The following is a 115,343-nucleotide window of genomic DNA, read 5'->3' on the forward strand; positions in this document are numbered from 1 at the left end:
TTCCGATTAACGCTCGCACCCTCCGTATTACCGCGGCTGCTGGCACGGAGTTAGCCGGTGCTTCTTCTGTTGCTAACGTCAAGAGATGCCGCTATTAACGACACCCCCTTCCTCACAACTGAAAGTACTTTACAACCCGAAGGCCTTCTTCATACACGCGGCATGGCTGCATCAGGCTTTCGCCCATTGTGCAATATTCCCCACTGCTGCCTCCCGTAGGAGTCTGGACCGTGTCTCAGTTCCAGTGTGGCTGATCATCCTCTCAGACCAGCTAGGGATCGTCGCCTTGGTGAGCCATTACCTCACCAACTAGCTAATCCCACCTAGGCATATCTTGACGCAAGAGGCCCGAAGGTCCCCCTCTTTGGCCCGTAGGCATTATGCGGTATTAGCCATCGTTTCCAATGGTTATCCCCCACATCAAGGCAATTTCCTAGGCATTACTCACCCGTCCGCCGCTCGACGCCGTTATCGTTCCCCGAAGGTTCAGATAACTCGTTTCCGCTCGACTTGCATGTGTTAGGCCTGCCGCCAGCGTTCAATCTGAGCCATGATCAAACTCTTCAATTTAAGATTTTGATGACTCAATGAATACTGATTACATTCCCCATTCGTTTTAGCAAAAAGCTTACGAATAGTGACTGTGAATTGACTGTGCTCTTATTGGTTTTCACTTTAAAAGTAAAATCAAACAGCTCAAGGCTGTACCAATTTGAATTGGTCACTCAGTTCATTGAAATCAAGTTGAAACCTAAGTTTCACATTTGCCTTTGCTTTTAAAAAGCGAAAACAAACTTGGTGATATTCATCAACGAGTGCCCACACAGATTGATAGGTTTAAATTGTTAAAGAACTTAACTTCTCAAGCATTCCTTTTAGTAAAGGTCCTCTCAAAGCGGACGGCCATTCTAGCGAATTGGGATTCAGTGTCAAACACTTTTTCCTGCTAATTTTTCAAGCATCTTAAATGCTTATTTGCCGCTTCGTTGTTTGGTTAAAACCACTTGGTTATCCCTAACAACGGAGACGCATTATAGAGAGAATAATCTTGTGCACAAGGCTTAAAGCGAAAAAAAGCCGTCACTAGCGACAGTTCGAATAGTATTTATACAAAGCGTTCAAAATAGGTACGATTTGGCCTAAATTTAGCAAATCGTACCTATAGTTTCTGCCCTAATTACTGATGAGCAATAATTCTGTCGTTATTAACTAATAGCTGCACTTTTTTGTCCGGGTTAATTTTTCCGGCAAGTATCGCTTTCGCTAATGGGTTCTCGACACTTTGTTGGATCGCTCGTTTTAGAGGTCTTGCTCCATATACTGGATCAAAGCCAACTTGAGAAATTAGCTTCAGCGCTTTTTCTGATACCTCAAGTTCATATCCATTCTCCTCCATTCGCTTGCTCAAATGTTGAAGCTGAATAGAAGCAATTGATTGAATGTGCTCTTGACCTAATGGGTGGAACACCACGCTTTCATCAACACGGTTCAAAAACTCTGGTCGAAAATGTTTACCGACAACTTCCATTACTTCATTTTTAATACCTTGGTAATCAAGCGTATTGAAGTTTTCTTGGATTCTTGAAGAGCCCAAGTTCGATGTCATGATCACGACCGTATTTCTGAAGTCGACCGTACGACCTTGTCCGTCGGTAAGGCGTCCGTCATCAAGAACCTGAAGTAAAATATTGAAAACATCTGGGTGTGCTTTCTCAATTTCATCTAACAAGATTACTGAATATGGTTTGCGGCGCACTGCTTCAGTTAAATAACCGCCCTCTTCGTAACCGACATAACCCGGAGGCGCGCCAACTAAACGAGCAACAGAGTGTTTCTCCATAAATTCAGACATGTCGATACGTACCATTGCATCATCACTATCAAACATGAAGTTAGCGAGCGTTTTACAAAGCTCCGTTTTGCCTACCCCTGTAGGACCAAGGAATAGGAAAGAACCAATTGGCTTATTCGGATCCGATAAACCAGCTCTGCTACGACGAATCGCATTCGAAACCACCTCTACCGCTTCACCTTGGGCAATAACGCGCTTATGCAGAACACCTTCCATTTTTAGAAGCTTCTCTTTTTCCGCTTCTAACATTTTGGAAACCGGAATCCCTGTTTGCTTTGATAGAACATCGGCAATTTCTGCGTCAGTAACCTTATTACGTAGTAAAGTCATCTCTTGCATTTCAGCTTGAGTAGCAAGATCTAGCTGCTTCTCCAACTCTGGGATACGACCATATTGCAGTTCAGACATTCGATTTAGATCACCAGCACGTCTTGCAAAGTCCATATCCATGCGAGCTTGTTCTAGCTCTGATTTGATATGTTGCGTGCCAGACAGTGCTGCTTTCTCAGCGTTCCACACTTCTTCAAGTTCAGCAAAGTCACGCTCTTTATCAGAAAGCTCCGTTTGTAAGGTACGAAGACGCTTTTCACTAGCATCATCATTTTCGTTGGTCAACGCTTGCTGTTCGATCTTAAGCTGAATGATCTTACGCTCGAGTTTATCCAGAGATTCAGGTTTTGAATCAATCTGCATACGGATACTCGATGCGGCTTCATCGATAAGATCAATTGCTTTATCTGGCAGTTGACGGTCAGAAACGTATCGATGAGATAGTGTTGCTGCAGCGACAATGGCAGGGTCAGTAATTTCTACATGATGGTGAAGTTCATAACGCTCTTTCAAACCACGAAGAATCGCCACCGTGTCTTCAACCGTTGGTTCATCGACAAGCACTTTTTGGAAGCGGCGCTCTAACGCTGGATCTTTCTCTATATATTGACGATATTCATCAAGGGTCGTTGCGCCAACGCAGTGAAGTTCACCACGAGCTAATGCTGGTTTCAGCATGTTACCCGCATCCATAGAGCCTTCACCTTTACCAGCGCCGACCATGGTATGAATTTCATCGATGAAGAGAATGATATTGCCCTCTTCTTTAGACAATTCATTGAGAACTGACTTCAAACGCTCTTCAAATTCACCACGGTATTTAGCACCGGCCACCAAAGCGCCCATGTCTAATGAAAGTACGCGTCGGCCTCTTAAACCTTCCGGCACTTCATTGTTAATAATGCGCTGAGCCAAACCTTCAACGATAGCTGTCTTACCAACACCAGGTTCACCGATAATGACTGGGTTGTTCTTAGTACGACGCTGAAGTACTTGGATAGTACGGCGGATTTCATCATCTCGACCGATAACAGGATCGAGCTTGCCTTGCTCCGCTCTTTCAGTCAGATCGATGGTGAACTTCTCTAACGCTTGGCGTCGGTCTTCTGCATTTGGGTCATCAACTTTTTGACCGCCACGAACCTGCTCGATAGCTTGAGATAATTTTTGTTCAGTTAGACCTAGCTCTTTAAGCAGGTTACCTAAAGGACCTTTATCTTCAATTGCGGCAAGTAGGAAGACTTCCGAAGAAATGTATGTGTCTTGGCGCTTTTGTGCCACTTTGTCACATAGGTTGAACAGAGTACCCATTGCATTCGACAGTTGAACATCACCACCGATACCACTTACTTTCGGTACACGGTCTAATATTTCGCTTAGCTTTGAACGAAGCTGAACCACATCAATATTCAACATGGTAAGCAATGGACGAATCGCACTACCATCTTGATTTAATAGCGACACCATTAGGTGTACAGGCTCTATATATTGGTGATCACGACCTAATGCGAGCGACTGAGCATCAGATATCGCAATTTGAAATTTACTAGTGAATCGATCGAGACGCATGCCAACCTTCCTACTCTTAGATATGTTTATCTTATGGTTAGAAGATGGATACGGTAACGCGGATTTTCAAGGGATAGGAATGAAGAATAGAGTTTATATAAAAATATAATTGTGCTGGATAAAAGCGGACACTGACTAAACGTTACTCTAGCCAAATAAAGGTAGCCTGACGGCCAGTAACGCCATCTCGACGATAAGAATAGAAAGCCTCAGAATCGGCAAAAGTACAAAGGTTCGAATCCGTCACTTGCGAAACACCCACTTTAGCCAGTCGCTGTGTTGCAAGTTGAGACATATTCGCTAACCATTTGCCAGGTTCAATTTTCGCTTTAAATGCAAGCTTGGCTTGAGGGTCAAAACTAACGAAAGCTTCTAACACATCATCACCAACCTCAAAGGCTTGTTTTCCAATAGCAGGGCCAAGCCAAGCTATGATCTGGTTATCAGAACTGAGATTGGCAAACTTTGCAACTGAATTTTCAAGAATACCACCAGCAAGACCACGCCATCCGGCATGAACCGCAGCAACTTGAGTACCTTTGGTATCCGTGAGGATCACTGGTAGACAATCCGCCGTCATCGCTGAACAAACCACCCCTCTAGCAGTGGTGAAAGCTCCATCAGCATCGAGAACATTGGTTGTTGGCTCTAAAACCGTAACTACATCAGTAGAATGTGTTTGGTTGAGCCATACCGGTGCTACGGGCATGTTAGCGTGTTGCGTAAGCCATATTCGATTACGTTCAACCAGTGAAGCATCATCCCCAACATGCATACCGAGGTTTAGCCCTTGATATAAATCAGCAGAAAAACCACCAACACGCGTCGAAGCAAAAGCCTTGACGTTACTTGGTGCATTCCAGTTAGGGATGATCATCGACATAATTAAATGTCTTCTTCTAGGTTATCGAGAGCATCAACGCGCAGAGCTTCAGCCATCACTACCATGTCATTTGGCACAGGTGCGTGGAATTCAACTTCTTCGCCCGTGATTGGGTGAACAAATTTAAGCATAACCGCGTGTAGTGCTTGACGATCAAAAGCACGAATCATCTTCGTTAACTCTTCTGATGCACCTTTTGGAATACGTGCACGACCACCGTAGGCAATATCACCTAGCAGTGGATGCTGAAGGTAAGACATATGTACACGGATTTGGTGAGTACGACCCGTTTCTAGACGTAGGCGAATACGTGTATGTTCACGGAAGTGCTCTGCAACGCGGTAGTGAGTTACCGCTGGTTTGCCCGTTTCATTCACAGCCATCAAAGTACGCTTGGTTGCGTGGCGGCTAATGCCTTTTTCTACCATGCCACCAGCGGTCATTTTACCAATAGCAATCGCTTCGTATTCACGAGTAATACGACGCTTAGCCAATGCACGTACAAGGCGAGTCTGTGCTGGTACTGTTTTAGCAACAACCATAAGACCTGTCGTGTCTTTATCGAGACGGTGAACAATACCTGCGCGAGGTACTTCAGCGATTTGTGGGTAGTGGTGCAGTAACGCGTTTAGCACGGTTCCATCCGGCGTACCTGCTCCTGGGTGAACAACAAAATCACGTGGCTTGTTAATAACCAATAGATGTTCATCTTCAAAGACAATGTCTAGAGGAATGTCTTGTGCTTCCCAGCGCTCTTCATCTTCAAGTTCAGCTTGTAAGATGATCTCCTCTCCGCCCATAACCTTAACGCGTGGCTTAGTAATAACTTCGCCATCCACTTGGACTTTGCCGTCAAGAAGCCACTCTTTAATACGAGAGCGGGAAAAATCGGTAAATAGTTCAGCGACAGCTTGGTCTAAACGTTGACCTAACTGGCTGCTTTTTACTGTGTCTGTTAATGTGATCTGCTGAGCCATATCGAACTTTTTTAAAAACCGTGAGACTAATACCCATTAGTATGGATAAAATAGAATAATTGCATCATTGTATCTGTTACTGGTTAGAAAGTAACGGAAGCTTACGAAATATTTAATTCAAGGAATCGACGCCTGACATGAAACACCTTACTTTAGCGGGTCTATTAGCCGTATCACTCTTGGCTGGTTGTTCAAGTACCGAAGAGATAGTGCCAGATGTACCGCCATCGGTTCTCTACTCTGAGGCGCAAGAATCGCTGCAAAGTGGTAGCTGGCTTTCTGCCATTGAAAAGCTAGAAGCCCTAGACTCTCGTTACCCTTTCGGCGCCTATTCTGAACAAGTACAGCTAGACCTGATTTACGCTTACTACAAAAATGATGACCTAGCGCTTGGCCTAGCGACCATTTCACGTTTCTTGCGTTTAAACCCAACTCACGAAAAACAAGACTGGGTTCTTTACATGCGCGGCCTAACGCACATGGCACAAGACAGAAACTTTATGCACGATATTTTTAATATCGACCGTAGCGACCGAGATCCTGAGCCAGTAAAACTTGCTTTTGCTGATTTCAAACGACTACTAGAGCGCTTCCCAGCAAGCCCTTACGCAGAAGATGCACAAAAACGCATGTTCGCACTTAAAAATCGTTTGGCAGATTACGACCTAGCAACGGCAGATTTCTATCTGCGTCGTGAAGCTTGGATCGCTGCAATCAATAGAACGCAAGAATTGCAAAAGACTTACCCAGATACCATAGCTGCGCGTAAGTCTCTTAAAATTCAGCTAGAGGCCTACAAACAGCTTGGTCTTGAGGACGCAATTCAAAGAACAGAAGCCTTGATTGAGCTAAACCCACTACCTTAGCCAACCATTCCGTTCATGACTAAAAAAGCGCGCTAATTTACTAGCGCGCTTTTTTTAAACCCATTCCACGAACTTGATGAATTACACAATACAAAGTACCTTTAATGAATAACTTTTGACAAAACATCAACATGGAGTGTGGGTGTGAGTAGGTTATTATTATTTATCGGGATTGTACTACTTAGTCAATTTTCCCACGCATTAGAACTCTCACCATTAAGCAATAAACCTTACATGGGAGACCTTGATGTGCTCAAAACCAAAGGTACAGTGAGAGTACTCGTCTCTGCGGACCTAGGCTTCTATTATATAGAAGACGGCAAGCCCAAAGGCATTGTTGCCGAGATGCTTTACCATTTCGAAAAAAGTCTTCGTAAGAAGCACCCTTACCTGAACGTTCAAATTATTCCTGTGCAGCGGGATGACCTGCTCCCCTCTTTACAGTCAGGCTATGGCGATGTTGCTGTTGCAAACCTGACCGTCACCGATAAACGATTAAAGGTGATCGACTTTTCAGACCCTTTGATTAAAGACGGAAAAGAACTCATTATCACAGGCAAAAATTCCGGACCGATCACCGAGATCAAGCAACTCAGTGGTAAGGAAGTATGGATTCGGGCCAGCTCTAGTTACTTCGAAAGCGTGCAAAGAGTAAATAAAGAACTCAACGAACTGAGTTTGCCTCCGCTGCATGTCCACTTCATCGAAGAGTCATTGCAAGACTATGAACTGATCGAACTCGTTAACCAAGGCTATATACAAGGTACGATTCTAGACAGCCACAAAGCGAAACTCTGGATCGATGTGATGGAAAACATTCAAGTCCATCACGACTTACCCTTGCGCGAAAATGGTCAAATAGCGTGGGCGTTAAGAAAAGACAGCCCTCAGCTAAAGAAAGAGATAAACAAATACGTTAAGACGGCTCGAACAGGTACCCTGCTTGGAAACGTTATCTATAAAAAATACATCGATAATACTCGTTGGTTAGGTCGGGCACTCAACCCGAACAAAGTTGACCGCGTTGCTAAACTGGCTGATGTGTTTGAAAAGTATTCGAGTAAGTATGAATTCGATCCTTTGATGATGTCTGCACAAGGCTTCCAAGAGTCTGGTCTGGATCAGAGCAGAGTCTCCCACCGAGGTGCTATCGGAGTAATGCAGGTTCTACCTAGCACCGCGAGAGACAAAAACGTCAACATCAAGAATATCCATATCGTCGATAACAACATTCATGCTGGCGTAAAGTACATGCGCTTCATTAAAGATAGATATTTTGATGACCCAGCCATTACCCCAGATAACCAGCTTTACTTTACTCTAGCCTCCTATAACGCGGGCCCTGCTAAGATCAGAAAGATGAGGAACCTTGCGAAGAAAAAAGGTTACAACCCAAACATTTGGTTTAAAAACGTAGAGATCATTACACGTAAATACGTCAGTGAAGAGCCTGTCACCTACGTTGCCAATATCAATCGCTACTTCGTCATATATAAACAGCTAGAAGCAATCAATGCGATTAGAGAGAACGGCACAGCGAGATTGCTCAAAACAAATGATTAGAACGGCTTAAGACTTAAATCAGACAAGAAAGACATTGAGTAAAGTCAAAAACACAAAAGCCGCATAAGCAAAATTATGCGGATTTTGTTTATCTAATTTTGAGGAAGCTTACCTAGCGATATGTGTCACGTGCTCTAGATCACAAAATACTTTTGGATAAATATCCATCAAACACTTTCTGTAAGCTGTAAGACTCCCCTAAAAACTGATTTAATTTTTAGCGAAACCTTGCCTTAAACTTATCGTTTTTCATAAAGATAACAAGCATTTTTCGCCAAAAAGATATCAAGACTTGCGTAAGATCACATTTGATTTTACTGCTCTTTCCACCCAACCAAAACAAGATCCAGATCACATTATCAATTCCCAAAAGTCGTAATCTGAAGTTAACCCATGAGGGATACAACAGAGGAAAACTTCTATGAAAATGAACATCACTGGTAAAAACATCGACATCACCTCTGCAATCCGTGATCACATAGAAATCAAATTTAAAAAGCTAGATAAATGGCAAGTAGACATCATTGGTTGCCAAGCGAGCTTTAGTGAAGAGCCAAACAAGAAGAAGAAATTTGAAGCGGTAATCACTGTACCAAAAGGACAACTTGTAGCTTCATCAATCCATGACGATCTCTACGTTGCTATCAACGAAGTAGAACAAAAACTAGAGCGTCAACTCAACAAGCTACGCCATAAACCAGAAGCGCGCCGTGCTGAAAAACCTGAAATCGAAGAGCTAGAAGCTGAAGTAGAATAAGGAAAGATAACAGATTAAAAAATAGCGCCTCAGGGCGCTATTTTTTTGCTTGACGCTCGTAGCTCGCTTGCTTATTGTGTTTAAACATTCATAAAACAATCACTTTTTATGCAAACTCAATCTTTGTTTATTTTTGACTTCTTTTTTCTTCCGTAAATCGGAGGCTAAGTCGTTTTAGAAAAACAAGTCAAAAACGAACAAGAAGCCTCCCAAACTAGGGAGGCTTTTTTATAAGGACACATTTATGACTGACCGCTCAATTTCACTGGATGATATCCGCCTTCGTCTTAACGATTTAGATGACGAACTACTGAAACTACTTTCAGAACGTCGCAAGCTAAGTATCGAAGTTGCTAAAAGCAAGGTAGAGACATCAAAGCCAGTTCGTGATGCAGTAAGAGAACAACAACTGTTGGTTAAACTGATTAACAACGGTAAAGACAAATACGAATTGGATGCTCAGTACATTACTAAGCTGTTTCACACCATCATTGAAGATTCAGTTCTACTGCAGCAGTCATACTTACAAAATCTCGCAAATCCACAAAGCCGTAAGCCTTTGGCTCGCGTGGCATTCTTGGGTTCTAAAGGCTCTTATTCACACCTTGCAAGCCGCGAGTATTTCAGCCGTAAGAATATGGAGTTGATTGAGCTAAACTGTAGCCATTTCAAAGAAGTTGCCTCTACAGTTGAGTCGGGACATGCTGATTACGGCGTATTGCCGATTGAGAACACAAGCTCAGGTTCTATTAACGAAGTATACGACTTGCTTCAACATACGACGCTTTATATCGTAGGTGAGCTATCTCAACCCATTGAGCACTGCCTAGTTGCTAAAAATGATATCCGTTTAGAAGACATCAAAACCCTCTATTCGCACCCACAACCTCATCAGCAATGTAGTGAGTTCTTGAGCCGACTTAAAGATGTCACCCTTGAATCTTGTGCCAGCACAGCTGACGCAATGAAGAAGGTAAAAGACTTGGACGGTGATGATGTCGCAGCGATTGGTAACGCATCGAGCGGTAAGCTTTACGGGCTTCAACCAATTCAAGGTAACATTGCAAATCAAACAGAGAACCACACGCGTTTCATCGTGGTAGCACGAAAGCCAGTTGAAGTATCAACGCAAATCCCAGCGAAGACGACACTAATTATGTCGACTTCACAAGAGGCTGGTTCATTAGTAGAGACTCTACTGATTCTGCAACGCTTAGGTATCAACATGACTAAGCTAGAGTCTCGTCCGATTATGGGTAACCCTTGGGAAGAGATGTTCTATGTAGACTTAGAAGCACATCTAGACTCGGATAATATGCAGCAAGCGATCACCGAGTTGACGGCCATTACTCGCCACTTAAAAGTCCTTGGTTGCTACCCAAGCGAAAACATCAAAGCGACTCAGGTTAAGCTGTCATAGCCGAAAATAAATAACGCTTTCAGCTAACATAAATATTTGGCCTATGGTAGGCCAAATACTTGAAACTGATTTATCGTTCTACACAACCTCCCCTCTAAGTGGCCCTACGCTTTTCTAATAGAAAACCCATTATTATCTTTTTTTGTCAATAAAGACAAAACCTTACCGCCTTCACAGGAAAGCACCGTACAACGTGTAATTAATAGCGAGCTCACTCCAAGTAACATAAACTTACGCGCTCAAATTTATAAACCATGTTGTGAATAGCCATGAAGCTAAGTACGAAAATATTACTTCTGATTGCACCCGTAATACTGATAAGTACTGCGGCTTCCAGCTATATCATCTACTCGACTCAAAAAAACAGTTTCATTAAACGCGAAGATAACGCTCTGCAATTAAGTATGGAAAAACTGGCCGGGCACTTTCGCCAGTCACGCTCTTTTCTTAATAGCTATTCTTATGCGCTCACTAAAAGTGACATGATTAAACGCTTCTTCTTGGCCGAAGAGAACCCTAGCCAAGAGCTCGCACTCATCGATGATCTACACGAGACGATAAAGTTATTACAAGATGGCGACGATAGCTTTACGGGCCTAGCTCTTCTCGACGGCGATGGTACCGTCAGCTACTACGCCGAAAATAGCCGTGACCCCTTTGCAGAGATGGACCCGAAGGTTTTAGAGTTTGTAGATCGACAGTATCAAGAAAAACACGTAACTTCACGAACTGACTACATCCAAAACTCGCAGGGCGAAGGGGTGCTTGTTCACTATGAAGTACTTGATAAAAAAAGTGTTTTGGCCCCGATAAGCGAACAGATCGATGATGTATTTTTTCTAGTCGTTTCGGTCTCTCTCGATAAGTTTAATTCACTGCGAAAACAGATAGAGTTTGACTACCAAACCAGTCTTTTCTTTACCGATGAACCGATAACTCTTGGGCATGGTTTAACTCAGTCTGTGAAGCTGGGGCCTGAACTTTACGCTACCCTCGACCCGGCTCAATTTTTGTTGGACAACAAACTCAAATCCATCTGGAATGAGCTCAGCTTGTCGTTTGCTCTGTCTGCCTTTGTCAGTGTGGGCTTATTGCTCATGCTTTTATCCCGCTGTGTGATTAATCCAATCACGCACTTGGATAAGCAGCTGCAACAGGTCGAAAAAAAGCAAAGAAAAAACATTGAGCGCTTGGGTACTAATGATGAATTAGGCCGCTTATCACAACGCTTTTACGACATGTATCAAGAGCTCGATAACACCTACCAGCAAACCAAAGTTTTGGCAGAAAATGACCAACTGACCCAGATCCCCAACCGACTGCAATTTCAGTCGTTTGTTCAGCAATCTCTGCCAGATCCTGACTCGAAAACCAATACCTGGGTGCTCTATCTCGACTTAGACAACTTCAAATTTGTGAACGACAAATACGGACACCAAATTGGGGACTCGATTCTCGTCTCCTTTGCTGCGCGCATCACAAAACTCTGTAGTGAATATCAAGAAAGAGACAACGCTCACTGCATGCCTGCGCGCTTGTCGGGCGATGAATTCGTTATCTATATCAATGCCCCAGCGAATGCCGATAATATTGCGCATCAGCTCTCTAAAAAGTTACTCGCTCCGCTACAAAAAGGGTTTATCACCGACTCAGGAAGCTTTCCAATCACAGTGAGTATTGGTATCGCGACCTATCCAAATGATGGGTATACCATCGAGAAACTACTCTCAAACGCTGATACCGCCATGTACCAAGCGAAACATGCAGGTAAGAATCAGTTCGCGGATTACTCGTTAGACTTGGATAAAACCATTCAACGTCAAGCCAATATTGAACGAGCTCTGAGAGATCAGAACTTTGATGAAGAGTTTAAACTCGTTTACATGCCATATATGGATGCTGCAGGAAACCAAGTGATAGGGGTTGAAGTGCTGCTACGCTGGGAGTCAGAACAGCTTGGTACAGTTGCTCCCAATGAGTTTATTCCAATTGCTGAGCAAACCGGGCTGTTCGAACTCGTCGATCGCTGGGTTATCGAGAATGCCTTTGCTTCTTTCCATCAGCTTCAGGCTCAATTTGATCACTCAATTCAGCTGTCCATCAACCTATCTTCGGCTGCTATAGAGACTACGCACCTCGCAGATTTCATTGAGCAACATGCCAAGATTAATGGCATTCCACCAAGCTTGATTGATTTTGAAATCACAGAGACCTTCTATTCAAATTCACATGGCTTTCCGCTACTCAACGAACTCGCTCGAATGGGCTACCGATTAGCTATTGATGATTTTGGTTCGGGCTACACATCCATCACTCAATTAGTTGAGTACCCGACGCAAAAAATCAAATTGGATAAAGGTTTCTTGGAAGCCTTGATCGAAACAGATAATCAGAACATAGTTAAACCCGTGATCGGACTGTGTCACGCGCAAGGTAAAACCGTGACTGCTGAAGGTATCGAAACCAAAGAAATGCACCAATGGCTTCAAGACGCACATTGCGACATGCTGCAAGGTTTCTACTTTGGTAAGCCTATGCCTCTCAATGAGCTGAGTGACTGGTATCAAGAACACCAACAGCAATTTAAGCAGCAACAGAACGATTAACACGTACCAACTGAATCAACCGACTATAAGAATCGAACACATGAAATCTGTCATCATCGCCTCGCTAAACCCCGCTAAGATCAGTGCTGTCAAAAGTGCTTTTGTCTCTGCGTTTCCCAACACCGAGTTTGAGTTCACGGGGGTAAGTGTGCCAAGTGGTGTTGCCGATCAGCCGATGAGTAATAATGAGACCTATCAAGGTGCAGTGAACCGTGTGCACAATGCGACACAACAGCAACCTAATGCGGATTTCTATGTCGGGTTAGAAGCGGGAATCGAAGGCGGGGTTACCTTTGCTTGGATGGTGATTGAATCAAATGGTCAACGTGGAGAATCTCGCTCGGCAAGCCTGATGCTGCCACCAGCCGTTCTTGAAAAGCTACAGCACGCTAACGAACTTGGGGATGTGATGGATGAAGTGTTTGGTACAGACAATATCAAACAAAAAGGTGGAGCAATTGGTTTACTGACACATAACCAGCTTTCACGTAGCTCGGTCTATCACCAAGCGTTAATCTTAGCGCTGACCCCATTTGTAAATCCTGAGCATTTCTCAGCTTAGCCAATTGAGACTTCTAAAGCTATCTAGCAGCTCGATTGTAAGCTCTAGAAACTAAAAAAACGCTAACTATCCGCTAGCGTTTTTTCAATTCGCACTCTCGCTATTCAGTGATAGCTTAAGCCCAGTATTACTTAAGCAGCAGATCGGCAATAACCGCTTTCTCTTGTTCTGATTTTGCCTTGAGCTCATTAGAGCCTCTGGTGATGGTTGCCACGCCGACTCCCAGCATTTGGCTCACTTGCCTTTGAGACATTTCACCTTTCATTAGCTCACAAAAAATATTAATTCGAGCAACCAAAGCATCTCGCTCATCGGGCGTCATCATCATGGTCAACAACAGTTCATGCTGATCTTTCTCAACCGCAGTCTTAACTAAATCCATGAGTTGTTGCCAGTTATCATATTCAGGTTGTGATGCCATATCTCTACACTTACTTTTAAATTCAGACCTTAAAGAGTCGCTTATCGATTGAAAGCGTTTACCACTTTATACCGAAATACTGGATGTGATCCAATGTAAAAAAGCAGTAAGCGGAAATGGTTCGCACTCACTGCCTTCGATCGTCACTCAGTTTCCGGCCGTATCGGCCACTAGTATTTAGTTTTCACCTCATGGGGAGCCAAAAACTCACCCTGCTCACCCATGATGTCTCGATAGTAAGTCTCAAACATTAAAATGTTCTGAACGTATCCGCGTGTCTCTTTGAATGGAATCATCTCAATGAAAGCGAAGGCATCAAGCTTTTCATCACTGCGAGAACGCCACTGTTTCACACGGCTCGGACCAGCATTGTAGGCAGCAAAAGCAAAGATACGGTTGTTATCATATTGAGAGAGCAAGCCATCTAAGTAGTGGCTACCAATTTCGATATTCTTGCCGACATCGTAAAGATCATCGCTACCCTTGTACTTAATCTTGTGCTTGTTCGCCGTGTATTGTGCTGTCTGCGGCATAATTTGCATAACACCGCGAGCACCAACAGGAGAACGAGCTTCAGAGTCCATCGCGCTCTCTTGTCTTGCTAGAGACATCAAGGTGATTGGGTCAATATCATGCTTCTCTGCGTAGAAGTTAAACCACCACTTATGAGCGACCGGGAAACGCAATGCAATGTTATCCCACATTTTCGCTGAAATACTCGCAATCACAGTGAAGTGATTCCAACGCTGTGTCGCAGCGTAAGCGGCAAGCATCTCTTTTTGCTCTTTATCTGCATTGGTCAGTAGCCAGCGCCATTCACTTTTGGCTGCTGCAATTTTATCGCGAGTGATAAGTTCATCGATACGAGTCAGCGAAGTACTAAAAGGCTTTACTGTTTCTGGGTTGTATTTCAACGTAGCGGTTGGATATTGAATCGGTTTACCTAACTGCTTTGCCGCCGCAACACTGTAGAAATTACGCTGACCTAAAATATCAGACAGACGTTGGTTACCCTTTTCAGTATCACCTGTTGCAATTTCAGCCCTGCCTAACCAGTATTGCCAACGCAATGACGCTTGGTGCTTGTCGTCTAGGCGGGCAATCCACTCTTTCAATCCAGTCCAATCGGCATGCTGAATAGCCAAACGGGCACGACGTTCGAGTAAGACTTGTTTCGACGAACTCGCCAACATATCATCTCGCCACTCCATCAACTCTTCAGAATCGGTATTGATCAAACGGAAAGTCAGGTAATCAGAGAGCTCTTGAGATTTCTCTTCAGAAAACTTCTGAACCTTGATGACCTCATCGAATACTTCTTGAGCACTAATAGCCGATTTTCGCGCGAGCTTCTCAAAAGCAAACTCCGTTTGAGCTCGATAAAACTCATTGGCTGGATGCTTCTTAGCGAATGTGAGCACGTTTTCAGGCTTGTTGTATAACGCCTTCATCTGCTTAGCTTGAGAAATTGACTCATCATGATCCAATTGCTTGATCAGATAGGTCATCAGCTTACCGTTACGCCCTTCAAACGCTAACAGCATACGCTCTAAAATCAGCTCATCGGTTCTTAAGCCAGCTTGATCCCAACTCTTAAATAGCGGGTCGCAAGCGTCATCAACACCATCGCCGCTCAACCAAAGCTGCTTCGCTCCTTTAAAAGCCAGTTCTTGATTACCTTGCTCATAGTTCGCTCGGTAATAGATGCATTGGTACTTTTCACCCACCGGCTCTTTGGTCTGAAACTCAAGGATGGTTTGCCATTGTTTTCTAGAAGCCAGCATATCTAAATATGGTGCTCGCATACGATTAGAAAATGGCAGGGCTTTGTTCTCTTCAATAAATGCATCCACTTCAGCTGGAGTGCGATCACCAAGACCGATAAGAAAAGCACGATAATCAGTGTAAGGCGTGAGAGGGTATGTTTGAATTTTGCTGCGCAGTGCTGAATAAGCTTTTAGATCACGGCTGTCTAAAACCTCTTGTGCTCTATCATAAACATCACGCTGCATTTCTAGCTCTGAGGCATTGCTAGCCATAGCCATTGGAGCTAGTGAAAATGAAGACAAAATTGCCGATGCAGCCACAGCAACCTTCGTATTACCAATTCGGAAAAACATTCGCTCTTTCCTTAGTGCGTGTATGAATACGTGAAATCTATTTACGCCCGACATCACATAAAATGTAAAGGAATTGAGTGTAAATATTATTAATATTTAACACTTCATCTAAGAAGCATATTAAATATAGTTTTAATAACCAATGTGACAATAGTAAGTAAGGATTCGTTCAAGAATGGCTTTTCTTTCCAAGGAGTAACATCTTTAGGAATATTGGTATAAAATAGCTAACAATTTTGAACAATAATTAGGATCGATCGGCAATGGCTGAATACGTATATACCATGTCTCGGGTGAGCAAAACTGTTCCACCTAAGCGTCAAATTCTTAAAGACATTTCTCTTAGCTTTTTTCCTGGCGCTAAAATCGGTGTTTTGGGTCTAAATGGTTCAGGTAAATCTACCCTACTACGTATAATGGCTGGTATTGATACTGATATCGATGGCGAAGCTCGTGCACAACAAGGCCTTAACGTAGGTTACCTACCTCAAGAGCCGGTACTAGACGAATCAAAAACGGTTCGCGAAATCGTAGAAGAAGCGGTTTCTGATGTTGCTGACGCACTTAAACGTATCGACGCAGTTTACGCGGCTTATGCTGAACCAGATGCAGATTTCGATGCACTAGCAAAAGAGCAAGGCGAACTAGAAGCACTTATCCAAGCAAAAGACGGTCACAACCTAGAGGCAGCTCTAGAGCGCGCGGCTGACGCACTTCGTCTTCCTGAATGGGATGCTAAAATTGAACACCTTTCTGGTGGTGAGCGTCGTCGTGTTGCTATCTGTCGTCTACTTTTAGAGAAGCCAGACATGCTGCTTCTTGATGAACCAACGAACCACCTGGATGCAGAATCAGTTGCATGGCTTGAGCACTTCCTAGTGGACTACAGCGGTACTGTTGTGGCGATTACCCACGACCGTTACTTCCTAGATAATGCTGCTGGTTGGATTCTAGAACTGGACCGTGGTGAAGGTATCCCATGGCAAGGTAACTACACTTCTTGGTTAGAGCAAAAAGATGAGCGTCTAAAGCAAGAGAAAGCTGGTGAAAGCGCACGTCAAAAGACCATCGAGAAAGAGCTTGAGTGGGTTCGTCAAAACCCTAAAGGTCGTCAAGCTAAATCTAAAGCTCGTATGGCTCGTTTTGAAGAACTGACGACTGGCCAATATCAGAAGCGTAACGAAACCAACGAACTGTTCATTCCGCCAGGTGAGCGCCTAGGTGACAAAGTTCTTGAAGTTAAGAACCTAACTAAGTCATACGGTGACCGCGTTCTTATCGATGACCTATCGTTCAGCATGCCTAAGGGTGCAATCGTAGGTATCGTAGGTGCCAACGGTGCGGGTAAATCAACATTATTCAAGATGCTAAGCGGCGCAGAACAACCAGACTCTGGTACGGTTGAACTGGGTGAAACCGTTAAGCTTGCTTCTGTTGATCAGTTCCGCGACAGCATGGACGACACTAAGACAGTATTCCAAGAGATCTCTGAAGGCGCTGATATCATTAAGATCAACAACTTCGAAATCCCAGCACGTGCATACTGTTCTCGTTTCAACTTCAAAGGCAACGACCAACAGAAGATCATCGGTGAGCTTTCTGGTGGTGAACGTAACCGTGTTCACTTAGCTAAGCTACTGAAAGCTGGCGGTAACGTTCTGCTACTCGATGAGCCTACCAACGACCTAGACGTTGAAACGCTACGTGCTCTTGAAGAAGCTCTGCTTGAGTTCCCTGGCTGTGCAATGGTTATCTCGCACGACCGTTGGTTCTTAGACCGCATTGCGACCCATATCTTAGACTACCGTGATGAAGGTCAAGTTAACTTCTACGAAGGTAACTATACTGAGTACACTGAGTGGCTGAAGAAGACTCTGGGCGCTCAAGCGGCAGAACCACACCGCATCAAGTACAAACGTATTGCTAAGTAAATAAGCTTGTATTTTGAACAAAGGCCGCGATAATAGCGGCCTTTGATATATCTGGCTTACGTATTGCGTGTAGGTATAGAGAGAATACTTATGATTGAAAGACGTCAATTTTCATGAGTTGTTTATCAAGTTCCGACTGAAATCTCACAAGAACAAATAAACGAATCAGGCTTAGTGCAAGACTTGTCTCTCCATGGTTTACTCATTCAATGCGATGAATTACAACGATTCAGCCAAGATAGCCCTGTTCACGTTAGCTTTAAGTTGGCCAACAGCGATATCAATATTCAGTTAGAAGCAACGATAGTCTCTACCATCAATACCTCAATGCGTTAACGCATAGAGCATTTAGATATTGATAGTACCAGCCATCTTAAGAGCCTTGTTGAGCTTAACGTTGGTGACGATGAACTGCTTTCTAGAGAGATTGAACACCTTACCGATTTAGGCGAGGAATAATGTCTCCATTACCCTTTTTCTATTAGAAGCATTTAGTTAATACAGAACCATGTCTAAAAAAGTGTCCATTACTATTCCCTCAAGTCAGGGGGAACAGACGTTTTACTTCGGTCGAAAAGCCGTACTCTTATGCATGACCTCCCTGCTCTCAGTACCAATTTTGATTGGTGGTGCGACCTACATGCACCTTGAGAGTAAAAACAAGCTGGCAGCACAAGCCGGTGATGCACAAGAGTTAATCGAAACTTTGATTGTTGAAAAAGAGCAGACTGAGTTTTTATACGCGGAACAAGTTGAAACCAACCATAACCTATCTCAAGCATTGACTGAGAAAGAAGGCACGATTCAGTTACTGGGTAAGCGCGTATTCGATGTGGAGTCCGTTCTTGGCCTGGCTGATGAAGAGTTACACACCGATGAAGTTTCATTAGAAGACCGTATTGATGCTGCGGCAGTCGATTCAGCGGTAAGAGCTACCATGTTCCGCTTAATTCCTAATGATAGCCCAATGGCTTATCAACGCATCTCGTCTTCCTATGGTCGCCGTACAAACCCAATTACAGGCAAACGCCACAACCATACTGGCATCGATTTAACCTGTAAGCGCGGTGAAGATATCTTAGCGCCAGCAGATGGCGTGATTGAAACGGTTCGTCCAAGCAAGAAAGGCTTCGGTAACTTTATCACTATGCGCCATTCCTTTGGCTTCATGAGCTCTTATGCGCATCTGCAAAAATTCAAAGTTCGCAGCGGTCAGTTTGTCAGTAAAGGTGATGTGATTGCAAGTTGTGGTAACTCAGGTAACTCAACCGGACCACACCTGCATTATGAAGTACGCTTCCTTGGCCGCTCATTGAACCCTCAATACTTGATGGATTGGACACCAGAGAACTTCAATTACGTTTTTGAAAAAGAAAAAAAGGTGAAATGGGGCCCACTGGTGCAACTGATAGATAACGTGGTTCGTTTGCAGATCAACCTAACCAACGTACCTTACATCAGCTCTACTATCGATACGGTATCAAGCGAAGATAATCGAGCCTCGAGCGAGAATAACCAACAGCCTATCGTAACTAACTAGGGCGTGTGCGTTTAGCCTATGATGATCCAAAAGCATTTTACCTATAATAGGCCAAATGTATTACGAACACTCAATGCAAACAAAAAGAGCGACCAAATGGTCGCTCTTTTTTATATTCTTTCACTGCGATCAACCACGATGAATCGAGTCATGTGCTTGTTTTAAAAGACTTTGACTCTCTTGCAAGAATTGCTGTGAGTAGTCACCAAACCAGTCACTCACCTGGTTAAAACCCTCAACGAACTTGGCTTTATCTTTTCCATCTAAGATCTCAAGAGCTTCACCAAAACAACGATGGAAGCGTCGAATCATCTCTATGTTCTCATCTGAAGAGAGAATGATGTCACCGTACAAGTTCGGGTCTTGAGCAAACAGACGACCAACCATCGCAATCTCTAGACGATAGATTGGAGAGCTAAGCTTCAGAAGCTGGTCAATGTTCGGGTTCTCTTTGCTTAGGTGTAGGCCGTAAGCAAAAGAAGTAAAGTGGCGAAGTGCTTGAATCAGAGTCATGCCGTGGTCGTGCTCAGCAGCGTCCATCTGGCATAGGCTTGCGCCCCAGATACTAAATTGTTCCAGTAACCATTGGTAGCTTTCAGAGCCACGCCCATCACTGTAAACAATTACCTGCTTCGCTAGGCTTGGTACATCAGGGCCAAACATAGGGTGTAGACCAACAACAGGACCCTGGTGCATGCTCATCATTGCTTGCAGCGGTTTTGATTTTATCGATGTTAAATCACAAAGAATACAATCACTTGGCAGATTACCAAGTTTCGCGATCACACCTTCTGTTAAGTGAATTGGAACGGTAACAACCACAAGACCTGCGTTATCTAGGATTTCATCGGCTCTATCCCAATCTTGGCTACCAAGGACTTTCACTTCATAGCCAGAGAGCTTAAACATTCGGCCAAATAAGCCACCAAGCTGACCATTACCACCAACGATAACCACTGAACGCAATTCTGGGTTGAGACACTTAAAACCAGAGTCTTTTTCGCTGGCATAAGATTCACGCATAGTTCGACGCAAAACATCTTCGATGAGCTGTGGTGGAACCCCTATTTTTTCGGCTTCTTGACGACGAGACGCCAACATTGCCGCTTCACGCTCCGGCACATAAATAGGTAATCCATGTTCACTTTTCACTTCACCAACTTTCTCAACAAGAGCAAGTCGCTGAGCCAGTAAATCCAGCATTTGTTTATCGACAGCATCGATCTGGTCGCGTAATTCGTTCAGTTCAACGGCCATTTTATTCCTTACTAATCTATAAGCCCGTACCAACGCCGATCTCGTTAGCAACAGATCTTAAAGTGCCCCATTAGATGAGGCGCTTAACTTTTAAACTCTGACTAACCTTTCAAACGGTTCTCTAAGAACGGGACGAGTTCCGTATGTGCATGTTTCAATAGTGCCTCAGTTGTGTCCCAATTGATACACGCGTCGGTAATTGAAACACCGTATTTCATCTCATTGAGAGGTATATCAGAAGATTGGTTACCTTCGTTGATATGACTTTCAATCATAAGGCCGATGATCGACTTGTTACCTTCACGAATTTGGTGAATCACATCTTCAGCAACCAGAGGTTGGCGGCGGAAATCTTTGCGAGAGTTAGCATGGCTACAATCAACCATCAGTGCAGCTTCTAAACCTGATTTACCAAGCTCTTGCTCACATTCGTGTACCGATACTGAATCGTAGTTCGTTTGCTTACCGCCACGTAAAATAACATGGCCGTTTGGGTTACCTTGAGTAGTTAATAGTGCAACTTGACCTTCACGGCTGATACCCATGAAACGGTGGCTAGAAGAAGCTGCCTGCATCGCATTGATTGCGGTACCTAGATTGCCATCTGTACCATTCTTAAAGCCGATTGGCATTGAAAGACCACTTGCCATTTCACGGTGAGTTTGTGATTCCGTTGTACGTGCGCCGATCGCCGCCCAGCTGAATGTATCTGCTAGGTATTGCGGGCTGATTGGGTCTAGAGCTTCTGTTGCCAGTGGAATTTCCATCTCAGCAAGTTCAACCAGTAGTTCACGACCTACATGCAAACCATGTTCAATGTCGAAAGTACCGTCCAGATGAGGGTCGTTGATTAAACCTTTCCAACCCACTGTAGTACGAGGCTTTTCAAAGTAAACACGCATAACAATATACAGTTGATCGCTAAGTTGCTCAGATAAAGCTTTTAGGCGTTTCGCGTACTCTTTTGCCGCTTCAACATCATGAATAGAACACGGGCCACATACAACCAGCATGCGGTGGTCTTTCTTATGGATGATGTTTGCGATAGTTTGACGAGACTCTTGAATGAAACGACGAGCATTATCACTCAAAGGCAGTTTTGTTTTTAACTCCTCAGGAGTAATCAGTACCTGTTCGTCGATAATATTGACATTGCTTAATTCACTTTTCTGCATAACTCAACCTGTATATCTAATTTTACACCCAACATTTCCATTTGGGTTAACAATCTTTAAAAAACACAATAACAGCTACAAAAACGATTACAAGCGTAAACAATAAAAAACATTTTACGTAAACTTTTATTTACACTTAAGTTTTGAGTCGTTTTGATTAGATTTCTGGCTTAAACCACAGTCAATAGAAACAAAAAAGGCGATATTTCTCATATCGCCTTCTTTAAATTTGTTGAGTGTTTATTTATCACTCATCGTTTAGCATTCGTTTAATCTGCTCCGAAGCCTCTTTCCATCCGGCATCAGAGTGAAGAGTCGGTAAATCAAAGTTGTGTTTTTTAAGCAATGAGTTGGCTAAAGACACCTCTTGAATCGCTAAGTGATCAAGAGCCTCAATTTGTGCATCTCGTTTATTACACATCAACACCATGTCACAACCCGCATTCAAAGCTGCTTTTGCTCTGTCGGCAGGTCCGCCCATAATCGCAGCGCCTTCCATCGTTAAATCATCAGAGAAGATCAGGCCTTTAAAGCCCAGTTTTTGTCTCAATACTTTCTGTAACCAATATTGAGAGCCACTTGCTGGTTGGTCATCGTAATGAGAGAAAACCACGTGCGCAGGCATCATCGCATCTAATATTCCCACTTCAATTTGCGCCTTAAAAATCGCCATATCAGTTTCAAAGATATCGTCTCGAGGGTCGTAAGGGGTTTCAAGGTGCGAATCGGCTATCACACCACCATGACCAGGGAAGTGCTTTCCAGTTGTCGCCATACCAATGGACTTCATGCCTTTGATGAATGCACTACTGTGACGAACGATGGTATCGATATCTTCACCAAATGCTCGGTTACCAATCGCTTTACATTGATGACCTTTATCTAATACTGGTGCAAAACTTAGATCGATATCGTGAGCAATCAGCTCCGCTGCCATCAACCAGCCTGCTTGTTCTGCTAATTGTTCACCATTGTTGTGAGTCGCGAACTCTTGAGCGGCAGGAATAGTAGAAAAACCATCGCGAAAACGCTGTACTCGTCCACCTTCTTGGTCAACACCAATTAAAATAGGACGCTTAGCCGCTTTGCGAATCTCTTTATTTAATGCCGATAGCTGCTTGCTATCGTGGTAGTTTCTAGCAAATAAAATGAGACCACCAACGGTTGGGTGCTCTAAAATTTCTTTGTCTTCCGCAGTCAGTTCGTAGCCTGCAACATCAACCCACAAAGGTCCCATATTTATCCCTTATTTAACCTAATTTCATAAACTTCCCGAGATTATTCTCTTTAAATTTGCTTTACAATGTTTTTAAACCAATCTGTGGAAGGCTTTAGAAATGCAGTGTAAGAGCGTAGAGTTAAATCATAAAGAACTGTATATCGGCGTGATGTCGGGCACGAGTATGGACGGCGTTGATACGGCACTGGTGTCGATAGAAGACAACCGGATCACACTGCTTGCTAATGATGAGTTTCCAATGCCAAAGCAACTCAAAACACGCTTGCTGGATATATGTATTGGTCAGAAAACTGACTTGATTGCCATTGGTGAGCTCGACCACCAGCTTGGCCACCTATTTGCTGATGCCGTTCTACAGCTTCTCGCCAAGTCAGAGACTCCAGCATCCGCTGTCACTGCAATTGGCAATCACGGTCAAACGGTATTCCACCAACCAACAGGCGACTCTCCCTTTACCATGCAGTTAGGCGATGCCAACGTTATTGCCGCTAAAACCGAGATTCAAACCGTCGCTGATTTCAGACGTAAAGACATGGCGCTTGGTGGACAAGGTGCACCACTGGTCCCCGCTTTTCACCATACTATTTTTCAGCCGCAAGAGAGCTCAGTTGTGGTGCTGAACATTGGTGGCATATCGAATATTTCAGTACTGCGCCCCAATCAACCAACACTTGGTTATGATACTGGCCCTGGCAATATGTTGATGGACGCTTGGGTAGACAAGCACACAGGTGAAAAATTTGACCGCGACGCTCAGTTCGCACTTCAAGGCCAGAACAATCAAGCCTTATTAAAACAACTACTGGAAGAGTCTTATTTATCTCTAACACCACCGAAAAGTACAGGTAGAGAGCTATTCAACCTGCCTTGGTTAGAGCAACAATTAACAGAATGTAATGACATCTCAGTACAAGATGTCCAACGCACGCTTTGCGAATACACGGCTTTGACGATAGCCAATGAAGTCGAGGCTTACCGCTTAGGCAGCGCACCAGCATTGTATGTATGTGGTGGTGGAGTTAGAAACCCGCTATTGATGAAGAGGCTGTCTGAGCTTCTACCAAGCTGGGAGGTTGCCTCAACCACCAGCAAAGGTGTAAACGCTGACTATATGGAAGCCATGGCTTTTGCTTGGCTTGCTCAGCGTCATGTTCATCAACTACCAAGTAATTTACCAGAAGTGACTGGTGCAAGCAGAGCTGCCTCTCTAGGCGTTCTATACAGTGCTAACTAAACCATTTTAGAATCATCATTTAAGGATCATTATGAGTAACGACGCTCTCATATCAGCGCTCTCGCACCTCGTTTCGGAGGGGAGAAACCCTGACACTATGGATATTGATCTACTCACTTCACTTGAAGTGGTCGAAAAGATTAACCAACAAGACAAACAAGTCCCATTGGCGATCGAAGCTGAGCTACCACAAATTGCTAAAGCCGTTGATAAAATCGCTCACGCCTTTCAAAACGGGGGACGACTGATTTATATGGGTGCGGGCACCAGTGGTCGATTGGGCGTATTAGATGCCTCAGAGTGCCCGCCTACATTTGGCGTTTCTGACAAAATGGTTATCGGCCTTATCGCTGGCGGACCAGAAGCTATTTTGAAAGCAAAAGAAGGGGCTGAAGATTCACTGACGTTAGGTATCGATGATCTGAAAGCGATTCAATTTTCAGAAAAGGATGTTGTGGTTGGTATTGCGGCAAGCGGACGCACACCTTACGTGATTGGTGCACTCAACTACGCCAATCAAATCGGTGCGGTGACGGTTGCTCTGTCTTGTAATCCTGATTCACCAATTGCTGATATTGCTCAGATCGCGATAAGCCCGGTGGTTGGCCCCGAAGCCTTAACAGGGTCAACAAGGCTGAAATCTGGTACAGCGCAAAAACTAGTCCTTAATATGCTGACCACCGCAAGCATGATTCGCATTGGTAAGAGCTACCAGAACCTGATGGTCGACGTAAAAGCAACCAACGAAAAGCTAGTAGCCCGCGCTGCTCGTATCGTTATTCAAGCAACCGAATGTGATAAAGCGTTGGCAGTGTCGACGCTTAAAACTACCGATTATGACGTAAAACTTGCGATCTTGATGATTCTGACCGGGCTTGATTTGCAAGCGGCTAAGGCTCAACTGGATCAGCAGAACGGCTTTTTAAGAAAAGCGGTCGAGAATAATCAGTAAATGTCGGATTAATCTCCGATGCTGATGAAAGCGTGAGACAAAAAACCAGTACGCATAAGGTACTGGTTTTTTTTTAATTTAAGCTTGATGATTCCGCTTAAGAGATGTGACTAATCACGAGCGAGGTTAGTGGTCGTTTGAAAACTCATCCCAGCCACGTTGCCACTCCATTCGGAAACGCTGGGCATCTTCGGTCCCAGAACAAACACCTTCATACACCTGACCTGATAAGCCAATCTGATAAGCGTGGTTCGAGTTACAATATTCAGTCACACCGACTTGATAACCTTCGTTGTAGCTTGCTTGGTCAACGGCACCCAGCTCTGCCATCTTTGAATATGAGCGTTGAGTGTTGCCTTTAATACCATCACGGTAGCCAATCTCTTGCCAGTTACCTTCTGCCGCTAAGTCTTGAACATTGGCGCTGCATCCTGCAAGGCTAAATGCTACGGCGAATAGTGCTATTATCTTTTTCATTTCAATCCTTTATATTTCCCTAGCCACTTCTAAATGAAGCTTTACCTCTGTTAGTAATTCTCCGCTGAACGGGGGCTGATGTCCACTAATCTCTGTTATCTACCGTTGATCTTTATTGCGCGCCATTTAATACTCCCCATCGACCACTTAACAGAAGCACGATACTTCTCAACACTTCTACCCCACCACTCAACAAAGGTCACAAACCACTAAACCAGTTATAACACCACTTAATTAGCTATTCGACCACTCGCTCCAGTAGCGGAAGTTTCTTTTCATACACTCCTCTAATATACACCCTGACTTAATTAATACATTCAGGGATAATAAATTATGATGTGGTTTCTTACCTGTGTCGCAGCACTCATTGGTGGCTACTTTATTTACGGTACCTTTATCGAGAAGATTTTCGGTATCAATGAAAAGCGCCAAACACCCGCTCACACTAAGCAAGACGGTGTGGACTACGTTCCAATGTCGACTCCAAAGGTTTACCTAGTTCAACTGCTTAACATTGCAGGTGTAGGTCCAATCTTTGGTCCTATCATGGGTGCCCTATACGGCCCAGCAGCAATGCTATGGATCGTGCTAGGTTGTATCTTCGCAGGTGCAGTACACGACTACTTCTCAGGTATGTTATCCATCCGTAATGGCGGTGCTTCGGTTCCAACCATCACTGGACGTTACCTAGGCAATGGTGCAAAACACTTTATGAATATCTTTGCCATTGTTCTACTGCTTCTAGTTGGTGTGGTATTCGTTTCTGCCCCAGCAGGCATGATCACGAACCTAGTGAACGACCAAACTGATTTCGCGATGTCTGCAACGACTATGGTTGTTGTTATCTTTGCTTACTACATCATCGCAACGATTGTCCCTGTCGATAAAATCATTGGTCGCTTCTACCCACTGTTCGGTGCTCTGCTTATCTTCATGTCGGTAGGTCTAATCACCGCAATTGGTTTCTCTGATGAGCACCAAATCATGGGTGGCTTTGAGATCAGCGACATGTTCACCAACATGAACCCTAACGATCTACCACTATGGCCTGCTCTATTCATCACTATCGCTTGTGGTGCAATATCTGGCTTCCACGCTACTCAGTCACCACTGATGGCGCGTTGTATGGAAAATGAGAAGAACGGTCGCTTCGTATTCTACGGTGCAATGATTGGTGAAGGCATCATCGCTCTTATCTGGTGTGCACTTGCACTATCGTTCTTCGGTTCAGTGGAGTCTCTATCTGAAGCGGTAGCAAACGGCGGTCCAGGTAACGTTGTATACAGCGCTTCATTTGGCCTACTAGGTGTATTCGGCGGCATCCTTGCTTTCCTAGGTGTGGTTATCCTACCAATCACATCTGGTGATACTGCATTCCGCTCAAGCCGTCTAATCCTTGCTGAATACTTCAACATGGAACAGAAGACACTGCGTAACCGCCTACTAATGGCTCTACCACTGTTCGTTATCGGTGGCATCCTGACTCAAGTAGACTTCGGTATCATCTGGCGCTACTTCGGTTTCGCTAACCAATCAACAGCAGTAATGATGTTGTGGACAGCGTCAGCTTACCTACTACGTCACAACAAACTGCACTGGGTAACGACGGTTCCAGCTATCTTCATGACGTCTGTGTGTATCACATTCATCCTGAACAACAGCCAACTTGGTTTCGGCCTACCTATGCAAGTCTCAACTATCGTTGGTGTGATTAGTGCGTTGGGTGTTGCGGCTTACGTAATCAAGATTTCTAAAGGCAAAGGCGAAACTGACCTTGCTAATGAAGAAAAAGAAGCAAAAGGCGAGACCAAAACAGCCTAGTTCTTAGACTCTTTGCAAAAGAGACCAGTCTTCATAGAAAGACAAGAACAACCAAACACAACTTCGCTTGTTCCGGCAATCACTTAGTGATTCATGGATATTAAGACTAAAGCCCATCCCCTGTGATGGGCTTTATTGTCTGTACTGGTTAAGCAAGAAAGTGAGAAGCGCTAATCGCTCGAGAAAAGCCTTACAAACAAAAGCAAAACTACCCTTACCACACAATGAGCTTTACACTTAACAAGCGTCTCGATAGGTGAAAATATGGAACTCATTCTCTCTCTGCTTCAACAAACCTGTGTCTACTTAGTGATCGCTTACATGCTAAGTAAAACCCCACTGATTCTTCCATTATTGAGCATCTCTTCACGCTTAAGCCACAAGATCAGTTGTTACGTTCTGTTCTCTCTATTCTGCATTATGGGCACCTATTTCGGCCTACAGATAAATGACGCCATCGCCAACACACGTGCAATGGGCGCGGTGATGGGTGGCCTGTTTGGTGGGCCTGTGGTTGGCTTTGCAGTGGGTTTTACCGGCGGGATTCATCGCTACTCATTAGGTGGCTTCACCGACTTAGCATGTGCGATTTCAACCACTGCAGAGGGCCTAATTGGTGGTTTGCTGCATGTGTACTTAGTCAGAAAGAACAAATCCAGCCAGCTATTTAATCCGATGGTAGTGTTCTCTGTGACACTATTTGCAGAGATCATTCAAATGTTGATTCTGCTTGCGGTCGCCAAACCGTTTGAACAGTCTTACGCGCTGGTTTCCGACATTGCAGCGCCGATGATCATTGCCAACTCTGTGGGTGCTGCACTGTTCATGAGTATCATCCAAGACCGTAAAACCATCTTTGAGAAATACTCAGCAACCTTCTCGCGCCGCGCACTGACCATTGCCGAACGTTCGGTGGGTATTCTTCATGGTGGTTTCACGTCTGATAATGCGCAGAAGATCGTGCGTATCATCTACGAAGAGACCAACGTAGGTGCTGTAGCAATCACCGACCGAGAGAAAATTCTCGCTTTCGTTGGCATCGGCGATGAGCACCATATTCCAAACACCCCTATTTCATCGCAAAGCACACTGACTTCGATGGAACAGAACGACATCATCTACCTGGATGGTAAAGAGAACCCGTACCAATGCTCTCTCTCGCAAGATTGTAAGTTGGGGTCAGCGCTGATTATCCCACTACGTGCTGGTAACGAAGTCGTCGGTACCATCAAGCTGTATGAGCCTAAGCTGAAGCTGTTTTCAACCATCAACATGTCGATGGCTGAGGGTATTGCTCAGCTGTTATCGAGTCAAATCCTGTTCAGCAACTATCAACAACAACAAACCCTGCTCACTCAAGCTGAAATTAAGCTGCTACACGCACAGGTCAATCCGCACTTCTTGTTTAATGCGCTCAATACGATTAGCGCCGTTACTCGCCGTGACCCAGATAAAGCACGTGAGCTCATTCAGCACCTGTCTCACTTCTTCAGAAGTAACCTTAAACAGAATATCAAAACCGTTAAGCTCAAAGATGAACTCGCGCACGTTAATGCGTACCTGACGATTGAAAAGGCACGTTTTACTGACCGCTTAGAAATTGAATGGGACATAGACCCACAACTGTATGAGTCACAACTGCCAAGCTTTACCCTGCAACCCCTAGTTGAAAACGCCATTAAACATGGGATTTCAAACATGCTGGAAGGCGGCAAAGTAAAGATCTATAGCGAAGCTTTCCAAGGCGGATTTAGACTGATCGTCGAAGACAATGCTGGTAACTACCAGAAGCCATCTCAAGATCATGTTGGATTAGGGATGGAAATTGTTGATAAACGACTCACTAATTTCTTTGGACAAGACTCAGCACTAAAAATAGAATCTCAACCACAGCAATTTACTCGAATGAGCTTTATCATACCTATACTAAAATAATGGTGTTTTCGTAGGTAATCACTTCTCAGTAGCGACATTTAGAAGCAGGCATTAAAAAGATAAGCGGAATAAGCAGGGACAGAACAAAAATGAAGATTGCAGGATGTTAAAAGCACTCGTTATCGATGATGAGCTTTTTGCTCGCGAAGAGCTGATTGAGTTACTGACTGAAACGGGAGAAGTGGAAGTCATCGGTCAAGCAAGCAACGCGATCGAAGGACTTAAGCAGATCAACCTTCTTAAACCCGACGTGGTGTATCTAGATATTCAGATGCCTCAAGTTACGGGTATTGAGTTGTTGAGTATGCTTGACCCAGATACCATGCCTTACGTGGTATTTGTGACTGCTTACGACCAATATGCGATTCAAGCCTTTGAAGACAACGCCTTTGATTACCTACTTAAACCCGTTGAGCCCTGCCGACTCAATAAAAGTGTCTCTCGACTGAACAAAGTCGTTAAGCAGAACCAAAAAGCACCAGAGCAAGATGTTGCTTCGATTGCCCCTTCCCGCTTAGAACAGATTCCATGCATTGGTCACAACCGTATTGTGATCATTGCGAGCCAAAGTGTCGAGTGTGCCTATTCTGATATCAGCGGCGTGCATGTTCGCTGTTCATCGCAAACGGCCACTTCACAGTTGACGCTAAAGATCTTGGAAGAGAAAACCGATTTGATCCGCTGTCATCGACAATATTTGATCAACATAAAATCGATCCAAGAGATCAAATTGCTCGAACATGGATTAGCAGAGATCATCACGCTTACCGGCTTTGAAGTACCTGTGAGTCGTCGCTATCTCAAGACACTAAAAGAACAACTTGGTATCCAATAGCTTATCAAAGCGGGCGATCAAAAAAGCCAACGCATCAACGTTGGCTTTTTACTACTTGCAAATCGACTGTATGACGAGTCGTTAATGTCACAAATCGATAGAGATTAATCGACTTGTTTAATCTGTAGTTCTTTTGGTACTTCGAAGAACATGTTCTCTTCACGACCTTGAATCTCTTCAACGTCGGTAGCGCCTAGCTCACGAATGCGATCTAAGATTTGATTTACTAGCTCTTCAGGAGCAGATGCGCCAGCCGTTACACCGATTTTCTTCTTGCCTTCAACCCATTCTGTTTGAATATCTTCAGGGCAATCCGTTAGGTAACCAGGTGTGCCTAGTTTCTCAGCCAACTCTTTCAAACGTGTTGAGTTCGATGAGTTCTTAGAACCAACGACAATCACAACGTCAACGTCGTTTGCCATCTCACGCACAGCGTCTTGACGGTTTTGAGTCGCGTAACAGATGTCATCTTTACGAGGGCCTTGAATCTCAGGGAAGACACGACGTAGCTCTTCGATTACGTCAGCTGTCTCATCAACAGATAGCGTCGTTTGGCTCACATAGTGCAGGTTAGTTGGATCGTTTACCACTAGGTTTTGCACGTCCTCTGGTTTCTCAACCAAGTACATACCACCCGTTTGGCTCGCGTATTGACCCATAGTACCTTCAACTTCAGGGTGGCCTGCGTGACCAATCAACACCACTTCCATATGTTTGCGGCTCGCACGAGCAACCTCCATATGTACTTTAGTTACTAAAGGACACGTTGCATCGAATACCGTTAGCTCGCGCTCTTTCGCTTCTTTACGAACCGCTTGAGACACGCCGTGAGCAGAGAAGATCACGATGTTATCGTCTGGTACTTCACTAAGTTCTTCGACAAAAATAGCACCGCGTTGTTTTAGCCCCTCAACAACAAAGCGGTTGTGTACCACTTCATGACGAACGTAGATCGGTGGCTGATACATTTCGAGTGCGCGTTCGACAATGCTGATCGCACGATCAACACCGGCACAAAAGCCACGAGGGTTAGCTAGCATTATTTTCATTTCATTGCTCATCATTTACCGCGGTACTAAGGTTGTTTCTATAGATTTCGCCGTCGGCGAGACTCGCATTCTACAGTGAAGCGCCTAGACAGTGAAGCTCTGGGTGACATCACAGCTGTTAGGCGGTGTTATTCTAACGTTCAGAGAGTTAGTCGACAGCTAAGATATTGACGTCAAAGGTAACATCTTGGCCTGCAAGTGGATGATTAAAATCAACCGTCACAGAGTCGCCAGCGATCTCTGTGATAATACCTGGGATTTCCATACCGTCAGGGCCAGAAAATGCCATGATAGTGCCCACTTCAACCTCAGAGTCACCAACAAATTTAGCACGATCCATATGGTGGATATGATCTGGGTTAGGCATACCAAACGCATCTTCCGCTTTTAGGTCGATAGACTTTTCAGTACCTGCTTCAAGCCCAAGTAAGCACGCTTCAAAGTTCTCGCTTAGGCTACCATCGCCCATCACGAACCTCGCCGGTTTGCCCATATTTTCGGTACTATCGGCAACTGAACCATCCTTCATCTTAATCGTAAAATGTAGGGTTACTGCTGAATCATTTTTAATTGCTGCCACGTTACTTTCCTTAGACTTCTTTATTATTTGAGGATGCATTTTGCTTTGCTTCCTTGTGGACTGAAGCATAAAAAAAAGCGCCACCGGAATCAACCGACAGCGCTTAGGGCTATTCTATTCTGTGAGTCATAGACTAACTTTAGAGCATCTATTTAAAAGCTATTTGCTTTCATCTTTCTTACGGAAACCATCTAGAATGATCATCGCGGCACCAATACAAATTCCCATATCAGCTAAGTTGAATGCTGGCCAGTGGTAAGTGCCCCAGTAGAAATCTAAGTAATCGACAACAAAACCATGTACGACACGGTCAAATACATTACCTACCGCACCACCAATGATGATGGCATAAGCGATGTTGTTCCACTTTTCTGTCGCTGGTAGCTTGCTCATCCAGTACGTCAGCATACCCGTTACAGCAAAGGCAATACCGCTAAATAGCCAACGCTGCCAACCACTTTGATCACTCAAAAAGCTGAATGCGGCGCCGTAGTTGTGAACGTACAAAAAGTTAAAGAAAGGCAACACTTCAATACGGTTTGCCCAGCCATAACCCATGTTGTCCATGACAAAAAGTTTGATGCCAATATCTGCAAGAAAAACCAGCAGAGCTAACCATAACCAACGTACACCAGATTGTTTTAACGAAACTTCACTCATTTCTATTCCTAGTATTTACGAAGCGATTCCTCATTCGCACACTCGGTTTGAGTCGCTATGAATAATCAGCTTGGTTAAACACATTTCCTATAACTAAAAATAACCCCAGTTGATACTGGGGCTATGATTTTTACAAAAAGTTCAGTCTTTCTCTGAGTCGTTATGCGAACTTACGCACTTCGCCTTCACCATCAACGTTTGATACACAGCGGCCACAGATCTTCTCGTGTCCCTCAATTGTACCTACGTCTGGTGTGTGGTGCCAACAACGGTCACACTTCTCAGCTTCTGTTGCTGCAACTTCAACGAATAGACCTTCAACGTCTGTCGCTTGAGCCGCATCAGACTTCTCGCTCAGTGGCTTAACAACCGCAGCAGAAGTGATAAGCACGAAACGTAGCTCATCTTCTAGCTTGTTAATCTTAGCCGCTAGTGCATCGTCAGCGTATAGCGTTACTTCAGCTTGCAGTGCACCACCGATTGTTTTCTCTTTACGAGCGTCTTCAAGAAGCTTGTTCACAGCGCCACGAACCGTTTGGATTTCAGCCCAAAATTCGTTGCTTAGCTCTTCGCCTTCAGCAAGACCGAATAGGCCTTCGTACCATTCGCCAGTAAATACGAACTTGTCACGAGCGCCAGGCATCTCGTTCCAGATTTCATCTGCAGTGAACGACATGATAGGCGCCATCCAACGAACTAGAGCTTCTACGATGTAGTAAAGCGCAGTCTGACAGCTACGTTGAGCATGGCTGCCCTGTTTTGCTGTGTACTGACGGTCTTTGATTACGTCTAGGTAGAAAGAACCCATTTCGATAGAACAGAACTGCATTAGACGCTGAGTTACACCGTGAGTGTTGTACTCGCCGTATGCTTTCACGATCTCTTCTTGTGCAGCTTGAGCACGGCCAACAGCCCAGCGATCAAGTGCAACCATCTCTTCAGCAGGCACTAGGTCAGTTTCAGGGTTGAAACCGCTTAGGTTCGCTAGGAAGAAACGAGCTGTGTTACGAATACGACGGTAAGCATCAGCAGAACGCTTCAGGATTTCATCAGAAACCGCTACTTCACCCGTGTAGTCCGTAGAGGCAACCCATAGACGTAGGATATCTGCGCCTAGTTTGTTGGTTACGTCTTTAGGAGCAACAACGTTACCGATAGATTTAGACATCTTACGGCCGTTACCATCTACTACGAAACCGTGCGTTAGCACTTGCTTGTATGGTGCTTCGTCTTTCATCGCGATAGATGAAATTAGAGAAGACTGGAACCAACCACGGTGTTGGTCAGAACCTTCAAGGTAAAGATCTGCACTGTTACCGTTGTACTCTTCACGAGAATCAACAACAGAGAAGTGTGTAACACCTGAATCGAACCATACGTCTAGTGTATCTAGCACTTTTTCGTACTTGTCTGCGTCTTCAGCGCCCATTAGGTCTGCTGCGTCTACATCCCACCAAGCTTGAATGCCTTTCTCTTCAACTAGCTTCGCTACTTTTTCGATTAGCTCAGAGCTATCTGGGTGAAGTTCTGACGTTTCTTTATGAACGAACAGAGCAATTGGCACGCCCCAAGTACGTTGACGAGAGATACACCACTCAGGGCGACCTTCGATCATACCTTCAATACGGCTTTGACCCCACTCAGGCATCCACTCAACATTCTTCGTTGACTCTAGTGCTTTTGCACGTAGGCCAGCTTGATCCATAGAGATGAACCACTGTGGTGTTGCACGGAAGATGATTGGAGTTTTGTGTCTCCAACAGTGTGGGTAGCTGTGCTCGTAAGCGTGGTGATGCAGAAGTGCACCTTTCTCTTTTAGAACTTCTAAAACAGAGTCGTTCGCTTTAAATACGTGCTGACCAGCAAATAGCTCGGTATCTGGCAGGTAGACGCCGTTAGAGCCTACTGGGTTAGCGATTTCTAGGTTGTATTTCTTACCAACCACGAAATCCTCTTGACCGTGACCAGGCGCAGTGTGAACCACACCAGTACCTGAATCAGTCGTCACGTGATCACCTAGGATCGCAGGAACTGTGAAGTCGTAGAACGGGTGATTGAACTGAGAAAGCTCAAGATCAGCACCAGTTGCAAAACCTAGGTTATGGAAGTGCTCGATACCCGCACGATCCATTACGTCTTTTGCTAATTCAGAAGCAACAACGATACGTTGAGCTGGCTGGTCGCCATTCGCTTCAACTTGGATAAGTACGTATTCAAGATCGTCACGTAGACATACTGCGCGATTAGCCGGCAGAGTCCATGGTGTTGTTGTCCAGATAACGATAGAGATTTCGCCTTGACCAGCGTGGCCGTCAGCTAGAGAGAATTTATCTAGAAGCGCCGCTTCGTCAGCTGCAGTAAATTTCACATCGATAGATGGAGATACTTTATCTTTGTATTCAACTTCAGCTTCAGCCAGAGCAGAACCACAGTCAGTACACCAGTGAACAGGTTTGAAACCTTTCAGTAGGTGACCTTTGTCTGCGATTTTACCTAGAGAACGAATGATGTTCGCTTCTGTACCGAAATCCATGGTGCGGTAAGGTTTGTCCCACTCGCCCATGATACCAAGACGTTTGAAGCTCTCTTTTTGACCTTCCACTTGGCCCGCAGCGTACTTACGACACTCTTCGCGGAATTCAGCAGCCGAAATCTTCTGACCTGGCTTACCTTTCTTCTTCTCAACCATTAGTTCGATTGGAAGACCGTGACAGTCCCAACCGGGGATGTACGGTGCATCAAAACCAGAAAGGGTCTTAGATTTAATAATAATGTCTTTAAGAATCTTATTCAGCGCGTGGCCAATGTGAATATCGCCGTTCGCGTATGGAGGGCCATCATGCAGTACGAAAGATTTTTTACCTTTCTTTGCCTTACGGATTTCGCCGTAAAGATCTTCTTTGTACCAACGCTTAAGCATTTCTGGTTCTCGATTTGCCAGATTGCCGCGCATTGGGAACCCTGTTTCTGGTAAGTTCAGGGTATCTTTATAATCACTCATCGATTCTTAATTCCGTTATATTGGGCGAAGTTAGACATTATGTTAATCGGTGGAATCATCCGATTAATTCTTTAGCTGAAGCAGCCACACCCTTGCGGCTTCAGCATCCAATTCTATTTGATTCTTTAATGCGTCGAACGATTCAAACTTTATCTCGTCGCGCAGTTTGTGTAAAAGTCGTACTTCTAACTGTTTACCATACAAATTGGCTTTGAAGTCAAAAAAGTGCACTTCTAATTGCTGCCTTACACCATTCACCGTTGGTCGTTGTCCAATATTAGCAACGCCACTGACAGGAACCCCGTCGATATCCAATGCTTCAACAACATACACTCCCGACACAGGAGAGACGCAACGCTTTAATGGAATGTTAGCGGTAGGGAAACCTATGGTTCTCCCCAGCTTTCGACCATGGGACACACGACCACTAATGCTGTAATCACGTCCTAACATGGTAGCACTTGCAGCCAAATCATCGACTGCTAATGCATTTCGTATCTCAGTACTGCTGACACGTAATTGATTTAAGCAATAGCTTTGGGTGCTTACCACCTCAAAACCGTACTTCTCGCCCGCTTCTTGGAGCATAGCGAAATTGCCAGTGCGGCCTTTGCCAAAACAAAAGTCATCACCAACCACCAAAAACTTAACGCCAAGCTTATCAACCAGAAGATCTTTAATGAATGCTTCCGCAGATAAACTTGCAAAGTACTGATTAAAATTGACACACAATAAACGACTGATCTCTAGCTTGCTCAATTGTACGTACTTATCGCGTAAGCGAGTCAAACGTGCTGGCGCTCTATCTCGGGCAAACAGCTCCATAGGCTGCGGTTCAAACGTCATAACAACAGAAGGTAAACCTAATGCTGCCGCTTGTTCAGAAACCTGGCTAAGAACCTCTTGATGTCCTAGATGAACACCGTCGAAGTTACCTATGGTCAATACACAGCCGTGATGCTGCGCTTTAATATTGTGTATACCTCGGATCAGTTCCATTATGATCAGCTAAAACCTGTTATTTGCATCATTCATTGTGTGAAACCGACGGATTATATACTAATCAGTATTAATCTGTCGCTGCTTTTAAATGTTTTACTCGGATACCTAAAACCAGTACCGAAACAATATAAACAAAGCCACCAAGTCCAATCAAGCCTGTTAGCATCAACGCTCTCTGACTAAAGCTCCATTCAAGCCATTGTTGCATATTATCTAACTGCCACAGAACTGCCGCGACCATCACGCCGCCAGAGACAATTGACTTCGCGCAGAACAGCAAAGTGGTCTTTGTCAACTTATAGACACCAGCAAGGTGTAAACCGCGATATAACAAGGCCATATTTACAAAGGCTGACAGAGCGGTTGCAATCGCCAAACCGATATAACCATAGAAATAAGCAAAGATAGCGTTAAATACCATGTTCGTGACCATCGCGATAATGCCGTACTTCACTGGGGTTTTTGTATCTTGACGAGAGTAATAACCCGGAGCCAATACTTTAATCAACATGAAGTTAAGCAAGCCAGATGCGTACGCCACTAAAGACATCGATGCTTGTTGCACGTCGTGTGGAGAGAACTCACCACGCATGAATAGCACCATCAACATTGGTTTCGCTAAAACAATAAGCCCCAGCATGGCAGGAATGCCAAGTAGTAGCACCATACGAACGCCCCAGTCCATGGTGTGTGCAAAGCCTTCCCCTTGAGCATCAACGTGCTTACGAGATAAAGCAGGAAGAATCACAGTCGCAATTGCAATACCGAATAGGCCCAGTGGGAACTCAAGCAATCGATCTGAGTAGTACAACCAACTAATAGAGCCTGTCGCTAGGAAACTGGCAATAAAGGTATCAAAAAGTAGGTTAATTTGGCTGACTGACACCCCAAACAGAGCTGGGATCATTAATGTGCGAATCTTAACGACGCCCGGATCTCTCCAGCCCCACTTCGGCTTAACCAACACACCCGCTTTAATAAGAAAAGGCATTTGGAAAAGGAATTGAACTAAGCCACCAAGAAACACACCGATCGCCAAGCCGATTTCTGGCTGCTCTAAATTCGGAGAAATAAACCACGCTGCGCCGATGATCATGACATTCAAAAACACAGGGGTAAAAGAGGAGACCGCAAACTTACCCAGTGTATTGAGAATGGCGCCAGATAACGCAACAAAAGTGATGAACCATAAATAAGGGAAGGTTATCTTAAGCATAAAGCTCGCTAGTTCGAACTTAGGAGCCGCTGGGCCATCATTAAGCCAGTCGATAAACCAACCCGCACCAAACAGCGCGGTAATTGCTCCAGAGCCCAGCACACCGATAACAGTAACAATAGAGACCAACACCCCGAGCGTACCCGACACCTTAGCGATTAAGTCTCGGGTTTTCTCTTTATCACCAGCCGCGTGATATTCCGTTAATACTGGGACAAACGCTTGAGAAAAGGCACCTTCTGCAAACAGTCGACGTAAGAAGTTCGGGATTTTATTAGCGAAGAAAAATACGTCGGCACTCGCTCCTGCTCCCATCAAATTTGCTACTACTACATCACGTACTAGCCCCAATACACGGGAAACAAAAGTCATTGCACTGACAATCAGGCCTGACTTTAATAGTCGTTTACTCACAGAAACCTCTGACACTGGTTGATTACTTTCAAGGGAGGATAAATACTATCCTGTCCTAAGAAGCATATTTATTAGCATTGGTCTAAAAATGCTGTTAGAATCCCCGCCATCTTAACCGCGATGACCTTTCCATTCCAAAGTTTGTTTGGCTACGATTGGTTTTTGCACAAATCATTTGACAATTAAGCGCTAATGAGGGATAGTCCTCGCCCTTAAATTGTCACCGAACTAAGTTTTTGGGAGTTAGACCCTTGGCAAACAGTAAATCTGCTAAGAAGCGCGCTATCCAAGCTGAGAAACGTCGCCAGCACAACGCTAGCCGTCGTTCTATGATGCGCACTTACATGAAAAAGACTATCGCAGCTATCGCAGCTGGTGATAAAGAAGCTGCAACTGCTGCTCTTGTAGAAGTTACACCACTTCTTGACCGTATGGCGACTAAAGGCCTTATTCATAAGAATAAAGCTGCACGTCATAAGTCTCGTTTCGCTGCTGCAATCAAAGCTCTTTAATAGAAATTTGATTACAACGCAAAACGAAAAAAACCGGCTTAGGCCGGTTTTTTTATATCTGAATTTTGAGTAACACAATTAAACGACTGACCGACAGTAGTTAAAAATAACGAACAGACTCAGATATCGACAGGGAATAAAACAGACAAGAGTCAAATAGATAGGTAATGGCTAAATAGGTAGAAAGTAGATAAGTAGCTACAATAGATAGTGAACAGACAGCTTTTAACGTTCGACGCGAAATAGTGACACTTCCTTGTGTCGACCTTATTCCTGATAAGAAACCAATTTTCTTACCAACAATAAACTACTTGCAATATAGACCATGCAGTAGATTAATCATTGCTTTTACTTCTTCACTGCTCAATGTGTAATACACGGTTTGAGCTTCTTTGCGAGTATCGACTAAACCATCTCTTCTCAACCAAGCAAGGTGTTGAGATAAAGCCGATTGACTCAGTTCCAACTTACCACACAACTCCCCAACCGACAGCTCAGTACCATGTAAAAGGCACAAAATCTGTAAGCGACGTTCGTTGGCCATGGCTTTGAGTAGAATCACAGCTTGTGCTGAGTTCTTCTCCATCTCTTTTAAATTCATAGTTTGGCTCCCTACAACCTTTACGCCAACTACGGGCTATCAGTATTTACGGCATATTGCGGGGTTATCATAGTCGATATCAATTCATTAACAAACTACCTCATTCGAACAATTTGCTAAAATCTGCGTCACATACATTTTTTACTGCTGGATGCTGGATCATCCTCTCAGCAAAAATGACGTAGTACTCCTCTTTTAACTCTTCAATACCGCCCAATAGCTGCAATGAAGTGTCTTGTTCTACTTCTGACATATAAAGCGTTGGCGCCAAGAAAATCACGTCATGGTGGTAGCGAGCGAACGCTTTCATCAATGCCGCGTCATCAAACTCACCCAAAATATCTGGTTTAAGACCTTGGCGGTCAAACCATTGCAGTATCTTACGCCCCATTGAGGTTCGACAGCCCGGGATCAGCAACTTCCTTTGTTCTAGTACGGCAGGGAAATTAACCCCTTTCACTTCGCCAGAGCTGAAAAAGCTCATACCACTCTCACCCAACTTCTTGCTGAATAAGCCAGGGCTCTGGCTAGAGTCCACGGGGCAGTCAGACAAGATCATATCGAGCTTATGTTGAGAGAGCTGTTCAAGCAGCATTTCGTGAGTCGATTCAAAACAGCGAAGGTGGATACTGTTGTCTTCTGGAATTGTCGACATCAGGATCTTGCTAACGAGCCTTTTTGACAGCGCATCCGCAACACCGACATCAAACAGAATATTTGAGTGTTGACTGTAGTTCACGATGTCGAGCATTTCGTAGCTCAAACCAAACATACGGTCTGCGTATTTGAAAACCAACTGCCCAAGCTCTGTTGGTTCAACACTGCGACCATTGCGCTTAGTTAGCTTGCCGTCCATTCGCTCTTCTAATGCTTTTATCTGGCCAGTGACCGTTTGAGGTGTTAGAAATAGAGCTTCTGCTGCTTTAGTAACAGAACCTTGCTTGCAGACCATCCAGAAGTAATAAAGATGGTTGTAGTTGAGGTGCGACATAGGTGTGCCGTAAATAAGAGAGTCGATTCCTTTTTATATCAAATATGACACCTCCGCTCAATAAACTCGTAAAAACCAAGCGTAAAACCATTTAACCGCTATTTTTTTCGAAGTGTTTGATTTCATAATGTAATATTAAGGCCAATTTTCTCAATTTTTTCTAACTTTCAAGATCTATATCACTCATCAAAAACTGAGATAAATTCATTTTAAAAACATAAACTTAAAGTGATCACATTTACTATCGGAATATTTAAACAGTAAATCATCACAAAAAAGTCTCGCCTCAACCAAAATGTAATATTACTGAAATATTTCCCCTCTAACATCACGCTCAGATTAAACAAACAGACCAAACACAGACTTAAACGGTCCTATGGAGAAAACATTATGAACCAAGCTACTACTGCAGCAGCGCCTATTTCGAGCACAACTCGTTGGCTACGCTGGGCTAACTTGGCATTCATGCTTTACCTACTATTACTTTCAGTTTCAATGGTTGGTACAGGCTTCAAATGGGCAACGGGCGAACAAGCAAAAGTTCTTTTTGAATTTGCTTCACACCCAGTTGCAGGCTTAATGATTGGTTTAGTTGCAACCGCACTTATTCAATCATCAAGTACAGTTACTTCAATTATCGTTGGCCTCGTGGCAGGTGGTTTACCTGTTGAGCTAGCAATCCCTATGATCATGGGTGCAAACATTGGTACCACGGTAACCAATACGCTAGTTAGCCTTGGTCACGTTCGTTGTAAAGAAGAGTTCAAACGCGCATTCGCAAGTGCGACGATTCACGACTTCTTTAACCTATTGGCTGTAGCTATTTTCCTACCGCTAGAGATGGCGTTTGGTATTCTAGAGAAGATTTCTCACTGGTTGGTATCTCCGATGCTAGCAACAGGTGATATGAGTATGAAGGGTCTTAATTTCATCAAGCCAATCACTAAACCAGTAGTAAGCGCAATCAAAGAGCCTCTATCAACATTTGGGGACACAGTTGGCGGTATCATGCTTATCGCTCTAGGTATCGCAACTATCTTCGTAGCTATCACAGTTATGGGTAAGCTGATGAAGAGCCTAATGGTTGGTCGTGCTCGTGAGATTCTCAAGAACGCAATTGGTCGTGGTCCAATCCACGGCATCGCTTCTGGCTCTATCGTTACTATCCTTGTTCAGTCTTCTTCAACGACAACAAGCTTGATGGTTCCACTAGTAGGCTCAGGTGTTCTTAAAGTACGTGATGTTTATCCATTCACTCTAGGCGCAAACATCGGTACATGTATTACCGCTCTGCTTGCAGCGACAGCAGTATCTGGTGAGTTCGCAGTATTCGCACTTCAGATTGCTCTAGTACACTTGGTGTTCAACATCATGGCAACGGTATTCATCTTCGGTATACCGTTCCTACGTGAGCTACCAGTTAAAGCGGCAGACATGATTTCAGACCTGGCTGTGAAGAACAAAGCTGTTGTTGCCGGTTACCTTGTTGCGGTATTCCTTGTACTGCCAGGCACAATCTTGTCTCTGACTGCTTAATAGCAAAATACACATCGCTTATAGCAAAGCCCGCAACCTAGGTTGCGGGCTTTTTCTTTTTTAAGAGCAGATGCGGGGTGCGAGTAAAAGAGTGGCAAAGAGCCAGAAGCAGATTAGAGATACGGGTAAGCGAGTAACGAAAAATACGAACTGTGATAGTCGTATTTGGTATATCGCCGACTCAAACCTAGGTATGTTTTTCGTATTCCTAATCTCATTTACTAGCTTATACTCTTAGCTCTTTGAACCTCGAACCCCGTTCAATCTCATCTACAGTCCGTCATTCCCTGCAGCGAAGAAAGAGCGTGATAGGAAATCTATCGCAGGGAACCAGAGATTCACGACTCCCTCCTACGTCGGTCTAGGGAATGACAGGGGCTTTGAGCTTCGTATCTGATTTACTCGAATCTAATCCCTACATTAACTGCTCTTCAGATACAAAAAAGGCTGCACAATGGCAGCCTTTCTATCAAAAAAACGGATTTGGTTAAACCGAGAATGGGTACTTAATAGCTTCGTGGCATTCGTAACCTTCAACCCAGAAGTCATCCATCGTTACCCAAGTTTCTAAATCCTCTAGAGACTTAATCTCAGGGTTGATATGGAACGTTGGGCCCGCTAAAGGCTCACGCTTCAGCTGAATATCACGCATAGGCGCCAGTTGGTCTTCATAGATATGAGCATTAACTAGCTTGTGGTAAGCCACACCCGCTTTTTTACCTGTGATTTGCGCCATGATCGCTAGGAACACGTACACTTGAACCATGTTGAAGTTCAGGCCTAGTGGTACATCACAAGAGCGCTGAGTGCTGTTTAAGTACAGAGTGTCACCAAGTAGAGAGAAATGGTGGCTGTACATACACGGACGCAAACAGCCCATGTGGAACTCGCCTGGGTTGTAGAAGTTTAAGATCTCACCACGGTCATCGATACCATTCGTCAGGTCATCTACAATCTTCTTCAGTTGGTCGATATGACCACCATCAGGCTTTGCCCATGCTCGGCCTTGAACGCCATAAACACGCCCCATATCATCTTCACCCTTACGGTAAGGGTTGTTCAGCCATGCTTCGTTCAAGTTAGAGTTTGCGTCCCAAGTTTTTGTACCCAGTTTGCGAAAATCTTCAGCACTGTCGTAACCACGGATGTAGCCAAGCAGCTCAGCAACTGCCGCTTTCCAAAAGCTCTTACGCGTTGTGACAAGTGGGAACTGGTTGTTACCGACATCATATTCAAGGTCAGCATTGATCACGGTTAGGCAGCGCTTGCCCGTGCGTTCATTTTCAATCCAAGTACCGTTATCAACGATATGCTGACAGAGATCTAAATACTGTTTCACACCAATTCCTTACTTCGTTTGTTGTGGTAATTCGTCTTTGTAGTGACCGCGCTTATATGCCCATACCATCATCAGAACACCGATGATAACCATTGGCAGTGATAGGATTTGCCCCATAGAGATAAACCCGCCGAACAAGCCTAGATGAGCATCTGGTTCACGTACGTATTCGACTAAGAAGCGGAATGTACCATATCCTGCAAGGAATAACCCTGATACAGAACCAAGAGGACGCGGCTTTTTGATAAACCAGTTCAAGATGAAGAACAGCACAATACCTTCAAGCGCCATTTCATAAAGCTGAGATGGGTGGCGAGGAAGTGGACCGCCATTAGGGAATACGATTGCCCATGGCACATCTGTAACACGGCCCCAAAGTTCACTGTTCATGAAGTTGCCCAAACGCCCCATGCCTAGACCAAAAGGCACCAATGGTGCAATCATGTCTGCCACGCCAAAGAAGGTGCGACCATTCTTTTTCGCATACCAGAACATTGCGGTAATAACACCAAGCAAGCCGCCGTGGAAAGACATGCCGCCAGTCCATACCTTAAATAGGTAAAGTGGATCCGCTAAGAAAAGATCAAAGTTGTAGAACAGTACGTAGCCAATACGACCACCAAGCACCACTCCTAGAAAGCCAGCGAACAATAAGTCTGATACTTGCTCTCGAGTCCAACCGCTACCCGGCTGATCAGCTCGGCGATTTGCTAACCAAAGAGCAAACATAAAACCGACAAGGTACATTAGGCCGTACCAACGAACTGAGATTGGTCCTAGTTCAATAAGAACAGGATCGATATTTGGGAATTCAATAAAACCCTGAGACATACTTGGCTCTCTATCTAAATTGAACAACGGTTAGCTCAATAGCTAACGAAAGACACTACAGCAGCATGGTCGCTGCTATAAACATTAAAAATACCGCAAAGAACTTCTTAAGTACTGGTGTTGGTAATTGCGTAGCCAGCTTCGCACCCACTCGTGTGGTAAGTACTGATGTGCACGATATCGCAACCAAGGCAGGTAGGTAGACATAACCAAGGCTAAACGCAGGCAGCCCCTCGACAGACGAGCCATGCCAAATAAACCCTAGCATCCCAGAGATAGCGATAACAAAACCACACACTGAAGATGAACCCACCGCCTTACGCATTTCCACACCATGATGGTTAAGGAAAGGTACAGACAAGGAGCCGCCACCAATACCCGCTAGGCTTGAAACCAAACCAATGCCCCCACCACATAACATGGTTGTCGCAGAGCCAGACATCGCCTTTTGGCTCTTAGAGCGAATCGACAACAGCATCTGCAGTGCCAGCACCAAAACAATCACACCAAAAACTTTAGGCAGGTATTGAGAAGAAATAACGTCAGCTACAAAAGAACCAAGAAAACCGCCAACCACAACTCCCGGCATTAACCACTTAACGACAAACATCTCGACGTTACCCAACTTTAAATGGTTAATCGCAGACGATCCCGACGTAACAATTATGGTGGATAGCGAAGTCGCCAATGCCATTTGCATTGCAAACTCTTGAGGAATACCCACTTTTGGGAGCAAGAACAGTAAGGCCGGAACCACCAGCAACCCACCGCCAATACCCAGCAAGCCAGCTAAAACACCAACAACAGCACCAAGGCCTGCCAGCAAGCCTATCAGTTCATATGACACGTTAATTCCTATTTTTTACCTGCTCGAATGAAGCCTGTAAATTCACGATCTTCGAAATAGTTCAGCATCATACTATAGATGTCGCTGCCATACGGCTTTGAAAGTGCCTTATTTGCCAAATCCTGTAATTCGCTCAAGTTAGATTGGCGAATCAAATACTTGGTTCTAGCTACATTCGAGGTGTTCATACTTAACGTCTGATAACCCAATCCAAGCAGTAACAATGCACCCATTGGATCACCGGCTAGCTCTCCACAAATACACACAGGTAATTGATATTGCTTACAAGTATCATGGATCTGTTTCAATGCCATGATCACTGCCGGGTGCATAGATTCATAGACATCAGAGACTCGAGAATTGTTCCGGTCAACGGCCAATAAATATTGGGTTAAGTCATTGGTGCCGACAGAGACAAAATCGACCTTGTCAGCAATCAGCGGTAGCAGATAGAGCATCGAAGGCACTTCAATCATGATACCGATACGAGGCATTCGTACTCGGTTATCAAGTTCATGCACTTCATCATAGGCTTGCTCAATCAACTGTAGTGCATCATCTAACTCCTGAGCGCCCGAGATCATCGGTAATAAAATGCTCAAGTTGTGGCTTTCACAACTCGCACGCAGCATGGCACGCAGTTGGATAATGAAGATATCTGGATGATCCAGCGTAAAGCGGATCCCACGCCAGCCGAGGAATGGATTGTCTTCCTCGATTGGGAAGTAAGGTAATGCTTTATCACCACCAATATCGAGTGTACGCATCACCACTTGCTTATTTGGGTAGCTAGAAAGTACAGACCGATATTGCTTGAACTGTTCATCCTCTGATGGGAAACGTTGTTGCAATAGGAAAGAGATTTCCGTTCGATATAGGCCAACCCCATCAACACCTTGGTTGATGGCAATATTGGTATCAGCGCTCAAACCTGCATTAAGTAAGATTTCGACCAGTTGATCATCTTGTGTTTTCGCAGGTAGATACAGCTCGCGATTGACCATTGAGGAGAGTTCACTCTCTTCAAGAATCAGCCCGCGATACTCTTTGAGCAGGTTCTTGGTCGGCTCGATAAAGATCTCGCCACTATAACCATCGACGATGGCTTGCTTACCATTCGCTTGCTCGAGGTTAATGTTAACTCCCATCACCGAAGGGATGCCAAGCGCACGAGATAAAATCGCAGCATGCGAGTTCGCCGCCCCTTCCAAAGAGATCACTGCCAACAGCTTCTCTTTTGGAATCGACGCTAATACAGAAGCCGTTAACTCACGAACTACCAGAATAATAGGTTTGTCTAAGGTGCGTAGTTCATATTCAGAGTTATGGAGGAAATACAACAGCCTTTGGCCGAGCTCTCGAATATCCTGCGCCCTTTCACGCAGATAAACATCCGACATACGAGCAAAGCGATTGGAATAACTCTCGACTACCTGCCTTAGTGCCCAGTCCGCTTTATCGCCTTTTTGAATTTGGCTCTTTAGATCCTTACGTAACATAGGATCATTGAGTAAGTGCGTAAACAGGTCAAAGATCGCCAATGCATCTTTATTAATTTCACTGTCTAGGCGCTTTCGCATGCGCTTGAAGTCATTGAGGGCACTTTCAACTGCCACCGCCAATAACTCTTGCTCGCGCTCAATATTGAGCGTCGAAACAGGATACACATCCGTTAATTCAGGTTGAGTGTTGTCCCACCACAGATCACCAATGGCAACCCCAGATGAGGCAGCAATACCTTTGATGCCTGGCAGCTTTTGATGCTCCAGCAGCCAATGACCTTGAGTTTGGGCGTGCGCCACAATAACCGCAAGTTGAGCTGAGAGCGTAACAAGGAAAGACTCTTCCATCTCACTAAATAAGCGAGGCGTCTTTTGTTGAATAACCAATACACCAAGCACTTGCTTGCGATGGATAATAGGAGTGCCAAGAAAAGAGTGGTAAATGTTTTCTCCAAGCTCTGGAAAAAACTTATAAGCCGGGTGTGCGGACGCTTGTGCAAGGTTAATAGGTTCAGCGCTTCGTTTGACTAGGCCAACCAGACCTTCATCGAAGCCAATGTGAATACTATTACCTTCAAAGATCAGGCCTTGAGTTGCCATCAACTCAAGGCGTTGCATATCATTATTGGCTAAATACACGGTGCAACATTCCGTCTGCATCGCACTGCATGTCTCTTTAACTAGAATATCAAGTGCCGTCGATACATCTTCAACTCTTGATACGTGTTCAACTATTTCCCTTAGTTGACTGAGCATGCTTAACCTCTACGCAATTTGCGTTTTCCTTTTGTTTTTCGCTCTTTAAACGGCATTGCTAAAGATGCGAACTCTTTCATAGCTCGACGGTAAACATCTCGCTTAAAAGAAACAACTTGTCTAACTGGGTACCAGTAACTCACCCAACGCCAACCATCAAACTCAGGTGTACTCCCACGCTGCATATTGATACGCGATTCATCGCAATCTAAGCGTAAAAGGAACCACTTCTGTTTTTGTCCAATACAGACAGGTTTAGAATCCCATCGAACCAGTCGTTTGGGTAGCTTATAACGTAACCAATGACGACTTGTCGCGACGATCTTGACATCCTTTTTAGTAAGGCCAACCTCTTCATACAACTCACGGTACATTGCCTGTTCCGGAGTTTCACCTTCATCTATTCCCCCTTGAGGGAATTGCCATGAATGTTGCCCGTATCGTTTAGCCCAGAAGACCTGACCATGGTTGTTACAGATTACAATACCAACATTTAATCGGTAACCATCGCCATCTATCACTGGCCAACCTCTATCTAAATTTTTAATTACACTGATTTTTCCACATATCCCCAATTGGAGCAAACTTAGTGACGTGATAAGCGCTATATTTATGAATATTATCTGTGAATATGGATAAGTTTTGCTCAAATTTGAGTTACCCACACAATAGTGAGACCTAGACCACATTTATTCACCTTTTCTGTGAATAACTATGTGAAGAATTAGTCGCAATCGTTTTTTTTAATCCATAGATTAATCAACACCAACACAATACCTCGAAGAGAACAAGAAACAAAAACATAAAAAACAAACATTTAAATATAAAACATAAAAACAAAGCACGATAAAAAACCAAAAGATCTTTTGAAAATACAAGCTGCTCAAAGATCGACCACCCCGGTGTTTATCCACACTACCAAGTGAAAGATTCATTTTACACCCCATTTGGCAAGCAGTTTATCCGCCAAAAACCCCTGTTTATTTATCCACTAAATTAATATTTCAATTAATTACCTTTATGCCCTGTGGATAACCCTAACTTTGATCCCTTTTCAGGCTAGGAGATCATTTCTTAACCAGTCGTCATTTGGTGATAACTTCTGATAAAATCGTTTTTTTGATCATACCTTTTATTATGAAACCAGAACCACAAACACAAGAAGAGCTGTTAGAGCGAGCGTATGCGATCGCCGGGATGACCTTCAAAGAGCTCGCCGATGAAGCAGAGATGGACATGCCTAATGATCTTAAACGAGATAAAGGATGGGTTGGACAGCTGTTAGAGTGGCACTTAGGCGCACCCGCTGGCAGTAAACCAGAACAAGATTTCGCGAAACTAGGCATCGAACTTAAGAGTATTCCTATTGGCTATTCTGGTAAGCCACTCGAAACCACATTTGTTTGTGTTGCACCATTAATGGGTGTACAAGGGCTGACATGGGAGACCAGCCACGTTCGTAACAAGCTATCTAAAGTGTTGTGGATTCCAGTAGAAGGCGAAAGAGAAATCCCATTAGTAGAGAGACACGTTGGATCACCACTATTGTGGACGCCAAGCGAGGCTGAAGACGAAATACTCAAAAGAGATTGGGAAGAGCTGATGGAGTTGATCGTTTTAGGGAATGTTGAACAGATCACTGCAAGGCATGGAGAAGCACTGCATCTGCGTCCAAAGGCCGCAAACAGCCGCGTTTTAACCGAGGCCTATGGTGCGAGTGGCAAGCCAATCAAAACCAAACCTCGTGGATTCTATTTACGAACTCAATTTACTCATAACATACTCACGACACACTACGCATAGTACCTTGATAGCCATGCATCAATGACTAAAAAGTAAGGCGCTAAGGGCTAGTATCTAATGAGGTTTCAACGCTAATTCAATATCGCAGTAGCTTTGACTTGGCTCGTTACCAAATTCGTCGTAAGCATTGTGTAAACGAAGGTAGGCCTTCTCAAAACCTAGCCGGAGTAACTCTTCTTTCACTTGATCCAAAGATCCAAAGTGAAGCGGTTCACCATCTTGTTTTACTGGCTCTAGCTTGTGTTTATACTCCACGGCTAGTAGATATTCTGAGATGTCAGAACAACCAATAACGTACACTTTCGGTGTCTGGTACGAGTCTTTGTGATCTCCATGTAACCACATGTCTAATTGATGCTTTTGCATAACAGGCCTCCCTTGCTCTCTTTAGCTTAGTAGAACTCTTTTTGTTTACTAGGGTGGGCTGATCTTTCAAGCTTAAAAAAGCAAAAAGAGAGAAGCCTGTGCTTCTCTCTTTTTGCCAGTTCTAGTTCAAAGCTCCCACTTTGACACCTAACCATCACTGTCGATTATTTAAGGGGTTGATGGTGCTATCAACCCCTACAGATTACGTCGGTATTCGCGCACTAAGGACACGACGAAGATGACGAACGCGACGTTCAATGGTGACCACTTCAGGTTCAGAGAAACCAATTGGACGACCATCGGTCTCAAGGCCAATATCTCTTAGCAAATGAGTGTTGTGCCATGGTAGGTCTAGTGAACTACGACGTACTTTTCGCTGCCATTCCCGCTCTTCACGACGAAGATCGGCACGGATAAGGACTGTTGCTAATTTTAAATATACTGAGTGACGCATAATGACTCTCCAGTTGTTGAATAAACTGAGGAAAAATAGCGTGTTAGATAGTATGAGGGCTTCTCACTTAGCTGCTATTTTTCCGCAGCCAAATAAGGATACGGATCTATTAGTTAGGTTTATCTTGTGTGTTTCGATCGGCCATGGCTGAGATTTGTGACATAACAGTCACCATGTCAGTACACGGTTCAAACGATGCGCAAATGTGCTGTATAAAATCGAAATGTTTCATTTGCGCCTCCAAGCTAACTAAAAAATCCAAAAAGAAATGGGGTAGTAAAAGCGGGCAAGTCTTTGTTAAATCGCTGCTTTCACGTTTAAAGTCTAACCAAGTGAGTATATTATTCAACCGATAATTGGTTAACATTTTCAAAACAATGCATTCATCTAAAATATCAGTTGCATATTCATTTATATATAAGATATTCACTATGATTATATAAAATCACAGCATATCTATCTTAATGACCAAGAGCTCACCTCCCGATTGTTCGAACACAAAGGCAGCGATAAGCAACAAAAAGCCACGCATCATGCATGACTCTTAAATTGACACTAACAGATTTAATGATTTAGAAAGGAGTTCTACACAACCCCCTCAGAAATCAGACTGTGCTTATTCAGCAAACGGTACATGGTTGCCCGCGACACACCCAGTTCCTTAGCGGCTAATGAAACCTGTCCACCATAAGATTCCAAGACGATCAGTAAGGCATCACGCTCTGAACGTTCACGAATGCTCTTCAAGCTACGTCGCTCATCATTCTGCTTTGGCAAATCAAGCTGCTGATCCTCAATGATCACAGCATCCGACATCAACACAACGCGCTTTATCTGGTTCATCAATTCGCGGACATTACCTGGCCAGTGGTAACGATTCATCGAACGAATAGCATCTTCTGAAAAACTCTTTGCCTGAGCATTAAACTCTTTCGAATACTCTCGTAGGAAGTGATTGGCGAGTACAGAGATATCACTCACACGCTCTTTGAGGCTCGGTACATGAATGCGTAGCACATTAATGTAGTGATAAAGCTCTTCGTTGAAATCCCCTTCGATTAAGGCTTTTTCGATATCAGACGAGTTTGCTGCCAGAATACGAACATCCACAGACTTAGGTCCATCAGCCGTTTCAATCTTACCTTCCTGCAAAAAGCGCAGCAGATTCAATTGTTGATTGCGTGGCATTGCCAAAACATCATTGAGCAAGATAGTGCCGCCATCAGCCTCTTCTAACATACAAGGAGAAGACATTGGCTGTTCGGAAATACCAAACACCTCAGATTCTATTCTCATTTCAGACAAGGCACGGCAGTTCACCGTTAGAAATGGCTTTTGAGATCGTGAGGAGTTTTGATGAATAGATCGTGCTATCGTCTCTTTACCTGAACCGCTCTCTCCATAAATCAGAATACTGACATCCGTTGGGCCAATACGCTTCACTTGGTCTCTTAGGCGTTTCACAGCCACAGAGTCGCCTAGCAACCCCATATTGTTGTTAATGCCGTAGTTTGGCCATACTTTCTGTTCAAGCTTAAGCATTCCTAACTGGTGACCAATGGTGCTTAGCAGCTGAGCGTCTGGGATCGGGGCGGTGAAAAAGTCGATACAAAAGTTAACGATAAACTGGCAGATCGTATCTGAACTTAATTGAGATTCACGGATAAACGCGAGCCATCTTACCTGCTTGTTGTTGCTCACAAGGTTAGCAATACCATTAAGGCTGAATTCATCATGGCTAAGATCCACAATGCCAATACATGGACCAATTTCATTAATCAAGGCATCCGCTTTTCGTAAGTCAGCACACTGAGTACACTGCCAACCCACTTGCTCTAATACAGATAACCAGGGTTCGTACGCACCACCAACGACGATAAGAGAACCTGGCAAGGAATCCATCTTAAATTGAGTTCCCATCCTTCTTCCTTATTCCTTATTCTATTTTTATTTAAATCAGGCTAATACGAGTCACCGCTTATTCGCTTAGCAAAATGCCGCGAGATCGTATTCAATGCAGAAACCTACAGTAAATAGACTATCTTAGATTTTATGTCTCATTAGTAAGACTATGTCAGAAATAATGACTTTTCGAATCAAGAGTGCGGTATAGGCTAGGTTTTGAGGCCTAAAAACAGAAAAAGCCACCCGAAGGTGGCTTTTTCTTGGATTGAGTTGCGGTAACCCTTAAGCGATAATTACGCTTGTGGGCGCATTGCCGGGAACAAGATCACGTCACGGATTGTGTGCGTGTTTGTAAATAGCATTGCTAGACGGTCGATACCGATACCTTGACCAGCAGTTGGCGGTAGGCCGTGCTCAAGTGCTGTGATGTAGTCTGCATCGTAGTACATTGCTTCATCATCGCCTGCGTCTTTCGCGTTAACTTGTGCTTTGAAACGCTCGTCTTGGTCTTCTGCATCGTTAAGCTCAGAGAAGCCGTTTGCTACTTCACGGCCGCCGATGAAGAACTCAAAACGGTCTGTGAAGAACGGGTTGTCATCGCTACGACGAGCTAGAGGAGAGATGTCCGCTGGGTAACCAGTGATGAACGTTGGTTGAATTAACTGAGGCTCAGCCGTTTCACCAAAGATCTCTTCTAGAAGCTGACCACATGTCCAGAATGTCTCTACTTCAACGTGTACAGATTTCGCGATTGCTACCATCTTCTCACGGTCTTGTAAGTCTTCTTCTGTTAGCGCTTGGATCTCAGCGTGCTCAGGGTTGTAGTGTTTGATTGCTTCAAACATGCTCATGCGAGCGTACTTACCACCAAACTCTACTGTTTCGTCACCGTAAGGCATAGAAGTCGAACCAAGAACGTCCATAGCCGCAGTGCTTAACATCTCTTCTGTTAGATCCATCAGATCTTTGTAGTCAGAGTACGCTTGGTAGAATTCCATCATTGTGAATTCTGGGTTGTGACGTGGTGATAGACCTTCGTTACGGAAGTTACGGTTGATCTCGAATACACGGTCAAAACCACCCACTACTAGACGCTTCAGGTAAAGCTCAGGAGCAACACGTAGGTACATGTCGATGTCTAGTGCATTGTGGTGCGTGATAAATGGACGTGCTGTTGCACCACCAGGGATCACGTGCATCATTGGCGTTTCCACTTCTAGGTAGCCTTTTGAGCTCATGAAGTTACGGATTGAAGAAACAAGCTTAGAACGTACGATGAATGCGTTACGAGAGTCTTCGTTCACGATTAGGTCAACGTAACGCTGACGGTAACGCATCTCTTGGTCAGTTAGACCGTGGAACTTCTCTGGTAGAGGGCGAAGTGCTTTAGTTAGCAATTCAAACTCTTCCATGTTCACGTAAAGGTCACCTTTACCTGACTTGTGAAGTGCACCTTTAACACCGATGATGTCACCGATATCTAGGCCTTGGTACTGCTCTTTAAGTACTTTTTGTACGTCTTTTGCTGCGTATGCTTGGATACGGCCAGACGTTTCTTGAATCGCTAGGAATGGACCACGCTTAGCCATTACACGACCGGCAATAGCAACAACGTGGTTTAGCTCTTCTAGTTCTTCTTTAGTCTTTTCACCGAATTCCGCTTGAAGGTCGCCAGCTAGGTGCTCACGACGGAAGTCATTTGGGTGGCCGTTTGCTTTGCAGCTCTTGCGGATATGATCCAGCTTGGCACGACGCTCAGCAATTAGCTTATTCTCTTCAGGTAAAGAGCCTTCTTGTGCGTTTTCGTTTTGAACAGCATCAGTCATTTTCGATGTATCCTGTCTTTCTTTATGAAAATAGTTTTGTCGGTGAAAAGCTTATAAACCTGATTTCAGGCTAGCTTCGATAAATTTATCTAGGTCGCCATCAAGAACCGCTTGAGTATTACGGTTTTCAATGCCAGTGCGTAAATCTTTGATACGTGAATCATCCAGTACGTAAGAGCGGATTTGACTGCCCCAACCGATGTCTGATTTAGTATCTTCGTTCGCTTGTTTTTCAGCATTTTGTTTTTGAATCTCAAGCTCAAAAAGCTTAGCACGTAGCTGCTTCATCGCTTGATCTTTGTTCTTGTGCTGCGAACGGTCATTCTGACATTGAACCACTGTGTTGGTAGGCACGTGAGTAATACGTACCGCAGACTCAGTGGTGTTTACGTGTTGACCACCAGCGCCCGAAGCACGGTATACGTCAATACGTAAGTCAGAAGGGTTAATATCAATCGTAATGTTGTCATCAATCTCTGGGTAGATAAACGCAGAAGCAAATGATGTATGACGGCGGCCACTTGAATCAAATGGTGATTTACGAACTAGACGGTGAACACCTGTCTCTGTACGTAACCAACCGTACGCGTACTCACCAGAGATACGTACTGTTGCACCTTTCAAACCAGCAACTTCACCTTCAGATACTTCGATAACTTCCGTTTTGAAGCCCTTCGCTTCCGCCCAACGCAAGTACATGCGTAGCATCATTGAAGTCCAGTCTTGTGCTTCAGTACCACCTGAACCCGACTGTAGATCGATATAACAATCTGAAGCGTCATGCTCACCAGAGAACATACGACGGAACTCAAGTTTACCTAGCTTAGCTTCAAGCTCCGCTAATTCTGGTTCAATTTCGTCGAACGTTTCTTGATCTTCTTCTTCAACCGCTAGCTCTAGTAGGCCATCAACATCCTCAACACCTTGGTCAAGTTGGTCAATCGTTTCTACTACCGCTTCCAGTGCAGAACGCTCTTTACCTAGCGCTTGAGCACGCTCAGGTTCGTTCCATACATCCGGTTGTTCTAATTCTGCGTTTACTTCTTCTAGACGCTCTTTCTTTGCGTCATAGTCAAAGGTACCCCCTCAGGATATTTGTGCGCTCAGACACATCCTGTAGACGGTTTTTTATAGGATTGATTTCAAACATTTTAGCTCATCATTTATGAGTAGAATTTAACCGGAGAATTGTACTCAAAAGTGTGACGGAGATACAGAAATTTTTAGAGGACAAACCAATATTCAGTCACTTACAACAATATAAAGCTCTTAGCTCAGAAATTAGCGCGATTTAGGCACAAGGTAGAGGCAAAACAAGCCCGGAATTCGGCGCCGAGCTTGTTATTTGAATAGTGCGATGAAAGCCGTAATCTCGGTGAAAAGCGGCTATTTTGCTTCAATGTGGTCAACCATTAACTGCAATGACTGGTTACCACGAAATTCGTTAATATCCAGCTTATAGGCAAGATGCACGGTTTTTACTGAAGCATCTGGCCAGCGGCGTAAATCAACATTGAAAGCGATGCCGTCGATCATCACATTAGTTGGGTGGCCTTTGTATAATGGCTCTAACATCAACTTAAGGTGTTTTTCACCTACCAGCTTTTGGTGCAACACTTTAAACTCACCATCGAAGATCGGCTCAGGGAATGCTTGTCCCCAAGGCCCCCCCGCGCGTAGCGTCTCGGCGGTGTGCATCGAGAACTCTTCAGGTAACAACTCACCGTCAGACAAGATGATGCCCTTAAGTGCCGTTTCTCCGAGTTCTTGCTTCACTACATCGTTGAACAATTTACTAAAGCGTTCAAAGTCCTTTTCCATGATCGTTAAGCCTGCCGCCATTGCGTGACCACCAAACTTAAGAATCAAACTAGGGTTTTGAGTGTCGATACGGTCTAGGGCATCGCGCATGTGCAAACCCGGAATCGAGCGGCAAGAACCTTTAATGCTCCCTTCTCCACCATCGGCGAACGCAATCACAGGCCGATGGTATTTGTCTTTGATACGCGAAGCCAAAATACCAATCACACCTTGGTGCCAATCACGTTGGAATAATGCCAAACCAGAAGGCAGGTCGTCTTTTCCAAACTCAAGGCGCTCACAGAAAGCCATCGCTTCTTGCTTCATGCCCTCTTCGATCTCTTTACGAGTCTGGTTCAAACCATCAAGCTCGCTCGCCATGCGACGTGCAGCGTGGATGTTGTTGCTCATTAGCAGCTCAACACCAAACGACATATCGTCAAGTCGACCCGCAGCATTGATACGAGGACCCAGTGCAAAACCAAAATCCGAAGCGACCAAACGCTTTGCATCTCGCTTGGCAATCTCAATCAAAGCTTGAATACCCGGACGAGCCTTACCCGCTCGAATACGTTGTAAGCCTTGGTGTACTAAAATTCGGTTGTTCTCATCAAGTGGTACCACATCCGCAACCGTACCTAGAGCGACGAGATCTATTAGCTCCATCAGCTTAGGCTCTGTCATGCCACGTTCAGCAAACCAATTCAGTTTACGCATGTGCACACACAGTGCCATCATCAAATAGAAAGCCACGCCAACACCAGCGAGCGCTTTAGACGGAAATGCACAGCTCTCTAGATTCGGGTTCACCATCGCATCAACCATAGGCAATTCACTGCCCGGTAAGTGATGGTCAGTGACCAGAACTTCTAAACCTTTCTCTTTAGCAAAACGTACCCCTTCAATCGAAGAGACACCGTTATCAACCGTCATGATCACTTCTGCACCGATCTCAATTGCTTGCTCCACCACTTCAGGACTGAGGCCGTAGCCATCTTCAAAACGGTTTGGTACTAGGTAATCAACATTTGAACTGCCAAGCATTCGCAGTGCAAGTACCGACAACGCAGAGCTGGTTGCACCATCGGCATCAAAGTCGCCAACAACAATAATGCGTTTTTGATGCTGAATCGCGTTAAACAACAATTCAACGGCAGCATCAATGCCGCCTAGTTTCTGATAGGAGTGTAGGCCTTTCGCTGCAGTCTCAAGTTGGTCTGCACTGTTGACTCCGCGGCTCACATAGATACGTTTTAACAGATCTGGTAAATGAGCTGGTAAAACGGAAATGTCGACCTCAGGACGGCGTTGAATCTCTATCATATAAAAATGGGCCTGATATCAATCAGGCCACTCCTTAAATCAAAAAACATGGGAATAAATAAGTAATAAAGTCGCCATATTAACTGATGGCGACTGTGACAGCTCTGTTAGAGACTACTGCTCTAGACGCTGAAGCAGCTGTGCTGGAGGTAAGTAACCACTCACCAACTCACCGCTTGCCAATACGATAGCTGGTGTACCATTAATACCAAGCTCACGGCCTAGTTGGTACTGCTTAGCGATGATCTGTTTCTTATCTTCAAGGTCTTTACTTGAAGCTGGCATCTTACGCTCTACCTTAGCATTGTGCATTGCGGCTTTTGGATCGTCAGAAGCCCAGATAGCTGCCATTTGGTCTGCCACTTGGCCAGTACCACCTTGACGTGGGTATGCCATGTAACGCACCGTGATACCTAGGTCATTGTAGCCCTGCATCTGGCTGTGTAGACGAACACAATAACCACAAGTGATGTCAGTAAACACAGTCACAACATACTTTTCGTTGTCTGCTTTGTATTCGATAACCGTATCAGACAGTGCCGCTACTTTCTCTGCATTGATAGGCGCTTGACGCTCTGCCAATACATCGCTGAATTTGCCGTTCTCATCCAGAGAGTAAAGTGTACCCGCTAGAAAATGATCGCCAGCTGGAGATGAGAAGATAATGCCACTGTTGGTTTGAATCTCTAGAAGACCATCAATATCAGAAGGAACAATCTTATTGACCTTGATGCCGATTTTTTCAAAACGCTTGGTTAGCGCTGCGGTATCAATATCTTGCGCTGAAGCAACCTCTGCAGCTGTTGTGGTTTGTTCTACTTTCACTTCTGATGCATTACATGCAGTGATCATCAGCGGAAGCGCTAATAGAGGAAGACGGCGTAATACGCTCATTAAGTTCACCTTAAAAATAAATGGATTTAAGCACGAGGGTGATGCTGAGTATGAATTTGCTTCAGCCTTTCGGTCGCCACGTGAGTATAAATTTGGGTTGTCGATAAGTCACTATGCCCAAGCAACATCTGTACGACCCTAAGATCGGCACCATAGTTCAGTAAGTGAGTAGCAAAAGCGTGTCTTAAAACGTGCGGGGAGAGCAATTTTGTGTCAATACCCGCGACAACCGCGTAATGCTTAATACGATACCAAAACGTCTGACGGGTCATTTGCTTAGCTCGCTTGCTTGGAAAAACCACATCTGAACTGTTTTCACCAAGCAGTTGTGGACGCCCTTGTTCGATAAAACTCTCAATCCAGTCCACAGCGTTTTCGCCCATTGGCACCAAGCGCTCTTTACCGCCCTTACCAATAACACGCACCACGCCCTGTCTTAGGCTGATGTTTTCCATCGTTAGGCTGACCAGCTCCGTAACACGCAAACCAGTTGCATATAATAACTCAAGCATCGCCTTATCGCGAAGCTCAATCGGGTCATTCGGATCGGGCGCATCAAGCAAAGCATCTACTTGCTCTTCACTTAGGTCTTTTGGCAGACGTTGTGGTAGCTTAGGGCTGATCAACAACGCACTCGGATCATCGGCTCTGACTTTCTCACGATGCAGGTATTGAAATAAACGACGAATCGCCGACAACATACGAGCACGGGAGGTCTGCTTAAAATCCGCATCAACCAACCAGCTTTGGTAGTCCTGTAACCCAGAGAGACTAATAAAGTCGAGGCGATAATTATTCTGTTCCATCCACGTTAATAGCTTGGATAAATCAGTACGATACGAGACAAGAGTATTCTCTGATAACCCTCGCTCCATCCACATAGCATCTAAAAACTGCTCAACTAGACCGTGGTCTGCGCTCTGCCCTTGAGGCGACTGCATAGTGTTACTCACAATATTGGAAACTGTTTTGAGAGTATGCCAGAGCAAATATGAAAGCCATAAAAATTACACCTTGAGTGGATAATCGCTGCAATTGAAGTCGATTTATGGTTAGAATTCGCCATCTGAAATTAAAATCGAACGTTTGCTATGAAAATTGGATTATTTTACGGCTCAACCACCTGCTACACAGAAATGGCAGCAGAAAAAATTCGCGGCATTATTGGTGAAGACCTAGTTGATATCCATAACGTGAAAGAGACTCCGCTTTCATTAATGGCAGACTACGACCTATTACTTCTGGGGATTTCTACGTGGGACTTTGGCGAAATCCAAGAAGATTGGAATGAGCTTTGGGACGATATCGCGACGACACCAGTAAAAGGTAAGGTTGTGGCACTGTTTGGCTTAGGTGACCAAGAGGGTTACGGCGAGTGGTTCTTGGATGCAATGGGTCTACTGCATGACGAACTAAAAACTGCCGGAGCTCAATTTGTTGGCTTCTGGCCAAACGACGACAGCTACGAATTCGAGGCGTCTAAAGCGCTCACCGAAGACCAATCACAGTTCGTAGGCTTGGCGCTTGATGAAGACTCACAATACGAACTGAGCGACGAGCGTATCGCGAGCTGGGTTGAACAAGTTCTAGTTGAGTACAGCGAGAAGCTGTAAGTAGATAAGCTCTCCACAAGCTGTTCAGTTCAAAACAGACAGAATACAAAAAGGCCTCACTACTGCAAAGTAATGAGGCCTTTTCTATGTCATCCAGAATAACTATCTAATCTCAATCACAGATTAAACCGTCTCTTCTGCCATCTCTTGCTCTGCTGACTTACCAACAAAGAACATACAGATGATTGCTGCAGCCGTTGGCAGTAACCAACCCATGCCGATCTCGAACAGAGGCAGCATCTTCAGTGCTGATACATCAATACCCGCTACTTTCGCACCATCGATAAGAGCGAACAGTAGTGACACTAATACCACAACGCGGTACGCCACTTTTGGATTAGGGAAACGGCTACGCAAGAAGGTCAGAACTACCAATGCAATTGCTACTGGGTACAGCGCAAACAACACAGGAACAGACAGAGAAATAAGCTGAGAGAGGCCAACGTTCGCTATAGTTGCACAAGCAACACCGTTGATGATTACCCAAGTCTTGTAAGACAGCGGCGTTAATGAACTGAAGTAGTCAGAACACGCAGACACAAGGCCAATCGCTGTTGTTAGACACGCTAGCAGTACGATAACAGAAAGTACTAGCTGACCTGAGGGACCAAACAGTGATTGAACGTATAGGCTAAGTATCGCACCGCCGTTGTCCGCACCCGCTGCTACTGTTGCGCTTGTTGCACCCAGGTAGAACAGAGAAATGTAAACGAATGCTAGACCCGCCGCTGCAATGCAACCTGCGCTGATTAGATACTTAGTCGTCGCTGCACGGTCAGTGATGCCTTTGCTGCGGATAGAGTCCACAATCAGCATACCAAACATCAGTGAAGCAAAAGTATCCATGGTGTTGTAACCTTCAAGGAAACCTTTCGTTAATGGCTGAGTGATGTATTCACCGTGAGCACCAAGAATATCGCCCTGAGGGTTAACAAATACAGCAACCGCCAGTACAACTAAACCGATGAAAAGTGCTGGTGTTAGAACCTTGCCGATAACGTCAATTAGCTTACCTTGAGACCATGAGAAGAACATGGCAACCACAAAAAATGAGATAGAAAAGAATGTTAGGTGAGTTTGAGAGGCATCGATGAAGAACGGTTTCACCGCCATCTCATAAGCAACAAGGCCGGTACGTGGTGCAGCAAATGCAGGACCAATGATAATGAAGATCAACACAGCCATGACAGTCGCTGCTTTCTTAGGAAGATCTTTGGTTAGATGATCCCAAGAGCCTCCCGCAAGTGCGACGGCTACGATAGTGATTAACGGCAGACCAACGGCAGTCAGCAGGAAACCGGACATCGCTGGAAGAAAATGATCACCAGCCAATTGGCCAGCTAGAGGTGGGAAGATGATGTTACCTGCACCCAAGAAAAACGCAAAAAGCATAAAGCCCAATGCCATTATATCTGTTAGTTTTAAACTCTGTTTCACAGATAATCCTTAATTATATTTATGAATTTATGTTGTGCTTACGTGAATGTTACAGCGAAAAGCTGCCACTCAATCTATAAAATAGTCGCGCATAATGACGAAACACTTGGCTAGCTGCAAGTCACCACACAAAAACACCATATAAATTTGCATATATCAACCAAAAGCAGTCGATTACACTAGTTATGGGTAAATAGCCATAATTATCAACTAATCATAATCTACAACAATAAACCATCAATCAGAACATTGATTCGCACATTTTATTAACAATAGAGCTAATCACTTAAAATATCTGGACACTCAGAACATTCATGAAAGACAAAATCGTGCAGACTAAAAGTTTCAATTTTAAGCAATTCTCAATTTATGGTGGGCAAAGCGGTATGCCAGTCAGTACTGATGGCGTGCTACTCGGCGCGTGGGTGAGCCTTGCACCTAAGTCATCAGTACTCGATATTGGGACAGGCACTGGGCTTTTGGCTTTGATGGCCGCGCAGCGCTTTGCTGACATATCGATCTCCGCGATCGATATTGATCCACACGCGATTGAGGCTGCGACCATTAATATTGAGCAGTCGCCATGGCAAGATCGCATCACTCTGCATGATGGCAGTGTACTCACCACCGACTTTCTGAAAAAGTTTGACTCAGTAATCTGCAACCCACCCTACTTCAACTCAGGAGAGCAGTCACAGCAGAGCCAAAGGGCAACAGCCAGACATACCGATAGCTTGGATCACCTGCAACTTGCTAAGCGATGTTTTGAGATCACAACCGAAACAGCGACGGCCAGTTTTATACTGCCAACGCCTGAGGGGGAAGATTTCATCAAGCTTGCTAAACGGAGTGGTTGGTACTTAGCCAAGCGTCTTGATGTCAAAACCACAGACAAGAAGCCCGCAAGTCGAATTCTTTTTGAGTTATCGAAAGATCCTGCATGCGAGCAAGATTTGCAGTGTGAATCGCTCACCATTCACCATCAAGATGGTTATAGCGAGGCATTTATTGCACTTACCAAAGATTTTTATCTCAAGATGTAGCAAATACCATGTGATCCTAATCACTAATGCTTCTATAATGTCCGACTACTCTTTTTATCGTCTGCTTTTTGAGGCAGAAATATTTATTGCTTGTGGAGAAACAACAGTGATCAGAACCTTTGCAGAACTCGATCTAAACCAAGAGCTGCTTAAAGCAATTGACGAAATGGGCTACGAACGCCCAACACAGATACAAGCTGAAGCAATCCCACAAGCGTTAGATGGAAGAGACGTTTTGGCATCTGCGCCAACAGGTACAGGTAAAACAGCATCATTCGTACTGCCAGCACTTCAGTACCTTCAGGATTTCCCTCGTAAGAAAGCGGGCCCTGCTCGTATGCTTATCCTGACGCCAACGCGTGAGCTAGCAATGCAGATCACTGACCAAGCTCGTGAGCTTGCGAAATACACTGCACTGAACATCTTCACCATCACAGGTGGTGTGATGTACCAAGAGCACGCAGACATTCTTGGCACTACCCAAGACATCGTTGTTGCGACTCCAGGCCGCCTAATGGAATACATCGAAGCTGAGCGCTTTGATTGTCGTGCAATTGAATGGCTGATCCTAGATGAAGCAGATCGCATGCTAGACATGGGCTTTGGTCCTGTTGTTGATCGTCTATCTGCAGAGTGTCGCTGGCGTAAGCAAACTTTACTTTTCTCAGCAACGCTAGAAGGTAAAGGTGTTGAAGGTTTCACTGAAGACCTACTGAACAACCCAGCAGAGATCGATGCAAAATCATCACTACGTGAACGTAAAAAGATCACTCAGTGGTACCATCGTGCAGACACAGCAGAGCATAAACTCGAGCTGCTAAAACACATCATTACTAAAGAAGCTGAGCGTAGTATCGTCTTCTTAAAGACTCGTGAGCGTTTAGGTGACCTGCGCGCGCTACTAGAGAGCGCTCAGATTCCATGTGCTTGGATTCAAGGCGAGATGCCCCAAGACCGTCGTAACAATGCGATTGCTCGTTTCCGTGATGGCACTGTAAACGTGCTGTTAGCAACTGACGTAGCAGCTCGTGGTATCGACCTTCCAGATGTAAGCCACGTAATTAACTACGACATGCCACGCACTGCTGATGTTTACCTACACCGAATTGGCCGTACGGCTCGTGCAGGTAAAAAAGGTAATGCGGTTTCTCTAATCGAAGCACACGATCAATTAATGATTGAACGCGTTGCTCGTTACACCAAAGAAGCAATCAAAGAGCGCTTCGTTGAAGGAATGCGCCCAACGCACAAGAAAGCCGCTGTAACGAAGAAAAAGAAACCAAAGAAAGAAGATAAGAAAGCATTAGAGAAGCAGAAGCTCGCGAAGAAGAAAAAAATCGCGAAGAAAAAGAAAGCTGCAAAGAAAAAGTAATCTGCTGACTTGCTAACTTCTGAATGATTCAACAAAAAGCCCCATGCAGCGAACTGCATGGGGCTTTTCTATATCTAGTTGGTATCTAGCGTAAACTTGTACCTTGAATAAACAACGTCTAGTTTTGCTCTTCACGCTTGAAGACTAGCTCTTTCGCGTTCGATTCTTCTTCTACGAAGTAGTAACCCGCGGTATCAAACTTAGTAAGCGCTTCAATTGAGTCCACTTTGTTCTCAATGATGTAGCGAGCCATCATGCCACGCGCCTTTTTCGCGTAGAAACTGATCACCTTGTATTGACCATTCTTGCAGTCTTTGAATACTGGTGTAATCACTTGGCCATCCAAGTTCTTTGGTTTTACCGCTTTGAAGTACTCGTTAGATGCTAGGTTGATCAGCACATTGTCGCCTTGAGCGTTCAACGCTTCATTCAGCTTGTCTGTGATGATATTGCCCCAGAACTGGTACAAGTTAGTACCGCGAGCATTCGCTAAACGCGTGCCCATTTCTAGACGGTAAGGTTGCATCAAATCAAGTGGCTTTAGTAAGCCGTAAAGACCAGAAAGCATACGCAGGTGGTTCTGTGCGTAGTCAAAATCTTCATCCGACAGTGTTTCAGCGTCTAGGCCTGTGTATACATCACCTTTGAAGGCAAGGATGGCTTGACGTGCATTCTCTTGGGTAAAAGTTTCGCTCCACTGCTCAAAGCGCGCTACGTTCAACCCTGCGATCTTATCGCTCACTTTCATCAATGCAGAGACATCTACTGGTGTCAGCTTGCGGCACTCTTCAATCAGTTCAGCAGAGTGTTCAACAAACTCAGGCTGACTAAAGCGTTCTGTCGCTAATGGTGATTCGTAATCAAGTGTTTTGGCTGGAGACACGACAACTAACATAACTTTACCCTAATCGGTTATCTAACTGGATGCTGCTAGAGTATAGAAAAAACATCAACTTGTCTTTATGAGTCTTCCTATTACTTTGATAGATGATTCTAACCACCCACTTTCAATCATCAAAAGTCGCTGAGAATGGAAACGCAGGCAAAGAAAAAGGCTAAGGTCGAGACCTTAGCCTTTGCAATCGTTTAAGATGAGCGCTTTATCGCTCCAACAAGATTACTTCTTGTTGTTGTCCCAAATACCATCTTCCAGTTGAGACTTAAGCTCAGGGAAATCATTTGCATCAAATGTCGGTACTTTACCCGCGTCAAGTTGGCGGTTGTAGTCCTTCGCTAGCTTAATAACGATACCTGACAGCAAGATAATCGCCACCAAGTTAACAATCGCCATTAGACCCATCGATACGTCAGCCAGTGCCCATACCGTAGGTAGCGTTGCAAGAGAACCAAACATAACCATACCCAGTACAATAATACGGAATAGCACTAGACCTTTCTTATTGTTGTGCTCTAGGAAAATCAGGTTCGTTTCAGCGTACGAGTAGTTTGCAATGATTGAAGTGAAAGCGAAGAAGAAAATCGCTACCGCTACAAAGATGCCGCCCCAAGAGCCCACTTGTGCTGTTAGTGCGCGTTGAGTCAGCTCGATACCTGTTACTTCACCGTGTGGTACATACTCACCAGACATCAGGATGATTGCTACTGTTGCAGAACAGATAACGATCGTATCCATGAATACACCTAGCATTTGTACATAACCTTGTGATGCTGGGTGCGGTGGGTAAGGCGTAGCAGAAGCTGCTGCGTTTGGCGCAGAACCCATACCCGCTTCGTTCGAGAACAGACCACGTTTGATACCGTTAATCATCGCTTGTGCAATTGCGTAACCTAGACCACCCGCAGCCGCTTCTTGCAGGCCGAATGCACTCTTGAAGATAAGAGCGATCACTTCAGGTACTCTCTCAATGTTCGCAAACATGATGAACAGCGCAATAGCAAGGTAAGCCAATGCCATGATTGGAACAATGATTTCTGCTGTACGTGCGATCTTCCTGATACCACCGAAGATAACGAATGCAGAGATAATTACGATACCAACACCTGTGTAGCTGCGTTCAAAGTCAAACGCTGTATTCATTGCACTTGCGATTGCGTTCGCTTGAACCGCGTTGAATACAAGACCGAATGCGATGATTAGGAAGATAGAGAATAGAACCCCCATCCAACGCATGCCTAGGCCTTTCTCCATGTAGTATGCAGGGCCACCACGGTAGTTACCGTCGTTATCGCGTGTTTTGTATAGCTGTGCTAGCGTACTTTCTGCAAAAGATGTTGCCATACCTAGCATTGCAATTAGCCACATCCAGAAGATAGCACCAGGGCCACCAGCGGTAAGTGCTACAGCAACACCAGCCATGTTACCCGTACCAACACGAGCAGCAAGACTAGTACAAAGAGCTTGGAAAGAAGAGATACCAGCACTGTCTGCTTTGCGGCTGTTCTTTAGAACAGAGAACATGTGGCCGAAATGGCGGAATTGAATAAAGCCTAGTCGTACGGTGAAGTAGATACCCACACCAACCAGTAAATAAACTAAGATAGATCCCCAAAGGAGATCGTTCATCAAATTGATTAAGTCTGTCACGTGAACCTCGTAATTGAGTTTAAGCACCGATCATGCTTCCAAGCCTTCCTCTAGATCACCTATGCCAGTGTCAATAGTTGTATCGGCATTAGTTTTATATTTATTTGTTACGATCTAGATTGTAAATGTCGCTTCATGCATCCATTTTACGTATCGGTGTATTTTTGACGGGCGGATAATGCAGCGAGATGATCTAAAAATCAATATGCAAATTAATTTATATAAAAATGACATTTCACTAATATCACACCTTTTGTTAACAAAACCTTCAACAATCCAGCCCAATAAAAGTCACATTATCGGGACATCCTATCAACATCCACAGTCGCCCTACCTCGACAAGAACGACATCCCATAAAAATGACTCCAGCCTAGGTTTTACAAGGTATAGTGAAGTTCTGCGTTTTTTCTAGGACGATAAGTGACTCTCCAGTAAAGCGTAATATGCAGTTGAATGCATCGTCGATAAAGTGCTATTCCTTTCGCACAATGAATTAACATTCAACAACCTGTAATTTAATCGTTTACTTCAGTTTGTTTGCTCACTTTTTACACATAAAAATCACCACAATGTGTGAGCATGCATAAAAAATGAGAACAAAACCTTCATGGATTTGAAACAAATGAGAAACAAATCAAGGTTATTGTGAACCTAATTATGATATTTAATAGTTCGTAAGAACTAGTCCCACGGAAGGAGATATGGCTTATGGATAACTTTCAATTCGATGAAATATCAGAACTAGAAATGCCACGTTCAACTCAGAAAACACGCTCTAAACCACTCAAGCGTAAGTGGCGTGAAATTGAGGCAATCAATGACCGTAGACAGCTTGAGAAAGAGCTACGAGAGATGAACCTAGGACTTGATTTCAGCCTTGACGATATAAAGCTTTAATCGGCACGATAAGAAAACAGATAGCAAAAGGCACCTATGAAGGTGCCTTTTTTATTTCATCAAGTGACGTTTCAACCTTCAAACCCCTTTATATACCTTTAATAAAGGGACCCCTCTACTACAAAGAGAGCGATATCGAGGTGCTAAACACATTCTTGCTCATTTTGTCGCACGCGATCAGCGAGTTGACGATACTGGTCAGCAATCGTATCTCCAAACACAGGATCATCTTCTGGCTGAAGCCATTGCGATTCAACTTTTTGCCAATCCTTCACCGTAAATGCTTGCACGATCATTGGTAGTATCTGCTTCTCTTCATACTCCATGTGTTTCCGTTGCGCTTTCACAAAGGATTCAAGCAGGTCGATAAAGACCTGTTGCGGTACCACCGCATCTTGGAGAATCATATCGACAACACCCAGAAAATCGACCGTTTTCTCCGATAACAACTGGTGTTCTGACTCCAAGTCCTCAATCGCTGGATCACTGCCATATTGCTTTAGGTAGTAGCGATAAATGACGTCTTCTTTAGGGTGATGAACTTTGTCTGAATGGTTCATCAAGTAATGAACCACCTCAGCGATCAGGCTATAGTTTATCTCTTGCTCCTGCTTTAGCAGCTCTAACTTATTGTTGAGTATTGCGAGTAACCGAGCCATATAGCCATGCTCTCGTCTTATCCTTTCAATCATCATAGTATGGCACTCCATTACACCCACTATTTATAAGTGTATATGAAGATACCGAGTTATGATTTGACCCTGCTCAGAAAACAACCAAGCTACATTTCTGCTGGTAGGCGCCAGTCGACAGGTTGCTGCTCCATAGAAGATAGCAGTTTATTAGCCGTTGAAAAATGCTGACAGCCAAAGAAACCTCGACGTGCTGATAGTGGCGAAGGGTGAGGCGCGGCTAACACATGGTGCTTCTGGACATCAATTGCTTGTCCCTTCTTCTGGGCATGTGCACCCCATAATAAGAAAATGATCGGCTCAGAGCGCTGGTTTAGTTCAGCAATCATCGCATCGGTAAAAGTTTCCCAGCCACATTTTGCATGTGAGTGTGCTTGTGCCTCTTCTACAGTCAAAACAGTGTTCAACATCAACACCCCTTGTGATGCCCAAGCTTCAAGGTAACCATGGTTAGGTGCTTCAAAACCTTCGATATCTTGTGCCAGTTCTTTGTACATGTTGCGCAGAGAAGGCGGGATTTTAACGCCGGGCAATACAGAGAAAGCCAAGCCGTGTGCTTGATGAGCACCGTGATAAGGGTCTTGTCCTAGGATAACGACTCGCACAGATTCAAAGGGCGTCATATCGAAAGCGCTAAATACCTGCTCCTGAGGTGGGTAGATGGTTTTCCCACTATTACGTTGCTGTTCGACATAAGCGAGAACACTTTGAAAGTACTCTTTTTCACGCTCGTCATTAATAATGGATTCCCAAGTCTTTGGTGCGCTCATCGTTTTACTTCCCAATAATCAAGATCTCTAGACAAAAAATAGCTGTATCGGCTAACTGTCCTAAATAAGGATCTAGTTATACCTCATACAGCTATCAATAAACATGATGTGCTGGCTTCATTTGTTGATGAATCATAATAATCAGCTCAAGTTGTGTTGATCTCGATTAACCACTTTTTTGTTGAGTGCGATGATGACCATGACTATGAATATGACGATTTGGCGCAGGTAAGCGAGCTGCAGCATGGGTAGTTGGAGACGTTCTTGGGGTAGGAGTTTTAGAATACATAATGGCACCCTCCTCTATAAAACAGTGAACTACATATTCACCTAATCGCTATGAAAGAAAGATGCCAGTTTCGATAAAACGGAGAAGATTAATTTTCCCCTCTATTATTACGCTTCGCTATTCTCAACCGTTGCTGCGTGGTGAAACATTCTAAGCTTTTGAATTTCCTCTTTCCAAATCGTTGAATCAATCGTTTCTAAGATAAGAGGGATACCATTAAAGCGAGAATCTGAGGCAACATACTCGAAACAATCCCAGCCAATTTCACCTTTTCCTAAAGAATGGTGTCTATCAACTCGGCTCGCGAACTCAGCCTTTGAATCATTGATGTGCATTGCTCTTAGATAGTGCATACCCACGATACGGTCAAATTCAGCGAAAGTGTGTTCACACGCTTCTTTTGTTCTTAGGTCATAACCCGCAGTAAAGGTATGACAAGTATCTAAACACACACCAACACGTGACTTATCTTCTACTTGCTCGATGATCTCTGCTAGGTGCTCAAACTTCCAACCCAAGTTAGTACCTTGGCCTGATGTATTCTCAATCACCGCAATCACATCTGGAACAGCTTGATGAGCGAGGTTGATCGACTCAGCGATCTTAGCCAAGCATTCACTTTCTGAGATTTTCTTTAAATGACTCCCAGGATGAAAATTTAGTAGTGTTAGACCAAGCTGATTACAACGCTCCATTTCGTCAATAAAGGCAGCGCGCGATTTCTCTAGCTTTTCTTCTTCTGGTGCGCCGAGGTTAATCAAGTAGGAGTCGTGAGGAAGAATGTGCTCCGCTGAAAAACCTAACATCTTACAGCTGGCTTTGAAGGCGCTAATGGTTTTAGCTTCTAACGGCTTTGCTGCCCACTGCCTCTGGTTTTTAGTAAACAGTGCGAATGCATTAGCACCTATCTCTCGAGCTCTCATTGGAGCCTGATCAACACCACCAGCGGCCGACACATGAGCGCCAATAAACTTAATATTTGTTTTAGGTTTTGACGATGAAATTTTGTTTGTCATTAAATCACTTCACACTTTCAGAATACATCATAAATAAAGGGCCCTATCGGTTACTGCTCAATAAAAGTGCAACAAATGTGGTAAAATTACAACAAATATAACCGTCAAATATTTTTTATAGTTTAAAATATTTTGTAATCACATTGTTTTCAAGGGCTTTATTGATTCACCTCAAAATAACTACCTTTTTAGGAGTATGGTTTTTGGTTGTTTTTTGACTTAAGTCAATATTAACCCATCAAATATTAGGTATATATTATCCAGCTCAATAAAAATCGAAAGTTAACACCATAATCAAACCACATTCAGTGGACTAGGAGATAGTTATGATCCAAGGTATTCAAATTACTAAAGCTGCAAACGACGACCTACTAAACTCAATCTGGCTACTAGACAGCGAAAAGAATGAAGCTCGTTGTGTTGCAGCTACTGCTGGTTTCGAAGCTGACCAAGTTATCCCGGCTGCAGACCTAGGTGAGTACGAGAGCCGTGAAGTTGCTATCGAAGCAGCACCACGTATCGAAGGTGGCCAACACCTAAACGTTAACGTTCTTAAGCGTGAAACACTAGAAGACGCAGTTGCTCACCCAGAGAACTACCCACAGCTAACTATCCGTGTATCGGGTTACGCTGTACGTTTCAACTCTCTAACAACTGAACAGCAGCGTGACGTTATCGCACGTACGTTCACTGAGTCTCTATAATCTCAGAAACTAGAGTGTTAAAGATTTAAAAAGCTTGGTCAGAAATGACCAAGCTTTTTTCGTTTTTATGCTGCTCACATTTGCCGATAGAACGGTTAGGGCGCATTTCGTTGAGAAGGATCTCTAGTGAAGGCTTTTGCTAACGTCGTTGGATCCACCTTATCTCTCTGTAACGCTGCACCTTGTGCCCACCACATCAACTGATGAAAGGTTCGGTTCATGTATTCATCCCATTGAGCTTGCTCTGACTCTTTGGCAACACAACCCTCTTCATCAAAGACCTCTTGTGCTTTAGATAGATGAATCATCGCAGAAACCGGTAAACAACCGAGTTCAGATAAGAAGGTACGCATCGAAACCGATGCTCTTGCCCCGCCCCACTGCCCCGCAGAATACGTCACAATCGCACTCGGCTTATACGAAAATAGCGAGCTACCAAAATGATTAAGAATCTTGGCCAATGCTGGGCTCATTGAATGATTGTATTCAGGGCTTACCATCACGTAGCCATCAGCTTTGGCAATCTTGTCCGCTAACTCAGCAAGGTGTGCAGGTACTTTGGAACGATGGTAAGAAAATTCAGGTTTAAACACCTCGCCAAAGTCGTAATCCAGTGGATCGATGATTTCAACCGTATGCTCAGAGTGTTTATTCGTTAGGAGTTTTGCACACGCCTTACTGACTCTCATTCCTAATCGAGCAGGTCTTGGCGGTGTACTCTCACGTACAGAGCCAAGGAAAATCAAAAAATTCATACTATCCTTCTCCGTTGAGCTTGGATTAAATCTGCTAACCAGATAAACCATTTAACCTTAAGAGATGACCTAAATAAAGTTAACTTCATAAACTATCGGGCAATAAAAAAGGTGAATGATTGCTCATTCACCTTTTTTGTTATGGTCTAAATTCTACTGCTTATATCTATAACACATTACGCTGGTTGGACACGACGAAGTACTGCTTTTAGCGCTTCAAAATCGTTATCTAAATCTTCAGACAATAGCTCCATCGCCGCGTGTTTTGCTAGCGGGCCCGGTAATTCAATATCTGAACCTAGGATATCATCGACCACTTCTTTGAACTTAGCAGGGTGGGCTGTACATAGGAACAAGCCTGTTTCACCTTCTTGCAACTGTTCATCCAATAGACGGTAAGCGATAGCACCATGTGGCTCACAAAGGTAACCTTGCGCTTTAAGGTCACGTACTGATTCAGCACTCTGCTCGTCAGACACTTTACCTTTGCCCAGAGTATCCAAGCCCCAACCTTTCAGTTGGCAAAGCTCTTCGATACGAGGCCAGTTGTTTGGCTGGCTCACATCCATCGCGTTCGATGTTGTCGCAACGGTTGGCTTTGGATTCCATTCACCGGTTTCTAGGTAGCGTGGAACCGTGTCATTTTCGTTGGTAGCGGCAATGAAACGCTTCACTGGTAAGCCAAGCGCTTTCGCCAAAAGACCAGCCGTTAAGTTACCGAAGTTACCACTTGGTACAGAGATAACCAGGTTTTCACGCTGCTCTTTGGTTAGCTGAGAAGCTGCTTCAAAGTAGTAACAGATCTGAGCCATCAAGCGGCTGATGTTGATAGAGTTTGCTGAGTTAAGACCAATTTCTTCACGCAGTGCTGCGTCATCAAATGCATCTTTTACTAGCGCCTGACACGCGTCAAAATCGCCATCAATCGCTACCGTGTGGATGTTCTTACCCAGCGTACAGAATAGTTTTTCTTGTAGCGGGCTGATCTTGCCTTTTGGGTAAAGAATCACAACGTTGATGTCTTCCATGCCGTAGAAAGCATGCGCAACTGCTGCACCAGTATCACCTGATGTTGCTGTCAAAATAGTGATTTGACCACCATCTGAAACCGCCGCTAGAGATTGCGCCATGAAGCGGCCACCAAAATCTTTAAACGCCAGTGTTGGACCATGGAAAAGTTCAAGTGCGTAAACACCACCTTTTACTTGGTTGATTGGTGCAGGGAATTGGAACGCTGCATCCACCATTTGATCGATCTGCTCTTTCGGTAGTTCATCACCGATAAGCGCCGACAAAATCTTTGAGCTACGAGGGACAAAATCCTCTGCTAGCAGCGCATCGATATCATCAAACTTTGGCAGTTCAGATGGGAAAAATAGACCTTGATTGCGACCTAAGCCTTGACGAACGGCTTGGCCAAAAGAGACTTGTTCATCATTTTCTTTGATGTTGTACAGTTTCATAACTCACTTCCTGTAACGATCGAACCTTGCTTATCTAGGCGACAAACGTGAACGAATCCTTCTTCATTTTGTACGTAATTTTGTTCTAACCAGCGTGCAACACGCTCGGCGACATCTTGTTCTTTGCAAATGCTAAATAGAGTTGGGCCGCTACCGGAAATACCAGTAGCCAATGCACCAGCCGACAACGCATATTTACGTGCGTCAGCAAACCCTGGAAGCAGTTTCTCACGATATGGTTCAGCGATCACGTCTTTGATCATCTTCGCTGCCAGCTCAGGTTGGCCTGAGTGACACGCGTGGATAAAGCCCGCTAAATGGCGACCATGTGCAATGATATCTTGGCGACGGTACTGAGACGGTAAGATCTCTCGCGCTTCTGCTGTTGAAACCTTAATGCCCGGGTAAGCCATTACCCAATACCAGTCATCAAAACATGGGACTTCTTGGCTAATGATGCCTAGCTCTTCAAGCATCAATTGCACACCACCTAGGTAGCAAGGTGCTACGTTATCGTAGTGCACGCCGCCTGAAATTTTACCTTCCATTTCACCCATTAAGGCAAGCAGTTCAGTTTCATCCAGTGGCTGACCATGAAAACGGTTTAGCGCATCAAGCGCCGCTACGATTGAACATGCACTTGAACCTAAGCCGGAACCGATAGGCATATTCTTTTCTAGTGTCATTTCCAGTGGCTTAAGCGCAACGCCTTTCTTATCTAGCTCTCTAGAGAACACCACCCAACAGTCGTAGACGATATTTTCCTTCGCTTCAGCAGGCAGCTTAGAAACAAAGCTGCCTGCTGTTTTAAGTGAGAATGGTTCATCACCTGCTTGAACCATAACTCGGTCACCCAGCAGTGTGCCATCCACTGGAGACACGGCGGCCCCCAGTACATCAAAGCCTACACTGACGTTACCGATTGATGCAGGAGCATAAACGACAACATCCATTTCACTTGAACTCATTCCTAAACTCCTAATTTCCAACCAAGAGTACGCATCACATCAGAGAATACGCCTGCTGCTGTTACTTCAGTACCGGCACCGTAGCCGCGAAGAACAAGTGGGATTGGTTGGTAGTAACGGCTGTAGAATGCTAGAGCGTTCTCGCCATCTTTAATCTTGAACATTGGGTCGTCGCCATCAACAGCTGCGATACGAACCTTACACTTACCTTCCGCGATTTCACCAACATAACGAAGTACTTTGCCTTCTTCTGCTGCGATAGCTGATTGCTCTTGGAAGTAAGCATCCGCTTCAGGTAAGCGAGCCATGAACTCTTCAACCGTACCTGAATCATCAAAACCTGGTGGTAGAGCTTGGTCGACTTCCACATCTTCAAGTTCAAGCGCCATGCCAGCTTCACGAGCTAGGATAAGCAGCTTACGCGCCACATCCATACCTGATAGATCATCACGTGGGTCAGGTTCAGTAAAACCATTCTCTTTAGCGATGTTCGTTGCTTGGCTCAGTGTCATGCCTTCATCAAGCTTACCGAAGATGTAAGAAAGAGAACCAGACAGAATACCGTTGAACTTCTCAAGTTCATCACCTGCAGAGATTAGGTTCTGTAGGTTTTCGATTACTGGCAGACCTGCGCCTACGGTTGTCTCATACATCAGCTTACGACGTGAGTTACGTGCAACTTCACGCAGCTGATGGTAGTAAGACATGCTTGCTGTGTTTGCTTTCTTGTTTGGTGTTACTACGTGGAATCCTGCTGCTAGGAAGTCAGCATACTGCGCTGCAATATCTTCACTAGACGTACAATCAACCAATACTGGGTTGATGATATGGTTGCGTTGAACAAGAGCCGCTAAGCGAGCTAGGCTGAACTCTTCGGTCGCGCTCGACATGCGATCACGCCACTGTTCTAGTGGTAGGCCTTCACTGTCTAGCAACAAGCCTTTGCTGTTGGCTAAACCACATACGCGGATCACGATGCCTTTTTCAGCCAGTTTGCCCTGCTGACGTTGGATCTGGTCAACAAGTTCACCACCAACACCGCCAACACCCACAACGAATACATCAAGGAAGTGCTTAGAGTTAAATAGGTTCTCGTGACACGCTTTGATTGCTTCTGAAATTTTATCTTCAGGGATAACAGCAGAGATAGCGCGCTCAGATGAGCCTTGTGCAATCGCCACAATGTTAACGTTCACTTCAGCTAAAGAAGAGAAGAACTGAGAAGCAACGCCACGTGAAGTACGCATACCATCGCCCACCAGCGTCACGATAGCAACGTCGTCCATGAACTCAACTGGCTCTAACAGGCCATCTTTAAGTTCAAGTTCAAATGCTTCTGATAGCACTTGCTTAGCTTTTAACTTGTCAGCCGATTCGATACAGAAGCTGATGCTGTATTCAGAGGACGACTGAGTAATAAGAACAATAGAAACACCAGCTGAAGACATTGCACCGAATACTCGGCTCGCCATACCTACCATGCCTTTCATGCCAGGGCCAGATACGTTAACCATCGTTAGGTCACTTAGTGTCGTAATACCTTTGATCGCTAGGTTATCTTCACCAGTGTCTTGACCAATAAGTGTGCCCGCACCTTGAGGGTTAAAGCTGTTTTTGATCAGACAGGGAATATGGAATTGTGCGATAGGCGCAATGGTTTTAGGGTGTAGAACCGAAGCACCGAAGTAAGAAAGCTCCATCGCTTCTTGGTAACTTAAAGACTTAAGTAGACGAGCATCGTCAACTAAGCGCGGGTCACAGTTGTAAACGCCATCGACATCAGTCCAAATTTCACAGCAATCAGCACGTAGACACGCCGCTAACACAGCCGCTGAGTAGTCAGAGCCATTACGACCAAGCGTGACTAACTCGCCTTTCTCATTACCAGCAGTAAAGCCAGGCATGATGTTAACGTGGCCTTTCGGAAGTGGAGACTGTTGGAAGTTCTGAGTAGAGACATCCACATCGACCATAGCTTCTAGGTGATCACCTTTAGCATATAGGTATTGAACAGAGTCAATCAGGCTGGCCGGTTGGCCTTTCGCTTCCAATACCGCTTTCATTAACTGGATAGAGATTCGCTCACCTTTACTGATGATGCGAGCATTGACGTGATTCGGACACATACCAAGTAGGTTAATGCCATTCACGAACTGCTTTAACTGAGTAAGAGAGGTATCGACCTGCTCTTGAAACGCTGAACCATCAATAGAAGGCACAACCGCTTTGATCTCTGCAAACAGAGTATTAAATGAAGATTCGATCTCTGTAATTTGTGCTTCAGCTTCACCATTTTTCAGTGCAGCTTCGATAACAGCGACCAACTTATTGGTTGTTTTTCCTGGAGCCGATAGTACAACGGCTAGCTCTTCTTGCTGGGCATTATTAGCGATGATATCAGCCGCTCGTAAAAAACGATCTGCATCAGCTAATGATGAACCTCCAAACTTTAAAACGCGCATCCCTTTCTCCATGAGTCATAAAAATGGTACAAAAAAAAAGGCCTGTATCTTGTTGGATACAGGCCTTTTTTTTAAAATCCGTTACTTAGCAGCCTGCCCCAACAATGTTAATGTCGGTAATAATAATGGTTGTGGTCATTACTAGGTGGCTTAAGTGCTGCATATCAAATTCTCTGCTTGTGCTTTACTCTACGTTTATCAATTTTTACCACTAGACGTCAATGAAAAGTTGCGTTTTTTTACATTCGAAGCGTTTTTCAGAGCAAACCGTCATTTCAGTGATAAAACATCCATTGTGCACCGATAATTCGAAGATACAGTTTGATTAACGAACAAAGAAGCAACCAATTTCATATAGGTTCATAACAAAATGCTATATCGATTGTTCAGCAAGCATACAAGAACTGTGCTTTAATTGAACGATAACGTTCAAAAACAATAATAAATAACATCAGGAGTGGGAAGTGAAAAGATTACTTATTCTTTCAGCATTTGCTATGCCTGTTGTTTGTTCAGCGAATAGCTTGCCCTTATTACCTAGTCAGATTGATCGTTCAGCACACAAATTCTTTATCTCATCCCAAAATGCGTCCAACGAGAATTTCGATACGTGGAAAGTCGACAGTGGCTACGCCTATAGCTTGTTTGGCGATGTGGATCTGTATGTCGGTACGCGGATCAACAGTGCATCATTGAAACACGAAAATGGATTCTTGAGCGGTGTCAGTTACCAGTTCTCAGAAAGGATCTCTTTCAACAGTTCTCTTCATACCTATAAAGATGAAACTGAAGAGAATGAGCAGTCTGTCGCAGCTGAAGTATCGAGCCGAGTACAACTAACAGACAACTTGGATTTGCATGCCACCCTTGATTACGAAGAGTGGCAGCAAGGTGTCGAAGTAGGGTTAGGATTTCGCTTCTAACCTAATAAGCTTGATATAGGTAAATAAACTAAGATTCAAGCAACAGCTCAGATGAAATTAACACACCATTCCAATCTGCATAGATGTAATCACCAGGCTGAATCAATTGATTGTGCACTGTCAATGTCACATTCACTTGTCCCACACCGCGCTTCTCTGTTTTGAATGGTGATGCACCTAGCGCCTGAACACCCAAGTCCATTTGCGACATCATGCCCACATCACGCACAGCGCCGTTAACAATCACGCCCTCCCAACCATTTTCTATAGCAAGAATAGCGAGTTGATCGCCAAGTAGCGCTTTTTGACACGAGCCATTTCCGTCGACAACCAACACTTTACCGTTGCCGTCGGTATCTAATACCTCACGAACCTTGGAATTATCGTGATAACAACGAACTGTTACAATTTTTCCCCAGAACGCACCACGTTGTCCGAAGTTCTGCAAAGGTAGGTCAAGTAAGGTGACTTTGCTTTCAAACTCATCGCATAAGTCAGGTGTTATATCGTGCATATATCCTCCATGAGTAAGGCAGACCTGTAAATCAGGCGATCCCCTATGCTTTATATTGTTATTAAAAATTATTCCTTTGTTTTCATTGTTCTATGCTCAACCTAATACTGAATTAGGCTTGATTGAACATATTTATCTACTAGAATCTAAAGACAGCTTTCGGCTTCCTTGGTTCATAATCAGTTCGTTAGCAGGTGAGATGTGGTCACCATCTCGAATAATCATTCTTGTTCTCCTGCTAAATAATCACCATACCACTGGTTAAGTTGTAGCCATACTATTAAAGTTTGTTGCGATACGGCGATTGATGTAAATCAACAAAGTGAATGGAATTAACATTCTCACGTTGTTAGCATGCTGTTAACATTATAGAATCCGTTGCAATCACTAAAAGAATGATTGAAAGGCGTACTGGATCTACGTTGTTGGGCAATACTTCAAGGAAGGCAGATAGCTGGAAGTAAGTGTTTTTTTGAAAACTTTAAGTTATCATCAAAAATACATTACCTGTATGTTATGTTTTTGCCTAGAATTTATTCTATTAGCACAGTTTCGTCACAAATTTAGGTACCGCCAAATGCAAACCCCGCAGATTCTTATCGTTGAAGATGAGCAAGTAACTCGTAACACTCTAAAGAGTATTTTTGAAGCAGAGGGATATGCTGTTTTTGAGGCTAGCGACGGTGAAGAGATGCACCAAGTGCTATCTGACAACCAAGTTAACCTTGTAATTATGGACATCAACCTTCCAGGTAAGAATGGCCTACTACTTGCGCGTGAACTACGTGAGCAAGCAAATGTAGCGCTTATGTTCTTAACTGGTCGTGATAATGAAGTTGATAAGATCCTAGGCCTAGAAATCGGCGCTGATGATTACATCACTAAGCCTTTCAATCCTCGTGAACTGACTATCCGCGCACGCAACCTTCTTAACCGTTCAATGAGCACAAGCTCTGTTCAAGAAGAGAAGCGCAGCGTTGAGAAGTACGAGTTCAACGGTTGGGTACTAGATATCAACAGTCGTTCTCTGGTTAACCCAGACGGCGAAGGCTACAAGCTACCTCGTTCAGAGTTCCGTGCTCTACTTCACTTCTGTGAGAACCCAGGTAAGATCCAAACACGTGCAGACCTTCTTAAGAAGATGACAGGCCGTGAGCTTAAGCCACACGATCGTACTGTAGACGTAACAATCCGTCGTATTCGTAAGCACTTTGAATCTGTTTCTGGTACACCAGAAATCATCGCAACAATTCACGGTGAAGGCTACCGCTTCTGTGGTGACCTAGAAGACTAATTAGATTGGCGTTTCTAATCGTTTAGCACTGAGTGTTTTATTACAGTAGAAGCGCAATCAATAGTTATCAAAAAGGGAGAATGCCAACGCATTCTCCCTTTTTTGTAGTTCTGGATTGAATAAGGTTTAGTAAACCGTATCGACCTTAACGTCTTTCTCCACTAGCCACTTCACCGTTTCACCGTCTTTCAGTTCAACCGCAACATCAACCGGCTTTTCGCTGTCGATCTCTAGCTGCCATACAAACGCAACTTCCCACTGAGTCTCGCTGTGCGTTCTTAGCTCAAGATCGTCAGCCGTTACTAACAAGGTATCTGCACCTTGCTTAACGGTCACACTCTCCACAGCCAGCGTTGCCGGTAATTCTGAATCTGATTCTAGGTAAATAGCGCCATGCAGAGTCTTGTCTTGAGTCTCTCCGATGGTCGGCATCTTGTTGTGCCAAAGGTTGCTTTTCATTGTGACTGTCGCTGCAGATACTTCAACTTGGTTGTCCTGCTGCCACTCAACTTGTGGTGCAGCACAGCCCGCTAATGCCACTACGCATGCGGCGAATGCTAATTTTTTCATTATTCTTCTACCTTTGGTTTAACCAACTCTTTAAGACTTCAATATCATTCTGGTATTCGTTATTAATCTCATCGACCCAATCTGAAATATTTTCCCACCAAGCTGGTAGGTCTGGAGATTGAGCTTTCTGAGCCACTTGCTGGATGCGTTTCAAACCAATTGAACCTGCAGCACCTTTAATCTTATGAGCCTCAGAGACGATACTGGCTTGGTCTTTCGCGACCATGTTGGAGTTCAATATTTCCATATACTCCGGCATCATATCTTCAAACATCACGATGCTATCTAAAACCGGCTTCGATCCAACAATGTCAACGTAAGACTCTAGCATATCAATATCAAGCAAACTGGTATCAATAGAAGAAATCGTCGGCTTATTCTCGTTGACCTTTTCGGTCACTTCGGCTTCTTCAACAACCTCTGGTGTATCCTCAATGAGTTCGCTAATCACATCTTGAATCGCTCTCACGGATAGCGGTTTACTGATCGCCTCATCCATACCTTTCTGGAAGTACTCTTGCTTGTTGCTAAGTACATTTGCAGTCAATGCTACTAATGGCGGTAGTTGGCTGTATTTCTCACGGTAGTACTGAGCAATGTCGAAGCCTGTCATATCTGGTAGCTGGATATCCAACAATACCAAGTCATAATCTTCTGGGTTAAAGGCAATTTGCGCCTCTTTACCTGTCATCACCACAGTCACTTCATGACCTAAGCTTTCCAACAGCGAGCGCGCAACCGTGATATTGAGTTCGATATCTTCAACCATGAAGATCTTAAGGTTCGACTGTTTTCGAGGTGTCTTAATCAAGGCTTGAGTATCATGATTAACCGGCACACGAATCGAAACCGTAAAGGTACTACCAAAGCCTTCTTCACTGGTCACTTCAATGTCGCCATCCATCATGTTGATCAGCTGTTTAGAGACAGCAAGGCCGATACCGGTACCCACAGCATGCAAGTTATCGGTACCCGACTTCACCTGGTAGTACATCGCGAAAATCTTCTCAAGTTCGCTTTCAGGGATACCAATACCCGTATCTTCGACTTCCATGGTGATGTTGGCAAAGTCACCATCAATATCGGCACTGACAGTCATCACCACACCACCATCTTTGGTGAACTTCATTGCGTTGCTGACAAGATTCCATAGCACCTGTCTTAGACGAGTGCCGTCAACCTCAACAGCGACTGGAAGATCAGACAGTCGTTCTAAGTCGAACCTCAATCCTTTCTGTTCAGCCATTAGTGCGGAAATACTTTCGATCTCCACCACAAAGTCTTCAAAGTTGATTGGGGTTGGGAATAGCTCAAGCTTGCGACGGTCGAACTTATCCATATCGATAATATCGTTAAAGATATTACCCAGTGTTACCGCACTCACTTTGATGGTTTGCATCTGCTTACGCTGCTCTGTAGTCAATTGACTATCGAGCAACATACGGCTTAAACCAATAATGCCGTTAAGCGGTGTTCTTAACTCGTGGCTAATGGTAGAAATGAAAGTAGTCTTATCGCGGCTGGCTTTCTCGATAGACTCTTGGTGCTCTTTACGCTCGGTAATATCACGACCAAAGCCCACCAAACCAAGGTGGCGACCATCTTTGCTGTAGAAAGGGACCTTACGCAGTTCGAAGTAGCTCTTACGTCCATCTGGGTATTCAAGCCATTGATCGTAGGTCAGAGCCTGGTTATCAGCAAAAACTTTCTTGTCGGTTTCAACAACTTGCTGAGCGATTTCTTTACTGTAGACATCCCACGGCGTCAAACCCACCAAGTCTTTTTCAGCCTTTCCGGTAAGCTCTTCCACAGCTCGGTTACAACCCGAGAATACACCGTCTTCATTGCGGTAGTAAATAAGGTCTGGCGAGGCATCAATAAACGAGCGTAGCAACGCTGTTCGCTCTGCAAGTTCCAGCTGAGTCCGCTCACGCTGAAACACCTCATTTTCGAGGTCATGCATCGCTTCAGCACGCGCTTCTTCAGCTTTTTCACGCTCTTCAATTTCTTGATTGAGCTTCTCGATGTTGAGCTGAAGCTTATTATTCAACTCTTGATCGCGCTCTCGCATATCACCAAGCTTAGAGACTAACTTAGCTAAACGCTGACGAGACTCTTCAAGCTGATCAACCACTACAGAAAGGAAATAAACCGCCCAAGGTGTAATCACTAAACCAAAGAAAACAGAACGGACAATATCGATGTCATCAACATTGCCTTTAAGTGCGAGAGTAATGCCGACCTGTACAACAACGGCGAGGGCAACAAGCGCTAGGGCGAGTAAGATAGAAAAGCGGACAATCCCCAGTTTTACGAGTAGATCCACGTAATACTGGGCAAGATTTTTCATGGGTTTCATTTAGCGCTCCATGCGATAAGACTAGCAACATTCTACCCTGTTTGAAGATAGGAGGTAAGCTAGCTGCATCACATGCAGCAAGAGAGTTGGGTTATATTGTTTAAAACAGATAACCCTAGTAAGTAGTGGCTTAATCAGTAATAGATTGGCTTATCGGATCGATGATGGGTGCACGCTGGAACAGTTTCGGCCATCAGACTTAGCTTGATAAAGCGCACTGTCGGCTAAGGCTACCGCAGACTCCATCTCATCGTTAGGGGTAGGCACGTAGGAGATAATACCAATACTGACGGTAATGAACTCAGAAACGGTCGACTTTTCATGAACCAGCCCAAGCTTGAGCACTTCATCATGAATGCGTTGCGCCACCATTAGTGCGCCATCAGCAGTTGTGTTTGGCAAGATAAAGCCGAACTCTTCACCACCATAACGAGCCACACAATCAGACGAACGATTCAGTACCTGCTTAAAGGCTTGCGAAACCTGAATCAAAGCATCATCACCCTGTTGGTGACCATAAAAGTCGTTGTAGCCTTTAAAGAAGTCGATGTCACTAAGCATGATGGTTAACGGCAACTTCTCTCGCACATGGTAATGCCATAGTGTCGACAGCTGTTCATCAAAGCGGCGTCGGTTAGAAACCTGAGTCAAACTGTCCATAAAGCTGAGACGCTCAAGCTCCAAATTCGCCTCTTCGAGTTTCTGCTCTGCAAGGTAGCGTTCAGTGATATCACGAGCCATAATCAACACCCCGTTGGTGCTGGATGCAGGATCTCTAAATGGCGACTTCACCACGTCATACCAAGTGTATTCACCATCACTAGACATCACTTTATCGATATAGCGTAGTGATTTACCTTGATGAAGAACCTGGTGGTCGGTTTCAGAGGTTCGCACATACATACTGTTTGGCACCACATCTTGTAATCGCTTGCCAATCAAATCACTGACTTCAGAGATCCCTAGCGCAGTAACAAAAGGTTTATTACACGCTTGATAAACCATATTTTCATTAAAGATACCGATCGAATCAGGGCTAGCTTCCAAGATGTTTTGTAAGATAGTGTCTCTCTGCGCAAGTGCCACCTCGGTGTCTTTCCGCTTCTCCATTTCGCCACGCAGTTGTTGCTGCATGTCATGCCAATCGGTCACATCATGGCTAATAGAAAGTGTCCCTATGTTTTCCCCATCTTGAGAAAGTAAGACGCTTTGGTACGTTTCCAGTAGGCAGCTTTTACCATCTTGGTCGGTTGTCCATGAACGTTCACTAACGCGCCCTTTCAGTGCACTACCAGAAACACTCAAGGTGCCCTCTTCCGAGCGGCCATGCCAAAACTTTTTAAACGAGCGATTACTCGCGAGCAATTCACCCTTTTGATCTTTTACGTAGATCAGTTCAGACAAAGAGTCCAAAGCCGTTCGTGCGACGTTCAGTTCACGCAGCTCTTGGGACAACTCTTCATTAGTGTTCTTATAGGGAGATGCGTGAATCATCCACGACTTTTTGCTTCTAAAACGGATCTTACGCCCCACAAGATTGATCTTGAAAGATTCAAACTCAGACAGTGCCCACAACGAATTCTGCTCAAACGATCGAGAGTTGATATGGTTAGTAAGGTAATGGCGAAAGCTGTTCTCGCTCTCCACCGTTGGAAAACGAAAGTGAATACCAATCTGGCGGATACCAAGCAATTGCTTCGCTTGGCGGTTGGCGTACAAGATCTCCCCGGTTCGAACATCAACGAAAAAGAGAGGAGATGGCGTAGGGAGTAGCAGTTGTTCAATGTGCGACTGATAACGAGCATAAAGAAACCAGCAGATCAGGGCAAACAGCAATATGATAACGATATAAATACCGTAGCTATACACTCTATCCCACAACCAAGTCATTACCAGCTCCATCTACTCTCAATCTATTCCATAAAATCTATGAGGGAAATGTTACCACTATTTGTTGGTTTTATCTGCTGTTACCTACTCATACTTATTTCTATCAATCAGTCGCGTTTAAAACAGGTAATGTGTACTCGAATGCAGAGCCTGTTTTCATTCCCTGAGCTCCAGTTTTATCCAGTGACCGACCTATCTCTGTCATCGCCAGCCAACGGTTCTCACACCATAACGGAGAGAGTAACGTAGGGCGTCTTGCCGCAGATGAAACACGATGGTAAACCACGTTCGCAGGGGTACGTTGGATGATATCAGTAGCAATGTCGACATACTCTTCAAGGTTTGGCGCTTCTAGCTTGCCGGCTTTCCATGCTTTGGCCATGGTGCTTCCCTCTACTATATGAAGGCTATGAAGCTTGATGCCATCTGTACCTACTGCTAATACCTTGTCTAACGTTTCAAGGTTATCGGCTTTGGTCTCTTTTGGTAGTCCAACAATAAGATGAGTACACACCTTAATTCCGAGAGCGCGTGCACGCTGGGTGATCGTTTCATACACCGCAAAATCATGGCCGCGATTGATGCGCTTAAGAGTATCGTTATTAGCCGTTTGTAAGCCGAGCTCTAGCCAGAGCTCGTATCCTTTCTCAACATAACCGGTCAATAATTCCAAAACAGAATCAGGCACACAGTCAGGTCTTGTACCAACACAGAGCCCCACAATATCGGCGCCCGGTGCTTTTAACGCTTCTTCATACATGTTCTTGAGCACTTGCACCTCAGCATAAGTGCTGGTGTACGCCTGAAAATAAGCCAGATACTTCTTAGCACGAGCAATTTCACCCGCACGATCTTGTAATTGGTCGGCAATACTCTGGATTTGAGTTTGCTCATCGGCAAATGACGCCACATTACAAAAAGTGCAGCCTCCGCGACCAATGGTTCCATCTCGATTTGGACAGCTAAAACCACCGTGCAGCGTTAGCTTGTGAACCTTTTCGCCATAACGGCGTTGAAGATCTTGGCCGATAGTATTGACCAACTCATGTAATTGCATATTTTCAAAGCGCTCAAGTAAATAAGAATGAATATCAGTCTTTTTTTGAAAAAAAATTACATCCCTGCAGAATTCGACCAATTAGTTTACTCAAGGCTTTTTGCGAGCAACCTATCAAATATCAATAAACATGCAAAAAAGTCGCTCTATCCGCCTAATTTTGCACATTTATTAGACATAAAATTCAAAATAAAACGAAAAAAATGGTTCACACGGTTCAACTTTCATTGCAATTCTCCCAAACAAAATTGTAGGATACTTACACATATTGGCTATTTTTGTGTAATTTCTTACAACGAAAACTTGCTAATAAGTCGGTGATATCTAACTCCCACCGATATAAACCACTAGTTTGTGGCTAAAAATAAACGGATATCACCAAGGATTGTTTTTCTCGCAATACTTTTCCTGCGAGATACGGAAAGGATTCAAACCGCCAACACAGGTCGGTTTAGACTCATAAATATAAAAGGACAAGGCTGACTTTATACAAAGAAGTTGCGCCTAGATTTAACTGGAAGGATGTATCTATGGTAGATCAAGAGCAGAACTCACAAGGTCTGTACACTCCTGAACTTGAGCATGACGCTTGTGGTATCGGTTTTGTTGCGCATCTAAAGAATCGCAAATCTCATGATGTAGTAACTCAAGCACTCGATATGCTTGCACGTATGGAACACCGTGGCGGCCAAGGCTGCGATCCGTGTTCTGGTGATGGTGCAGGTATCCTGCTACAGAAGCCGCACGAATTCTTACTTGAAGAAGCCGTTAAGCTTGGAATTAAACTGCCGTCTTTTGAGAAATATGGTGTTGGTGTTGTACTTTTCCCTAAAGATGAACACAAACGTGCACAGTGTCGCGACATTCTAGAACGCAATGCACATCGCCTAGAATTAGAAGTGATCGGCTACCGTGAACTTCCGACGGATAATTCAATGATTGGTGCTGACCCACTGAGCACTGAACCTCAATTTGAACACGTATTTATCTCTGGCGGCCCTGGTATTACTCCAGAAGAGCTTGAGCGTAAACTGTACGTTCTACGTAACTACACCGTTCGTGTGTGTCTAGAAAGCGTTTCAAATATCGGTGATGACTTCTACATCAACTCTATGTCTTACAAGACGTTAGTGTACAAAGGTCAGCTAACAACAGAACAAGTTCCTCTGTACTTCCTAGACCTGCAAAACCCAACTATGGTGACGGCTCTAGCACTAGTACACTCTCGCTTCTCTACCAATACATTCCCACGTTGGCGTCTAGCTCAGCCTTTTCGTTACATCGCACATAACGGCGAAATCAATACGGTTCGCGGTAACCTTAACTGGATGAAAGCGCGTGAAGCAATCCTAGAATCGGATCTATTCACACAAGCTGAAATCGACATGCTACTGCCTATCTGTCAGGAAGGCAGCTCGGATTCATCAAACTTCGACATGGCATTGGAGCTTCTAGTTCTGTCTGGTCGTACTCTACCACATGCGCTGATGATGATGATCCCGGAAGCATGGCAAGAAAACAAAAACATGGACCCAACTCGTCGCGCGTTCTACCAGTACCACGCGAACGTCATGGAACCATGGGATGGCCCAGCTTCGGTATGTTTCACTGATGGTGTTCAAGTAGGTGCAACTCTTGACCGTAACGGTCTACGCCCTTCTCGCTACACAGTGACAAAAGACAATTTCCTGGTGATGGCGTCTGAATCAGGTGTTGTTGAAATTGCACCAGAAAACGTTGAATACCGTGGTCGTCTACAACCAGGTCGTATCTTCGTTGCTGATCTTGAGCAAGGCCGCATCATTTCTGATGAAGAAGTGAAAGGTGGCATCGCGAAATCTCAACCTTACGAGAAATGGGTTGAAGAGAACCTTCTGAGCCTGAAAAAGCTACCAGACGCGAGCAACGAATTTAGCCAACCTTCTCCAGAGAAACTTCTCCACAAACAACAATCGTTTGGTGTGAGTTCTGAAGAAGTAAATGAAATCATTCTACCTCTTGCGAAGACGGGCTATGAGCCACTTTCTGCAATGGGTGCTGACTGGCCGCTAGCGATTCTTTCTCACCAATCGCAGCACCTGTCAAACTACTTCAAACAGCTGTTTGCTCAAGTAACTAACCCGCCTATCGACCCGATTCGTGAGCGTCTGGTTATGTCTCTGAACACTTACTTAGGTAAAGATCAGAACTTACTTTCAGAAACACCTGAACACTGTCAAAAGGTAGAGCTTGAGTCCCCAGTACTATCTAACTCTGAGCTAGAAAAGCTTCGTGCTATCGATAACGAGCACCTTCAAGCGAAGACGCTGGATATCGTATTCCAAGCAAATGGAGATCAAGGTAAGTTAGAGCGTGCGCTAAAACGTATTTGCCAATACGCAGAAGATGCCGTGATTGATGGTTATTCAATCATCCTACTGACTGACCGTGCGGTTAACTCTAACCACGCCGCTATCCCAGCAATGCTGGCAGTTGGCGCAGTGCACCACCACCTGATCCGTAAAGGCCTGCGTGCTAAGTGTGACATCGTGGTTGAAACAGGTGATGCTCGTGAAACACACCACTTCGCAACACTTCTGGGCTATGGTGCAAACGCAGTTAACCCATACCTAGTGATTGAAACGATTGTTGAACTACAACGTACTAAGAAACTAGACCCGAACGTTCACCCACGTGAGTTCTTCGATAACTACCGTAAAGGTGTTAACGGCGGTCTACTGAAGATCTTCTCTAAGATGGGTATCTCGACACTGCAGTCTTACCACGGTGCACAAATCTTTGAAGCGCTTGGTATCAGCAAGTCAGTGGTTGAAAAATACTTCACAGGTACAGTTTCTCGTATTCAAGGCCTAACGATCGATGACATCGCTCGTGAAGTGCTTGTTCGTCACCGTGTTGGTTACCCAGCTCGTGAAATCCCAGCTCAAATCCTTGATGTTGGCGGTGTTTACCAGTGGAAACAACGTGGTGAGAAGCACCTATTCAATCCAGAAACCATCTCTCTACTTCAAGAATCGACGCGCAATAAAGATTACGCTCAGTTCAAGAAGTATGCGAAAGTCGTTGATGACCAAGGCGACAACGCAGCAACACTGCGTAGCCAACTTGATTTCATCAAGAACCCAGCAGGCTCTATTCCTCTAGCGGAAGTAGAACCAATTGAGAATATCCTTAAACGTTTCGCTACTGGCGCAATGAGCTTTGGTTCTATCTCGCATGAGGCTCACTCAACACTGGCTGTTGCAATGAACCGCATCGGTGCAAAATCAAACTCAGGTGAAGGTGGTGAAGATCCAGCACGTTTCGAACGTAAAGAAAACGGTGACTGGGAGCGTTCAGCAATCAAACAAGTAGCTTCTGGTCGCTTTGGTGTAACGTCTTACTACCTATCGAACGCTGATGAGCTGCAAATCAAGATGGCTCAAGGTGCGAAACCTGGTGAAGGTGGTCAACTACCTGGTGATAAGGTTGATGACTGGATCGGCGCAACGCGTCACTCGACTCCAGGTGTAGGTCTAATCTCACCACCGCCACACCACGATATCTACTCAATCGAAGATTTGGCTCAGCTAATCTACGATCTGAAAAATGCGAACCGTAACGGTCGTGTCAACGTGAAGCTAGTATCGGAGGCTGGCGTAGGTACGATTGCATCGGGTGTAGCAAAAGCGAAAGCTGATGTAGTACTTATCGCAGGTTTTGATGGCGGTACGGGTGCATCTCCGATGTCTTCTATCCGTCACACAGGTCTTCCTTGGGAACTAGGTCTAGCGGAAACGCACCAAACACTACTGAAAAACGGCCTGCGTAACCGTATCGTTGTTCAGTCTGATGGTCAGATGAAAACACCACGTGACCTTGCAGTAGCAACACTACTTGGTGCTGAAGAATGGGGCGTAGCAACAGCGGCATTAGTTGTTGAAGGTTGTATCATGATGCGTAAGTGTCATAAGAACACCTGTCCTGTTGGTATCGCAACACAAAACAAAACTCTGCGTGAGCGTTTCGACGGCCGCGTAGAAGACGTAGTGACTTTCTTCCAATACATGGCTGAAGGTCTACGTGAAGTAATGGCTGAACTTGGCTTCCGCTCTATCGATGAGATGGTGGGCCAATCGCACAAACTTAAAGTTCGTGACGACATCGGCCACTGGAAGTACAAGAACCTAGATCTAACACCTGTACTGCACATTGAGCAGGCTCGTGAAGAAGATGGTATCTACAACCAGACACAACAAAACCACAACCTAGAAGATGTTCTAGACCGCAAGTTGATCCAAGCTGCGATTCCTGCACTTGAAAAAGGTGAAACTGTAAATGCAACCTTCCCAATCATCAACACGGACCGCTCTGCGGGTACCATGCTGTCGAACGAAATCTCGAAGGTTTACAAGGACCAAGGTTTACCGCAACCAATGAACGTTAAGTTCCACGGTAGTGCTGGCCAATCTTTCGGTGCGTTCCTTGCGAAAGGCGTTAAGTTCGAAGTAGAAGGCGACGCGAACGATTACTGGGGTAAAGGTCTGTCTGGAGGTACTTTGGTACTGTACCCAGATGCGAAATCTTCTATCGTTGCTGAAGATAACATCGTGGTTGGTAACGTATGTTTCTACGGTGCGACCTCAGGTGAATCTTTCATTCGCGGTATGGCTGGTGAACGTTTCTGTGTTCGTAACTCAGGTGCGAAGGTTGTTGTTGAGGGCGTTGGTGACCACGGTTGTGAATACATGACTGGCGGTGTAGCCGTTATCCTTGGCTCAACAGGTCGTAACTTTGCTGCGGGTATGAGTGGCGGTGTCGCTTATGTTTGGGATAAAGGCGGTGACTTTGAAACCAAGCTTAACCCTGAACTTGTAGACCTAGATCCAATTGAACAAGAAGATAAAGATCTTCTACTAGATATGCTAACCAAGCACGTTGAATTCACAGGGAGTGAAGTTGCTCAGTCTTTCCTAGACAACTTTGAAGCAAGTGTTGCATCACTAATTAAAGTAATGCCACGCGACTACAAAGCAGTTCTTGAGAAGCGTAAAGCTGAAGCACAACAGGCACAAACGGAAGAAGTGGAGGCAGTATAATGGGTAAGCCTACTGGATTTTTAGAACACGGTCGCGAGCTTCCAAAGAAGCTCGAACCATCGGTTCGTATTGAAGACAACAAAGAGTTCGTACTTAACGAAGAGTTTGGCGACAAGATCAATACTCAAGCATCTCGTTGTATGGACTGTGGCGTACCTTTCTGTCACAGCGGTTGTCCAATTGGTAACATCATCCCTGAATTTAATGACGCGGTTTACCGTGATAGCTGGGAAGAAGCTTGGAACATCCTAAGCTCGACCAATAACTTCCCTGAGTTTACAGGTCGTGTGTGTCCTTCTCCTTGTGAGAGTGCTTGTGTACTAGGTATTAACCAAGACCCAATCACCATCTGTAATATCGAGAAAACGATTGTAGAAACTGCGTACCGTGAAGGGTACGCAAAACCAAAAACGCCTCGCTCTCGTACAGGCAAAACCGTAGCGATTGTTGGCTCTGGCCCTGCAGGTCTAGCCGCAGCTGAACAGCTAAACAGCGCAGGCCACTCGGTGACGGTATTTGAACGTGACGAGAAAGTTGGCGGCCTACTGCGTTTCGGTATCCCAGATTTCAAACTGGGCATGGACGTGATTGATCGTAAGATCAACCTAATGGCTGAAGCTGGCGTTGAGTTTAAAGTGAATCAACACATTGGTGTTGATGTTAACGCCCAGCAGCTACGCCAAGAGTTTGATGTGGTATTGCTAACGGGTGGTTCTACGGTTCCTCGTGACCTACCAATCCCAGGTCGTGAATTGAAAGGCGTTCATTTTGCTATGGAATTCCTTGGCCAAAACAACCGCCGTGCAAACGACATGGACCTAAAAGGTGAAGAGATTCACGCTAAAGATAAGCACGTTGTGGTTATCGGTGGCGGTGATACTGGCTCTGACTGTGTGGGCACATCAAACCGTCACAAAGCAGCGAGCATTACTCAGGTTGAGATCATGCCGATCCCACCAGAGAAGCGTCCAGCAAACATGCCTTGGCCTCAATACCCAATGATCATGAAGACTACGACTTCTCACGAAGAAGGCTGTGAACGTCACTGGAACATCTTGACTAAAGAGTTCATCGGTAACGATCAAGGCGAAGTGACCGGTCTACGTATCGCCGATATCGTGTGGAAAGACGCAGCGCCAGGTGAGCGACCTACTTTTGACGAAGTAGCAAACTCAGAGCGTGTGATTCCATGTAACCAAGCATTCCTAGCGATGGGTTTCCTACACCCAGAGCCAACCGGTGTACTTGCTCAACTTGATATCAAACTGGACGAGCGCGGTAATGTTGCTTCTGAAGGTTACGCAACCAACCAGAAAGGCGTTTTTGCCGCTGGTGATATGCGTACAGGTCAGTCTCTAGTCGTTCGCTGCATTAACGAAGGTCGTGAATGTGCAATTGCGATTGATGACTTTTTGATGGGTAACTCAAACCTAGAAGCAAAAGCCGATTCACTCATGCTTTCCGCATAATATTTCTCGGGCTAACGTCAATGACGTTAGCCTAGAGGAAAAGCAACACCCTTCCTAACTTTTATATTTGGCTAGCACTCGATGCTAGCCTTTTTCTATCTAGCACTCTGTCACTACAGATACGCCCTTACTATAAATGTTAAATATCATTAAAATTTCCTATTTATATCTAATTGATATCAATCGAGTATTTTAGGTTATTACGTGGTTAATCGCGTTTATACATGATAATTAATCATGAACTTGACCTTAAACACAATTAGCTATACGTTGTAAAACTGGTGAAAATAAAGCCACTGGGTTTTGTTAACACAAAGGATAACGTTGAACTAGCTAAAAAACGGTAAGTTTATAAAAAATAACAAGTACATGAATAGTTAGTCATTTACTGTCTGGATGACAGAGAAGCAAAGGGAGAATTGCAATGGCTCTATATGATCCTAGTCTTGAAAAAGACAACTGTGGATTTGGTTTAATAGCGCAAATGGAAGGCCAACCTAGTCATAAGTTGGTGAGAACTGCTATTTCAGCCCTAGATCGCATGACACACCGTGGCGGTATCGCCGCGGATGGTAAAACTGGAGATGGCTGTGGCTTACTACTACAGAAGCCAGATTCCTATCTAAGAATTATTGCAGAAGAGAATAATTTTAATCTCGGCAAGCAATACGCTATTGGCATGATTTTCTTCAGCCAAGACCCAATCAAAGCTCAATCCGCACAAGAGGTTGTCAATAAAGAGCTCGCCCAAGAGACATTGACCGTTGCTGGTTGGCGTGAAGTACCGACCAATACCGAAGTATTAGGTCCTATCGCAAAAAATTCTGTTCCAAACATTCAGCAAGTATTTATCTCTGCGCCAGCCGGTTGGCGTGAGCGTGATATCGAGCGCCGCTTATACATCGCGCGTCGCAGAATTGAAAAACAGATCACCGAAGACAAAGATTTCTATATCTGTAGCCTTTCAACACAAGTGATGGTCTACAAAGGCTTGTGTATGCCTGCCGATCTTCCACGATTTTACCTCGATCTTGCAGACTTACGTATGGAATCGGCGATATGTCTGTTCCACCAGCGTTTCTCGACTAACACACAACCACGTTGGCCGCTAGCGCAGCCATTCCGTTATTTAGCGCACAATGGTGAAATCAATACCATCGAGGGTAACCGTCAGTGGGCTAAGGCTCGTGCCTATAAATTTGCTTCACCACTGCTACCAGATTTGCAGACCGCAGCACCTTTCGTGAATGAAACGGGCTCTGATTCCTCAAGCCTAGATAACATGCTCGACCTATTTCTAGCCGGTGGTATGGATGTGTTCCGAGCAATGCGTATGCTGGTTCCGCCCGCTTGGCAGAACCACCCAGATATGGATCCAGACCTGCGCGCATTCTACGACTTCAACTCCAAGCACATGGAACCGTGGGATGGCCCTGCTGGCATCGTTCTGTCTGACGGTCGTTACGCTGCATGTAACCTAGATAGAAATGGCCTGCGTCCTGCGCGCTATGTCATTACAAAAGACAACCTAATCACGCTGGCATCAGAAGTTGGTATCTGGAACTACGCACCAGATGAAGTAGCAGAAAAAGGGCGTGTTGGGCCTGGTGAGCTACTGGTTATCGATACTCGCCGTGGCAAGCTATGGCAATCTAACGAAATCGATAATGACCTTAAAGGTCGCCACCCTTACAAAGAGTGGATGGAAAAGAACGTTCACAAGCTAACACCATTTTCTGAACTCGATGATGGCCAAGTGGGTAAGCGAAGCTTCGACGATGATACTCTCAAAACCTACCAAAAACAGTTTGCGATGAGCAACGAAGAGTCCGATCAAGTATTGCGCGTGCTTGGTGACATGGGACAGGAAGCGGTCGGCTCAATGGGCGACGATACACCAATGGCGGTACTTTCCTCGAAAGAGCGTCTGGTCACTGATTATTTCCGTCAGAAGTTTGCCCAAGTCACCAACCCACCGATTGATCCTCTGCGTGAAAAGCACGTGATGTCGCTCGCCACCAGTATTGGCCAAGAGATGAACGTGTTCTGTGAAACAGACGGTCACGCCTACCGTGTGACATTTGATTCTCCTGTTCTGCTTTACTCAGACATGCAGCAACTTCTACAACTGAATCAAAAGCATTACCGCCATGCGATCCTAAGCATGCACTATGATCCAGCTCAGCAAGATCTCGAACAAGCCATCAATGCGGTATGTGATTGTGCAGAGCAGGAAGTGCGTGATGGGGCGGTTTTGGTCGTACTGTCAGATAAAGGTTTAGAAAAAGGCAAACTGCCAATTCCAGCAGCAATGGCGGTTGGTGCTGTGCAGATTCGCCTTGCCGATACCAACCTGCGTTGTGATGCCAATATCGTAGTGGAAACAGCAACTGTTCGCGATCCACACCAATTCGCGGTACTACTTGGCTTTGGTGCGACTGCGGTTTATCCGTACCTTGCATATGAAGCGTTAGGCAAGATGCTCGATGATGGCTCTTTAGACAAAGACTATCGCGCAGCGATGCAGAATTACCAAAACGGCATCAACAAAGGTCTGTATAAGATCATGTCGAAAATGGGTATTTCAACCATTGCTTCTTACCGCTGTTCACAGCTTTTCGAAGCTGTTGGCCTACACTATGATGTCGTTGAGCTCTGTTTCCGCGGAGTTACCACTCGAATTCAAGGCGCAAGCTTTAGCGATTTCCAGCAAGATATTTACAACTTATCGCGTAAAGCATGGACCAAGCGTAAACCAATCGAGCACGGTGGTTTACTGAAATACGTCCATGGTGGTGAATACCACGCTTATAATCCAGACGTGGTCGGCACACTGCAAACCGCAGTAAAAACTGGCGAAGCATCGGATTACCTCTCTTTTGCGAAGCAAGTAAACGCTCGCCCTGCGGCTATGTTACGTGACTTAATGAGCCTGAAGAAAGCCGATAAACCATTAGCCCTTGAGCAAGTCGAGCCGAGTAGCGACCTATTCAAGCGATTTGACTCCGCGGCGATGTCGATTGGTGCCCTAAGCCCTGAGGCGCATGAAGCACTGGCTATGGCGATGAACCGTTTAGGCGGTTACTCAAACTCAGGTGAAGGCGGTGAAGATCCAAGACGCTTTGGTACCGACCGTAACTCACGCATCAAACAGATTGCGTCAGGTCGATTTGGGGTAACACCACATTACCTGACCAATGCGGATGTTCTGCAAATCAAGGTAGCGCAAGGTGCGAAGCCAGGCGAAGGCGGTCAGCTACCAGGTCACAAGGTCACGGCAGAGATCGCTAAGCTGAGATATTCAGTTCAGGGTGTCACTTTGATTTCCCCTCCTCCACATCACGATATTTACTCGATCGAAGATTTGGCTCAGCTGATTTTCGATCTTAAGCAAGTTAACCCTCAAGCCTTGGTTTCTGTGAAGTTAGTGTCTGAACCAGGTGTTGGTACTATCGCGACTGGTGTGGCAAAAGCTTACGCCGATCTGATCACTATATCTGGTTACGATGGCGGTACCGCAGCGAGCCCACTGACCTCGGTAAAATACGCAGGTTGCCCTTGGGAACTTGGATTAGCCGAAACCCAACAAGCACTGGTTGCTAACGGACTTCGTCATAAGATCCGCCTGCAAGTCGATGGTGGATTAAAAACTGGTCTCGATGTAGTTAAAGGCGCTATTCTCGGTGCTGAAAGCTTTGGCTTTGGTACCGCACCAATGGTCGCAATGGGTTGTAAATTCTTACGAATCTGCCACCTTAATAACTGTGCAACAGGCGTCGCGACTCAAGATGAGACATTGCGCCGCGAATACTTCAAAGGGCTACCAGACATGGTGGTGAACTACTTTACAGGCTTAGCCGATGAAGTTCGCCAATACCTTTCTGACCTTGGTGTAGAAAAACTCACAGACCTAATTGGACGCACAGATTTACTGGAGGCTGTTGAAGGCCTAACTGCAAAACAGAGTAAATTGGATCTCTCATCAATACTGGAAGCTCCGGTATCACCAGAGGGGCACCCTCTGTATTGGACTGAACCAAACGCGCCATTTGATAAGGCTCAGCTCAACCAGCAGATTCTCGATGACGCACTCGATGTGATTGAGAAAAGACAATCCACCAGCCTCTACTACAACGTTATTAATACAGACCGTTCGATAGGAGCACGTATCTCTGGCGAAATTGCTAAGCGATATGGCAACCAAGGCATGGCAGGTTCACCAATCAAATTGTATCTCGATGGTACTGCAGGCCAATCTTTCGCTGTTTGGAACGCAGGTGGCGTTGAGCTGTACCTAACAGGCGATGCCAATGACTATGTTGGCAAAGGCATGGCTGGCGGTAAGGTAGTTATCAAACCTCACCAAGGCACTGCATTTACTTGTAACGAAGCGACCATCATAGGTAACACCTGCTTGTATGGGTCAACCGGAGGCAAGTTGTTTGCCGCAGGTACGGCGGGCGAACGATTTGGCGTACGTAACTCAGGCACGGTTGCCGTGATTGAGGGGGCGGGGGATAACGCTTGTGAATACATGACGGGCGGTATTGTTGCCATTCTTGGCGCAACTGGCGTCAACTTCGGTGCAGGTATGACCGGAGGCTTCGCTTATGTCATGGATAAGAACGAAGACTTCCAAGGCCGAGTGAACAACGAGTCAGTTGAGGCGCTTTCTTTATCTGACTTATATATCCACCAAGAACATCTGCGTGGCTTAATTGCTGAGCACTTAGAAGAAACAGGCTCAGTACACGCTGAAGCTATTCTGGCGAACTTTGATGAATGGATTCCAAAGTTCTATCTAGTGAAACCAAAGACGGCGGATCTAAACACCTTGCTCGGTCACCAAAGCCGCAGCTCAGCTGAACTTCGTGTTCAAGCGCAATAATTGGAAGGAGCCAATAATGAGCCAGAATGTATACCAATTTATTGATGTGAATCGCGTAGACCCAGCGAAGAAACCAATCAAGATACGTAAAATTGAGTTTGTAGAGATCTACGAACCTTTCACTAAACAGCAAGCCAAAGCCCAAGCAGACCGCTGTTTAGATTGTGGTAACCCTTATTGTGAATGGAAATGTCCAGTTCACAACTACATCCCTCAGTGGCTCAAGCTTGCCAATGAAGGACGTATTATCGAAGCCGCTGAGCTGTCTCACCAGACCAACAGCCTGCCAGAGGTATGTGGCCGTGTGTGCCCTCAAGACCGCTTGTGTGAAGGCTCTTGTACCCTCAATAACGATTTTGGTGCCGTCACCATAGGTAACATTGAAAAGTACATTACCGATAAAGCCTTTGAGATGGGTTGGAAGCCAGACATGTCTCACGTTGAATGGACCGATAAAAAGGTCGCAATCATCGGTGCGGGCCCAGCTGGTCTTGCGGCAGCTGATATCTTGGTACGTAATGGAGTGAAAGCCGTTGTCTTTGATCGTTACCCACAGATAGGTGGTCTCCTCACTTTTGGTATTCCATCGTTCAAGCTTGAGAAAGGTATCATGGAGAATCGTCGCCGCATCTTTAGCGAGATGGGCGTTGAATTCCGAATGAATACCGAGATTGGCAAAGACATTCAACTTAAAGAGCTGGTCGATGATTACGACGCTATTTTCCTTGGTGTAGGCACTTACAAAAACATGCGTGCAGGTCTAGATAATGAGGATGCTCCGGGTGTTTATGATGCTCTGCCATTCTTGATTTCTAATACCTACAAGGTTATGGAGCTTGAAAATCCAACCCCATTCATCGATATGCAAGGTAAGAAAGTCGTCGTGCTTGGTGGTGGTGATACGGCGATGGACTGTGTTCGAACCTCTATTCGTCAGAATGCGGCCGATGTGGTGTGTGCTTATCGCCGAGATGAAACCAACATGCCGGGCTCTCGCCGTGAGGTGAAGAATGCACGTGAAGAAGGCGTGAAGTTCAAGTTTAACCTGCAGCCTATCAGCTTAGAGCTTGATAGTTCTGGGCATGTTGCTGGCGTTAAAGTCGTGAAAACCGCCTTAGGCGAACCTGATGAAGCAGGCCGTCGCCGCCCAGAACCGGTTGCTGGCAGTGAGCACATTCTTGAGGCCGATGCAGTGATCATGGCATTTGGTTTTCAACCTCACGCTATGGAATGGTTAGAACCTTTCGATGTCGAGCTTGATCAATGGGGCCGTATTAAAGCGCCCGGTCAACAAGAGTTTCAATACCAAACCACCAACAGCAAAATATTTGCCGGTGGCGATGCGGTTCGCGGCTCTGACTTAGTGGTAACCGCCATCGATGAAGGTCGTAAAGCCGCTGAAGGGATATTGGAGTACCTAGAGGTGTGAGTGGGTTTCCTTTATTACTCAAGCCGTTACTATAAAAAAGGATCCGCACGTGGATCCTTTTTTAAGTTCGACACGTTTATTAACGGCATAACAAAAAATACGTAAACAATTGCAAATTAACGAATACCGAGAACTACCATTAAAACTCTCCATAGGAAACACTATGAAAAAAGCCGCTCTCCTCTCGCTATCACTTTTAACATTAACCGCTTGCAGCCAAGGAATCACGGACATGAAAGACAGAACCTCATCACCTTGTGGTGACAAACCGAATTGCGTATCAACACAAGATGACCGTGAACAACATGCTTTGGCTGCTTACGAGCTATCCGATTCAGCAAACCTTGATGCCATTGAGCAAGTCGCTCTAACTTTGCCGGGCGCGAAAACGGCCAACAAAACCGATGATTACCTACGTGTTGAATGTACATCACGCATCATGCGCTTTGTCGATGACCTTGAGCTCAAAGTCGATCGAGATAAGCTCATCGTTCGCTCCGAGTCTCGTACGGGCTACTCTGATTTTGGTGTGAACCGTAAACGAGCAGAACAACTCCGTGCTAGCTTGCAAAGCGAAGGTCTAATCAAATAGACAAAGAATACTGGAGTAAATCCACACTATTCGAATGAGAAGTGCTTCTGGGCAGTCGCTCGACGCTTCTTATCCATGCTACAATTTCACTCTAATGTTTAAATATTTTTAATTAAGAGACTACACATGAAAATCGGCATCATTGGCGCAATGGAGCAAGAAGTTGCGATCCTAAAAGCAGCTATTTCAGACATTACTGAAGTTAATAAAGGCGGTTGTACCTTTTTCTCTGGTCAGCTAAATGGTGTTGACGTTGTTTTGCTTCAATCAGGCATTGGTAAAGTAGCTGCAGCAGTTGGTACTTCTATCCTACTAAGCGAATACCAACCAGATGTCGTTTTAAACACTGGCTCTGCTGGCGGTTTTGATTCAACTCTAAACCTTGGTGATGTGGTTATCTCTACTGAAGTACGTCACCACGACGCAGACGTAACAGCTTTCGGTTACGAAATCGGTCAAATGGCAGGTCAACCAGCTGCGTTCAAAGCTGACGAGAACCTCATGAAAGTAGCTGAGCAAGCGCTAGCTCAAATGGAAGACAAGCACGCGGTTCGTGGCCTTATCTGTACTGGCGACGCGTTTGTTTGCACTGCAGAACGTCAAGAGTTCATCCGCAAGCACTTCCCATCAGTAGTAGCTGTAGAAATGGAAGCTTCTGCGATTGCTCAAGCTTGTCACCAGTTCCAAGTACCATTTGTGGTTGTTCGTGCAATCTCTGATGTTGCAGACAAAGAATCACCAATGAGCTTTGAAGAATTCCTGCCACTAGCAGCACAAAGCTCTTCTGAGATGGTTATCAAAATGGTTGCCCTACTAAAGTAAGCGACCAAGCATGCAAACACTGTTTGATCAGGTATTTGCAAATGGCGTGCTCCTTGTAATGTGGGGAGCACTGCTTTTTCATTTGATTCTACCTATCCCTCATGCCGCACACCCCACGACCTTATGGCATAAGTTTGCTGAACTACTAGCAACTAAGGTAAACAACAATCAAAGTTACTCCCAAAGCCTTATCTCCGGCACATTAGCCTGGGGGTTAATGGTACTTCCAACTCTGATTATTCTCTTGGCACTGCAACCTCTAGTTTGGCAGACTCAACTCTTCCAACTGGCTCTTCTACTGCTCGCTATTGATTGGCGTAACAATGAAAAGCTGGCTAACCAGCTCATCAAAACACTTAGCCGAGAAGATAAAGCGACAGCGCGTCAATTACTGGCTCCGATTGTCAATCGCCAAACCGATTCACTATCATCATTAGGGCTTGGGAAGGCTGGGGCTGAAACTATCATCATGGGCTACGGTCGCAATGTGGTTTGTGTACTGTTTTGGTACACCATCGGAGGGGGAATCGCGGCGTTGATGTATCGCCTGATTGTCGAATTAGCTCGAGCTTGGTCACCAAGTCGTAAGCAGTTCTCTCCTTTTGGCTCAACGGCAATCAAGATTGTCGCTATCCTCGAATTTATCCCAATGCGTTTATTTGCTTTGATGGTCGTATGCGGTGATAAAGCATCTCACACATTTAAGATGATGCTCACTCAAAGTCGCTCTTGGCCTCTACCAGGCCCAGCGTGGTTGATTACAGCAGTGGGTAACAAGCTTGAGCTATCACTGGGTGGCCCAGCAATTTACAACGATACCAAAGCTATTCGCGCAAGATTAGGCGGCAGAATCGCACCCTCAGCACTGCACTTATCTCAGGTTCAAAAGCTGCTATTTGGACGCATCGCTACCTGGGTATTGTTACAAAGCCTAGCCTTACTCATTATTCACCAAGGGATTTAAAGTGAAACCCTCTCAACTTGTTACATCATGTGCAACTTTCGCGATTAGCTTTAGCTTATGGATACCAAGCACGCTTGCAACCGAAGTAACCACAGCAAAACGTGTGGTCAGCCTAGCCCCCCACGCCACAGAACTCGCATACAGTGCGGGTTTAGGCGATAACCTAGTTGCCGTAAGTGAACGAAGTGATTATCCACCACAAGCCGATAAGCTAGAAAAAGTGGCAAACTATCAAGGCATCAAGGTTGAGAAAATCATCGCGCTTCAGCCAGATCTTATCCTTGCTTGGCCTGCGGGTAACCCACCGAGAGAACTGGCGAAACTGGAGCAGTTTGGTTTTAATATTTATTACACGAAAACCAAAAGCCTAGACAGTATCGCGACCAATATTGAACAACTCAGCCAATACGCCAGCGATCCGAGTATCGGTGAGAATAATGCTAAGCATTACAAAGAACAGCTCAACGCATTACGGCTAAAGTACAAAGATGCGGAGCCGGTCAGCTACTTCTACCAGCTGAGTGAAAAGCCTATTATTACCGTGGCGCAAGGACACTGGCCAAGTGAAGTGTTTGAGTTTTGTGGCGGCCGAAATATTTTTGAAGACAGCGCTTCCCCCTACCCGCAAGTCGGTATTGAGCAAGTCGTGCTCAATAAACCGCAGGTGATCTTCACTTCTCAGCACGCTATTGAGAATGGGACCATGTGGCAATCGTGGGAAGAAGAGATCCCAGCCGTCACTAAAAATCAGATATGGTCACTCAACTCAGACTGGATTAATCGCCCAACAACCCGAACTTTGCAAGCGATCCAACAAGTGTGCGATTACTTCGATAGAGTCAGAGAAAATCACTAACTTTTTAGTCTGTTTTTTCGTACAATTCGCCAGCGACCTTTCCCTACAATTTTAACAATAAGAGCACCAGTATCATGGATTCCATGCTGCTTTATATTATCGATTTATTTGGCACTGCCATCTTTGCTATCTCTGGCGTATTTGTCGCTGGCCGCCTAAAAATGGACCCTTTTGGTGTCGCCGTTCTCGGCAGTGTAACCGCTATTGGCGGTGGTACAATTCGAGACATGGCACTTGGCGCGACTCCCGTATTTTGGATAACCGATACCACCTATCTTTGGGTCATTATCGGAACGTGCTTACTGACCATGATTATCGTGAGACGTCCCAAACGTTTGGCATGGTGGGTCCTACCCGTCTGTGATGCTATAGGTTTAGCTGTGTTCGTTGGTATTGGTGTTGAAAAGGCATTGGCGTACCAAGATTCAGCATTGGTTGCCATTATCATGGGCGTAATCACAGGCTGCGGCGGCGGTATTATTCGTGACGTACTTGCCCGTGAAGTACCGATGATCCTGCGAAGCGAGGTCTACGCGACCGCTTGTATCATCGGCGGTGCATTCCACACTATGGCTATTCGCATGGGCCACGATTCAGAGACGGCCTTCCTAGCTGGCGTATTCTCTACCTTGTTGATTCGACTTGGCGCCATTCGTTGGCACTTATCTTTACCAACGTTCGCGATTAAATAAGCTATCGCTAAAAAGAAAAGGGCTCCGCATAGGGGCCTTTTTTAATCTTGTCACCTCGGCGATCTGCTCTTCTTCTCCCCTTCAAATCACTTCCAAATATCCACCTCTAACTTAATAATATTTTTTATTTACTTAATCAATTAACAGGCTATATTAGTAAACAAATAACTTTATAAAGATATTCATTTACTAACAATGAGGGTTCTAGGATGACCAGTAATAAAATTGGAATTGTTTTCTTCTCTAAATGCGGCGCAACTAAGCAGGTCGCAGAACTGCTCGCTGAGGGTGTAAACACACAGCTAACTGACTCAGCCCTACTCATCGAAGTACTGCCTTCGGAGATCATTGAAGGTCGATATGACAATGACGAAAAGCTCAAACTCTTAGACACTTGCGATGCGATCGTTTTTGGCGCTCCAACCTACATGGGATCACCTGCCGCTCAGTTTAAAAGTTTTATGGATGCGAGCAGTGAAAACTACTGCAAGAAGCTATGGCGAAACAAGCTCGCTGCTGGCTTCACTACTGGAGGCAGTCTAAACGGAGAGCAACAACAAACCCTGCTTAGCTTTTTCACCTTAGCTTGTCAGCACGGTATGATTTGGGTTGGCTTAGACGCCTCAAAACACACAGATAATTTAGGGTTGAACCGCACTGGTTCAAACATTGGTTTAGTGTCTAGCATCGATGATGGTGAAGATAGCGTAAACCGCAATGACTTGCTTACGGCTCAATACTACGGTTCAAGAATCGCCACCTTGGTTCAAGAACTCATAAACAAAAGCTAGAGCAACGCCCTTGATTGAGATAAGTTGGGCGTATCATTCCCAACTTTCATGAATATCATCAAATGCTACTCGAAGGAATCGAAACTCTCTTGGTTTTGAGTAAAGCCAAAACCATGAGCCGCACTGGAAGCTTGCTGTATATCAGCCAATCAGCGGTAAGCAAACGGATTGCTAACTTAGAAAAGAAATTGGGAAAAAAACTCATAGAGCCAAGTGGTCGGCAAATAAAACTCACGCCAGAGGCGATAGCACTGATCGAGAGCATTGGACCTACGTTCAATGAACTTCGTGGTCTTATTTATGAACAGCAAGAACTGGAAGATACCACTCTCATTACCTTAGACAGCTCTAAGTCTCTGATCGCAGGCTATTTAGGTGAAATGATGGGGCAGTTTATCCAGCAAGATAAATACATCACTATTACCACCAACCATACGCCCAGAATCATCGAGCGCGTACAGTCCGGTAAGGCAACTCTAGGGTTATGCGCAGGCTTGTTGCCGCCACATCATGGATTAATGACGTTTCATCTATTCGACGAGCCCTTTTACATTGTAAGTAAGTTGCCGTTGAACGGTCTTCCACCCAATGTCATCACGAATGACATGACTAACCCAGCCAACTCTTACCAACTTTCAGTATTAGAAAAGTTTGGCATTAAACCTTTAATGGAAATGGACGCTTACACCGCAGCGGCGCAGCTTGCATTAGGTGGAACTGGTCCTGCTTTGATTCCGCTCTCTATCGTAAAAACACTCAATATTGAGTTTCAATATCTGTATAGTTTCCCAGAATTAGCAGGCTTAATCCGACCAATTCATGTTTGTGTAAGACCAAATAGCTACCAGTCTCCGCGGGTTAAAGCACTGATAGAATCCATTGTTGATGCTGTTCCCAAAGCAGTTTAGACGCCATGAGCATCGACATCACGATCACCAAGGGGCGAATCCACTTCTGCCCTTTTGACACCACCACTTTAGCACCTAGCTGAGCCCCCATAAAGCCACCAATTGCCATCACTAAGCCGAGTTCCCAAATTGGCAAGCCTGCCAAAATAAAGAAGATCAGTGCTGCTATGTTAGAAGTGAAGTTCAACACCTTAGTACGAGCGGTCGCATCGACTAAAGAGAAATGACCAATTGCGACAAAGCAGACAGTAAAGATAGAGCCGGTACCTGGCCCAAAGAAGCCATCGTAAAAGCCAACACCACCGCCAACACACAAAGCAAACATTGCTTCAGAGATCTGCTGCTTACCTTCAGAGGCTTTAGTTTGTGGTGCTAATAAGAAATAGAGTGAGATAGCGATCAGCAGCAGTGGGATCACGCTGGTCAATAAGCTCGCATCAATGAACTGAACGAGTTCTGCACCAATCGCCGAGCCAATGAAGGTACACAAAATGGCGAGGCGCATCTCCTTGATACTCACGATACCGTTACGCACGAAGTACCAGCTTGCGGAAAAACTGCCGAAAGAGCTTTGAAGCTTGTTAGTTGCTAGGGCTTGTGTCGGTGGGACTCCCGCTGCGAGTAGTGCTGGCAAAGTCAGTAGCCCGCCACCGCCAGCCATAGCATCGATAAAGCCAGCTGCCGTTGCAACAACAAATAAGATAGCCAATATTTCCAGAGTGATTTCCATATATCCAACGCCTCAAAGTCTCGTGTAGCGACAACTTACCATCCTGAGCAGGCGATCAATAACGAAACACAAGATTTTAACCTATTCCAAATATTCATCATTTAACTAACACTGTATCACAGGCATGAAAAAGCCCACTCCGAAGAGTGGGCTTTGAGCATTTATATCCGCTAACTTCAGTTCAGTTAGCTGAGCCAAGACAAGTTAAGCTTGAGAAGCTTTCACCTGCGCGTGTAGCTCTTGAACAGAAGTTACTGTCGTCTTCGCGTCAGCAGTGTGAGCCATACACGTTGCAAACGCTGCGTTTAGCGTTGTTGTGTAGTTCACCTTCTCAGCAAGAGCACCGCGACGAAGAACTTTAGAATCTTCAATCGCTTGACGGCCAGCTGCAGTGTTCACGATGTAGGTGTACTCGTTGTTCTTGATACGGTCAAGAATATGAGGACGCCCTTCGTGTACCTTGTTTACTAGACGTGGGTTGATACCCGCTTCGCCAAGAATCACTGCTGTACCGTGTGTTGCGTCTAGCTGGTAGCCAAGCTTAGATAGCTTAGACGCTAGGTCTACAACGCGCTCTTTGTCGCCTTCGCGAACTGAAAGAAGTGCACGGCCGCCTTCTGGGTAGATGTTGCCACAACCCAATTCCGCTTTAGAGTAAGCTTCTGCGAACGTTGCACCAACACCCATAACTTCACCAGTAGAGCGCATTTCTGGGCCCAATAGTGGGTCAACACCTGGGAACTTGTTGAATGGAAGTACCACTTCTTTTACTGAGTAGTAAGGTGGGATGATTTCTTTCGTAAAGCCTTGAGACTCTAGAGATTGCCCCGCCATTACACGTGCTGCAATCTTAGCAATTGGTGCGCCAGTTGCTTTAGATACGAACGGTACCGTACGTGCTGCACGAGGGTTAACCTCGATTAGGTAGACTTGATTGTTCTTAACAGCAAACTGCGTGTTCATCAGACCACGAACACCCAACTCGAACGCCAGCTTTTCAACTTGCTCACGCATTACATCTTGGATTTCTTGGCTTAGCGTGTATGCAGGAAGAGAACATGCTGAGTCACCAGAGTGAACACCCGCTTGTTCGATGTGCTCCATGATACCGCCGATAACTACGCGCTCACCGTCACAGATAGCATCGATATCCACTTCAACTGCGTCATCTAGGAAGCTGTCAAGAAGAACTGGAGATTCGTTCGATACGCTTACTGCTTCGTTGAAGTAGCGACGTAAGTCTTGCTCATCGTATACGATTTCCATCGCACGACCACCCAGTACGTAAGAAGGACGTACAACCAATGGGAAGCCGATTTCGCGAGATTTCTCTACCGCTTGTTCCATTGTTGTTACTGTCGCGTTCTCTGGCTGAAGTAGACCTAGACGGTCAACAGCAACTTGGAAGCGCTCACGGTCTTCTGCACGGTCGATTGCATCAGGGCTAGTACCGATGATTGGCACGCCAGCTGCTTCAAGTGCGCGAGCCAGTTTAAGTGGTGTTTGACCACCGTACTGTACGATAACGCCTTTTGGCTTCTCAACGCGTGCGATTGCCAGTACATCTTCCAGAGTTACTGGTTCGAAGTATAGACGGTCAGATGTATCGTAGTCTGTAGAAACAGTCTCAGGGTTACAGTTAACCATGATAGTCTCAAAGCCATCTTCACGTAGCGCTAGTGATGCGTGTACACAACAGTAGTCAAATTCAATACCTTGGCCGATACGGTTTGGACCGCCACCAAGAATCATGATCTTGTCTTTGTCGGTTGGGTTTGCTTCACATTCATCATCGTAAGATGAGTACATGTAAGCCGTGTCTGAAGAGAACTCAGCCGCACACGTATCAACACGCTTGTACACTGGGTGGATATCGTATTGGTCACGTAGACGACGGATTTCGCTTTCCGCTACACCTAGGATCTTAGATAGGCGTGCATCAGCAAAACCTTTACGCTTCAGCTTGTTTAGCTCTTCTTTGTTCAGACCAGCAAAACCTTTCGCTTTAAGTTCTTGCTCAAGCTTAACGATGTCTTCGATTTGAACTAGGAACCAACGGTCGATTTGCGTTAGGTTGAATACGCCATCTACAGACATACCCGCACGGAATGCATCCGCGATGTACCAAATACGCTCTGCGCCAGCTTCTTTTAGTTCGTGACGAATTGTTGTTAGTGCGTCTGGCGCATCTAGGTCAACCATTTCGTCAAAACCAGTCGCGCCAACTTCTAGGCCGCGAAGTGCTTTTTGTAGAGATTCTTGTTGGTTACGGCCGATAGCCATAACTTCACCAACAGACTTCATTTGCGTCGTTAGACGGTCGTTAGCACCTGCAAATTTTTCGAAGTTAAAACGAGGAATCTTAGTTACTACATAGTCGATGGTTGGTTCGAATGATGCTGGTGTTGCGCCACCCGTGATGTCATTTTGCAGTTCATCTAATGTATAACCCACAGCCAGTTTCGCTGCAATCTTAGCGATTGGGAAACCTGTCGCTTTAGATGCTAGTGCAGAAGAACGAGATACACGTGGGTTCATCTCGATGATAACCATACGGCCATCTCTCGGGTTAATACCAAACTGTACGTTAGAACCACCCGTTTCAACACCAATCTCACGCAGTACCGCTAGAGAAGCGTTACGCATCAGTTGGTATTCTTTGTCTGTTAGAGTCTGTGCTGGTGCAACTGTGATTGAGTCACCCGTGTGGATGCCCATTGGGTCAAAGTTTTCAATCGCACATACGATGATACAGTTGTCCGCTTTGTCACGAACCACTTCCATCTCGTACTCTTTCCAGCCGATAAGAGATTCATCGATTAGAAGCTCGTTGGTTGGAGACAGGTCCAGACCGCGACGACAGATTTCTTCAAATTCTTCTTTGTTGTAAGCGATACCACCGCCAGTACCACCCATAGTGAATGATGGACGGATGATACATGGGAAACCAACCATATCTAGAACGCCGTAAGCTTCTTCCATGGTTTTCGCCGTATCAGCGCGTGGACACTCAAGGCCGATAGACTTCATCGCTTTATCGAAACGAGAACGGTCTTCTGCTTTATCGATAGCGTCAGCCGTTGCACCAATCATCTCTACACCGAACTCTTCAAGAACACCGTGTTTCTCTAGGTCTAGTGCACAGTTAAGTGCTGTTTGGCCACCCATTGTAGGTAGAACTGCATCTGGCTTCTCCTTCGCAATAATGTTGCGAACAACTTCCCATTGGATAGGCTCGATGTAAGTTGCATCAGCCATATCAGGGTCAGTCATGATGGTCGCTGGGTTCGAGTTTACAAGAATAACTCGGTAACCTTCTTCGCGAAGCGCTTTACAAGCTTGAGCACCAGAGTAATCGAACTCACATGCTTGGCCGATAACGATCGGGCCAGCACCTAGAATTAGAATACTTTTAATGTCAGTACGTTTTGGCATTGTCTACTACTCCGAATTACGCTGTGTGCTTTTTAATTAGTTCAATGAAGTGGTCGAATAACGGCGCTGCGTCTTCTGGACCTGGGCTTGCTTCTGGGTGACCTTGGAAGCTAAATGCTGGTTTATCTGTACGGTGGATACCTTGCAGAGAACCATCAAATAGAGACTTGTGCGTTGCACGTAGGTTTTCAGGAAGTGTGTCTTCGTCAGCAGCAAAGCCGTGGTTTTGCGAAGTAATCATCACAACATCACGATCTAAATCTTTAACTGGGTGGTTTGCACCGTGGTGACCAAACTTCATCTTCACTGTCTTAGCGCCTGACGCAAGAGCAAGAATTTGGTGGCCTAGACAGATACCGAAGATTGGTAAGCCTTTTTCTAGGAACACTTTTGTCGCTTCAATTGCGTAAGTACATGGTTCTGGGTCACCAGGGCCATTTGAAAGGAATACGCCGTCTGGGTTTAGTGCAAGCACTTCTTCAGCAGAAGTTTCAGCTGGAACAACCGTTAGGCGGCAGCCGCGGTCAACGAGCATTCGTAGGATGTTTCGTTTTGCACCGAAGTCATAAGCAACAACGTGGTATGGCAATTCTGAGTCTGCTTTCGCTTCAGGAAGTCCACCCGTAAGCGTCCACGCCCCCTGTTTCCATTGATACGCTTCTTTTGTTGTAACTTCTTTCGCAAGATCCATACCTTTCAGGCCAGGGAATTCTTTTGCTTTAGCTAGAGCCAAAGCTTCGTCTAGGTTTCCGTCGTTTACTGAAGAGCCAGCTACAATACAACCGTTCTGTGCGCCTTTTTCACGAAGAATACGCGTCAGCTTACGAGTATCGATATCAGCGATACCAACAACGTTTTGCGACTTAAGGTAATCAGAAAGGGATTGTTCATTACGGAAGTTAGAAGCGATTAGAGGGAGATCGCGAATCACAAGGCCTTGAGCGTGGATTGAAGAGGATTCTTCGTCTTCGGAATTGGTTCCGGTATTGCCAATGTGAGGGTAAGTAAGGGTAACGATTTGTTGAGAATAGGAAGGATCAGTGAGGATTTCTTGGTACCCCGTCATCGAGGTATTAAAAACGACTTCACCAACTGCAGAACCTACAGCGCCAATGGCTTCACCGTGAAATACTGTCCCATCTTCTAGGACAAGTAGTGCTGACTTTTTCAAGACAACCTCCAGAAATAAATATGCATTAAAATTGATTTAATTTGCAAATCTACCTTCCTGTAACACCAGAAATTGCGTGTTTATGGAAATTAGACAAATTGGCGGTATTTTAGTGATGTGCGTGATACGTGTCAACATTTAACGTAAAAGAAATTAAAGATTTGTACGTACTAAATCAATTTACCCATCCAAAGCTCCAAAAGTTTAACTTTCATGGTCAATTAAGCACGATATTGAGGTTTTCCAATTTTATCCCATTACTTTTCTCTGCCTTTAAGTACTAAAAACATCACCAACAAAAAGCAATCGATAAATACAAACAGAAAACATGAATATTTAAAGATCTAATTCAAAAATAAGACTAAGACAACAAAACAACAAGAAAAGCGAGGTAAAAACGATGTTAAGAGGTAGGTTTAAGAGAGAGGTGAGAAACAAGAATACAGCGATAAAGGTAGCAAATAAAGAAAGCGCCGGCAATTGCCAGCGCATAATTATCTATTTATAGGTCATTCAAACCAAGGACATCTGTCATGGTATAAAAGCCCGCTGGTTTGTCATTGAGCCAAACTGCTGCTTTGATCGCACCATTCGCAAAAGTCATTCGGTCCGTCGCTTTATGAGTAATTTCTACTCGTTCGCCGATATCTGCAAACATAGCAGTGTGCTCTCCAATGATGTCACCGGCACGAATCGTTGCGAAGCCAATCTCATCTTTCGTACGCTCACCCGTGATGCCTTCGCGTGACCATACCGCCACATCATTCAGGTCATTGCCCATAGCACCGGCGATCGCTTCCCCCATACCAATAGCAGTACCTGATGGTGCATCTACTTTATGACGATGGTGGGCCTCAACGATTTCAACATCACAGTAATCCCCCATCACTTTAGCGGCCTTTTCTAGCAGCTTAAATACCAGATTAACGCCTACACTGTAGTTTGGTGCCATTACGATAGGCATCTCTTTTGCGGCAGCATCAATCACCTGCTTCTCTTCTTCTGAGAAGCCCGTCGTACCGATGATGAGTTTTTTGCCGTGGCGTTTACAAAGTTCAATATTCGCTAATGTGCTAACAGGTGCGGTAAAGTCGACAATCACATCAAACTCTTCGATGGCTTTGGACAAATCATCCACTAGAGCAACATCAAAACGACCTTCCCCACATAACTCGCCAACATCAAAGCCTACTAATGATGACTCAGGACGTTCAGAGCCAGCGCCAACGCTAGCTTCTGAGTTATGATGAGCGGCTTTCACCAAGTTGCGGCCCATACGACCCGCTGCTCCTGCTATTGCAATTTTTACCACTGCGAATATCTCCATTGTTTTGGTTTCCGTCACCACAGTTCTCTTGTGGCAACGTTCATTCGATTAATCTCTTTAAACTAACAACAATCTCATACTCAGGCTAGCAATTAAGAAAACTCTTTTACCACTCGCTCTAAAATTGGCACATTTGCTTCAGGAAAAGCGTACTGATTCAATGATTCAAGGCTGACCCATTCGCCCTGCTGACCTTCTTTGCCATAAGGCTGCCCTTCAAAATCAGTCACGAGGATGAAATCGAACTTAAGTGACTTATCCGTATAATCAAATTCAAGGTGCTCAAATAGAGACTGCTCAGTCACCTTGATACCGATCTCTTCATCAAGCTCACGAGTCATCGCTTGCTCAATAGTTTCACCCTCTTCAACCTTGCCACCTGGAAATTCCCAGAAGCCACCTTTGTGCTTGTCATCTGGACGCTTTGTAATAAATACCTGTGACTTATCTTGATTGAAGATAATACCCGCTACGATATGGATTCTTTTCATTGATGGTGTTCCTTAATTAAACGCTTAACTCACATAGTCCCTAAATACGTCATCCTCAAGAAAGAGGAACGACTGAGTTAGGGATCTAAAGCAGCGTAAGCCTATCTAAATGAGATTCCCTATTACGCTCGTTCCTCGCTATAGGGAATGACGACTTTCTTGTGTAACAAAGTAAGCCATGAAATTTACATACAAAAAGAGCCGCCTAAGCGACTCTTGAATAAATAAAATTATTTTTAGGCAAAGCTGTAATGGTTGAGAACAAGAAGGCGACGCGCAGTTTACAAGTGTTAATGAGCATCGCCGACGCAGTTATCAGCCTTTACAGCAAAGCATCAATTAATTTTACCGTGACACTGCTTGTATTTCTTACCGCTACCGCATGGGCAAGGCTCGTTACGGCCAACTTTGCGCTCATCACGTACTACAGTTTGTGGCGACGCTGCTTCAGCTTCATCATCGCCTAACTGGTTTTCTGCAGTTGCGTGTTGTGCTTGCGCACGACGCGCTGCTTCTTCAGCTTGAGCCTGACGTTGCGCTTCCATCTTTTCTACTTCTTCTTGTTGCTGAACGCGAACTTTCGAAAGGATAGTAATAACGTCTGACTTCAGCACATCCAGTAGACCTTCGAACAGTTCAAACGACTCACGCTTGTACTCTTGTTTCGGGTTCTTCTGTGCGTAACCACGTAGGTGGATACCTTGACGAAGGTGGTCCATCGCAGCCAAGTGCTCTTTCCATAGACCATCTAGCGTTTGCAACATTACAGACTTCTCGAAGTTACGTAGCACTTGTGCACCAACCACTTCTTCTTTCTGTTTATAAGCATCAACAGCCATGCCTAGGATACGTTCACGTAATGCTTCTTCGTAAAGCTTGTCGTCCTCGTCCAACCAGCCTTGAATATCAAAGTCTAGATCGAAGTCGTTCTTCAGACGATCTTGTAGACCAGAGATGTCCCACATATCTTCCAGAGATTGCGGAGCAATGTACTCATCGATAACCGAAGTAAACACGTCTTCACGGTTATGTTCGATCATTTCGCTGATGTCGTCAGAGCCCATTAGCTCATCACGCAGCTCGTAAACCACTTTACGTTGGTCATTCGCTACATCATCGTACTCTAGAAGTTGCTTACGGATATCGAAGTTACGACCTTCAACTTTACGTTGCGCTTTTTCGATAGAGCGAGATAGCATCTTAGATTCGATCGCTTCACCTTCATCCATACCGCTTTGGATAAGACCAGCCATACGATCAGATGTGAAAATACGTAATAAAGAGTCTTCCATTGATAGATAGAAACGTGAAGAACCTGCATCACCTTGACGACCAGAACGACCACGTAGCTGGTTATCGATACGACGAGATTCGTGGCGCTCTGTACCAATGATGTGTAGACCACCTGACTCTAGTACTTTGTCGTGAACCACTTTCCAATCCGCTTTGATCTGGTCGATCTGCTCTTGAGTTGGATTTTGTAGTTTCTCAACTTCAGACTGCCAGCTACCACCTAACACGATATCGGTACCACGACCGGCCATGTTTGTTGCGATGGTTACTGCACCAAGTGTACCTGCTTGCGCTACGATTTCCGCTTCTTTCTCATGGAATTTCGCGTTTAGTACGTTGTGCTTAATTTTTGCTTTTTTCAGTGCGTTAGACAGTAGCTCTGATTTCTCGATAGAAACCGTACCAACCAGTGATGGCTGACCTGCAGCAACACGGTCTTTAATATCTTCAATGATCGCATTGAACTTGTCTTCTTCTGTACGATAAACCACATCTGGCATATCGTTACGAACCATAGGTTTGTTAGTCGGGATAACAACCGTTTCTAGACCATAGATAGACTGGAATTCGAAAGCTTCAGTATCAGCTGTACCTGTCATTCCTGACAGTTTCTCGTACAGACGGAAGAAGTTTTGGAAAGTAATCGAAGCTAGCGTTTGGTTTTCATTCTGAATCTTCACACCTTCTTTTGCTTCAACAGCTTGGTGTAAACCTTCAGACCAACGACGACCTGGCATTGTACGACCAGTATGTTCGTCAACGATAACCACTTCGCCTTCTTCAGTTACAATGTAGTCTACGTTCTTCTCAAACAATACATGTGCACGAAGTGCAGCATTAACATGGTGCAGTAGGCTGATGTTGGTTGGAGAGTAAAGCGTATCACCCTCTTCCATCAGACCATTTTTCACCATTAGCTCTTCAACAAACTCTTGACCGTTTTCAGTCAGGTGAACCTGCTTAGATTTTTCGTCCATGGTGTAGTGACCTTCACCACGGTACTCTTCCGAATCTTCTTTATCTTGACGCTCAAGATGAGGAATCAATGTATTAATACGCGTGTAAAGATCTGAGCTATCTTCAGCCGGGCCAGAGATAATAAGAGGTGTACGCGCTTCATCGATTAAGATTGAGTCAACCTCATCGACTACAGCAAAGAAGCGCTCGCGTTGAACACGATCTTCAGCACGGAAAGCCATGTTGTCACGTAGGTAATCGAAACCAAACTCGTTGTTTGTTCCGTATAGGATATCCGCTTGGTATGCTTCTTTCTTCTCTGGCGGAGCCATGTTTGGCACGTTCACGCCAACAGTCATACCAAGGAATTCAAATAATGGGCGGTTAGTTTCCGCATCACGCTTAGCTAGGTAGTCGTTCACCGTTACTACGTGAACACCTTTGCTTGGTAGGGCGTTAAGATAAGCTGGTAGAGTTGCTGTAAGAGTCTTACCCTCACCAGTACGCATCTCTGCAATTTGGCCAGCATTTAAAACCATGCCACCAATCAATTGCACGTCAAAGTGACGCATTCCATAAACACGCTTCGACGCTTCACGTACCGTAGCAAATGCTTCAGGTAGAAGTTGGTCTAGTGATTCACCTTTATCTAAGCGCTCACGGAACTCAACAGTTTTTGCTTTTAGCTCTTCGTCAGAAAGCGCTTCAAACGTTGGCTCGTAGTTATTAATTTCTTTTACAATTTTTCTAAGGCGGCGCAGTGTTCTGTCATTGCGACTGCCAATTACCTTTGTCAGCAGCTTAGTAATCATGTGCTTGGAATCTCTTCGTTCTCAGATCGTCCGCGATCTATTTTAAATGCCGTCAGTCTCTACTAGCGATGAACCAGTCTTCAGTTACTAACCAAGGATACTGAGATAAATCTAGTATTTCTGATATTGTACTTGAGAGTAGAGTTTTCAAGGCTTGAGTTAAAATTATTGCCCCTTAGTGTAAGTAATTTTCACACCAACGACCATTTATAACCCCATTTGTTTGATGTGCTTGGAACTTTTCTTTCTAATTGCTGATGGATTAGCCAGACTGGCGCCCATTAGTCGATGACTTTCGGATGTTGATGACACTGTATCTGGAAAATAGATACAAAAAAACCAGGCCGATAGCCTGGTTTTCGAAATCTTACATTGTTGAAAACAACAATTAAGCTAGAACCATTCCTGGTTCAGCAAAAGCCACTGGCGAGCCAGCTTCTTCTTCGAATGTTGCCCATTCCCAAGCTTCTGCGTCAGCAAGCACTGCACGTAGCAATTGGTTATTTAGGCCGTGACCTGATTTGTATGCACGGAACTCACCGATAATAGCGTGTCCACACATATATAGATCACCAATCGCATCTAGCACTTTATGAGTTACAAACTCATTATCAAAACGTAGACCTTCTTCATTAAGAATTCGGTATTCGTCTAGTACGATTGCACAGTCAAAGCTGCCACCCAAACACAAGTTTTGTGATTGAAGATATTCGATATCACGCATGAAGCCGAAAGTACGAGCTCGAGAGATCTCTTTCACAAAACCTTGAGAAGAGAAGTCAAACAATAGATGCTGTTCGTCAGACTCAATTGCAGGGTGGTTGAACTCGATTTCAAAGTCCATACGGAAGCCGTTAAACGGAACAAACTCTGCCCACTTATCACCGTCTTCAAAACGAACTGGCTTTTTGATGCGAATGAAACGTTTTGGTGCATTCAGTGTTTCAACACCCGCTTGCTGTAGCAAGTATACGAATGGGCTTGCGCTACCATCCATAATTGGGATCTCAGGTGCATCTACTTCAACAATGATGTTGTCGATGCCCATGCCCGCTAGAGCCGCATTAAGGTGTTCCACTGTAGAGATACGTACGCCTTCGTCATTCACAAGAGCAGTACATAACATAGTGTCACGAACTGATGCTGGGTCAGCTGGAAAATCTACAGGTGGGTTTACATCAGTACGACGATAAACAATACCTGTATTTGCAGCTGCCGGGCGAAGAGTAAGTGTGACTTTACGACCAGAGTGGAGACCCACACCAGTTGTTTTCACAATTTCTTTCAGAGTACGTTGTCTGATCATCTGCTTGCCTCGTTATCAGTGCTACAAATCACGGCCAGTATTTACCGACCGCGAATTTTACCATTAATTCGACGATAGTCAAATTTTGGGTAATTGTTAATCAGCCTGACGTCGTAAGAATGCTGGAATATCTAAGTATCCGCTCTCTTTTTCAGCTTTAGGTGCTGCACTTTGGCTAGCCCCTGTACCTGAAGAAACAGGCGACGTTGTTGGCTGCGGCTTAACTTGAGGTTTTACCTCAGTTTTTTCTTGCAATGGCTGCGCCACTTTCTCTTCCACTTTTGGTGCAGCTTGTGCAGCTACTTGTGGTTGAGGGGTTGGTGCAACCTTAGCTTTACCACCAGCAACTAATGTAATATCTGGCTTTCTCTCTGTACCGATACCTGTTGCAACAACAGTTACACGGATTTCGTCCGTCATATCAGGGTCTAGAGAAGTACCAATCACAACTGTTGCGTTATCAGAAGCGAATGCCTTAACTGTGTTACCTACTGTTTCGAACTCATCTAGACGCATATCTAGGCCTGCTGTGATGTTCACAAGAACGCCACGCGCGCCAGCTAGGTCGATGTCTTCTAGTAATGGGCTAGAAATTGCCGTTTCAGCAGCTTCTTCAGCACGGTCTTCACCTTTTGCGATACCGCTACCCATCATTGCATGACCCATTTCCGACATTACGGTGCGAACATCCGCGAAGTCGACGTTGATCATACCAGGGCGAGTAATTAGCTCAGCGATACCTTGTACAGCGTTTTTAAGTACATCATTTGCACTTGCGAAAGCCTCTAGCAGTGTAACGCCACGGCCTAGTACTTTAAGTAGCTTTTCATTTGGAATCGTAATTAATGAATCCACATGTTTAGAAAGCTCTTCGATACCTTGCTCAGCAAACGCTAGACGCTTTTTGCCTTCAAAGCTAAATGGCTTAGTTACAACAGCAACGGTTAGCACACCTAGCTCTTTCGCAACTTCAGCAATAACTGGAGCAGCACCTGTACCAGTACCACCGCCCATACCAGCTGCGATAAATACCATATCGGCGCCAGTTAGAACTTCTTTAATTCTTTCTCGATCTTCGAGAGCTGCATCACGGCCTACTTGTGGGTTTGCACCAGCGCCAAGACCTTTAGTGATATCACCACCAATTTGGATCACGCTGCTCACGCT

At 44.9% G+C, this 115,343-nt stretch carries 87 protein-coding genes, 1 rRNA gene, 3 pseudogenes and 2 other annotated features (1 of these 93 running past the window's edge); of the genes and pseudogenes, 36 read left to right on the forward strand and 55 right to left on the reverse strand.

The features are described from left to right. The 4 genes from A3712_RS10210 to rluD all read right to left on the reverse strand — a co-directional run. A 16S ribosomal RNA gene (locus A3712_RS10210) occupies positions 1-570 on the reverse strand; the annotation flags it as partial. Positions 571-1,177: 607 nt separating this feature from the next. After that, complete coding sequence (gene clpB / locus A3712_RS10215; RefSeq protein ID WP_063523339.1) at positions 1,178-3,751, reverse strand: ATP-dependent chaperone ClpB; 2,574 nt, start codon at positions 3,749-3,751, stop codon at positions 1,178-1,180. A 142-nt stretch (positions 3,752-3,893) separates the two neighbouring features. Further along, positions 3,894-4,634, reverse strand: a complete 741-nt coding sequence (gene pgeF, locus A3712_RS10220; protein WP_063523340.1) for a peptidoglycan editing factor PgeF — start codon at positions 4,632-4,634, stop codon at positions 3,894-3,896. A gap of 2 nt (positions 4,635-4,636) precedes the next feature. Continuing rightward, on the reverse strand, positions 4,637-5,611 hold the full coding sequence (gene rluD, locus A3712_RS10225; RefSeq protein ID WP_063523341.1) for a 23S rRNA pseudouridine(1911/1915/1917) synthase RluD: 975 nt from the start codon (positions 5,609-5,611) through the stop codon (positions 4,637-4,639). A gap of 137 nt (positions 5,612-5,748) precedes the next feature. Here rluD and A3712_RS10230 point away from each other — a divergent pair, with 137 nt between their 5' ends. The 6 genes and pseudogenes from A3712_RS10230 (at position 5,749) to yjjX (ending at position 13,385) form a co-directional block, all read left to right on the forward strand. Continuing rightward, positions 5,749-6,477 (forward strand): outer membrane protein assembly factor BamD, encoded by a 729-nt coding sequence (locus A3712_RS10230; RefSeq protein ID WP_008221648.1) that lies wholly within the window; start codon positions 5,749-5,751, stop codon positions 6,475-6,477. 138 nt (positions 6,478-6,615) lie between these two features. Continuing rightward, positions 6,616-8,040, forward strand: a complete 1,425-nt coding sequence (locus A3712_RS10235; protein WP_331710873.1) for a lytic transglycosylase F — start codon at positions 6,616-6,618, stop codon at positions 8,038-8,040. Positions 8,041-8,461: 421 nt separating this feature from the next. Then, positions 8,462-8,797 carry a ribosome hibernation-promoting factor, HPF/YfiA family gene (gene hpf, locus A3712_RS10240; protein ID WP_063523343.1) on the forward strand — a complete coding sequence of 112 codons (336 nt, stop codon included), beginning with the start codon at positions 8,462-8,464 and terminating at the stop codon, positions 8,795-8,797. 110 nt (positions 8,798-8,907) lie between these two features. Continuing rightward, positions 8,908-9,029, forward strand: a sequence feature (Phe leader region). Between the two features lie 12 nt (positions 9,030-9,041). Further along, positions 9,042-10,217 carry a prephenate dehydratase gene (gene pheA, locus A3712_RS10245; protein WP_004739491.1) on the forward strand — a complete coding sequence of 392 codons (1,176 nt, stop codon included), beginning with the start codon at positions 9,042-9,044 and terminating at the stop codon, positions 10,215-10,217. Between the two features lie 269 nt (positions 10,218-10,486). Further along, positions 10,487-12,901: pseudogene (locus A3712_RS10250) on the forward strand (putative bifunctional diguanylate cyclase/phosphodiesterase). Then, complete coding sequence (yjjX, locus tag A3712_RS10255) at positions 12,864-13,385, forward strand: inosine/xanthosine triphosphatase (protein ID WP_063523345.1); 522 nt, start codon at positions 12,864-12,866, stop codon at positions 13,383-13,385. Before A3712_RS10250 ends, yjjX begins: the two are co-directional and overlap by 38 nt. 127 nt (positions 13,386-13,512) lie before the next feature. On the opposite strand, the gene trpR is transcribed toward yjjX, so the two are convergent. Both trpR and sltY read right to left on the reverse strand, forming a co-directional pair. Continuing rightward, positions 13,513-13,806 carry a trp operon repressor gene (gene trpR, locus A3712_RS10260; protein WP_004739494.1) on the reverse strand — a complete coding sequence of 98 codons (294 nt, stop codon included), beginning with the start codon at positions 13,804-13,806 and terminating at the stop codon, positions 13,513-13,515. Between the two features lie 170 nt (positions 13,807-13,976). After that, entirely contained in the window at positions 13,977-15,926 is a 1,950-nt protein-coding gene (gene sltY, locus A3712_RS10265; RefSeq protein WP_063523346.1) for a murein transglycosylase, read from the reverse strand. A 263-nt stretch (positions 15,927-16,189) separates the two neighbouring features. On the opposite strand from sltY, the gene ettA reads away from it, so the two are divergent. The 3 genes and pseudogenes from ettA to A3712_RS10275 all read left to right on the forward strand — a co-directional run bounded on the left by ettA (position 16,190) and on the right by A3712_RS10275 (position 19,397). Then, a complete protein-coding gene (ettA, locus tag A3712_RS10270) occupies positions 16,190-17,857 on the forward strand; it encodes an energy-dependent translational throttle protein EttA (RefSeq protein WP_004739497.1) in 1,668 nt (555 codons plus the stop codon). A 141-nt stretch (positions 17,858-17,998) separates the two neighbouring features. Beyond that, positions 17,999-18,316: pseudogene (locus A3712_RS26710) on the forward strand (PilZ domain-containing protein). A 49-nt stretch (positions 18,317-18,365) separates the two neighbouring features. Beyond that, on the forward strand, positions 18,366-19,397 hold the full coding sequence (locus A3712_RS10275) for a M23 family metallopeptidase (RefSeq protein ID WP_063523347.1): 1,032 nt from the start codon (positions 18,366-18,368) through the stop codon (positions 19,395-19,397). Between the two features lie 129 nt (positions 19,398-19,526). On the opposite strand, the gene tyrA is transcribed toward A3712_RS10275, so the two are convergent. The 3 genes from tyrA to nagZ all read right to left on the reverse strand — a co-directional run bounded on the left by tyrA (position 19,527) and on the right by nagZ (position 23,066). Next, positions 19,527-20,654 carry a bifunctional chorismate mutase/prephenate dehydrogenase gene (tyrA, locus tag A3712_RS10280; protein WP_063523348.1) on the reverse strand — a complete coding sequence of 376 codons (1,128 nt, stop codon included), beginning with the start codon at positions 20,652-20,654 and terminating at the stop codon, positions 19,527-19,529. A 101-nt stretch (positions 20,655-20,755) separates the two neighbouring features. After that, positions 20,756-21,829, reverse strand: coding sequence for a 3-deoxy-7-phosphoheptulonate synthase (locus A3712_RS10285; protein WP_063523349.1), 1,074 nt, complete (start codon positions 21,827-21,829; stop codon positions 20,756-20,758). 247 nt (positions 21,830-22,076) lie between these two features. Further along, positions 22,077-23,066: a beta-N-acetylhexosaminidase gene (gene nagZ, locus A3712_RS10290; RefSeq protein WP_063523350.1), complete on the reverse strand. Its 990-nt coding sequence runs from the start codon at positions 23,064-23,066 to the stop codon at positions 22,077-22,079. A 100-nt stretch (positions 23,067-23,166) separates the two neighbouring features. Between nagZ and A3712_RS10295 the strand changes: the two genes are divergently transcribed. After that, positions 23,167-24,303, forward strand: a complete 1,137-nt coding sequence (locus A3712_RS10295) for an anhydro-N-acetylmuramic acid kinase (protein ID WP_063523351.1) — start codon at positions 23,167-23,169, stop codon at positions 24,301-24,303. 31 nt (positions 24,304-24,334) lie between these two features. Next, positions 24,335-25,255 carry an N-acetylmuramic acid 6-phosphate etherase gene (murQ, locus tag A3712_RS10300; protein WP_004739508.1) on the forward strand — a complete coding sequence of 307 codons (921 nt, stop codon included), beginning with the start codon at positions 24,335-24,337 and terminating at the stop codon, positions 25,253-25,255. 126 nt (positions 25,256-25,381) lie between these two features. Here the strand turns inward: murQ and A3712_RS10305 are convergent, their stop codons facing one another. Further along, on the reverse strand, positions 25,382-25,732 hold the full coding sequence (locus tag A3712_RS10305) for a DUF2799 domain-containing protein (RefSeq protein WP_063523352.1): 351 nt from the start codon (positions 25,730-25,732) through the stop codon (positions 25,382-25,384). 333 nt (positions 25,733-26,065) lie between these two features. Between A3712_RS10305 and A3712_RS10310 the strand changes: the two genes are divergently transcribed. The 3 genes from A3712_RS10310 (at position 26,066) to btsR (ending at position 30,323) form a co-directional block, all read left to right on the forward strand. Further along, a complete protein-coding gene (locus tag A3712_RS10310) occupies positions 26,066-27,553 on the forward strand; it encodes a carbon starvation CstA family protein (RefSeq protein WP_063523353.1) in 1,488 nt (495 codons plus the stop codon). A 264-nt stretch (positions 27,554-27,817) separates the two neighbouring features. Then, entirely contained in the window at positions 27,818-29,488 is a 1,671-nt protein-coding gene (locus A3712_RS10315; RefSeq protein ID WP_063523354.1) for a sensor histidine kinase, read from the forward strand. Positions 29,489-29,591: 103 nt separating this feature from the next. Beyond that, positions 29,592-30,323 carry a two-component system response regulator BtsR gene (btsR, locus tag A3712_RS10320; protein WP_063523355.1) on the forward strand — a complete coding sequence of 244 codons (732 nt, stop codon included), beginning with the start codon at positions 29,592-29,594 and terminating at the stop codon, positions 30,321-30,323. A 104-nt stretch (positions 30,324-30,427) separates the two neighbouring features. On the opposite strand, the gene ispH is transcribed toward btsR, so the two are convergent. The 6 genes from ispH to murJ all read right to left on the reverse strand — a co-directional run bounded on the left by ispH (position 30,428) and on the right by murJ (position 38,245). Further along, complete coding sequence (ispH, locus tag A3712_RS10325; RefSeq protein WP_081090359.1) at positions 30,428-31,384, reverse strand: 4-hydroxy-3-methylbut-2-enyl diphosphate reductase; 957 nt, start codon at positions 31,382-31,384, stop codon at positions 30,428-30,430. A 136-nt stretch (positions 31,385-31,520) separates the two neighbouring features. Next, on the reverse strand, positions 31,521-31,952 hold the full coding sequence (gene fkpB, locus A3712_RS10330) for an FKBP-type peptidyl-prolyl cis-trans isomerase (RefSeq protein ID WP_157618739.1): 432 nt from the start codon (positions 31,950-31,952) through the stop codon (positions 31,521-31,523). A gap of 159 nt (positions 31,953-32,111) precedes the next feature. Continuing rightward, positions 32,112-32,612 carry a signal peptidase II gene (gene lspA / locus A3712_RS10335; protein ID WP_063523357.1) on the reverse strand — a complete coding sequence of 167 codons (501 nt, stop codon included), beginning with the start codon at positions 32,610-32,612 and terminating at the stop codon, positions 32,112-32,114. A 160-nt stretch (positions 32,613-32,772) separates the two neighbouring features. Continuing rightward, complete coding sequence (gene ileS, locus A3712_RS10340; protein ID WP_063523358.1) at positions 32,773-35,613, reverse strand: isoleucine--tRNA ligase; 2,841 nt, start codon at positions 35,611-35,613, stop codon at positions 32,773-32,775. 63 nt (positions 35,614-35,676) lie between these two features. Then, positions 35,677-36,612, reverse strand: coding sequence for a bifunctional riboflavin kinase/FAD synthetase (gene ribF / locus A3712_RS10345; RefSeq protein WP_063523359.1), 936 nt, complete (start codon positions 36,610-36,612; stop codon positions 35,677-35,679). Positions 36,613-36,682: 70 nt separating this feature from the next. Next, positions 36,683-38,245 (reverse strand): murein biosynthesis integral membrane protein MurJ, encoded by a 1,563-nt coding sequence (murJ, locus tag A3712_RS10350; protein WP_063523515.1) that lies wholly within the window; start codon positions 38,243-38,245, stop codon positions 36,683-36,685. 251 nt (positions 38,246-38,496) lie between these two features. Here murJ and rpsT point away from each other — a divergent pair, with 251 nt between their 5' ends. Continuing rightward, the gene (rpsT, locus tag A3712_RS10355) at positions 38,497-38,757 is read left to right on the forward strand and encodes a 30S ribosomal protein S20 (protein ID WP_004739529.1); all 261 of its coding nucleotides are present in this window, start codon (positions 38,497-38,499) and stop codon (positions 38,755-38,757) included. A gap of 307 nt (positions 38,758-39,064) precedes the next feature. Here the strand turns inward: rpsT and A3712_RS10360 are convergent, their stop codons facing one another. Both A3712_RS10360 and nhaR read right to left on the reverse strand, forming a co-directional pair. Beyond that, positions 39,065-39,358: an ArsR/SmtB family transcription factor gene (locus A3712_RS10360; protein WP_004739532.1), complete on the reverse strand. Its 294-nt coding sequence runs from the start codon at positions 39,356-39,358 to the stop codon at positions 39,065-39,067. A 100-nt stretch (positions 39,359-39,458) separates the two neighbouring features. Further along, positions 39,459-40,349 (reverse strand): transcriptional activator NhaR, encoded by an 891-nt coding sequence (gene nhaR, locus A3712_RS10365; RefSeq protein ID WP_063523360.1) that lies wholly within the window; start codon positions 40,347-40,349, stop codon positions 39,459-39,461. Positions 40,350-40,739: 390 nt separating this feature from the next. On the opposite strand from nhaR, the gene A3712_RS10370 reads away from it, so the two are divergent. Further along, positions 40,740-41,885 carry a Na/Pi symporter gene (locus A3712_RS10370; protein ID WP_063523361.1) on the forward strand — a complete coding sequence of 382 codons (1,146 nt, stop codon included), beginning with the start codon at positions 40,740-40,742 and terminating at the stop codon, positions 41,883-41,885. Between the two features lie 487 nt (positions 41,886-42,372). On the opposite strand, the gene A3712_RS10375 is transcribed toward A3712_RS10370, so the two are convergent. Genes A3712_RS10375 through rppH form a run of 5 tightly spaced genes read right to left on the reverse strand, consistent with a single transcriptional unit; the run spans position 42,373 to position 47,681 of the window. After that, entirely contained in the window at positions 42,373-43,224 is an 852-nt protein-coding gene (locus A3712_RS10375) for a thymidylate synthase (RefSeq protein ID WP_063523362.1), read from the reverse strand. A 9-nt stretch (positions 43,225-43,233) separates the two neighbouring features. Then, positions 43,234-44,055, reverse strand: coding sequence for a prolipoprotein diacylglyceryl transferase (gene lgt, locus A3712_RS10380; protein ID WP_017059338.1), 822 nt, complete (start codon positions 44,053-44,055; stop codon positions 43,234-43,236). Positions 44,056-44,110: 55 nt separating this feature from the next. Next, positions 44,111-44,902, reverse strand: coding sequence for a sulfite exporter TauE/SafE family protein (locus tag A3712_RS10385; protein ID WP_063523363.1), 792 nt, complete (start codon positions 44,900-44,902; stop codon positions 44,111-44,113). 8 nt (positions 44,903-44,910) lie between these two features. After that, positions 44,911-47,160, reverse strand: a complete 2,250-nt coding sequence (ptsP, locus tag A3712_RS10390; protein WP_063523364.1) for a phosphoenolpyruvate--protein phosphotransferase — start codon at positions 47,158-47,160, stop codon at positions 44,911-44,913. Positions 47,161-47,162: 2 nt separating this feature from the next. After that, entirely contained in the window at positions 47,163-47,681 is a 519-nt protein-coding gene (gene rppH / locus A3712_RS10395) for an RNA pyrophosphohydrolase (protein ID WP_004739545.1), read from the reverse strand. Positions 47,682-48,297: 616 nt separating this feature from the next. Here rppH and mutH point away from each other — a divergent pair. Next, positions 48,298-48,963, forward strand: coding sequence for a DNA mismatch repair endonuclease MutH (gene mutH / locus A3712_RS10400; RefSeq protein ID WP_063523516.1), 666 nt, complete (start codon positions 48,298-48,300; stop codon positions 48,961-48,963). A 54-nt stretch (positions 48,964-49,017) separates the two neighbouring features. Here mutH and A3712_RS10405 read toward each other — a convergent pair whose 3' ends face one another. From A3712_RS10405 to xerD, 8 genes are all read right to left on the reverse strand, one after another. Beyond that, positions 49,018-49,329, reverse strand: coding sequence for a DUF6482 family protein (locus A3712_RS10405; RefSeq protein WP_004739547.1), 312 nt, complete (start codon positions 49,327-49,329; stop codon positions 49,018-49,020). Positions 49,330-49,531: 202 nt separating this feature from the next. Continuing rightward, positions 49,532-49,783: a hypothetical protein gene (locus tag A3712_RS10410; protein WP_063523365.1), complete on the reverse strand. Its 252-nt coding sequence runs from the start codon at positions 49,781-49,783 to the stop codon at positions 49,532-49,534. A gap of 585 nt (positions 49,784-50,368) precedes the next feature. Continuing rightward, entirely contained in the window at positions 50,369-51,703 is a 1,335-nt protein-coding gene (vpsR, locus tag A3712_RS10415) for a cyclic-di-GMP-binding transcriptional regulator VpsR (RefSeq protein WP_063523366.1), read from the reverse strand. A gap of 278 nt (positions 51,704-51,981) precedes the next feature. After that, complete coding sequence (lysS, locus tag A3712_RS10420) at positions 51,982-53,514, reverse strand: lysine--tRNA ligase (protein ID WP_063523367.1); 1,533 nt, start codon at positions 53,512-53,514, stop codon at positions 51,982-51,984. A gap of 51 nt (positions 53,515-53,565) precedes the next feature. Next, a protein-coding gene (gene prfB, locus A3712_RS10425) for a peptide chain release factor 2 (protein ID WP_100205982.1) occupies positions 53,566-54,664 on the reverse strand; the annotation gives its coding sequence in 2 pieces (ribosomal slippage) (positions 53,566-54,588 and positions 54,590-54,664; 1,098 coding nt in all). Between the two features lie 236 nt (positions 54,665-54,900). Continuing rightward, positions 54,901-56,637 carry a single-stranded-DNA-specific exonuclease RecJ gene (recJ, locus tag A3712_RS10430; protein ID WP_063523368.1) on the reverse strand — a complete coding sequence of 579 codons (1,737 nt, stop codon included), beginning with the start codon at positions 56,635-56,637 and terminating at the stop codon, positions 54,901-54,903. A gap of 114 nt (positions 56,638-56,751) precedes the next feature. Next, complete coding sequence (locus tag A3712_RS10435; protein WP_063523369.1) at positions 56,752-57,531, reverse strand: thioredoxin fold domain-containing protein; 780 nt, start codon at positions 57,529-57,531, stop codon at positions 56,752-56,754. A gap of 26 nt (positions 57,532-57,557) precedes the next feature. Further along, entirely contained in the window at positions 57,558-58,472 is a 915-nt protein-coding gene (gene xerD / locus A3712_RS10440; RefSeq protein WP_063523370.1) for a site-specific tyrosine recombinase XerD, read from the reverse strand. Between the two features lie 150 nt (positions 58,473-58,622). On the opposite strand from xerD, the gene fldB reads away from it, so the two are divergent. Next, entirely contained in the window at positions 58,623-59,144 is a 522-nt protein-coding gene (gene fldB / locus A3712_RS10445; RefSeq protein ID WP_004739559.1) for a flavodoxin FldB, read from the forward strand. Positions 59,145-59,267: 123 nt separating this feature from the next. On the opposite strand, the gene brnQ is transcribed toward fldB, so the two are convergent. Then, complete coding sequence (gene brnQ, locus A3712_RS10450) at positions 59,268-60,581, reverse strand: branched-chain amino acid transport system II carrier protein (protein ID WP_063523371.1); 1,314 nt, start codon at positions 60,579-60,581, stop codon at positions 59,268-59,270. Between the two features lie 314 nt (positions 60,582-60,895). Between brnQ and A3712_RS10455 the strand changes: the two genes are divergently transcribed. Both A3712_RS10455 and srmB read left to right on the forward strand, forming a co-directional pair. Further along, on the forward strand, positions 60,896-61,624 hold the full coding sequence (locus A3712_RS10455) for a tRNA1(Val) (adenine(37)-N6)-methyltransferase (protein ID WP_063523372.1): 729 nt from the start codon (positions 60,896-60,898) through the stop codon (positions 61,622-61,624). Between the two features lie 106 nt (positions 61,625-61,730). Continuing rightward, on the forward strand, positions 61,731-62,996 hold the full coding sequence (gene srmB, locus A3712_RS10460; RefSeq protein ID WP_063523517.1) for an ATP-dependent RNA helicase SrmB: 1,266 nt from the start codon (positions 61,731-61,733) through the stop codon (positions 62,994-62,996). A 118-nt stretch (positions 62,997-63,114) separates the two neighbouring features. Here srmB and yaaA read toward each other — a convergent pair whose 3' ends face one another. Together yaaA and A3712_RS10470 are read right to left on the reverse strand one after the other, a co-directional pair. Further along, the gene (yaaA, locus tag A3712_RS10465) at positions 63,115-63,891 is read right to left on the reverse strand and encodes a peroxide stress protein YaaA (RefSeq protein WP_063523373.1); all 777 of its coding nucleotides are present in this window, start codon (positions 63,889-63,891) and stop codon (positions 63,115-63,117) included. A 222-nt stretch (positions 63,892-64,113) separates the two neighbouring features. Further along, on the reverse strand, positions 64,114-65,541 hold the full coding sequence (locus A3712_RS10470) for an alanine/glycine:cation symporter family protein (protein ID WP_063523518.1): 1,428 nt from the start codon (positions 65,539-65,541) through the stop codon (positions 64,114-64,116). A gap of 709 nt (positions 65,542-66,250) precedes the next feature. On the opposite strand from A3712_RS10470, the gene A3712_RS10475 reads away from it, so the two are divergent. Next, the gene (locus A3712_RS10475; protein ID WP_063523374.1) at positions 66,251-66,439 is read left to right on the forward strand and encodes a DUF3545 family protein; all 189 of its coding nucleotides are present in this window, start codon (positions 66,251-66,253) and stop codon (positions 66,437-66,439) included. 143 nt (positions 66,440-66,582) lie between these two features. Here A3712_RS10475 and A3712_RS10480 read toward each other — a convergent pair whose 3' ends face one another. The 4 genes from A3712_RS10480 to nfo all read right to left on the reverse strand — a co-directional run bounded on the left by A3712_RS10480 (position 66,583) and on the right by nfo (position 69,206). Further along, positions 66,583-67,134 (reverse strand): hemerythrin domain-containing protein, encoded by a 552-nt coding sequence (locus tag A3712_RS10480; RefSeq protein WP_063523375.1) that lies wholly within the window; start codon positions 67,132-67,134, stop codon positions 66,583-66,585. Between the two features lie 86 nt (positions 67,135-67,220). After that, positions 67,221-67,901: a uracil-DNA glycosylase gene (gene ung, locus A3712_RS10485; protein ID WP_063523376.1), complete on the reverse strand. Its 681-nt coding sequence runs from the start codon at positions 67,899-67,901 to the stop codon at positions 67,221-67,223. 166 nt (positions 67,902-68,067) lie between these two features. After that, positions 68,068-68,190, reverse strand: a complete 123-nt coding sequence (locus A3712_RS28620) for a hypothetical protein (RefSeq protein WP_269451418.1) — start codon at positions 68,188-68,190, stop codon at positions 68,068-68,070. A gap of 107 nt (positions 68,191-68,297) precedes the next feature. After that, positions 68,298-69,206, reverse strand: coding sequence for a deoxyribonuclease IV (gene nfo, locus A3712_RS10490; protein ID WP_063523377.1), 909 nt, complete (start codon positions 69,204-69,206; stop codon positions 68,298-68,300). Between the two features lie 326 nt (positions 69,207-69,532). Here nfo and grcA point away from each other — a divergent pair, with 326 nt between their 5' ends. Continuing rightward, complete coding sequence (gene grcA, locus A3712_RS10495) at positions 69,533-69,910, forward strand: autonomous glycyl radical cofactor GrcA (RefSeq protein WP_004739575.1); 378 nt, start codon at positions 69,533-69,535, stop codon at positions 69,908-69,910. A 95-nt stretch (positions 69,911-70,005) separates the two neighbouring features. On the opposite strand, the gene A3712_RS10500 is transcribed toward grcA, so the two are convergent. The 4 genes from A3712_RS10500 to thrA form a co-directional block, all read right to left on the reverse strand. Continuing rightward, complete coding sequence (locus tag A3712_RS10500; protein ID WP_063523378.1) at positions 70,006-70,665, reverse strand: NADPH-dependent FMN reductase; 660 nt, start codon at positions 70,663-70,665, stop codon at positions 70,006-70,008. Positions 70,666-70,841: 176 nt separating this feature from the next. Beyond that, positions 70,842-72,128 carry a threonine synthase gene (gene thrC / locus A3712_RS10505; RefSeq protein ID WP_063523379.1) on the reverse strand — a complete coding sequence of 429 codons (1,287 nt, stop codon included), beginning with the start codon at positions 72,126-72,128 and terminating at the stop codon, positions 70,842-70,844. Beyond that, a complete protein-coding gene (thrB, locus tag A3712_RS10510) occupies positions 72,125-73,081 on the reverse strand; it encodes a homoserine kinase (protein ID WP_063523519.1) in 957 nt (318 codons plus the stop codon). Before thrB ends, thrC begins: the two co-directional genes overlap by 4 nt. A 17-nt stretch (positions 73,082-73,098) precedes the next feature. Continuing rightward, the gene (thrA, locus tag A3712_RS10515) at positions 73,099-75,558 is read right to left on the reverse strand and encodes a bifunctional aspartate kinase/homoserine dehydrogenase I (RefSeq protein WP_063523380.1); all 2,460 of its coding nucleotides are present in this window, start codon (positions 75,556-75,558) and stop codon (positions 73,099-73,101) included. Between the two features lie 31 nt (positions 75,559-75,589). Further along, positions 75,590-75,708, reverse strand: a sequence feature (Thr leader region). 314 nt (positions 75,709-76,022) lie between these two features. Between thrA and A3712_RS10520 the strand changes: the two genes are divergently transcribed. Next, complete coding sequence (locus A3712_RS10520; RefSeq protein ID WP_063523381.1) at positions 76,023-76,481, forward strand: hypothetical protein; 459 nt, start codon at positions 76,023-76,025, stop codon at positions 76,479-76,481. Positions 76,482-76,509: 28 nt separating this feature from the next. Here A3712_RS10520 and A3712_RS10525 read toward each other — a convergent pair whose 3' ends face one another. Continuing rightward, a complete protein-coding gene (locus A3712_RS10525; RefSeq protein WP_063523382.1) occupies positions 76,510-76,995 on the reverse strand; it encodes a putative 4-hydroxy-4-methyl-2-oxoglutarate aldolase in 486 nt (161 codons plus the stop codon). 52 nt (positions 76,996-77,047) lie between these two features. Here A3712_RS10525 and A3712_RS28845 point away from each other — a divergent pair. Beyond that, positions 77,048-77,197, forward strand: a pseudogene (locus tag A3712_RS28845) (ribonuclease activity regulator protein RraA); the annotation flags it as partial. Between the two features lie 375 nt (positions 77,198-77,572). Then, on the forward strand, positions 77,573-78,289 hold the full coding sequence (gene arcA, locus A3712_RS10530) for a two-component system response regulator ArcA (protein ID WP_063523383.1): 717 nt from the start codon (positions 77,573-77,575) through the stop codon (positions 78,287-78,289). 126 nt (positions 78,290-78,415) lie between these two features. On the opposite strand, the gene A3712_RS10535 is transcribed toward arcA, so the two are convergent. The 4 genes from A3712_RS10535 to A3712_RS10550 all read right to left on the reverse strand — a co-directional run bounded on the left by A3712_RS10535 (position 78,416) and on the right by A3712_RS10550 (position 84,165). Next, positions 78,416-78,859, reverse strand: coding sequence for a hypothetical protein (locus A3712_RS10535; protein WP_063523384.1), 444 nt, complete (start codon positions 78,857-78,859; stop codon positions 78,416-78,418). 7 nt (positions 78,860-78,866) lie between these two features. Continuing rightward, positions 78,867-81,218, reverse strand: coding sequence for an aerobic respiration two-component sensor histidine kinase ArcB (gene arcB, locus A3712_RS10540; RefSeq protein ID WP_063523385.1), 2,352 nt, complete (start codon positions 81,216-81,218; stop codon positions 78,867-78,869). Between the two features lie 150 nt (positions 81,219-81,368). After that, the gene (locus A3712_RS10545; RefSeq protein WP_063523386.1) at positions 81,369-83,120 is read right to left on the reverse strand and encodes a sensor domain-containing diguanylate cyclase; all 1,752 of its coding nucleotides are present in this window, start codon (positions 83,118-83,120) and stop codon (positions 81,369-81,371) included. 91 nt (positions 83,121-83,211) lie between these two features. Next, on the reverse strand, positions 83,212-84,165 hold the full coding sequence (locus A3712_RS10550) for a TIGR01212 family radical SAM protein (RefSeq protein ID WP_063523387.1): 954 nt from the start codon (positions 84,163-84,165) through the stop codon (positions 83,212-83,214). Between the two features lie 530 nt (positions 84,166-84,695). Here A3712_RS10550 and gltB (A3712_RS10555) point away from each other — a divergent pair. The 11 genes from gltB (A3712_RS10555) to A3712_RS10605 all read left to right on the forward strand — a co-directional run bounded on the left by gltB (A3712_RS10555) (position 84,696) and on the right by A3712_RS10605 (position 102,654). Continuing rightward, on the forward strand, positions 84,696-89,243 hold the full coding sequence (gltB, locus tag A3712_RS10555; protein ID WP_063523388.1) for a glutamate synthase large subunit: 4,548 nt from the start codon (positions 84,696-84,698) through the stop codon (positions 89,241-89,243). Further along, the gene (locus A3712_RS10560) at positions 89,243-90,712 is read left to right on the forward strand and encodes a glutamate synthase subunit beta (protein ID WP_063523389.1); all 1,470 of its coding nucleotides are present in this window, start codon (positions 89,243-89,245) and stop codon (positions 90,710-90,712) included. Before gltB (A3712_RS10555) ends, A3712_RS10560 begins: the two co-directional genes overlap by 1 nt. A gap of 424 nt (positions 90,713-91,136) precedes the next feature. Then, positions 91,137-95,600 carry a glutamate synthase large subunit gene (gene gltB / locus A3712_RS10565; RefSeq protein ID WP_063523390.1) on the forward strand — a complete coding sequence of 1,488 codons (4,464 nt, stop codon included), beginning with the start codon at positions 91,137-91,139 and terminating at the stop codon, positions 95,598-95,600. A 16-nt stretch (positions 95,601-95,616) separates the two neighbouring features. After that, the gene (locus A3712_RS10570; protein WP_063523391.1) at positions 95,617-97,029 is read left to right on the forward strand and encodes an FAD-dependent oxidoreductase; all 1,413 of its coding nucleotides are present in this window, start codon (positions 95,617-95,619) and stop codon (positions 97,027-97,029) included. 163 nt (positions 97,030-97,192) lie between these two features. Continuing rightward, positions 97,193-97,621: a DUF1499 domain-containing protein gene (locus A3712_RS10575; protein ID WP_063523392.1), complete on the forward strand. Its 429-nt coding sequence runs from the start codon at positions 97,193-97,195 to the stop codon at positions 97,619-97,621. A gap of 126 nt (positions 97,622-97,747) precedes the next feature. After that, positions 97,748-98,443, forward strand: a complete 696-nt coding sequence (gene mtnN / locus A3712_RS10580; protein ID WP_004741524.1) for a 5'-methylthioadenosine/S-adenosylhomocysteine nucleosidase — start codon at positions 97,748-97,750, stop codon at positions 98,441-98,443. 10 nt (positions 98,444-98,453) lie between these two features. Next, positions 98,454-99,407, forward strand: a complete 954-nt coding sequence (locus tag A3712_RS10585) for a cobalamin biosynthesis family protein (RefSeq protein ID WP_063523393.1) — start codon at positions 98,454-98,456, stop codon at positions 99,405-99,407. A gap of 1 nt (position 99,408) precedes the next feature. Further along, a complete protein-coding gene (btuF, locus tag A3712_RS10590) occupies positions 99,409-100,263 on the forward strand; it encodes a vitamin B12 ABC transporter substrate-binding protein BtuF (protein ID WP_063523394.1) in 855 nt (284 codons plus the stop codon). A gap of 74 nt (positions 100,264-100,337) precedes the next feature. After that, a complete protein-coding gene (locus A3712_RS10595; protein WP_063523395.1) occupies positions 100,338-100,955 on the forward strand; it encodes a TRIC cation channel family protein in 618 nt (205 codons plus the stop codon). Between the two features lie 209 nt (positions 100,956-101,164). Further along, positions 101,165-101,746, forward strand: coding sequence for a flavodoxin family protein (locus tag A3712_RS10600; protein WP_063523396.1), 582 nt, complete (start codon positions 101,165-101,167; stop codon positions 101,744-101,746). A gap of 62 nt (positions 101,747-101,808) precedes the next feature. Beyond that, the gene (locus tag A3712_RS10605) at positions 101,809-102,654 is read left to right on the forward strand and encodes a LysR family transcriptional regulator (protein WP_063523397.1); all 846 of its coding nucleotides are present in this window, start codon (positions 101,809-101,811) and stop codon (positions 102,652-102,654) included. Here A3712_RS10605 and A3712_RS10610 read toward each other — a convergent pair. From A3712_RS10610 to ftsZ, 8 genes are all read right to left on the reverse strand, one after another. Further along, the gene (locus tag A3712_RS10610) at positions 102,605-103,384 is read right to left on the reverse strand and encodes a TSUP family transporter (RefSeq protein WP_063523398.1); all 780 of its coding nucleotides are present in this window, start codon (positions 103,382-103,384) and stop codon (positions 102,605-102,607) included. The two genes, A3712_RS10605 and A3712_RS10610, sit on opposite strands and share 50 nt — an antisense overlap. A 204-nt stretch (positions 103,385-103,588) precedes the next feature. Then, on the reverse strand, positions 103,589-106,819 hold the full coding sequence (carB, locus tag A3712_RS10615; RefSeq protein WP_063523399.1) for a carbamoyl-phosphate synthase large subunit: 3,231 nt from the start codon (positions 106,817-106,819) through the stop codon (positions 103,589-103,591). Positions 106,820-106,835: 16 nt separating this feature from the next. Further along, positions 106,836-107,990, reverse strand: coding sequence for a glutamine-hydrolyzing carbamoyl-phosphate synthase small subunit (gene carA / locus A3712_RS10620; RefSeq protein ID WP_063523400.1), 1,155 nt, complete (start codon positions 107,988-107,990; stop codon positions 106,836-106,838). Positions 107,991-108,492: 502 nt separating this feature from the next. Then, a complete protein-coding gene (dapB, locus tag A3712_RS10625) occupies positions 108,493-109,317 on the reverse strand; it encodes a 4-hydroxy-tetrahydrodipicolinate reductase (RefSeq protein WP_082856221.1) in 825 nt (274 codons plus the stop codon). A gap of 92 nt (positions 109,318-109,409) precedes the next feature. Then, positions 109,410-109,808 (reverse strand): 8-oxo-dGTP diphosphatase MutT, encoded by a 399-nt coding sequence (mutT, locus tag A3712_RS10630; RefSeq protein WP_063523401.1) that lies wholly within the window; start codon positions 109,806-109,808, stop codon positions 109,410-109,412. A 335-nt stretch (positions 109,809-110,143) separates the two neighbouring features. Continuing rightward, on the reverse strand, positions 110,144-112,870 hold the full coding sequence (gene secA, locus A3712_RS10635) for a preprotein translocase subunit SecA (protein WP_063523402.1): 2,727 nt from the start codon (positions 112,868-112,870) through the stop codon (positions 110,144-110,146). A gap of 388 nt (positions 112,871-113,258) precedes the next feature. Then, positions 113,259-114,176 (reverse strand): UDP-3-O-acyl-N-acetylglucosamine deacetylase, encoded by a 918-nt coding sequence (gene lpxC, locus A3712_RS10640; RefSeq protein ID WP_004740735.1) that lies wholly within the window; start codon positions 114,174-114,176, stop codon positions 113,259-113,261. A 96-nt stretch (positions 114,177-114,272) separates the two neighbouring features. After that, positions 114,273-115,343, reverse strand: partial view of a cell division protein FtsZ gene (ftsZ, locus tag A3712_RS10645; RefSeq protein ID WP_004740736.1) — the 3' portion only. Its footprint extends 159 nt past the window's final position; only the last 1,071 of its 1,230 coding nucleotides appear in the window; its start codon lies beyond the right edge, outside the window; it ends in the stop codon at positions 114,273-114,275.

It is taken from the genome of Vibrio sp. HI00D65, assembly GCF_001635455.1.
Taxonomy (GTDB): Bacteria; Pseudomonadota; Gammaproteobacteria; order Enterobacterales; family Vibrionaceae; genus Vibrio.

Bases quoted from the DNA above. Each gene is read 5' to 3' on its own strand.
- clpB (WP_063523339.1), bottom strand. From the start codon at position 3,751: ATGCGTCTCGATCGATTCACTAGTAAATTTCAAATTGCGATATCTGAT.
- pgeF (WP_063523340.1), bottom strand. From the start codon at position 4,634: ATGTCGATGATCATCCCTAACTGGAATGCACCAAGTAACGTCAAGGCT.
- rluD (WP_063523341.1), bottom strand. From the start codon at position 5,611: ATGGCTCAGCAGATCACATTAACAGACACAGTAAAAAGCAGCCAGTTA.
- A3712_RS10230 (WP_008221648.1), top strand. From the start codon at position 5,749: ATGAAACACCTTACTTTAGCGGGTCTATTAGCCGTATCACTCTTGGCT.
- hpf (WP_063523343.1), top strand. From the start codon at position 8,462: ATGAAAATGAACATCACTGGTAAAAACATCGACATCACCTCTGCAATC.
- pheA (WP_004739491.1), top strand. From the start codon at position 9,042: ATGACTGACCGCTCAATTTCACTGGATGATATCCGCCTTCGTCTTAAC.
- yjjX (WP_063523345.1), top strand. From the start codon at position 12,864: ATGAAATCTGTCATCATCGCCTCGCTAAACCCCGCTAAGATCAGTGCT.
- trpR (WP_004739494.1), bottom strand. From the start codon at position 13,806: ATGGCATCACAACCTGAATATGATAACTGGCAACAACTCATGGATTTA.
- sltY (WP_063523346.1), bottom strand. From the start codon at position 15,926: ATGTTTTTCCGAATTGGTAATACGAAGGTTGCTGTGGCTGCATCGGCA.
- ettA (WP_004739497.1), top strand. From the start codon at position 16,190: ATGGCTGAATACGTATATACCATGTCTCGGGTGAGCAAAACTGTTCCA.
- A3712_RS10275 (WP_063523347.1), top strand. From the start codon at position 18,366: ATGTCTAAAAAAGTGTCCATTACTATTCCCTCAAGTCAGGGGGAACAG.
- tyrA (WP_063523348.1), bottom strand. From the start codon at position 20,654: ATGGCCGTTGAACTGAACGAATTACGCGACCAGATCGATGCTGTCGAT.
- A3712_RS10285 (WP_063523349.1), bottom strand. From the start codon at position 21,829: ATGCAGAAAAGTGAATTAAGCAATGTCAATATTATCGACGAACAGGTA.
- nagZ (WP_063523350.1), bottom strand. From the start codon at position 23,066: ATGGGACCTTTGTGGGTTGATGTTGCAGGCTACGAACTGACTGCGGAA.
- A3712_RS10295 (WP_063523351.1), top strand. From the start codon at position 23,167: ATGCAGTGTAAGAGCGTAGAGTTAAATCATAAAGAACTGTATATCGGC.
- murQ (WP_004739508.1), top strand. From the start codon at position 24,335: ATGAGTAACGACGCTCTCATATCAGCGCTCTCGCACCTCGTTTCGGAG.
- A3712_RS10305 (WP_063523352.1), bottom strand. From the start codon at position 25,732: ATGAAAAAGATAATAGCACTATTCGCCGTAGCATTTAGCCTTGCAGGA.
- A3712_RS10310 (WP_063523353.1), top strand. From the start codon at position 26,066: ATGATGTGGTTTCTTACCTGTGTCGCAGCACTCATTGGTGGCTACTTT.
- A3712_RS10315 (WP_063523354.1), top strand. From the start codon at position 27,818: ATGGAACTCATTCTCTCTCTGCTTCAACAAACCTGTGTCTACTTAGTG.
- btsR (WP_063523355.1), top strand. From the start codon at position 29,592: ATGTTAAAAGCACTCGTTATCGATGATGAGCTTTTTGCTCGCGAAGAG.
- ispH (WP_081090359.1), bottom strand. From the start codon at position 31,384: ATGAGCAATGAAATGAAAATAATGCTAGCTAACCCTCGTGGCTTTTGT.
- lspA (WP_063523357.1), bottom strand. From the start codon at position 32,612: ATGAGTGAAGTTTCGTTAAAACAATCTGGTGTACGTTGGTTATGGTTA.
- ileS (WP_063523358.1), bottom strand. From the start codon at position 35,613: ATGAGTGATTATAAAGATACCCTGAACTTACCAGAAACAGGGTTCCCA.
- ribF (WP_063523359.1), bottom strand. From the start codon at position 36,612: ATGGAACTGATCCGAGGTATACACAATATTAAAGCGCAGCATCACGGC.
- A3712_RS10360 (WP_004739532.1), bottom strand. From the start codon at position 39,358: ATGAATTTAAAAGAGATGGAGAAGAACTCAGCACAAGCTGTGATTCTA.
- nhaR (WP_063523360.1), bottom strand. From the start codon at position 40,349: ATGTCGCACCTCAACTACAACCATCTTTATTACTTCTGGATGGTCTGC.
- A3712_RS10370 (WP_063523361.1), top strand. From the start codon at position 40,740: ATGAACCAAGCTACTACTGCAGCAGCGCCTATTTCGAGCACAACTCGT.
- lgt (WP_017059338.1), bottom strand. From the start codon at position 44,055: ATGTCTCAGGGTTTTATTGAATTCCCAAATATCGATCCTGTTCTTATT.
- ptsP (WP_063523364.1), bottom strand. From the start codon at position 47,160: ATGCTCAGTCAACTAAGGGAAATAGTTGAACACGTATCAAGAGTTGAA.
- mutH (WP_063523516.1), top strand. From the start codon at position 48,298: ATGAAACCAGAACCACAAACACAAGAAGAGCTGTTAGAGCGAGCGTAT.
- A3712_RS10405 (WP_004739547.1), bottom strand. From the start codon at position 49,329: ATGCAAAAGCATCAATTAGACATGTGGTTACATGGAGATCACAAAGAC.
- A3712_RS10410 (WP_063523365.1), bottom strand. From the start codon at position 49,783: ATGCGTCACTCAGTATATTTAAAATTAGCAACAGTCCTTATCCGTGCC.
- vpsR (WP_063523366.1), bottom strand. From the start codon at position 51,703: ATGGGAACTCAATTTAAGATGGATTCCTTGCCAGGTTCTCTTATCGTC.
- lysS (WP_063523367.1), bottom strand. From the start codon at position 53,514: ATGACTGATGCTGTTCAAAACGAAAACGCACAAGAAGGCTCTTTACCT.
- recJ (WP_063523368.1), bottom strand. From the start codon at position 56,637: ATGATAGAGATTCAACGCCGTCCTGAGGTCGACATTTCCGTTTTACCA.
- A3712_RS10435 (WP_063523369.1), bottom strand. From the start codon at position 57,531: ATGAGCGTATTACGCCGTCTTCCTCTATTAGCGCTTCCGCTGATGATC.
- xerD (WP_063523370.1), bottom strand. From the start codon at position 58,472: ATGCAGTCGCCTCAAGGGCAGAGCGCAGACCACGGTCTAGTTGAGCAG.
- fldB (WP_004739559.1), top strand. From the start codon at position 58,623: ATGAAAATTGGATTATTTTACGGCTCAACCACCTGCTACACAGAAATG.
- A3712_RS10455 (WP_063523372.1), top strand. From the start codon at position 60,896: ATGAAAGACAAAATCGTGCAGACTAAAAGTTTCAATTTTAAGCAATTC.
- yaaA (WP_063523373.1), bottom strand. From the start codon at position 63,891: ATGTTAGTTGTCGTGTCTCCAGCCAAAACACTTGATTACGAATCACCA.
- A3712_RS10475 (WP_063523374.1), top strand. From the start codon at position 66,251: ATGGATAACTTTCAATTCGATGAAATATCAGAACTAGAAATGCCACGT.
- A3712_RS10480 (WP_063523375.1), bottom strand. From the start codon at position 67,134: ATGATGATTGAAAGGATAAGACGAGAGCATGGCTATATGGCTCGGTTA.
- ung (WP_063523376.1), bottom strand. From the start codon at position 67,901: ATGAGCGCACCAAAGACTTGGGAATCCATTATTAATGACGAGCGTGAA.
- A3712_RS28620 (WP_269451418.1), bottom strand. From the start codon at position 68,190: ATGTATTCTAAAACTCCTACCCCAAGAACGTCTCCAACTACCCATGCT.
- nfo (WP_063523377.1), bottom strand. From the start codon at position 69,206: ATGACAAACAAAATTTCATCGTCAAAACCTAAAACAAATATTAAGTTT.
- grcA (WP_004739575.1), top strand. From the start codon at position 69,533: ATGATCCAAGGTATTCAAATTACTAAAGCTGCAAACGACGACCTACTA.
- A3712_RS10500 (WP_063523378.1), bottom strand. From the start codon at position 70,665: ATGAATTTTTTGATTTTCCTTGGCTCTGTACGTGAGAGTACACCGCCA.
- thrC (WP_063523379.1), bottom strand. From the start codon at position 72,128: ATGAAACTGTACAACATCAAAGAAAATGATGAACAAGTCTCTTTTGGC.
- thrB (WP_063523519.1), bottom strand. From the start codon at position 73,081: ATGGATGTTGTCGTTTATGCTCCTGCATCAATCGGTAACGTCAGTGTA.
- thrA (WP_063523380.1), bottom strand. From the start codon at position 75,558: ATGCGCGTTTTAAAGTTTGGAGGTTCATCATTAGCTGATGCAGATCGT.
- A3712_RS10525 (WP_063523382.1), bottom strand. From the start codon at position 76,995: ATGCACGATATAACACCTGACTTATGCGATGAGTTTGAAAGCAAAGTC.
- arcA (WP_063523383.1), top strand. From the start codon at position 77,573: ATGCAAACCCCGCAGATTCTTATCGTTGAAGATGAGCAAGTAACTCGT.
- A3712_RS10535 (WP_063523384.1), bottom strand. From the start codon at position 78,859: ATGAAAAAATTAGCATTCGCCGCATGCGTAGTGGCATTAGCGGGCTGT.
- arcB (WP_063523385.1), bottom strand. From the start codon at position 81,218: ATGAAACCCATGAAAAATCTTGCCCAGTATTACGTGGATCTACTCGTA.
- A3712_RS10545 (WP_063523386.1), bottom strand. From the start codon at position 83,120: ATGGAGCTGGTAATGACTTGGTTGTGGGATAGAGTGTATAGCTACGGT.
- A3712_RS10550 (WP_063523387.1), bottom strand. From the start codon at position 84,165: ATGCAATTACATGAGTTGGTCAATACTATCGGCCAAGATCTTCAACGC.
- gltB (WP_063523388.1), top strand. From the start codon at position 84,696: ATGGTAGATCAAGAGCAGAACTCACAAGGTCTGTACACTCCTGAACTT.
- A3712_RS10560 (WP_063523389.1), top strand. From the start codon at position 89,243: ATGGGTAAGCCTACTGGATTTTTAGAACACGGTCGCGAGCTTCCAAAG.
- gltB (WP_063523390.1), top strand. From the start codon at position 91,137: ATGGCTCTATATGATCCTAGTCTTGAAAAAGACAACTGTGGATTTGGT.
- A3712_RS10570 (WP_063523391.1), top strand. From the start codon at position 95,617: ATGAGCCAGAATGTATACCAATTTATTGATGTGAATCGCGTAGACCCA.
- A3712_RS10575 (WP_063523392.1), top strand. From the start codon at position 97,193: ATGAAAAAAGCCGCTCTCCTCTCGCTATCACTTTTAACATTAACCGCT.
- mtnN (WP_004741524.1), top strand. From the start codon at position 97,748: ATGAAAATCGGCATCATTGGCGCAATGGAGCAAGAAGTTGCGATCCTA.
- A3712_RS10585 (WP_063523393.1), top strand. From the start codon at position 98,454: ATGCAAACACTGTTTGATCAGGTATTTGCAAATGGCGTGCTCCTTGTA.
- A3712_RS10595 (WP_063523395.1), top strand. From the start codon at position 100,338: ATGGATTCCATGCTGCTTTATATTATCGATTTATTTGGCACTGCCATC.
- A3712_RS10600 (WP_063523396.1), top strand. From the start codon at position 101,165: ATGACCAGTAATAAAATTGGAATTGTTTTCTTCTCTAAATGCGGCGCA.
- A3712_RS10605 (WP_063523397.1), top strand. From the start codon at position 101,809: ATGCTACTCGAAGGAATCGAAACTCTCTTGGTTTTGAGTAAAGCCAAA.
- A3712_RS10610 (WP_063523398.1), bottom strand. From the start codon at position 103,384: ATGGAAATCACTCTGGAAATATTGGCTATCTTATTTGTTGTTGCAACG.
- carB (WP_063523399.1), bottom strand. From the start codon at position 106,819: ATGCCAAAACGTACTGACATTAAAAGTATTCTAATTCTAGGTGCTGGC.
- dapB (WP_082856221.1), bottom strand. From the start codon at position 109,317: ATGGAGATATTCGCAGTGGTAAAAATTGCAATAGCAGGAGCAGCGGGT.
- mutT (WP_063523401.1), bottom strand. From the start codon at position 109,808: ATGAAAAGAATCCATATCGTAGCGGGTATTATCTTCAATCAAGATAAG.
- secA (WP_063523402.1), bottom strand. From the start codon at position 112,870: ATGATTACTAAGCTGCTGACAAAGGTAATTGGCAGTCGCAATGACAGA.
- lpxC (WP_004740735.1), bottom strand. From the start codon at position 114,176: ATGATCAGACAACGTACTCTGAAAGAAATTGTGAAAACAACTGGTGTG.